Annotated in this window: 115 protein-coding genes and 1 pseudogene (1 of these 116 only partly in view); 48 read left to right on the forward strand and 68 right to left on the reverse strand. The window is 72.3% G+C overall.

The window, feature by feature from the left end:
* The first annotated feature begins 189 nt into the window (after nt 1-189).
* From ACQXVK_RS14975 to ACQXVK_RS15000, 6 genes are all read left to right on the forward strand, one after another.
* The gene (locus ACQXVK_RS14975; protein WP_430854089.1) at nt 190-2,661 is read left to right on the forward strand and encodes a phosphoketolase family protein; all 2,472 of its coding nucleotides are present in this window, start codon (nt 190-192) and stop codon (nt 2,659-2,661) included.
* Nucleotides 2,662-2,791: 130 nt separating this feature from the next.
* Complete coding sequence (locus ACQXVK_RS14980) at nt 2,792-3,109, forward strand: hypothetical protein (RefSeq protein WP_430854090.1); 318 nt, start codon at nt 2,792-2,794, stop codon at nt 3,107-3,109.
* Nucleotides 3,096-3,311, forward strand: a complete 216-nt coding sequence (locus ACQXVK_RS14985; protein ID WP_402269004.1) for a hypothetical protein — start codon at nt 3,096-3,098, stop codon at nt 3,309-3,311. Before ACQXVK_RS14980 ends, ACQXVK_RS14985 begins: the two co-directional genes overlap by 14 nt.
* 34 nt (nt 3,312-3,345) lie before the next feature.
* On the forward strand, nt 3,346-4,029 hold the full coding sequence (locus tag ACQXVK_RS14990) for a fumarylacetoacetate hydrolase family protein (RefSeq protein ID WP_402269002.1): 684 nt from the start codon (nt 3,346-3,348) through the stop codon (nt 4,027-4,029).
* 158 nt (nt 4,030-4,187) lie between these two features.
* A complete protein-coding gene (locus tag ACQXVK_RS14995; protein ID WP_430854091.1) occupies nt 4,188-5,150 on the forward strand; it encodes a sugar phosphate isomerase/epimerase family protein in 963 nt (320 codons plus the stop codon).
* A 10-nt stretch (nt 5,151-5,160) separates the two neighbouring features.
* A complete protein-coding gene (locus ACQXVK_RS15000) occupies nt 5,161-5,337 on the forward strand; it encodes a hypothetical protein (RefSeq protein WP_430854092.1) in 177 nt (58 codons plus the stop codon).
* A gap of 69 nt (nt 5,338-5,406) precedes the next feature.
* Here ACQXVK_RS15000 and ACQXVK_RS15005 read toward each other — a convergent pair whose 3' ends face one another.
* The 6 genes from ACQXVK_RS15005 to ACQXVK_RS15030 all read right to left on the reverse strand — a co-directional run bounded on the left by ACQXVK_RS15005 (nt 5,407) and on the right by ACQXVK_RS15030 (nt 10,780).
* On the reverse strand, nt 5,407-5,736 hold the full coding sequence (locus tag ACQXVK_RS15005) for a hypothetical protein (RefSeq protein WP_022907587.1): 330 nt from the start codon (nt 5,734-5,736) through the stop codon (nt 5,407-5,409).
* Entirely contained in the window at nt 5,733-6,299 is a 567-nt protein-coding gene (locus tag ACQXVK_RS15010; RefSeq protein WP_430854093.1) for a hypothetical protein, read from the reverse strand. Before ACQXVK_RS15010 ends, ACQXVK_RS15005 begins: the two co-directional genes overlap by 4 nt.
* Nucleotides 6,296-6,907, reverse strand: a complete 612-nt coding sequence (locus ACQXVK_RS15015; protein ID WP_430854094.1) for an RNA polymerase sigma factor — start codon at nt 6,905-6,907, stop codon at nt 6,296-6,298. Before ACQXVK_RS15015 ends, ACQXVK_RS15010 begins: the two co-directional genes overlap by 4 nt.
* A 172-nt stretch (nt 6,908-7,079) precedes the next feature.
* Nucleotides 7,080-7,235, reverse strand: a complete 156-nt coding sequence (locus ACQXVK_RS15020) for a hypothetical protein (RefSeq protein WP_430854095.1) — start codon at nt 7,233-7,235, stop codon at nt 7,080-7,082.
* Nucleotides 7,236-7,370: 135 nt separating this feature from the next.
* Nucleotides 7,371-9,893 (reverse strand): ATP-dependent DNA ligase, encoded by a 2,523-nt coding sequence (locus tag ACQXVK_RS15025; RefSeq protein WP_430854096.1) that lies wholly within the window; start codon nt 9,891-9,893, stop codon nt 7,371-7,373.
* Nucleotides 9,890-10,780, reverse strand: coding sequence for an SDR family oxidoreductase (locus tag ACQXVK_RS15030; RefSeq protein WP_416395544.1), 891 nt, complete (start codon nt 10,778-10,780; stop codon nt 9,890-9,892). Before ACQXVK_RS15030 ends, ACQXVK_RS15025 begins: the two co-directional genes overlap by 4 nt.
* Nucleotides 10,781-10,886: 106 nt before the next feature.
* Between ACQXVK_RS15030 and ACQXVK_RS15035 the strand changes: the two genes are divergently transcribed.
* Both ACQXVK_RS15035 and ACQXVK_RS15040 read left to right on the forward strand, forming a co-directional pair.
* Nucleotides 10,887-11,891: a Ku protein gene (locus ACQXVK_RS15035; RefSeq protein ID WP_430854097.1), complete on the forward strand. Its 1,005-nt coding sequence runs from the start codon at nt 10,887-10,889 to the stop codon at nt 11,889-11,891.
* 50 nt (nt 11,892-11,941) lie between these two features.
* Nucleotides 11,942-12,547 (forward strand): antibiotic biosynthesis monooxygenase, encoded by a 606-nt coding sequence (locus tag ACQXVK_RS15040; RefSeq protein WP_042723911.1) that lies wholly within the window; start codon nt 11,942-11,944, stop codon nt 12,545-12,547.
* 4 nt (nt 12,548-12,551) lie between these two features.
* Here the strand turns inward: ACQXVK_RS15040 and ACQXVK_RS15045 are convergent, their stop codons facing one another.
* From ACQXVK_RS15045 to ACQXVK_RS15060, 4 genes are read right to left on the reverse strand one after another with little or no spacing between them, the layout of a single operon-like run.
* Entirely contained in the window at nt 12,552-13,487 is a 936-nt protein-coding gene (locus tag ACQXVK_RS15045; protein ID WP_430854098.1) for a Ppx/GppA family phosphatase, read from the reverse strand.
* A gap of 50 nt (nt 13,488-13,537) precedes the next feature.
* Nucleotides 13,538-14,395 carry a ribokinase gene (locus ACQXVK_RS15050; protein ID WP_430854099.1) on the reverse strand — a complete coding sequence of 286 codons (858 nt, stop codon included), beginning with the start codon at nt 14,393-14,395 and terminating at the stop codon, nt 13,538-13,540.
* Nucleotides 14,392-15,816 carry an MFS transporter gene (locus ACQXVK_RS15055; RefSeq protein WP_430854100.1) on the reverse strand — a complete coding sequence of 475 codons (1,425 nt, stop codon included), beginning with the start codon at nt 15,814-15,816 and terminating at the stop codon, nt 14,392-14,394. The genes ACQXVK_RS15050 and ACQXVK_RS15055 overlap by 4 nt, the downstream gene beginning before the upstream one ends.
* A 6-nt stretch (nt 15,817-15,822) precedes the next feature.
* A complete protein-coding gene (locus ACQXVK_RS15060) occupies nt 15,823-16,821 on the reverse strand; it encodes a nucleoside hydrolase (RefSeq protein WP_430854101.1) in 999 nt (332 codons plus the stop codon).
* A gap of 176 nt (nt 16,822-16,997) precedes the next feature.
* On the opposite strand from ACQXVK_RS15060, the gene ACQXVK_RS15065 reads away from it, so the two are divergent.
* Complete coding sequence (locus ACQXVK_RS15065; protein WP_430854102.1) at nt 16,998-17,996, forward strand: LacI family DNA-binding transcriptional regulator; 999 nt, start codon at nt 16,998-17,000, stop codon at nt 17,994-17,996.
* 165 nt (nt 17,997-18,161) lie between these two features.
* On the opposite strand, the gene ACQXVK_RS15070 is transcribed toward ACQXVK_RS15065, so the two are convergent.
* The 10 genes from ACQXVK_RS15070 to ACQXVK_RS15115 all read right to left on the reverse strand — a co-directional run bounded on the left by ACQXVK_RS15070 (nt 18,162) and on the right by ACQXVK_RS15115 (nt 28,569).
* A complete protein-coding gene (locus ACQXVK_RS15070) occupies nt 18,162-19,856 on the reverse strand; it encodes an MDR family MFS transporter (protein WP_430854103.1) in 1,695 nt (564 codons plus the stop codon).
* Nucleotides 19,853-20,473 carry a TetR/AcrR family transcriptional regulator gene (locus ACQXVK_RS15075; RefSeq protein ID WP_402268974.1) on the reverse strand — a complete coding sequence of 207 codons (621 nt, stop codon included), beginning with the start codon at nt 20,471-20,473 and terminating at the stop codon, nt 19,853-19,855. The genes ACQXVK_RS15070 and ACQXVK_RS15075 overlap by 4 nt, the downstream gene beginning before the upstream one ends.
* Nucleotides 20,474-20,526: 53 nt before the next feature.
* Entirely contained in the window at nt 20,527-21,009 is a 483-nt protein-coding gene (locus ACQXVK_RS15080; RefSeq protein WP_430854104.1) for a GNAT family N-acetyltransferase, read from the reverse strand.
* 103 nt (nt 21,010-21,112) lie between these two features.
* Nucleotides 21,113-21,754, reverse strand: a complete 642-nt coding sequence (locus ACQXVK_RS15085) for an MBL fold metallo-hydrolase (protein WP_430854105.1) — start codon at nt 21,752-21,754, stop codon at nt 21,113-21,115.
* 56 nt (nt 21,755-21,810) lie between these two features.
* Nucleotides 21,811-22,236, reverse strand: a complete 426-nt coding sequence (locus tag ACQXVK_RS15090) for a MarR family winged helix-turn-helix transcriptional regulator (RefSeq protein ID WP_430854106.1) — start codon at nt 22,234-22,236, stop codon at nt 21,811-21,813.
* A 30-nt stretch (nt 22,237-22,266) separates the two neighbouring features.
* Entirely contained in the window at nt 22,267-23,238 is a 972-nt protein-coding gene (locus tag ACQXVK_RS15095; RefSeq protein ID WP_430854107.1) for a nucleoside hydrolase, read from the reverse strand.
* A 4-nt stretch (nt 23,239-23,242) separates the two neighbouring features.
* Entirely contained in the window at nt 23,243-25,159 is a 1,917-nt protein-coding gene (locus ACQXVK_RS15100; protein ID WP_430854108.1) for an MGH1-like glycoside hydrolase domain-containing protein, read from the reverse strand.
* 127 nt (nt 25,160-25,286) lie between these two features.
* Nucleotides 25,287-26,252, reverse strand: coding sequence for a carbohydrate ABC transporter permease (locus tag ACQXVK_RS15105; RefSeq protein WP_430854109.1), 966 nt, complete (start codon nt 26,250-26,252; stop codon nt 25,287-25,289).
* Entirely contained in the window at nt 26,249-27,289 is a 1,041-nt protein-coding gene (locus ACQXVK_RS15110) for a carbohydrate ABC transporter permease (protein ID WP_430854110.1), read from the reverse strand. The genes ACQXVK_RS15105 and ACQXVK_RS15110 overlap by 4 nt, the downstream gene beginning before the upstream one ends.
* 5 nt (nt 27,290-27,294) lie before the next feature.
* Complete coding sequence (locus ACQXVK_RS15115) at nt 27,295-28,569, reverse strand: extracellular solute-binding protein (RefSeq protein ID WP_430854111.1); 1,275 nt, start codon at nt 28,567-28,569, stop codon at nt 27,295-27,297.
* A 95-nt stretch (nt 28,570-28,664) separates the two neighbouring features.
* Between ACQXVK_RS15115 and ACQXVK_RS15120 the strand changes: the two genes are divergently transcribed.
* Both ACQXVK_RS15120 and ACQXVK_RS15125 read left to right on the forward strand, forming a co-directional pair.
* Entirely contained in the window at nt 28,665-29,651 is a 987-nt protein-coding gene (locus tag ACQXVK_RS15120) for a LacI family DNA-binding transcriptional regulator (RefSeq protein ID WP_430854112.1), read from the forward strand.
* 107 nt (nt 29,652-29,758) lie between these two features.
* Entirely contained in the window at nt 29,759-30,418 is a 660-nt protein-coding gene (locus ACQXVK_RS15125) for a hypothetical protein (protein WP_430854113.1), read from the forward strand.
* Here ACQXVK_RS15125 and ACQXVK_RS15130 read toward each other — a convergent pair.
* Nucleotides 30,415-31,035, reverse strand: a complete 621-nt coding sequence (locus ACQXVK_RS15130) for a helix-turn-helix domain-containing protein (RefSeq protein WP_022907854.1) — start codon at nt 31,033-31,035, stop codon at nt 30,415-30,417. The genes ACQXVK_RS15125 and ACQXVK_RS15130 overlap by 4 nt on opposite strands.
* 58 nt (nt 31,036-31,093) lie before the next feature.
* Here ACQXVK_RS15130 and ACQXVK_RS15135 point away from each other — a divergent pair, with 58 nt between their 5' ends.
* Nucleotides 31,094-32,065 carry an NAD(P)/FAD-dependent oxidoreductase gene (locus tag ACQXVK_RS15135; protein WP_430854114.1) on the forward strand — a complete coding sequence of 324 codons (972 nt, stop codon included), beginning with the start codon at nt 31,094-31,096 and terminating at the stop codon, nt 32,063-32,065.
* A 39-nt stretch (nt 32,066-32,104) separates the two neighbouring features.
* Here ACQXVK_RS15135 and ACQXVK_RS15140 read toward each other — a convergent pair whose 3' ends face one another.
* The 6 genes from ACQXVK_RS15140 to ACQXVK_RS15165 form a co-directional block, all read right to left on the reverse strand.
* Complete coding sequence (locus tag ACQXVK_RS15140) at nt 32,105-32,770, reverse strand: pentapeptide repeat-containing protein (RefSeq protein WP_430854115.1); 666 nt, start codon at nt 32,768-32,770, stop codon at nt 32,105-32,107.
* A 4-nt stretch (nt 32,771-32,774) separates the two neighbouring features.
* The gene (locus ACQXVK_RS15145) at nt 32,775-33,197 is read right to left on the reverse strand and encodes a DUF6314 family protein (protein ID WP_430854116.1); all 423 of its coding nucleotides are present in this window, start codon (nt 33,195-33,197) and stop codon (nt 32,775-32,777) included.
* A 9-nt stretch (nt 33,198-33,206) separates the two neighbouring features.
* Entirely contained in the window at nt 33,207-33,449 is a 243-nt protein-coding gene (locus ACQXVK_RS15150; protein WP_430854117.1) for an SHOCT domain-containing protein, read from the reverse strand.
* Nucleotides 33,446-33,769, reverse strand: coding sequence for an SHOCT domain-containing protein (locus tag ACQXVK_RS15155; RefSeq protein ID WP_430854118.1), 324 nt, complete (start codon nt 33,767-33,769; stop codon nt 33,446-33,448). Before ACQXVK_RS15155 ends, ACQXVK_RS15150 begins: the two co-directional genes overlap by 4 nt.
* 76 nt (nt 33,770-33,845) lie before the next feature.
* Nucleotides 33,846-34,883 (reverse strand): NAD-dependent epimerase/dehydratase family protein, encoded by a 1,038-nt coding sequence (locus ACQXVK_RS15160; protein WP_430854119.1) that lies wholly within the window; start codon nt 34,881-34,883, stop codon nt 33,846-33,848.
* Nucleotides 34,883-36,076, reverse strand: a complete 1,194-nt coding sequence (locus tag ACQXVK_RS15165) for a zinc-dependent alcohol dehydrogenase (protein ID WP_430854120.1) — start codon at nt 36,074-36,076, stop codon at nt 34,883-34,885. The genes ACQXVK_RS15160 and ACQXVK_RS15165 overlap by 1 nt, the downstream gene beginning before the upstream one ends.
* Before the next feature lie 233 nt (nt 36,077-36,309).
* On the opposite strand from ACQXVK_RS15165, the gene ACQXVK_RS15170 reads away from it, so the two are divergent.
* A complete protein-coding gene (locus ACQXVK_RS15170) occupies nt 36,310-37,128 on the forward strand; it encodes a polysaccharide deacetylase family protein (protein ID WP_430854121.1) in 819 nt (272 codons plus the stop codon).
* Here the strand turns inward: ACQXVK_RS15170 and ACQXVK_RS15175 are convergent.
* Nucleotides 37,120-37,626: a GNAT family N-acetyltransferase gene (locus ACQXVK_RS15175; protein ID WP_430854122.1), complete on the reverse strand. Its 507-nt coding sequence runs from the start codon at nt 37,624-37,626 to the stop codon at nt 37,120-37,122. The two genes, ACQXVK_RS15170 and ACQXVK_RS15175, sit on opposite strands and share 9 nt — an antisense overlap.
* A gap of 51 nt (nt 37,627-37,677) precedes the next feature.
* Between ACQXVK_RS15175 and ACQXVK_RS15180 the strand changes: the two genes are divergently transcribed.
* Nucleotides 37,678-38,262: a TetR/AcrR family transcriptional regulator gene (locus ACQXVK_RS15180; RefSeq protein ID WP_430854123.1), complete on the forward strand. Its 585-nt coding sequence runs from the start codon at nt 37,678-37,680 to the stop codon at nt 38,260-38,262.
* A gap of 96 nt (nt 38,263-38,358) precedes the next feature.
* On the opposite strand, the gene ACQXVK_RS15185 is transcribed toward ACQXVK_RS15180, so the two are convergent.
* Nucleotides 38,359-39,255: an aminoglycoside phosphotransferase family protein gene (locus ACQXVK_RS15185; protein WP_430854124.1), complete on the reverse strand. Its 897-nt coding sequence runs from the start codon at nt 39,253-39,255 to the stop codon at nt 38,359-38,361.
* A gap of 22 nt (nt 39,256-39,277) precedes the next feature.
* Here ACQXVK_RS15185 and ACQXVK_RS15190 point away from each other — a divergent pair, with 22 nt between their 5' ends.
* Nucleotides 39,278-39,646 carry a nuclear transport factor 2 family protein gene (locus ACQXVK_RS15190; protein ID WP_430854125.1) on the forward strand — a complete coding sequence of 123 codons (369 nt, stop codon included), beginning with the start codon at nt 39,278-39,280 and terminating at the stop codon, nt 39,644-39,646.
* Between the two features lie 59 nt (nt 39,647-39,705).
* On the opposite strand, the gene ACQXVK_RS15195 is transcribed toward ACQXVK_RS15190, so the two are convergent.
* Together ACQXVK_RS15195 and ACQXVK_RS15200 are read right to left on the reverse strand one after the other, a co-directional pair.
* Nucleotides 39,706-40,356 (reverse strand): DNA alkylation repair protein, encoded by a 651-nt coding sequence (locus ACQXVK_RS15195; RefSeq protein ID WP_430854126.1) that lies wholly within the window; start codon nt 40,354-40,356, stop codon nt 39,706-39,708.
* Nucleotides 40,353-41,156, reverse strand: a complete 804-nt coding sequence (locus tag ACQXVK_RS15200) for a sulfite exporter TauE/SafE family protein (protein WP_430854127.1) — start codon at nt 41,154-41,156, stop codon at nt 40,353-40,355. The genes ACQXVK_RS15195 and ACQXVK_RS15200 overlap by 4 nt, the downstream gene beginning before the upstream one ends.
* A 182-nt stretch (nt 41,157-41,338) precedes the next feature.
* Between ACQXVK_RS15200 and ACQXVK_RS15205 the strand changes: the two genes are divergently transcribed.
* Nucleotides 41,339-41,527 carry a hypothetical protein gene (locus ACQXVK_RS15205; RefSeq protein ID WP_430854128.1) on the forward strand — a complete coding sequence of 63 codons (189 nt, stop codon included), beginning with the start codon at nt 41,339-41,341 and terminating at the stop codon, nt 41,525-41,527.
* Nucleotides 41,528-41,566: 39 nt separating this feature from the next.
* Here the strand turns inward: ACQXVK_RS15205 and ACQXVK_RS15210 are convergent, their stop codons facing one another.
* The 3 genes from ACQXVK_RS15210 to ACQXVK_RS15220 form a co-directional block, all read right to left on the reverse strand.
* Entirely contained in the window at nt 41,567-42,763 is a 1,197-nt protein-coding gene (locus tag ACQXVK_RS15210; protein ID WP_430854129.1) for a peptidoglycan DD-metalloendopeptidase family protein, read from the reverse strand.
* 151 nt (nt 42,764-42,914) lie between these two features.
* Complete coding sequence (locus ACQXVK_RS15215) at nt 42,915-43,391, reverse strand: SRPBCC family protein (RefSeq protein WP_430854130.1); 477 nt, start codon at nt 43,389-43,391, stop codon at nt 42,915-42,917.
* Entirely contained in the window at nt 43,388-43,777 is a 390-nt protein-coding gene (locus ACQXVK_RS15220; RefSeq protein WP_430854131.1) for an ArsR/SmtB family transcription factor, read from the reverse strand. The genes ACQXVK_RS15215 and ACQXVK_RS15220 overlap by 4 nt, the downstream gene beginning before the upstream one ends.
* A gap of 89 nt (nt 43,778-43,866) precedes the next feature.
* Between ACQXVK_RS15220 and ACQXVK_RS15225 the strand changes: the two genes are divergently transcribed.
* Nucleotides 43,867-45,735, forward strand: a complete 1,869-nt coding sequence (locus ACQXVK_RS15225; RefSeq protein WP_430854132.1) for a gamma-glutamyltransferase family protein — start codon at nt 43,867-43,869, stop codon at nt 45,733-45,735.
* Between the two features lie 46 nt (nt 45,736-45,781).
* On the opposite strand, the gene ACQXVK_RS15230 is transcribed toward ACQXVK_RS15225, so the two are convergent.
* Both ACQXVK_RS15230 and ACQXVK_RS15235 read right to left on the reverse strand, forming a co-directional pair.
* Nucleotides 45,782-46,825, reverse strand: a complete 1,044-nt coding sequence (locus ACQXVK_RS15230; RefSeq protein ID WP_430854133.1) for an NAD(P)-dependent alcohol dehydrogenase — start codon at nt 46,823-46,825, stop codon at nt 45,782-45,784.
* Between the two features lie 38 nt (nt 46,826-46,863).
* Nucleotides 46,864-47,460 (reverse strand): DUF805 domain-containing protein, encoded by a 597-nt coding sequence (locus ACQXVK_RS15235; RefSeq protein ID WP_430854134.1) that lies wholly within the window; start codon nt 47,458-47,460, stop codon nt 46,864-46,866.
* A gap of 122 nt (nt 47,461-47,582) precedes the next feature.
* On the opposite strand from ACQXVK_RS15235, the gene ACQXVK_RS15240 reads away from it, so the two are divergent.
* The 3 genes from ACQXVK_RS15240 to ACQXVK_RS15250 all read left to right on the forward strand — a co-directional run bounded on the left by ACQXVK_RS15240 (nt 47,583) and on the right by ACQXVK_RS15250 (nt 49,905).
* Complete coding sequence (locus tag ACQXVK_RS15240; protein WP_022907830.1) at nt 47,583-48,023, forward strand: OsmC family peroxiredoxin; 441 nt, start codon at nt 47,583-47,585, stop codon at nt 48,021-48,023.
* A gap of 71 nt (nt 48,024-48,094) precedes the next feature.
* Entirely contained in the window at nt 48,095-48,346 is a 252-nt protein-coding gene (locus ACQXVK_RS15245) for a hypothetical protein (RefSeq protein ID WP_402268893.1), read from the forward strand.
* Nucleotides 48,347-48,399: 53 nt separating this feature from the next.
* A complete protein-coding gene (locus ACQXVK_RS15250; RefSeq protein ID WP_430854135.1) occupies nt 48,400-49,905 on the forward strand; it encodes a threonine/serine ThrE exporter family protein in 1,506 nt (501 codons plus the stop codon).
* 183 nt (nt 49,906-50,088) lie between these two features.
* Here ACQXVK_RS15250 and ACQXVK_RS15255 read toward each other — a convergent pair whose 3' ends face one another.
* Complete coding sequence (locus ACQXVK_RS15255; protein WP_022907827.1) at nt 50,089-50,763, reverse strand: TetR/AcrR family transcriptional regulator; 675 nt, start codon at nt 50,761-50,763, stop codon at nt 50,089-50,091.
* Between the two features lie 169 nt (nt 50,764-50,932).
* Here ACQXVK_RS15255 and ACQXVK_RS15260 point away from each other — a divergent pair, with 169 nt between their 5' ends.
* A complete protein-coding gene (locus ACQXVK_RS15260) occupies nt 50,933-51,256 on the forward strand; it encodes a hypothetical protein (protein WP_022907826.1) in 324 nt (107 codons plus the stop codon).
* 73 nt (nt 51,257-51,329) lie between these two features.
* Here the strand turns inward: ACQXVK_RS15260 and ACQXVK_RS15265 are convergent, their stop codons facing one another.
* Nucleotides 51,330-52,241 (reverse strand): SDR family oxidoreductase, encoded by a 912-nt coding sequence (locus ACQXVK_RS15265; protein ID WP_430854136.1) that lies wholly within the window; start codon nt 52,239-52,241, stop codon nt 51,330-51,332.
* Between the two features lie 194 nt (nt 52,242-52,435).
* Here ACQXVK_RS15265 and ACQXVK_RS15270 point away from each other — a divergent pair, with 194 nt between their 5' ends.
* Nucleotides 52,436-53,209 (forward strand): hypothetical protein, encoded by a 774-nt coding sequence (locus ACQXVK_RS15270; protein ID WP_430854137.1) that lies wholly within the window; start codon nt 52,436-52,438, stop codon nt 53,207-53,209.
* A 9-nt stretch (nt 53,210-53,218) separates the two neighbouring features.
* Here the strand turns inward: ACQXVK_RS15270 and ACQXVK_RS15275 are convergent, their stop codons facing one another.
* Entirely contained in the window at nt 53,219-54,001 is a 783-nt protein-coding gene (locus ACQXVK_RS15275) for an endonuclease/exonuclease/phosphatase family protein (RefSeq protein ID WP_430854138.1), read from the reverse strand.
* 25 nt (nt 54,002-54,026) lie between these two features.
* Nucleotides 54,027-54,587: a sigma-70 family RNA polymerase sigma factor gene (locus ACQXVK_RS15280; RefSeq protein ID WP_022907821.1), complete on the reverse strand. Its 561-nt coding sequence runs from the start codon at nt 54,585-54,587 to the stop codon at nt 54,027-54,029.
* A 48-nt stretch (nt 54,588-54,635) separates the two neighbouring features.
* Here ACQXVK_RS15280 and ACQXVK_RS15285 point away from each other — a divergent pair, with 48 nt between their 5' ends.
* Complete coding sequence (locus tag ACQXVK_RS15285) at nt 54,636-55,289, forward strand: TetR/AcrR family transcriptional regulator (RefSeq protein WP_430854139.1); 654 nt, start codon at nt 54,636-54,638, stop codon at nt 55,287-55,289.
* Here the strand turns inward: ACQXVK_RS15285 and ACQXVK_RS15290 are convergent.
* The 3 genes and pseudogenes from ACQXVK_RS15290 to ACQXVK_RS15300 form a co-directional block, all read right to left on the reverse strand.
* Nucleotides 55,282-56,802, reverse strand: a complete 1,521-nt coding sequence (locus ACQXVK_RS15290) for an LCP family protein (protein WP_022907819.1) — start codon at nt 56,800-56,802, stop codon at nt 55,282-55,284. The genes ACQXVK_RS15285 and ACQXVK_RS15290 overlap by 8 nt on opposite strands.
* 174 nt (nt 56,803-56,976) lie before the next feature.
* The gene (locus ACQXVK_RS15295) at nt 56,977-57,627 is read right to left on the reverse strand and encodes a GntR family transcriptional regulator (protein ID WP_022907818.1); all 651 of its coding nucleotides are present in this window, start codon (nt 57,625-57,627) and stop codon (nt 56,977-56,979) included.
* 12 nt (nt 57,628-57,639) lie between these two features.
* Nucleotides 57,640-59,843: pseudogene (locus ACQXVK_RS15300) on the reverse strand (MMPL family transporter).
* Here ACQXVK_RS15300 and ACQXVK_RS15305 point away from each other — a divergent pair.
* Nucleotides 59,842-60,249, forward strand: a complete 408-nt coding sequence (locus tag ACQXVK_RS15305) for a MarR family winged helix-turn-helix transcriptional regulator (RefSeq protein ID WP_022907816.1) — start codon at nt 59,842-59,844, stop codon at nt 60,247-60,249. The pseudogene ACQXVK_RS15300 and the gene ACQXVK_RS15305 sit on opposite strands and share 2 nt — an antisense overlap.
* 234 nt (nt 60,250-60,483) lie before the next feature.
* The gene (locus ACQXVK_RS15310) at nt 60,484-61,440 is read left to right on the forward strand and encodes an LCP family protein (protein ID WP_430854140.1); all 957 of its coding nucleotides are present in this window, start codon (nt 60,484-60,486) and stop codon (nt 61,438-61,440) included.
* A 139-nt stretch (nt 61,441-61,579) separates the two neighbouring features.
* Here ACQXVK_RS15310 and ACQXVK_RS15315 read toward each other — a convergent pair whose 3' ends face one another.
* From ACQXVK_RS15315 to ACQXVK_RS15335, 5 genes are all read right to left on the reverse strand, one after another.
* On the reverse strand, nt 61,580-62,257 hold the full coding sequence (locus ACQXVK_RS15315) for a transglycosylase family protein (protein ID WP_022907814.1): 678 nt from the start codon (nt 62,255-62,257) through the stop codon (nt 61,580-61,582).
* Between the two features lie 333 nt (nt 62,258-62,590).
* Nucleotides 62,591-63,742 carry a 23S rRNA (uracil(747)-C(5))-methyltransferase RlmC gene (gene rlmC, locus ACQXVK_RS15320; protein ID WP_022907813.1) on the reverse strand — a complete coding sequence of 384 codons (1,152 nt, stop codon included), beginning with the start codon at nt 63,740-63,742 and terminating at the stop codon, nt 62,591-62,593.
* Between the two features lie 7 nt (nt 63,743-63,749).
* The gene (locus ACQXVK_RS15325; protein ID WP_430854141.1) at nt 63,750-64,631 is read right to left on the reverse strand and encodes an SMP-30/gluconolactonase/LRE family protein; all 882 of its coding nucleotides are present in this window, start codon (nt 64,629-64,631) and stop codon (nt 63,750-63,752) included.
* Nucleotides 64,632-64,656: 25 nt separating this feature from the next.
* Nucleotides 64,657-65,316 carry a FadR/GntR family transcriptional regulator gene (locus tag ACQXVK_RS15330; protein WP_430854142.1) on the reverse strand — a complete coding sequence of 220 codons (660 nt, stop codon included), beginning with the start codon at nt 65,314-65,316 and terminating at the stop codon, nt 64,657-64,659.
* On the reverse strand, nt 65,313-66,035 hold the full coding sequence (locus ACQXVK_RS15335) for an SDR family oxidoreductase (protein WP_022907810.1): 723 nt from the start codon (nt 66,033-66,035) through the stop codon (nt 65,313-65,315). Before ACQXVK_RS15335 ends, ACQXVK_RS15330 begins: the two co-directional genes overlap by 4 nt.
* A gap of 62 nt (nt 66,036-66,097) precedes the next feature.
* Between ACQXVK_RS15335 and ACQXVK_RS15340 the strand changes: the two genes are divergently transcribed.
* The 7 genes from ACQXVK_RS15340 to mnhG all read left to right on the forward strand — a co-directional run bounded on the left by ACQXVK_RS15340 (nt 66,098) and on the right by mnhG (nt 73,394).
* Entirely contained in the window at nt 66,098-66,952 is an 855-nt protein-coding gene (locus ACQXVK_RS15340) for an SDR family NAD(P)-dependent oxidoreductase (RefSeq protein ID WP_430854143.1), read from the forward strand.
* Nucleotides 66,953-67,123: 171 nt separating this feature from the next.
* Nucleotides 67,124-70,012: a Na+/H+ antiporter subunit A gene (locus ACQXVK_RS15345; RefSeq protein WP_430854144.1), complete on the forward strand. Its 2,889-nt coding sequence runs from the start codon at nt 67,124-67,126 to the stop codon at nt 70,010-70,012.
* Nucleotides 70,009-70,419, forward strand: a complete 411-nt coding sequence (locus ACQXVK_RS15350) for a Na(+)/H(+) antiporter subunit C (RefSeq protein ID WP_022907807.1) — start codon at nt 70,009-70,011, stop codon at nt 70,417-70,419. The genes ACQXVK_RS15345 and ACQXVK_RS15350 overlap by 4 nt, the downstream gene beginning before the upstream one ends.
* Nucleotides 70,416-72,116, forward strand: a complete 1,701-nt coding sequence (locus ACQXVK_RS15355) for a Na+/H+ antiporter subunit D (RefSeq protein WP_022907806.1) — start codon at nt 70,416-70,418, stop codon at nt 72,114-72,116. Before ACQXVK_RS15350 ends, ACQXVK_RS15355 begins: the two co-directional genes overlap by 4 nt.
* Nucleotides 72,113-72,700, forward strand: coding sequence for a Na+/H+ antiporter subunit E (locus tag ACQXVK_RS15360; RefSeq protein ID WP_022907805.1), 588 nt, complete (start codon nt 72,113-72,115; stop codon nt 72,698-72,700). Before ACQXVK_RS15355 ends, ACQXVK_RS15360 begins: the two co-directional genes overlap by 4 nt.
* Nucleotides 72,697-73,041 carry a hypothetical protein gene (locus ACQXVK_RS15365; protein ID WP_022907804.1) on the forward strand — a complete coding sequence of 115 codons (345 nt, stop codon included), beginning with the start codon at nt 72,697-72,699 and terminating at the stop codon, nt 73,039-73,041. Before ACQXVK_RS15360 ends, ACQXVK_RS15365 begins: the two co-directional genes overlap by 4 nt.
* Nucleotides 73,038-73,394, forward strand: a complete 357-nt coding sequence (gene mnhG / locus ACQXVK_RS15370; RefSeq protein ID WP_022907803.1) for a monovalent cation/H(+) antiporter subunit G — start codon at nt 73,038-73,040, stop codon at nt 73,392-73,394. Before ACQXVK_RS15365 ends, mnhG begins: the two co-directional genes overlap by 4 nt.
* A 58-nt stretch (nt 73,395-73,452) precedes the next feature.
* Here mnhG and ACQXVK_RS15375 read toward each other — a convergent pair whose 3' ends face one another.
* Nucleotides 73,453-74,697 carry an MFS transporter gene (locus ACQXVK_RS15375; protein ID WP_430854145.1) on the reverse strand — a complete coding sequence of 415 codons (1,245 nt, stop codon included), beginning with the start codon at nt 74,695-74,697 and terminating at the stop codon, nt 73,453-73,455.
* Nucleotides 74,698-74,884: 187 nt separating this feature from the next.
* Between ACQXVK_RS15375 and ACQXVK_RS15380 the strand changes: the two genes are divergently transcribed.
* The gene (locus tag ACQXVK_RS15380) at nt 74,885-75,913 is read left to right on the forward strand and encodes an aldo/keto reductase (protein ID WP_430854146.1); all 1,029 of its coding nucleotides are present in this window, start codon (nt 74,885-74,887) and stop codon (nt 75,911-75,913) included.
* Nucleotides 75,914-75,922: 9 nt separating this feature from the next.
* On the opposite strand, the gene ACQXVK_RS15385 is transcribed toward ACQXVK_RS15380, so the two are convergent.
* Entirely contained in the window at nt 75,923-76,117 is a 195-nt protein-coding gene (locus ACQXVK_RS15385; protein ID WP_402268837.1) for a hypothetical protein, read from the reverse strand.
* Nucleotides 76,118-76,237: 120 nt separating this feature from the next.
* On the opposite strand from ACQXVK_RS15385, the gene soxR reads away from it, so the two are divergent.
* Entirely contained in the window at nt 76,238-76,726 is a 489-nt protein-coding gene (gene soxR / locus ACQXVK_RS15390) for a redox-sensitive transcriptional activator SoxR (RefSeq protein WP_430854147.1), read from the forward strand.
* A gap of 63 nt (nt 76,727-76,789) precedes the next feature.
* Here the strand turns inward: soxR and ACQXVK_RS15395 are convergent, their stop codons facing one another.
* A complete protein-coding gene (locus ACQXVK_RS15395) occupies nt 76,790-77,236 on the reverse strand; it encodes a MarR family winged helix-turn-helix transcriptional regulator (protein ID WP_430854148.1) in 447 nt (148 codons plus the stop codon).
* A 24-nt stretch (nt 77,237-77,260) separates the two neighbouring features.
* On the opposite strand from ACQXVK_RS15395, the gene ACQXVK_RS15400 reads away from it, so the two are divergent.
* Nucleotides 77,261-78,535 (forward strand): multidrug effflux MFS transporter, encoded by a 1,275-nt coding sequence (locus ACQXVK_RS15400; protein ID WP_430854149.1) that lies wholly within the window; start codon nt 77,261-77,263, stop codon nt 78,533-78,535.
* Between the two features lie 150 nt (nt 78,536-78,685).
* Here ACQXVK_RS15400 and ACQXVK_RS15405 read toward each other — a convergent pair whose 3' ends face one another.
* A complete protein-coding gene (locus ACQXVK_RS15405; protein WP_430854150.1) occupies nt 78,686-79,411 on the reverse strand; it encodes a phosphatase PAP2 family protein in 726 nt (241 codons plus the stop codon).
* Between the two features lie 112 nt (nt 79,412-79,523).
* Here ACQXVK_RS15405 and poxB point away from each other — a divergent pair, with 112 nt between their 5' ends.
* Nucleotides 79,524-81,248 carry a ubiquinone-dependent pyruvate dehydrogenase gene (gene poxB, locus ACQXVK_RS15410; RefSeq protein ID WP_402268824.1) on the forward strand — a complete coding sequence of 575 codons (1,725 nt, stop codon included), beginning with the start codon at nt 79,524-79,526 and terminating at the stop codon, nt 81,246-81,248.
* Nucleotides 81,249-81,267: 19 nt separating this feature from the next.
* On the opposite strand, the gene pcp is transcribed toward poxB, so the two are convergent.
* The 3 genes from pcp to ACQXVK_RS15425 all read right to left on the reverse strand — a co-directional run bounded on the left by pcp (nt 81,268) and on the right by ACQXVK_RS15425 (nt 83,256).
* Nucleotides 81,268-81,915 carry a pyroglutamyl-peptidase I gene (gene pcp, locus ACQXVK_RS15415; RefSeq protein ID WP_430854151.1) on the reverse strand — a complete coding sequence of 216 codons (648 nt, stop codon included), beginning with the start codon at nt 81,913-81,915 and terminating at the stop codon, nt 81,268-81,270.
* Between the two features lie 144 nt (nt 81,916-82,059).
* Nucleotides 82,060-82,359, reverse strand: a complete 300-nt coding sequence (locus ACQXVK_RS15420; RefSeq protein WP_430854152.1) for a Dabb family protein — start codon at nt 82,357-82,359, stop codon at nt 82,060-82,062.
* Between the two features lie 9 nt (nt 82,360-82,368).
* Complete coding sequence (locus tag ACQXVK_RS15425; RefSeq protein ID WP_022907792.1) at nt 82,369-83,256, reverse strand: SDR family oxidoreductase; 888 nt, start codon at nt 83,254-83,256, stop codon at nt 82,369-82,371.
* Between the two features lie 80 nt (nt 83,257-83,336).
* On the opposite strand from ACQXVK_RS15425, the gene ACQXVK_RS15430 reads away from it, so the two are divergent.
* Nucleotides 83,337-84,575 (forward strand): AAA family ATPase, encoded by a 1,239-nt coding sequence (locus ACQXVK_RS15430; protein WP_430854153.1) that lies wholly within the window; start codon nt 83,337-83,339, stop codon nt 84,573-84,575.
* Between the two features lie 192 nt (nt 84,576-84,767).
* On the forward strand, nt 84,768-85,226 hold the full coding sequence (locus ACQXVK_RS15435) for a DUF4383 domain-containing protein (RefSeq protein ID WP_402268759.1): 459 nt from the start codon (nt 84,768-84,770) through the stop codon (nt 85,224-85,226).
* Nucleotides 85,227-85,337: 111 nt separating this feature from the next.
* On the opposite strand, the gene ACQXVK_RS15440 is transcribed toward ACQXVK_RS15435, so the two are convergent.
* The 5 genes from ACQXVK_RS15440 to ACQXVK_RS15460 form a co-directional block, all read right to left on the reverse strand.
* Entirely contained in the window at nt 85,338-86,264 is a 927-nt protein-coding gene (locus ACQXVK_RS15440; protein ID WP_430854154.1) for an ROK family protein, read from the reverse strand.
* Nucleotides 86,261-87,943 carry a dipeptide ABC transporter ATP-binding protein gene (locus tag ACQXVK_RS15445; RefSeq protein WP_430854155.1) on the reverse strand — a complete coding sequence of 561 codons (1,683 nt, stop codon included), beginning with the start codon at nt 87,941-87,943 and terminating at the stop codon, nt 86,261-86,263. The genes ACQXVK_RS15440 and ACQXVK_RS15445 overlap by 4 nt, the downstream gene beginning before the upstream one ends.
* The gene (locus tag ACQXVK_RS15450; protein ID WP_430854156.1) at nt 87,943-88,836 is read right to left on the reverse strand and encodes an ABC transporter permease; all 894 of its coding nucleotides are present in this window, start codon (nt 88,834-88,836) and stop codon (nt 87,943-87,945) included. The genes ACQXVK_RS15445 and ACQXVK_RS15450 overlap by 1 nt, the downstream gene beginning before the upstream one ends.
* Nucleotides 88,833-89,792, reverse strand: coding sequence for an ABC transporter permease (locus ACQXVK_RS15455; protein ID WP_402268747.1), 960 nt, complete (start codon nt 89,790-89,792; stop codon nt 88,833-88,835). The genes ACQXVK_RS15450 and ACQXVK_RS15455 overlap by 4 nt, the downstream gene beginning before the upstream one ends.
* Nucleotides 89,793-89,885: 93 nt before the next feature.
* Nucleotides 89,886-91,682 (reverse strand): peptide ABC transporter substrate-binding protein, encoded by a 1,797-nt coding sequence (locus ACQXVK_RS15460; protein WP_402268744.1) that lies wholly within the window; start codon nt 91,680-91,682, stop codon nt 89,886-89,888.
* Between the two features lie 215 nt (nt 91,683-91,897).
* Between ACQXVK_RS15460 and ACQXVK_RS15465 the strand changes: the two genes are divergently transcribed.
* Genes ACQXVK_RS15465 through ACQXVK_RS15480 form a run of 4 tightly spaced genes read left to right on the forward strand, consistent with a single transcriptional unit; the run spans nt 91,898 to nt 96,667 of the window.
* Nucleotides 91,898-93,082 carry an ROK family protein gene (locus ACQXVK_RS15465; protein WP_430854157.1) on the forward strand — a complete coding sequence of 395 codons (1,185 nt, stop codon included), beginning with the start codon at nt 91,898-91,900 and terminating at the stop codon, nt 93,080-93,082.
* The gene (locus ACQXVK_RS15470; RefSeq protein ID WP_430854158.1) at nt 93,075-94,619 is read left to right on the forward strand and encodes a M81 family metallopeptidase; all 1,545 of its coding nucleotides are present in this window, start codon (nt 93,075-93,077) and stop codon (nt 94,617-94,619) included. Before ACQXVK_RS15465 ends, ACQXVK_RS15470 begins: the two co-directional genes overlap by 8 nt.
* Nucleotides 94,616-95,359, forward strand: a complete 744-nt coding sequence (locus tag ACQXVK_RS15475) for a copper homeostasis protein CutC (protein WP_430854159.1) — start codon at nt 94,616-94,618, stop codon at nt 95,357-95,359. The genes ACQXVK_RS15470 and ACQXVK_RS15475 overlap by 4 nt, the downstream gene beginning before the upstream one ends.
* Before the next feature lie 51 nt (nt 95,360-95,410).
* Nucleotides 95,411-96,667: an MFS transporter gene (locus tag ACQXVK_RS15480; RefSeq protein ID WP_430854160.1), complete on the forward strand. Its 1,257-nt coding sequence runs from the start codon at nt 95,411-95,413 to the stop codon at nt 96,665-96,667.
* 18 nt (nt 96,668-96,685) lie between these two features.
* On the opposite strand, the gene aztA is transcribed toward ACQXVK_RS15480, so the two are convergent.
* Nucleotides 96,686-97,312, reverse strand: coding sequence for a zinc ABC transporter ATP-binding protein AztA (gene aztA, locus ACQXVK_RS15485; protein ID WP_430854161.1), 627 nt, complete (start codon nt 97,310-97,312; stop codon nt 96,686-96,688).
* A 50-nt stretch (nt 97,313-97,362) separates the two neighbouring features.
* Between aztA and aztB the strand changes: the two genes are divergently transcribed.
* From aztB to ACQXVK_RS15505, 4 genes are read left to right on the forward strand one after another with little or no spacing between them, the layout of a single operon-like run.
* Nucleotides 97,363-98,241, forward strand: coding sequence for a zinc ABC transporter permease AztB (gene aztB / locus ACQXVK_RS15490; protein WP_430854162.1), 879 nt, complete (start codon nt 97,363-97,365; stop codon nt 98,239-98,241).
* Nucleotides 98,238-99,410, forward strand: coding sequence for an ABC transporter (locus ACQXVK_RS15495; protein ID WP_430854163.1), 1,173 nt, complete (start codon nt 98,238-98,240; stop codon nt 99,408-99,410). Before aztB ends, ACQXVK_RS15495 begins: the two co-directional genes overlap by 4 nt.
* On the forward strand, nt 99,407-100,321 hold the full coding sequence (locus tag ACQXVK_RS15500) for a metal ABC transporter solute-binding protein, Zn/Mn family (protein WP_430854164.1): 915 nt from the start codon (nt 99,407-99,409) through the stop codon (nt 100,319-100,321). Before ACQXVK_RS15495 ends, ACQXVK_RS15500 begins: the two co-directional genes overlap by 4 nt.
* A gap of 26 nt (nt 100,322-100,347) precedes the next feature.
* Entirely contained in the window at nt 100,348-101,532 is a 1,185-nt protein-coding gene (locus ACQXVK_RS15505; protein WP_430854165.1) for a hypothetical protein, read from the forward strand.
* Between the two features lie 82 nt (nt 101,533-101,614).
* On the opposite strand, the gene ACQXVK_RS15510 is transcribed toward ACQXVK_RS15505, so the two are convergent.
* The 3 genes from ACQXVK_RS15510 to ACQXVK_RS15520 all read right to left on the reverse strand — a co-directional run bounded on the left by ACQXVK_RS15510 (nt 101,615) and on the right by ACQXVK_RS15520 (nt 104,189).
* Nucleotides 101,615-102,469, reverse strand: coding sequence for a LamG domain-containing protein (locus ACQXVK_RS15510; protein WP_430854166.1), 855 nt, complete (start codon nt 102,467-102,469; stop codon nt 101,615-101,617).
* Nucleotides 102,466-103,347, reverse strand: coding sequence for a S26 family signal peptidase (locus ACQXVK_RS15515; RefSeq protein WP_430854167.1), 882 nt, complete (start codon nt 103,345-103,347; stop codon nt 102,466-102,468). The genes ACQXVK_RS15510 and ACQXVK_RS15515 overlap by 4 nt, the downstream gene beginning before the upstream one ends.
* A gap of 188 nt (nt 103,348-103,535) precedes the next feature.
* Nucleotides 103,536-104,189: a hypothetical protein gene (locus ACQXVK_RS15520; RefSeq protein ID WP_022906106.1), complete on the reverse strand. Its 654-nt coding sequence runs from the start codon at nt 104,187-104,189 to the stop codon at nt 103,536-103,538.
* A 161-nt stretch (nt 104,190-104,350) separates the two neighbouring features.
* On the opposite strand from ACQXVK_RS15520, the gene ACQXVK_RS15525 reads away from it, so the two are divergent.
* Nucleotides 104,351-104,797, forward strand: a complete 447-nt coding sequence (locus ACQXVK_RS15525; protein WP_022906105.1) for a MarR family winged helix-turn-helix transcriptional regulator — start codon at nt 104,351-104,353, stop codon at nt 104,795-104,797.
* Between the two features lie 116 nt (nt 104,798-104,913).
* Here the strand turns inward: ACQXVK_RS15525 and ACQXVK_RS15530 are convergent, their stop codons facing one another.
* The 4 genes from ACQXVK_RS15530 to ACQXVK_RS15545 form a co-directional block, all read right to left on the reverse strand.
* A complete protein-coding gene (locus ACQXVK_RS15530) occupies nt 104,914-106,251 on the reverse strand; it encodes an ABC transporter substrate-binding protein (RefSeq protein WP_416393598.1) in 1,338 nt (445 codons plus the stop codon).
* 101 nt (nt 106,252-106,352) lie between these two features.
* A complete protein-coding gene (locus ACQXVK_RS15535) occupies nt 106,353-107,303 on the reverse strand; it encodes a carbohydrate ABC transporter permease (RefSeq protein WP_022906103.1) in 951 nt (316 codons plus the stop codon).
* Complete coding sequence (locus ACQXVK_RS15540; RefSeq protein ID WP_430854168.1) at nt 107,300-108,214, reverse strand: carbohydrate ABC transporter permease; 915 nt, start codon at nt 108,212-108,214, stop codon at nt 107,300-107,302. The genes ACQXVK_RS15535 and ACQXVK_RS15540 overlap by 4 nt, the downstream gene beginning before the upstream one ends.
* On the reverse strand, nt 108,211-110,244 hold the full coding sequence (locus tag ACQXVK_RS15545; protein ID WP_430854169.1) for a beta-galactosidase: 2,034 nt from the start codon (nt 110,242-110,244) through the stop codon (nt 108,211-108,213). Before ACQXVK_RS15545 ends, ACQXVK_RS15540 begins: the two co-directional genes overlap by 4 nt.
* 294 nt (nt 110,245-110,538) lie before the next feature.
* On the opposite strand from ACQXVK_RS15545, the gene ACQXVK_RS15550 reads away from it, so the two are divergent.
* A protein-coding gene (locus ACQXVK_RS15550) for a LacI family DNA-binding transcriptional regulator (RefSeq protein WP_402268699.1) crosses the window boundary here: on the forward strand, nt 110,539-111,018 show its start. It continues 543 nt past the right edge of the window; the window shows 480 of its 1,023 coding nt (coding positions 1-480); it begins with the start codon at nt 110,539-110,541; the stop codon falls past the right edge of the window.

Consider the following 111,018-nt stretch of genomic DNA (forward strand, 5'->3'; position numbering starts at 1 on the left):
TCGGGGGCTCCGGCCGGTGGCGACGTGCTCCTGTGCACGTGCCGTGCTGTGTGCTTGCTGAGGCCCGGCCGTTCGTGACCGGAGAGCGCCCTGGGCGTTTGCCCTTGTGACATGCATTCGGCACCCCCTGCCGAACGGTTTGGAAGTTTTTCTGGGTTTCTCGGGCGACCGCCTCCGTACCGTGGGGTCATGGCCCCCGCATCCCCTTCGAGCACCGACCGGATCCGCGCGATCGACGCCTGGTGGCGCGCCGCGAACTACCTCACCGCCGGCCAGATCTACCTGCTCGACAACCCGCTGCTCGACCGCTCGATCGCACCCGACGACGTCAAGCCCCGCCTGCTCGGACACTGGGGCACCTCGCCGGCGCTCAACCTCGTGTACGCGCACTGCAACGCACTCATCGCCGAGACCGACCGCCAGCTGCTGTACATCTGCGGCCCCGGGCACGGCGGCCCCGCCATGAACGCCAACGCACTGCTCGACGGGACGTGGGGCGAGCTCTACCCGGGCATCACCCCGGACCCGGACGGACTGCGGCAGTTCTTCCGCCAGTTCTCGTTCCCGGGTGGCATCCCGTCGCACGCGGCCCCCGAGACACCAGGGTCGATCAACGAGGGCGGTGAACTCGGCTACTCCCTCGCCCACGCGTACGGCGCGGCCCTCGACAACCCCGACCTGGTCGTCGCCTGTGTCGTGGGCGACGGCGAGGCCGAGACCGGCCCGCTCGCCGGCTCGTGGCAGGCGCACACGTTCCTCGACCCGGTGTCGGACGGCGCCGTGCTGCCGATCCTCAACCTGAACGGGTGGAAGATCGCGAACCCGACGATCCTCGCCCGCATCCCGCACGACGACCTGCACGCGTACTTCCGTGGTCTCGGGTACGAGCCGATCGTGGTGGACTCCGCCCGCGTCGACGACGACCCGTTCGCCGTGCACGCCCTGTTCGACGGCGCGCTCCGGCGTGCGCTCGCGACGATCGACGACATCCAGGCCGCGGCCCGTGCGCAGGCCCAGCGGGCAGCAGCCGGACAACCGGCCGGCGCCGCCGACCTGCGCCCGCGCTGGCCGATGATCATCCTGCGGACGCCGAAGGGCTGGACCGGACCGAAGGAGGTCGACGGCGAGCAGGTCGAGGGGACCTTCCGTGCCCACCAGGTCCCGCTGCCGGCCGTGCGGGAGAACGACGAGCACCGCCGCCAGCTCGAGGAGTGGATGCGGTCCTACCGCCCCGAGGAGCTGTTCGACGAGTCCGGGCAACCGATCGGCATCCTCACCACCATCCGGCCCGCGGGCGACCTGCGGATGAGCGCGACGCCGCACGCGAACGGCGGTCGGCTCCGCACGGCGCTCGACCGCCCCGGGCTCGAGGAGTTCGGGGTCCCGGTCGGCGAGGACGCGAGCGCGACCGGCACGCTCGGCCCCTGGCTCGCTGCCCTCATCGAGCGGAACCCCGCGTCCTTCCGGCTCTTCGGCCCGGACGAGACGGTGTCGAACAAGCTCGACGCGGTCTTCGACGTGACATCCCGGGTCTGGCGTGCCCAGCGCGGCGTCGGCGACGAGCACCTCGGCGCACACGGCCGGGTCACCGAGGTGCTGTCCGAGCACCTGCTCGAGGGCATGCTCGAGGGCTACGTGCTGAGCGGTCGTCACGGCATCCTCAACACGTACGAGGCGTTCGCGCACATCATCGACTCGATGGTCGGGCAGTACGCGAAGTGGCTCGAGTCGTCCACCGACATCGACTGGCGCGCCCCCGTCTCGAACCTGTCGATCCTGCTGTCGTCGCACGTCTGGCGCCAGGACCACAACGGCTTCTCGCACCAGGACCCGGGGTTCCTCGACGTCGTCGCGTCGAAGCAGCAGGACCTCGTCCGGATCAAGCTGCCGGCGGACGCGAACACCCTGCTCGCCGTCGCGGCACACGCGATGGAGACGACCGACCGCATCGAGGTGATCGTCGCCGGCAAGCACCCCGAACCGGTGTTCCTGTCCCTCGAGGACGCCGTCGCGCACGCGGACGCCGGCGTCGGGCAGTGGGACTGGGCCGGCACCGAGGAGGCCGAGGGGCACGTCGACGTCGTGCTCGCCTGCGCCGGTGACGTCCCCACCGTCGAGACCGTGGCCGCCGCGGACATCATCCGCCGCCACGCGCCCGGGGTCGGTGTCCGGGTGGTCAACGTCGTGGACCTGCTGTCCATCGGCGACCCGCGGAAGCACGAGCACCCCATCCCCGACGAGCGGTACGACGCACTGTTCCTGCCCGGCACCCCGACCGTCTTCGCCTTCCACGGGTACCCGTCGCTCGTGCACCAGCTCACCTACCGTCGGAACGGGCACGACGACCTGCACGTGCACGGGTTCCTCGAGCAGGGCACCACGACGACCCCGTTCGACATGCTCATGCGCAACGAGATGGACCGGTTCGCGCTCGCGCACGACGCCCTGACCCGGGTGGACCCGGATGCGCACGAAGCGCTGCGCACGCGGCTGACCGAGGCCCGGACGGCGGCGCGCGAGTACGCCTACTCGCGTGGCGAGGACCACCCGACGGTCGGTGCGTGGCGGTTCTCGGGCTGGCCGCAGGACGAGGCGGCGTCGGAGGGCACGGGCGGCGACCCGGGCGAGGGCGAGTCCGAGGGGGCTGCGCCCGGCAACTGACGCGCGTCCGCGCACTCCTCCACATCCGGGAGGCGCGGGTCACGTTCCACAGGACCGGTCACGCTCGGCGCGTGGCCGGTCCTGTCGCGTCAGGGTGGCGGACATGGATGCAGGCTGGACGAGCGCGAGCGTGTCGTTGCTCAGCGCCATGGTGGCGGTCGCGAGCGTGGTGGTCACGGTGGTCGAGGGGCGTCGGGCGCGGCGGAATACCGAGTTCTTGGGCCACCGGGACCACTGGTGGCAGCGTTGGTCGTGGGTCGTCGAGCGGGCGCTGTCGACCGATGAGCGGCGCCGTGACGCGGCCGCTCTGATGACCGATGCCCTGATGACCCGGGCATGGGTGACCGACGACGACAAGTGGGTCGAGCGCGCGCTCGACGATCACGAGACGACCGCCGCGCGACGGCTCCGCGGCAGAGAGGAACGACCTGACCGTGATCTCGGATGAAGACGACGCGTCCTTCAAGGCCCGACTGGACCGGATGGAACGCCGGACCCCCAGCCTGCTCGCGCACCCGCACTACGGGCCACTCGTCCGTGCAGCCGGCGACCTCGAACGACTCGAGGAGATGCGGATCGAGTGGCGCGAACGGCAGGAACGGGCACGCGCACGACGACTCCGGTGGGAGGCCTCGATCACCGAGGGCTGACCCACCGTCCGGGTCCCGGTGGCACGCTGGACCGGTGAGCGAGTTCGTCATCCCGGCCCCGACCGTCCCGACCGTCCCGACCACGACCGGCGGGCGCTTCCCCGTCCGGCGGGTGTTCTGCGTGGGTCGCAACTACGCCGCGCACGCTCGGGAGATGGGACACGATCCGGACCGCGAACCGCCGTTCTTCTTCACGAAGCCGGCCGACGCGGTCGTGACGGACGGCGCGGACACCCCGTACCCGTCCGTCACCCGGCAGCTCGAGCACGAGGTCGAGCTGGTCGTGGCGATCGGCCGGGGCGGGTCGGACATCCCCGTCGACGCGGCCCTCGACCACGTCTGGGGATACGCGGTCGGCATCGACCTCACGCGACGCGACCTGCAGGCCGAGGCGAAGCGGCTCGGACGCCCGTGGGACACCGCCAAGGGCTTCGACGCCTCGGCCCCGGTCGGCACGATCACCCCCGCCGCCGACGTCGACCCGACCTCGGGCACCGTCGAGCTCCGGGTGCACGGCGACGTCCGCCAGACCGGTGACCTCGCCGACCAGATCTGGTCGGTCGCCGAGACGGTCGCCGAGCTCTCGCGTTTCGTGACCCTCGCGCCGGGCGACCTGCTGTTCACCGGGACACCGGACGGGGTCGGGGTCGTCGACCGCGGGGACCTGCTCGAGGGCACGATCGGCGGCGTCGGTTCGGTGCGGACCGTCATCGTCTGACGCCGTCGCGTTTCCCCCGTGTGACGGCGGACTGGGAGGGCTCGCAGCCTCGCCGAGTAGCAATGTGTCGACGCCGCCACGGGGTGTGCGGCGTCCCACACAGGACACGCGGACCGCGACGGGGCGGGGCGGCGCGTCCGGAGAACGGAGGTGCCGCCGTGCAGGAACACGATCTGCTCGCGACGTCCTGGACCTGGGCCGGGACCGAACCGATCGGCGAGCGCATCGCCGCCGTCGGTGCCGCAGGCTTCGCAGGGCTCTCGCTGTCGCTCGGCGACCTGCACGAGGTGCGGGCGACGATCGGGTTCGTCGAGCTCCGCCGCATGCTCGACGGTGCCGGGATCGTCTGGGTCCAGCTGGGACCGCTCGAACGCTGGTGGACGTGCGCGAGCCACACCACCGACCAGGACGCCGACCGCGGCGTCGTGCTCGAGGCCGCGGCGACGCTCAGCGCCTGGCAGGTCGTCGCTCGTGCGGACGTCACGCTGCCCGGTGTCTCGCCGACGGCCATGGTCGACGACTGGAACGCGCTGGCCGGCCAGGCCGCGGCGGTCGGTGCCCAGCTCGTCCTCGAGCCCGAACCGTGGTCGAACCTGCCGACCGTCGAACGCGCCTCCCGGTTCGTCACGGCCGCCGGTCACCCGAACGGCGGACTCCTGGTGGACGCGATGCACGCGCTGCGCGGCGGCTCCACGCTGGCTTCCATCCGCGAGGGCGTCGCACCGGCCACCCTGGCAGCGGTCGAGCTCAGCGACGGCCTGCTCCACACACCCGCGGGCATGACGCTCGCCGAGGAGGCCCGCGAGGCACGCCACCTCCCCGGGGCGGGCGCCTGGGACGTCCCGGGCTTCGTCCGGACCGTGCGGGACCTCGGGTTCGACGAGCCGTGGGGTGTCGAGGTCCGGACGGCCGCCCACCGGGCGATGCCGATCGAGGACGCCCTGCGGACGGCTGCAGCGGCGACCCGGGCCGTGCTCGACGCCGCGGACGCGTTCGGCACGCCGGCGGTCCCGGCGATGCCGACCACTCCGGCGCCCACCTCGGCCGTGGACTTCGAGCCGCAGGTCGCTCCGCCGTCGGACGTCCGGCACCGCGACGCCGACTCAGGGGCGCCGGCGTAGGGTCGCCGGCATGACCGACCAACCTGCACACGACGACGAACTGCTCCGCCGCTCCCAGGAGTCCATCGACGAGGCGAAGGCCGCCGCGGCCGACGTGGTCGAACCGGCAGAGGACGACCTCGTCGACGAGGGTCTGCCGGTCGCCGACGACGCCGCTCCGTCGAGCGGCCCCGCACCCGCCCCCTGAAACCGGCAGCGGCCGAACCAGGCCGCACCATGCAGGACCAGGCCGGATCAGGCCGCAGCGGACCGGGGCTCAGTCGATCTCGACGACCCGCACGGTGACGTCGCTGGGCCGGCGTCCGAGCAGCGCAGCGGCCTCGGCGACGACGGCGTCGCGGACACTCCGGACGAGGTCGAGCGTCGGGATCCGCCGGTCCGTCGTCACGACCACCCGGATGCGTGCGCCGTCCGGTCGGTCCTGCACGAGCACGGCACCGCCGTCCCGCGGCAGGTCGAGCACCGAGCGGACGTCCCGGACGAGCGTCGCGAGCTTCGGCCCGGGCGGGAGCACGGAGCGGACCCCCGGGACGCGGAGCACGACCGCGGTCAGTCCGCGCGAGACGGTCCGGACGTCGGCGGTCACGATCGGTCTCCGTCGTTGATGTCGGCCACGTGCACCACGAGCGACCGGACCACGAACGGCGCGTGCACGGCGAGCGTGTCCGCGATGCGCGTCCGGAGGGCCTCCGCGCGGAGGTGGACCGGCCCGTCGGTGCTCGCGGCGATCGACACCTCGACGTCGATCGGGGCTCCGGCGGTCCCGAGCTCGCCGGTGAACCGCGTCCGGCGGACGACCACGCCGGGGACCTCGTCGCCGAGCGCACGGACGAGTCCCCGGAGTGCGCCCTCCGTGACGACGAGCGTCGAGGCAGGGTCCTCGTCGGGGACCGGGATGTCCCGGCCCGCGTGTGCCGTCGTCCGCACCGAGGCGAGCACGCTTGCGATCCACCCGTCGTCGACAGCGGTCGCCGCGACGTCCGCGTCGAGCAGGTCGCGTGACGCCGTCCGCAGGACTTCGAGGCGCGCCAACGCGACGGAGGCCTCGGGATCGGCGTCGATGTCGGGTCTGGCCGGGGTGCGGTCGGCATCCAGGTAGTCGGAGAGCTCCTCGAGGGAGAACGCGCCGAACCGTTCGTCGTCGGTCATCGCCAGCCCTCCATCCGCTCGAGGACCCGGCGTCGTGCCCGGGCGAGCGCGCCGCGGACCGCGGCCTGCGACATCCCCGTGGCCTCGGCGATCTCGGCGTACGACGCCCCACCGATCTCGCGCATCACCCAGACGACGCGAGGTCCGTCCGGCAACTCCTGCACGATACGCGCGAGTTCCTGGACCTGCAGGCGCGCGCTGACCACCTCGTCGACGGGACGGTCGTCGGAAGCGTCGACCACCGCGTCGAGGTCGAGGTGCGGGTGACGCCGACGGAGACGATCGAGCGCCTTGTTCGCCGCGATGCGGAACAGCCAGTTCCGCACCCGCTCGGGGTCGTCCACCCGGTCGATCCGCTGCCACGCCTGCAGCGCTGCCTCCTGGACGGCGTCCTCGGCGTCCCCGTCGCCGTGGCCGAGGATCCGGGCCGCGTAGGCACGCATGTGCGGACCGTACCGCCGGATCAGGACGCCGAACGCGACGGTGTCACCGTCGGCACTGCGCTCGACGAGGGAGGCGTCCGACAGGGACGCCAGGGCATCAGCGTCGCTCAGGATCGACTCCTCGTGGGATTTCCCCGGTTCTCGCGTGACGTTTCCGGTCGTCACCACGTCTTCCCTACGTGCCTACCAGGAGCGTGCTGCGTGCCTGGTCGAGAACGCGCCGTGGCCGGTCATCCCTGAACGAACGGCCACGGCGTCTCGACGGCGGTCCGTGCGTCCCCTGATCCGGCGCACGGGCCGTCTTCTTCCCAGGCCCGTGCTGTGCCCCGCGCCGGTCCTACTCCTCGACCTCGTCACCGAGGAAGTCCGCGTAGGTCACCTCGGGCTCGGCCACCGCGACCCCCGGATCCACGGACGTGTGCGCCGACCGGTCCCCCGCGATCGTGACGCGTTCCCCCGTGGTGAACGGGGGCAGGTACTTGCTCGCGCTCATGCTCGTGCCCTTTCGTCCCGGCGAAGGTAACAGCACGCGACGGCAGCGCGGGGTCCCGCACACGAATCGTCCCCCGACCGCAGCCGGAACGGGGGACGGTTGTTCGCCCGGGGCGGACCCCATGCGGACGCATGCTCACGACTCCCGGACGACCTCCGACGGGTCCTTGTCCGACCGCCAGCCACGCCACGACGGCTGGCGCAGTCGGCCGTCCGAGGTCCACTCGGCGAACTCGACCTCGCCCACGCGCTTCGGCGTCACCCAGTGCGCGTCACGGGCATCCGGCCGGGGAACGTCCACGAACGGTGACGTCGTTCGTCCGAGCGCGCCGAGCACCGTGCCGATCTCGTCGAGGTCACGGTCACGGAACCCGGTGCCGACCTTCCCGACGTACTCCAGCCCGTCCGGCCCCGGCACGCCGAGCAGCAGGGAGCCGATCCCGCCGGCGCGTCGGCCGTTCCCCGGCTTCCACCCGCCGATCACGACCTCCTGCGTGGCGTGGTGCTTCAGCTTGAGCCAGGCCTCGGATCGCCGTCCCTCGGCATACTTCGAGGTGCGCTTCTTCGCGACGACCCCTTCGAGTCCCTGCTCCGCCGAGTCAGCCATCGCCCGGGCGAGGTCACCTTGGTGGGCGGGCGGGACATCGATCGCACCGCCCGGTTCGACCACCGTCTCGAGCGCCTGCCGGCGCGCGTCGTACCCGAGCCGGGTGAGCTCGTGGCCGTCCGCCTCGAGCACGTCGAAGAGCAGCAGCCGAGCCGGCGTCTGCCGCCGCGCCGCCTCGACCTCTCGCGACCGGGTCAGTCCCATCCGGTTCTGCAGCAGCTGGAACGAGGGCCGCCCCCGGTCGTCGAGGGCGACGATCTCACCGTCGAACACCCCGTCGACCCCGGCCCGGTCGCCGAGTTCCTGCAGCTCCGGGTACTGCACCGTCAGGTCGTTGTCGTTCCGGCTGCGGAGCGTGACCGTGCCGTCCCGCACGGTCGCGAGCGCGCGGATGCCGTCCCACTTCATCTCGAACGCCCAGTCGGATGCGTCGAGCGACGGCTCGCCCTTCGCGAGGGTCGCCTGCATCGTGCGGCGATCAGCCGGAGCGGTGTCCGACGCGGCCGTCCGGTCGATGCGCGGGCTGGCCGCATGCCCCGGAGCTGCGGACCGGGAGGCGCGGCTCGCCGCCGCCGGGTCCCCGCCGTCCGCCAGGCGGTCCGGCTGGTCCTTCGTGCGGTGGATGAGCCAGTTCTTCTCGTCGCCCTCGCGCCCACGACCCCGCCCGCGGGTGTGCAGCAGTGCGAGACGGCGAGCGCCCCCGGTCCGGCCGTGCAGCGTGACGATGACCTCTTCGCCCTCGCGCCACTTCTCGAGCTCGTACGTGCCGTCGTCCCAGATCGTGACCGTCCCGCCGCCGTACTCGTCCTTCGGGATCGTGCCCTCGAACGCGCCGTACTCGAGCGGGTGGTCCTCGGTCTGCACCGCGAGGTGGTTCTTCCCCGGGTCGGTGGGCTCGCCCTTCGGCAGCGCCCAGCTGACCAGGACGCCGTCGTGCTCGAGCCGGAAGTCGTAGTGGTCACGGGTGGCGTGGTGTTCCTGGATGACGAACGTCGGGGTGCCGTCCTTCCGCACCGTCGGGGCGCCCTCGGGGACGGGCTCCGGGGTCTTCGCGGCGTCGCGCTTGGCGCGGTAGGCCGTGAGCCGGTCGCGGGCCGGCTGCTCCGCGTCGTTCGCCCGCTGGGTCCGGTCGCTGTCCCAGTGACCGTGGTCGTCCCGCCCGACCGCCAACGAGGCGGAGGCGACCGGGTGCAGGTGGTCGCCCCGTTCCTCCAGGCGTTCGAGGACCTCGTCCAGGGTGAGCTGCGCGAGCCCCCGCTCGGTGAGTTCCTGCCACGTGCGTGGAGCGGCGACCGTCGGCCGGTCACGGCCGCGCAGGGAGTACGGCGCGATCGTCGTCTTGTTGCCGTTGTTCTGCGACCAGTCGACGAACACCTTGCCCGTCCGTTCCTTGCGGCTCATCGACGACAGCACGAGGTCCGGCAGGTCCTGTTCGAGCGCCTTCGCGAGTTCGTGCGCGACCTCGGACACGTGTGCGGTGGTCGCGCGTCCGTCGAGCGCGGCGTAGAGGTGGATGCCCTTCGACCCGGACGTCACCGGGTACGGGTCGAGCCCCATGCCGTGCAGGATCTCGCGCGCGGCGACGGCGACCTCGACGCACTCGGGCAGGCCGACGCCCTCGCCGGGGTCCAGGTCGAGCACGAGGCGGTCCGGGTTCTGCTGCCCGCCTCGGGGACCGAACCGCCACTGCGGCACGTGCAGCTCCAGTGCGGCCTGCTGCGCCATCCACACCAGGGTCGGCAGGTCGTCGACGATCGGGTACTCGTTGTCGCGCTCGGCGTGGTGGATGGTGTGGTGCCGGACCCAGTCCGGGGCGGAGTCCGGCAGGTTCTTCTCGAAGAAGACCGTGCCCTCGACGCCGTTCACCCAGCGCTTCCGGGTGACGGGGCGGTCCTTCACGTGCGGGATCATCCACGGCGCCACACGCTCGTAGTACTCGATCACCCGCCCCTTGGTCGTGCCGTTCTCGGGGTAGAGCACCTTGTCCGTGTTGGTGATCGCCAGTCGACGGTCGCCGACGAGGACGACGGTCTTGCGGGCCGCCGGGCTCACAGCGCCACCCCGGTCGCGCCCGCCACCGTGAGGGTCGTCCCCGACGTGTACGACGACTCCGGTCCGGCCAGGTACACGTAGGCGCTGCCGAGCTCGACGGGCTGCGCGGGTCGGCCGAACGGGGTGTCCTGACCGTAGGCGGCGATCTCGTCGCCCGGGTAGCTGATCGGTTGCAGCGGCGTCCACACCGGGCCCGGAACGACGGTGTTCGCCCGGATGCCCTTGGCCGCGAGCTGTCGCGCGAGCCCGTTCGTGTAGGTGATGATCGCGGCCTTCGTCGCCGCGTAGTCGATCATCCGGTCCTGCGGTTGGTACGCGGACACCGAGCTCGTCGTGACGATCGCGCTGCCCGGCGCCATGTGGGGCACCGCTGCCCGGACCAGCCAGAAGAGCGAGTACAGGTTGACCTTCATCGTGCGGTCGAAGTCCTCGGTCGACTGCGCCGTGACGTCCTCGTGCACCTGCTGGTGGCCAGCGACGAGGACCAGCGCGTCGAGTCCGCCGAGCTCGCTGACCGCGTCCCGCACGAGCGTGTCGCAGAACCCCTCGTCGGTCAGGTCGCCGGGGAGCAGCACTGCCTTCCGCCCGAGGTCGCCCACGACGTCGCGGACGGCTTCGAGGTCCTCGCGTTCCTCGGGCAGGGCGTTCAGGGCGACGTCCGCGCCCTCCTTCGCCATGGCGATCGCGGCCGCCCGCCCGATGCCGGAGTCGGCCCCGGTGACGAGCACGCGGTAGCCGGGCATCCGGCCCGTGCCGAGGTACGAGGTCTCGCCGTGGTCGGGCGCCGGGTCCATCGCACTCGCCAGTCCGGACCCCTGCTGCGTCTGCGCGGGGAAGGGCGGACGGGGGAACTGCGAGCGCGGGTCCTGCTTGTCGAGCTGGCTCATGGGCCCATGGTGCTCGCGCCGCGGCCACCGCGGTTCAGCGAAGCGGGATCTGTGGAGAACCCGTCCGCTGCGGGCGCTCCCGTGGAGAGACGGGCATCATGTGGCCATGAGGTCGATCTGGAAGGGTTCCATCGCGTTCGGGCTCGTCAACGTCCCGATCAAGGTCTACGCGGCGACCGAGACCCACGACGTCTCGCTGCACCAGGTCCACGACGAGGACAAGGGCCGCATCCGGTACAAGCGGGTGTGCGAGTTCGGCCACGAGGTCGAGTACGCCGACATCCAGCGCGCCTACGACGACGGTGACAAGACCGTGGTCCTGACGGCCGACGACTTCAAGCAGCTCCCCGAGGAGCAGTCGCACGAGATCGAGGTCCTCGAGTTCGTCCCCGTCGACCAGGTCGACCCGATGATGTTCGAGAAGTCCTACTACCTCGAGCCCGACTCCCGCTCCCCCAAGGCGTACGTGCTCCTGCGCGAGACCCTCACGAAGACCGACCGGCTGGCGATCGTGCAGTTCACGCTCCGGCAGAAGACCCGGCTCGGCGTCCTGCGCGTGCACGACGACGTCATCCTGCTGCAGGGGCTGCTCTGGGGCGACGAGGTGCGTGCCGCCGACTTCACGGCCCTCGACGCGGCGGTGAAGGTCAGTGCGAACGAGCTGAAGATGTCGTCGTCGCTCGTCGACAGCATGTCCACCGACTTCGACCCCGACCGCTACACCGACGCCTACCAGGTGGAGCTGCAGCAGCTCATCGACGCGAAGCTGGAGTCCGGCGACGACATCGACACCGAGCAGACCTTCGGCGAACGCGCGGACGACGACGATGACGAGGGTGGCGACGTCATCGACCTGATGGCCGCCCTGCGGGCGTCGGTGGACAAGAAGCGGTCCGGGTCTGGAGGCGCGGGGTCGCGTTCCCGGCGCGGGTCCCGTTCCACGAAGCAGGAGTCCACTGCCGACGCGTCGCCGAAGCGGACACCGGCCACGAAGGCGCCCGCGAAGAAGGCCCCGGCCGAGAAGGCCCCCGCGAAGAAGACACCCACGAAGAAGACCCCGGCGAAGAAGACCCCGGCGAAGAAGCCGGCCGCCGGGAAGCAGGCCAGCTAGCCGGACGCCCACGACACGAGCAGGAAACACACGTCGGCCAGACTGGACGCATGACTCCACAAGAGCCAGGGAGCCTGTCCTCGTCATCCGTGAGTGCAGGCCCGCCCGTCACCGTCTCCATCACCCGCCTCGTCGAACCCGACCGCATCCCGGACGCCACCCGCTGGGTCCAGTCCGGCGTGAACCTCGCGAACCGCTACCCGGGGTTCCTCGGCTCCGGGTGGGTCCGCTCGCACGCGACGAGCCGTGAGTGGCACATGCTGTACCGGTTCGCCGACCACGACGCCCTGGCGACGTGGGAGAACTCCGACGACCGGCTGCGGTGGCTCGACCTCGGCCGCGACCTCGTGGTGGAGTCCCGGGTCGAGAAGCGCACCGGGATCGAGGGCTGGTTCGACGCCCCGGCCGATGCCCCGGCGTCGAGTGCACCGCCGCGGTGGAAGCAGGCCGTGAGCATCTGGCTCGGCTTCTTCCCGGTCAACCTGGCGTTCACGTACCTGGTCGGCTGGCTCGTCCCGGCGTTCGGCGCGCTCCCCGTGCTGCCGCGGGTGCTCGTCACGACGCTGGTGCTCACGCCGATCATGACGTTCTGGGTGCTGCCGTTCGTGACGACGCTCATCCGCCCGTGGCTGCTCGCGCCGCCGAAGCGGGGCTAGCCCCTCAGCCGAGCACCGACAGCTGGTCGAGCCGCTCGAGGATCACACCCTCGCGGAGCGCCCACGGGCAGATCTCGAGCGCCGACAGGTCGAAGATGTCGAGGCAGGCCTCGGCGACGAGCGCGCCCGGCACCACCTGGTGCGCCCTGCTCGGCGACACCCCTGGGAGCGTCGCGAGCTCGTCGACCGACATCGTCAACAGGGCGGGCAGCTTCGCACGGAGCACGTCACCGTCGAGCGCCCGCGGCACGAGCGGCCCGGCGGCGGACGGCGCCGCACCGCAGATGCGGGCGATCGACCGGAACGTCTTCGAGGTCGCGACGGCACGGTCGGGCCGGCCGGCGCGGAGCAGCAGCCCGGCGTCGCGGGCGATCTCGACGCGGATCTCGTGGCGGATCCGGCGCACGTCGTCCTCGGTCGGGGTGCCGGTGGCGAAGTAGGAGCGGGCGAGCCGTGCGGCACCGATCGGCATCGACCACGCGACGTCCGGCGCCTCGTCGGCACCCCCGGCGATCTCGAGGGACCCGCCGCCGATGTCGAACACGGCGAGCCGGCCGGCCGACCACCCGAACCACCGCCGGACGGCGAGGAAGGTCAACCGCGCCTCGTCGCCACCGGACAGCACGGCCAGCTCGACGCCGGTCGCCTGCTCGACGTGCGCGAGCACCGCGTCGGAGTTCACGGCGTCGCGGACGGCCGAGGTCGCGAAGGCGAGCATGTCCTCGCACCCGCGGTCCTCGGCGACGCGGACCGCGTCGGCGACGAACGAGGTCAGGGCGTCGACGCCCGCCTGGGTCACCGCGCCGGCCTCGTCGAGGTGCTCGGCCAGACGCAGCGGCTGCTTGAACGACGACGCCGGCAGCGGGGCCGCCCCGCCGTGGGCGTCCACCACGAGCAGGTGGCCGGTGTTGGACCCGATGTCGAGGACTCCCACGCGCATGCCACAACGCTAGTGGCCCGGGCCGACTGGAACGGCCCTGGAGGCGCGCCTCACCGCGCCAGGAACGCCTCGAGTTCCGCGGTGGTCGGGTACGACGCCTGCGCGCCCGCCTTCGTCGCTGCGTACGCCCCGACACCGACCGCGAACCGCGCGGCCTCGACGAGCGGGTCGCCCGCGGCGAGGCGGAGCGCCACCGCCCCCATGAACGCGTCCCCGCAGCCCGTGGTGTCCACCGGCTCGATCCGCACGGCGTCGATCGACACCGGCTCGGCGTCGCCGTCGTGCACGACGCAGCCCGAACCACCCCGGGTCACGATCGACCGTCGGACGCCGTGCTCCCCGAGCTCGGCGGCCTCGTGCTCGTTGACGAGCAGGACGTCGGTCAGCGCGAGCAGCTCCGCCGGGACCTCGCCGAACGGGGACAGGTTCGTGAGCACCGTGACCCCGGCGGCGTGCGCTGCGCGGGCGGCGGCCAGGACGACGTCGATCGAGACCTCGAGGCAGAGGCCGAGCACCGCGGCACCCGCGAACGCGTCGGCGGGGACGTCGTCCGGTGCCAGGGTGCCGTTCGCGCCGGTGGAGATCACGATGGTGTTCTCCCCTGCGCCGTCGACCGTGATGACGGCCGTGCCGGTGGCGACGCCCTCCCGGACCGCGACGTGCGTCGTGTCGACACCCGCCGCCGCGACGGAGTCGCGCAGCAGTCGACCGTTCCCGTCGTCGCCGACCGCACCGATCATGCGCACGGTGCCCCCGAGCCTCCCGGCTGCCACCGCCTGGTTGGCGGACTTGCCTCCAGGCAGGATCGCGAGGTCGGACCCCTGGAGGGTCTCACCGGGCTTCGGGAAGCGCTCCGTGCGGACCACCAGGTCCGCGTTGAGGCTGCCGACGACGACGATGCCGGTCATGCGGCGACTCCTGTCTCGGCCGAGGCCGGGCGCGGGATGAGGAAGGACGTGGCGAGTGCCGCGCAGGTGATCACGGCACCGAGCAGCATGCCACCGGAGTACCCGGCGGTGCCCGCGGACCCGCCGGTCCCGAGCGCGATCTGGAGCGCCGGGAGCACGGCGAAGCTGATGCCGGCACCGAGGTTGAAGGCACCAGCGTTCAGGCCGGGCAGGAAGCCGGGGTTCGACTCCGGCGAGAGGACGATGCCGAGGCCGTTCAGGATGATGTTCGCGATGCCCGCGTAGGTGATGCCGATCAGGACCGTCGCCGCGACGAGCACGGGCAGCGAGTGCACGCCGACGAACGCCATGACGAGCGTCGCGACGATGCTCCCGACCAGGCCGACGCGGAGCACGGCGCGGTAGCCGAGCGTCGGCGCGAGCCGACCGGCGAACGGACCGACGATCCAGCCGACCAGCGCGTACGGGGTGAGGAACGCGAGCGAGGCGAGGTCCGCCTCCATCCCGAAGCCGGCGTCCGGGTTCTGCGCGAGGCTCGTGACCAGTCCGTTCACGACCGCGAACACACCCGTCATCGTGAGCAGTGTCGTCACGAGGAGCGCCCAGGTCCCGCGGTGCTTGAGGAACCGCGTCTCGACGAGCGGCTCGCGCACCCGCGACTCGACCGCCCAGAAGACCCCGAAGGCGACGAGCGCGACGACGATGCCGCCCACCACGAGCCCCCAGTTCGCGGCGGCGAGCTTGCCCGCCTCGTTGAACGCGGTGAGCAGGGCGCCGACGCTGACGACCAGCGGGAGCACACCCCACCAGTCCATCCGGGTGCCGGCGGACGGCTTCGACTCCACACCCCACACGGCGACCATGAGCGCGGCCACGACGGTGACGACCGCGATGACCCAGAAGATCCCGCGGAACCCGAAGTGGGTCGCGATCCAGCCGCCGGCGAGGGCGTCGACGCCCGCGATGCCGCCGTTCACCGCGGTGAGGAGGCCGAGCGCGGCGCCGTAGCGCTTCGGGTCGGCGATCTCGTTGCGGAGGATGAGCAGGCCGATCGGCACGACCGGGCCGGTGATGCCCTGGATCATGCGCCCCGCGAAGAGCATCGGCACGTTCACAGCGAGCGCTGCGACGACGCTGCCGACGAGCATCACGGCGAGCATGCCGAGCAGCACGCGCTTGCGGCCGACGATGTCGGACAGGCGCGGGAGGAACAGCGAGAACAGCGCGGCCAGGGTGAAGAACAGCGTCTGCGAGAGCCCGATGGTGGCGTCGTCGGTGCGCAGCTCGCGGGCCATCGTCACGAGCGCCGGGCTGAGCATGCTCGCGTTGAGCTGGAACGCGACGCAGGCGGCGAGGAGCGCGGCGGTCAGGGCAGCGATGGACTGCTTCGAGGTGGTCGACTTCGTCGTCGAGGTGGTCATGGTGTGTCAGTGCTCCGTCGGTGCTGCGATGGTGGTGGCCGGACGCGGGGTCCATCCGGTGTCGGGGGTCTCGCCGATGCGCTCGAGGGCGTCGACGACGAGGTCCCAGAAGCGGCCGTGGTCGAGCTCGAGTGCGGCGCTCGTGCGGCAGTCCTCCGGTGCGGGCTGGCGGAAGTCGGCCACGGTCATGCCGAGGGTGTGCACGCCCTGCGTCTCGATCGTGATCGGCACCTTCACGGCGCGGACGACGGTCGGGTCGATGACGTACGCGACGGCGCAGGGGTCGTGCACGGGCGGGGCGTCGAAGCCCTGGGCGTCCTTGTACGTCCGGCCGAAGAAGTCGAGCAGCTCGCCGACGAACGCGGCCGGGGCGGTGCCGACGGCGGCGATGCGCGCGGCGACCTCGGGGGTGGCGAGCGCCTGGTGCGTGAGGTCCAGGCCGACCATCACGACGTCCCAGCCGGCGCTGAAGACGATGTCCGCGGCCTCGGGGTCGATGACGATGTTGAACTCGGCGACGGGGCTCCAGTTGCCGACGTGCACACCGCCGCCCATCAGCACGACCTGCTTGACGCGCTCGACGATGCGGGGTTCCCTGCGGGCCGCGAGGGCGATGTTCGTCAGGCCGCCGGTCGGCACCAGGGTCACGGTGCCGGGCTCGTGGGCCATGACGGTCTCGATGATGAGGTCGACCGCGTGCCGCTCGTCGAGCGCGAAGGACGGCTCCGGGAGCATCGGCCCGTCGAGCCCGCTCTCGCCGTGGATGTCTCCGGCGACCTCGATCTCGCGGAGCAGGGGGCGCTCGGAGCCGGCGGCGAACGGCACCCCGGTGATCCCGGCGATCCGGGCGACGGCGAGGGCGTTCCGCGTGACCTTCGGGAGCGTCTGGTTGCCGACGACGGTGGTCACGGCGAGGAGCTCGATGTCGGGATTGCCGTGGGCCAGCAGCATCGCGACGGCGTCGTCGTGGCCGGGGTCACAGTCGAGGATGATCTTCTCGGGCACGCGGGGCGCTCCACTTCTTCGGGGACGAGGTCGGTGGCTCGACGAGGTGGGGATCCGCGGGAGGATCAGCTCCCGCGGCACGTCAAGCGTTTGACATGCAAACACGTCAAGCGTTTGACGTCAAGTCGTCTGGGGCGCCTCCGTGTCGGGACCGCTCCGCTCGGTAGCATCGACGCGTGCCAGCCCCCGCCACCTCCGGCCGTCGTGTGACCGCAGCGATGGTGGCCGAGCGCGCGGGGACGAGCATCGCCACGGTGTCGCTCGTCGTGAACGGCAAGGACCGCGGCCGGGTCTCGGTGCCGATCGCGACACGGGTCCGCGACGCCGTCGACGAACTCGGGTACGTCGTCGACCACGCCGCCAGCTCGCTCGCGCGGGGCAGCGGCGACCTCGTCGTCCTGATCGCCCCCGACCTGTCGAACCCGTTCTTCGCCGAGGTCATCCGCGGCGTGCGCGACACGGTCGGCGACCGGTTCCAGCTCGTGCTCTCCGTCACCGAGCGCGGCGCCCAGCCCGTCGCCGCCGACGTCCGACGGTTCGAGCGACTGCGACCGGCGGGGATCCTCGTGGACGCACCCGCGGCCGACGAGCCGATGACCGCGACCGTCCCCGTCGTCCTCCTCGACGCCCCGGGTGGCGACGAGGCCGTCAACTACGACCTCTCCCCCGGCGTCCACGAACTCGTCGCCCACCTGCGTGAGCGCGGGCACCGGCGGGTCGGTTACCTCGACGGGACCTCACGCGCGGCGACGTTCGGCGTCCGCCGGGAGCTGTTCGAGCAGGCGTGCGCGGCGGCCGGCATCGCGGTGTCCGAGGTCACGGCCCGCGCCGACCTGACGGTGGACGCCGCTGCGTCGGCGACGGAGCACGTCATCGAGGCGTGGCAGGACGACGCGGTCACGGCGGTCGTCGCCGCGGCCGACACCCTGGCGTACGGGGTGCTCCGGGTCGCCGGGCGGCTCGGCATCGCCGTCCCCGAGGACCTCGCCGTCGCCGGCTTCGACGACCTGCCGTCGTCGTCGGTCACCGCGCCGGCACTGACGAGCGTCGCACTGCCGGGCGCCGACCTCGGCCGGGCCGCGGCGCTGCGTCTGCTCGCCACGCTCGACGGCACCGCGCCCGAGGCCGCGGTCCTGCCCACCCACCTGGTCCGGCGCGCGAGCACGGGCGCGTAGCGCCCGCCGCAGGCGCGGCGAGCCGGAACGATCTCGCGCGCGGACCGACACCTCACGCGCCGTTCGTGGCGTGAGGTGTCGGTGGACGCGTGAAGTCGTCACCACAGACGGACGGGAGGCGCGGTGCGAGCTGGCACCGCGCCTCCCGTCCCCGTGTGCTGGCGGTCAGCGCCCCGAACGGTCCGGGCCGGCGTCCGCAGGCTGGGGCTCGGGCTCGGTGGCGCCAACCGTGTGCCCCGCACGCTGCGCGCGCTCGAGCTCGTCGGCCTCGGCGCCGCCGACGGCCTCGCCACGGGCGACCATGCCGGCCGTGTCGGACAGCGTGATCTGCGGCAGGAACAGTGCGAGCAGGAACGCCACCGCGATGAACGGCAGCAGGTACCAGAACACCGGCGCCAGCGAGTCGGCGTACGCGTTCACGATCCCGTCCTGCACCGCCCCGGGGAGCTTCGCCACCGTCGCCGGGTCGATGCTGCCCGCCGACGACGCCGCGTCGGTCGCCGAGCCGCCGGCGCCCCGGAACACGTCCGTGAGCGACGTCGTGAGCCGCGCGGTGAAGAGCGCACCGAACACGGCGGTGCCGAGGGAGGCGCCGACCTCGCGGAAGTAGTTGTTCGTCGAGGTCGCGGTCCCGACCTGCTCGGCCGGCACCGCGTTCTGCGCCACGAGGACGACCACCTGCATGATGAGGCCGAGCCCCGCACCGAAGACGAACAGGTAGGCGCAGATGAGCCAGATCGGGGTGTCCGCCGCGAGCTGGGTCATGGCGAGCATCGCGAGGGCGACCAGGACCGTCCCGACGATCGGGAACATCCGGTAGCGGCCGGTCTTCGTGATCAGGGTGCCGGACGCGATCGACGTGCCGATCAGGCCGACCATCATCGGCAGCATGAGGAGCCCCGAGACCGCCGCCGAGGTGCCGGACGCCATCTGCAGGAACGTCGGGACGAAGCCGATCGCGGCGAACATGCCGATGCCCAGCACGAGGCCGATGCCGGTCGCGAGCAGGAACGTGCGGTTCCGGAAGAACGACAGCGGGAGGACCGGGTCCGCGGCACGCGACTCGACGAGGACGAGGAGCGCCGCGGCCACGACGAGCCCGGCGAACCAGGCCCAGGTCTCGGGGGCGTCCCAGCCGTGGTCCTTGCTGCCGCCGAACTCCGAGAAGAACACCAGGCAGGTGGTCGCGGCGGACATGAACAGCACACCGAGGACGTCGATCCGCTTGGTCGCCTTCTTGCTCGGCAGGGTCAGCGCGAACCACGCGACGAAGAACGCCGCGATGCCGACCGGGATGTTGATGTAGAACGCCCAGTTCCAGGTGAGGTGGTCGACGAAGAAGCCGCCGAGGAGCGGGCCGCCGATCGCGGACAGGCCGAAGATCGCGCCGAGCGGGCCGAGGTACTTGCCGCGCTGCGAGGCCGGCACGATGTCCGCGATGATCGCCTGCGACAGGATCATCAGACCGCCACCGCCGAGGCCCTGCACGGCGCGGAACACCACGAGCTGGGTGAAGTCGCCGGCGAAGGCACACCCGGCCGACGCGATGGTGAACAGGGCGATCGCGATGAGGAACAGGTTGCGGCGACCGAGGACGTCACCGAACTTGCCGTAGACCGGCATCACGATGGTCGAGGCGAGCAGGTACCCGGTCGTCAGCCACGCCTGGTGTGCGACGCCGCCGAGCTCGCCGACGATGGTGGGCATCGCCGTCGAGACGATGGTCTGGTCGAGGCTGGAGAGCAGCATCCCCGCGATGAGCGCGGAGAAGATGATCCAGATCCGGCGCTGCGTGAGGAGCAGCGGCCCGTCGGTGCCTGGGCGGGCACGCTTGGTGGTGCCCGGCGCGGTGGCGCTCATTCGGTGGTGTCCTGTCCGGTCGTGGTGGCCGCCCGCATCAGGCGGAGGTTCTCGGTGAGCAGCTCGTCGAAGGGCGGGCCGGTGGTCTCGTCGAACGCGTCGTCGAAGAACGTCTCCGCCGTCACCTTGAGCAGCCCGGCCGCGGCCTCGGTGACGAGGCGGGCACGACGGTCCGCCGGGTCGTCCCACCCGAAGCGCACACGGACGGCGGCCGTGATCCGGCCGAGCTGCACGTCGGTCGCCGAGAGGAACCGGGCGACGAGCGCCGGCTCCCGCTCGAAGACCCCGCGGACGAGGACCTCGTCGGCGCGGTCGATCCCCGCCCGGTGGAACTGGTCGATCGCCAGCGCGACGATCGAGTCGAGCGGTGGGAGGTCGGCCCGGACGACGCCGCCCGCGGCGTACGCGTCGATGGCCTCGACGTCCGCGTTGATCTCGATGCCGAGCACGGCGTCGTCCTTCGACGCGAAGTGGTTGAAGAACGTCCGCCGGGACACCCCGACCGTCTCGCAGAGCTGCTCGATCGTGAAGCCGTGCAGCCCGTGCTCGACGGTCGCCCGACGTGCCTCGACGATCATGCGTCGGCGCAGCGCGCGGGTGCGTTCGGTGGTGCTCACCGAATAAGAATTGCACTATCGCACTGAGAGTGCAATGTGCGATCGGGGTACCGCTACAGCGCCTTCTCGAAGCAGAACGACCACGGCATCGTCGCGGCGTAGGGCTCGTACACGGGGATCGGCGACCACCCGGTCTTCTCGTAGAGCGCGACGGCCTCGGGCTGCTTGTCGCCGGTCTGCAGGATCAGCCGCGCGGCACCCGACTCACGCCCGACGCGCTCCCCCTCGGCGAGCAGGGCCGTCGCGGCCCCCTTGCCACGGGCGGCGGCGAGGACGATGAGACGCTTCAGCTCGACCTCGCCCCCGAGGCGGCGGACGGCGATGTGCCCGAGGGGCTCGCCGTCGTCGTCGAGCGCGAGGATCGAGGTGATGATGGTGGCCGGGTCCACCGCGAGCGCCCGGTCGCGTTCGGCGGTGACCGCCGGGTCCTCGTCGCCGTTCGACGAGCCGTACCGCTCGTGCATCTCCTCGTCCATGCGGGCGCGGAGCGCCACGCCACGGGGGTCCTCCCACGGAACGCGTTCAATCGTGATCACGACCGTCGATCCTGTCACGGATGCCGCCGTCGGCGCGACGTGGGCACGGAGCGCACGGCCGTCCAGGAGGCGCGGATCGCCCCCTGCACGGCCGTCGCGTCCGTCAGACGGTGATCGACTCGCCCGCGGGCAGGATGCGGATCGGCACCGGTCCGAGCCCGTCCGGGCCGAGGAACCGCGCGGCGGACTGCTGGCCGAGCTCGCTCAGCATCGCCTCGTGGATCTGCACGGCGCGCTCGGGCGCGACCTCGCGGACGTAGTCGACGGCCTCGGCGGTGCTCGTCCACGGCCCGCTGGTCGGCAGGAGGAGGGTCTCGACCGGGACGCCGGGCACGAGGTACGCGTCACCGGGGTGGAAGACGGTGCCGTCCACGAGGTAGCCGACGTTCGCGATCGTGGGGACGTCGCGGTGGATGACGGCGTGCTCCTCGCCGAAGACCTGCACCGAGAACGGCCCGACCTCGAACGCGTCGCCGGCGCTGACCGCGACCACGCGGCCGTCGTACGCGCCGAGCTGCTCGACGATCGCTGCCGGTCCGCGCACCACGAGGGTGTCGTCGGCGTCGAGCCCGGCACGGACGGCGTCGATGTCGAAGTGGTCGGGGTGCTCGTGCGTGACGAGGACCGCGGCCGCGGCACGGACGAGGTCGGCCGCCTCCGGCGTGAACGTGCCCGGGTCGATGACGAGGGTGGTGCCGTCCTGCTCGAGGACGACCGTGGCGTGGTTGTACTTCGTCAGCTGCATGCCGAAAGTCTACAACTGTGTTGTAGGACTCCGTCCGGCGCACGGTGAGGAAGCGTTCAGTCCGCCCGTCGTGCGATGCGCTCGAACAGCTCCGGCAGGCGCTGCAGCACCGCGCGCTCCTCGTCGTCGAGCTCCTCGCGCAGGGCGGCCGCGAGCCAGTCCGCACGTGCGTCCATCTCGTCCTGCAACACGGTTCGGCCCGCAGCGGTGATGCCGATCACCGACACCCGGCGGTCGGTGTCCGAGGCCGCGCGCTCGACGAGGCCGAGGTCGGCGAGCTCGGCGACGGTCCGGGACTGTCCCTGGTGCTTCACACCGCGCCGTCTGGCGAGCTCCGCGATGGTCATCGGCCCCTCGCGGTGCAGGAACCCGAGCGTCGTGGAGTGCGTCGTCGGCAGGGCGTCGGACTCGCGGCGGATCGCGCGCACGACCCGTCCGATCGCGTGCCGGAGCTGCGCGGCGAGCTCGTCGGTCGGGTCCATCCCCCGACCGTACCGCCGACCCAGCCCGGGCTACCGACCGGCGCCGTCCTTGTCGGCCCGGTCGTCGGACACGGTCGCCACGTGCAGGATGCGGTCGCGGACGACGTCCGCCGCGCGGTCGTCCGCCGTCACCACGACCCGGACCGTCGGCCCGTCGGTCGCGAGCACGGTCCGGCCGTGCTCGGCCCCGCCGACCACCACGTCGAAGGGCGTGGTCCGGACGACGGGCTCGACCTCGCCCGCCGCGATCGCCGCCGCCAGCGGGTCGTGGAGCGGTGCCCGGCGGACGTGGTCGACCGACTCGTAGAAGTCGACGTAGCTCCGCAGCATCGTGCCGAGTGCGACCCGCAGTGGATCGCCGGCCGCCGTGAACCGGTCGGCGTCGGCGTCGTCGAAGCGGTGCTGCCGTGTGACGTCGAGCGGCACGAGCACGAGGTCGAAGCCGGCGCGGAGGACCCGACGGGCGGCCTCGGCGTCGTTGTGCACGTTCGCCTCGGCCGTCGGCGACACGTTGCCCACGTCCCACACCGCGCCGCCCATGATCGTGAGCGTGCCGACGAGCTCCGGCAGTCGCGGCTCGGCCTCGAGCGCCACGGCGAGGTTCGTCAGCGGCCCGATGGCCAGGACGTCGAGCTTCCGGTCACCCGTGGCGTGTTCGCGTGCGAGCCGGACGAGGAGCTCGGCCGCGGGGTCGTCCGCGGCGGCGACCCCCGGCGGCAGCTCGACGCCGCCGATGCCGTTCGCCCCGTGCACGTGCGGTGCGCCGCCGCCGTACGAGCCGCCGATCGGGTCGTTGGCGCCGATCGCGACGGGCACCGTCCGGCCGCACAGGGCGAGGAGCGCCGCGGTGTTCGCCGCGGCCGTCGCGGCATCGGTGTTGCCGGACACCGTGCCGACGCCGACCAGGTCGACGTGCGGGACGTCGAGCAGGTAGGCGAGGGCGAGGGCGTCGTCGACACCGGTGTCGCAGTCGAGGAAGAGCGGGACGGTGGCGGTGGTCACCCCGTCATCCTCCCATCGCCACCCAGACCGGGAAGGCCGCCGCGGCGCTCCACGCCTGCGGACGACAGGCGGCCGGGTACGGTGCCGGGCGGGCGACCTCGGACACGTCGTCCCCCGCGTGCAGCTCGGGCATCCGGAAGTCGAACGCGACCGCCGCCGCGAGGAGCTGCTCCGCCAGCGTCCGGGCCGCGTCGTGGTGTCCGGAACGGGTGAGGCCGGCGATCACCACGGCGGTGTCGTGCGCCCAGACGGTGCCGCCGTGGTAGCTCAGCGGCCAGTACCCGGCGGCCGTCGTGGACAGGGTCCGCAGACCGAAGCCGCTCGCCATGTCCGGGCGCACGACCCGGTCGGCGACCACGGCCTCCTCGTCCGGGGTGAGCAGTCCCGTGCCGAGCAGGTGCCCGATGTTGCTCGTCGCGGAGTCGACCGGCCGCTTGTCGGCGTCGAGGGCGATCGCCGGGTACCGGCCCACCTCGTCGGCCACCCAGAACGCGGCGCGGAAGCGTTCGGCGAGCCGCGCCGCCCACGCACGCCAGCCGTCCCCGCCGTCCCGTCCGAAGGCGTCGAGCAGGTCGGCACCGTGCACCGCGGCCTCGTGAGCGTAGCCCTGCACCTCGCACAGTGCGATCGGTCCGGTGGCGAGTGTGCCGTCGCGCCACTGCACGCTGTCGCCGGAGTCCTTCCAGCCCTGGTTCGCGAGGCCGCGGCCGGACTCGTCGACGTACTCGAGCAACCCGTCGCCGTCGGCGTCGCCGTGGTCGCGCATCCACGCGAGCGCCCGCTCCAGCGCGGGCAGGAGCGCCTCGACCTCGGCGTCGGGGAGCCCGGCACGCCACGCGTCGTGCAGCAGGCACACCCAGAGCGCGGTCGCGTCGACCGTGCCGTAGTACAGCGGCGGCAGCGAGATCTCGTCGTTGTCGACCGGCAGGGAGGCCTGGCGCAGCTCGTGCATGATCTTGCCGGGCTGCTCGGCGGTCGTCGGGTCGTCGCGGGTGCCCTGCAGGGCGGCGAGGACCCGGAGCGTGCCGCCGGCGGTGCTCGTGTCGACGGGCAGCAGGAACCGGGCTGCCCAGATCGAGTCGCGGCCGAACAGCGTGAAGAACCAGGGGGCGCCGGCGGCGATGAACTCGCCCTCCGGCCGTGCGAGCCGGAGTGCGTCCAGGTCGTCCGTCGCCCGCTCGAGCCACCGCCGGAGCCGGTCGTCCCGCACGTCGGCCGGTGCGTCGAACGGAGGCGGGGTCCGCACCCCGGACACCACGGCGTCGGGGGTCCGGACCGCGCAGTCCCAGCCGAGCTCGACCTCGTGCGCCCGGCCGACGCGCCACCGCAGCACGACGTCGTCGCCGTCCACCGTGACCGCGGCGCCGGGTGCCTCGAGCCGGACCTCGACCGACCCGGCGGTCCACGCGACGTGGGCGCCGTCGGCCGCGGGGGTCACGGGCACCCGACCGAGACCGGCCTTCACCGCGTCCATCCCCGCCGCGTCCGGTCGGATCCGCACCGTGACCTCGAGCGGGTCGACGCCGACGGCGGTCTGGCGCAGGCGATCGGTGACCCGCAACCGCTCGGACACCCCGTCGATGCGGACGGTCCGGCGACGGTCGAGCCGGACGTCCGGGTCCGCACCGGCGCCGTCGAGCCCACGCAGGAGTCCGCTGAACACGACCGCACGGGCACCGGACGGCACGACCGCGACCGGCTCGACGTCGGTGCCGGCGACCCGCACGTCGACCCCGGCGACGAACCGTTGGTCGCCGGTCCAGTAGCCGTGCACCGGGTTGGCGCCGATCGATCCGTCCCGACCCGACCACGCCTGGGTCGGCGCGGCGACGACGACCACCTCGTCGTGCAGCAGCGGCTGCAGCGGCACGGTCGGCGTGACCGCGGTCGTGGGACTGGTGGAGGTGATGGTGGAGGTCACGGGGTCTCCTGGTCGACGGGCTCGGGCCCGGTCTCGGTCTCGGTCTCGGTCTTGGTGGGCTCCACGGCGGCCGGTGGACCGGTGCGGTGGCGGTGGAGGTGGGGCGCGTCGGACGGCGGGCGGGGCGTCACTCCTTGACCGCCCCGTCGCTGGTGTTCATGATCCGCCGCTGGAAGACGAAGAACGCGACCGCCACCGGGATGGTCATGACGAACGCCGCCGCGAGCTTCACGGGGAACTGGTTCCCGGCGCTCAGCGCGCCCGAGGCGAGCGACGCGACGCCCTTCGTGAGCGTGGTCAGGTCGGGAGACGAGGTCGACACGATGAAGTGCGCGAGCTCGTTCCACGAGCCCTGGAACGACAGGATCGTGATCGTCACGACGGCCGGACGCGCCATCGGGAGCACGATCGACCAGAACGTCCGGAACGTGCCGGCGCCGTCGATCTTCGCCTGCTCCTCGACGCTCGCCGGGATCGACTCGAAGAAGTTCTTCATGATGAACACCCCGGCGGCGTCCACCAGCAGCGGCACGATCATGCCCGAGTACGAGTCGTACATGCCGAGCTGGTTGATCACGAGGAACTTCGGGATGAGCAGGACCACGCCCGGCACCGCCATCACGGCGATGAGCAGGGCGAAGACCGTCTGCCGCCCGGGGAACCGGAGTCGCGCGAGGGCGTAGCCGGCGAGCGAGTCGAAGAAGATCCGACCGAGCGTGACGAACACCGCGACGATGATCGAGTTCATCGCCCAGATCCCGAAGTCCGAGTTCTCGAAGAGGGTCTGGAAGGCGGCCCCCGTCCACGTCACGGGGAGCGCGAGCGGGTGCAGGGAGGCGTCCTGGTCCGTCTTGAACGCGTTCACGATCGCGACGTAGAAGGGCAGCAGGTAGACGACGGCGATGAGCGCGCCGACGACCAGCAGGGCCACGCCGCGCGGCGTGGTCCGCCTGGGCCGCCGGCCCGGGCCGGGTGTCCCGGTGCCGGTGGCGGCGGGGCGGGGCGGCACCGCGCCTCCTGGACCTGCCGTACGCCAGGCGCGGGTCGGCTCGGTGCCGCCGCCGGCGGTCGCCGACGTGGGTGCGCTGGTCATCGGGTGCTCCTCTGCTCGATCCACCGCATCCGTCGGCGGGACACCGGCCGGTCGCGCAGCGCCCAGCGCTGCAGCAGCGTGAAGACGACGATGATGCCGAACAGGATGAAGGCGATGGCGGCGCCGACGCCCCACTGCTGGCTCTGGAACGCCGACGTGTACGACAGGTAGGCCGGGGTCAGCGTGGTGTTCGCCGGGGCACCCTTGGTGCCCGTGTAGATCTGGTCGAACACCTGCCAGGTACCGATCAGGCCGAGGGTCAGCACCGTGAAGAGCGTCGGGCGCAGCTGCGGCAGGGTGACCCGCCAGAACCGCGTCCACGACCCGGCGCCGTCGATCATCGCCGCCTCGTCGACGTCCGGCGACAGGTTCTGCAGCGCCGCGACGAAGAGCAGCATGAACGTGCCGCTCGTCGTGAACACCGCGAGCAGGATGAACGCCGTCATCGCGACCGACGGGCCCGCGAGCCACTCCCACCACGAGACGCCGAGCAGTGTGTGGTCGGCGAGGAACGCCGGCGGGGTGCCCGCACCGAGGTGGAACAGCCCGGTCGGCTCGTTGAACCAGTTCGGCCCGGTGATCCCGATCCAGCTGATGACCTTGTTCACGGCGCCGGTGGACGAGAACAGGAACAGCCAGAGGACGGTGATGGCGACGGAGCTCGTCACCGAGGGGAAGTAGAACGCGGTCCGGAAGAACCCGCGCCCGCGCAGCGCCCGTCCGCTGACGAGCAGGGCGAGCCCGAGCGCGACGGCGGTCTGCAGCGGCACGACGAACACGACGTACCAGAGGTTGTTCCGCAGCGCGGTGCCGAAGTTCTGCTCGTCGAGGCCTCCGCCGCCGAGGATCTTCGCGTAGTTCTGCCCGCCGACGAAGGAGACGTCGGACGAGAACGGACTGCCGACCCCACGCCAGTCGGAGACGCTCACCCACGCGGCCATCAGGACGGGGACGAGCAGGAACAGGCCGAGGACGATGATCGTCGGCGCGGTGAACAGCCAGCCCGAGACGGCCTCGGCGCGGTTCTTCCGGGACACGCCCGTCAGCCCTTCAGCGCGGCGGCCATGTTCTTCTGGACGCCCTCGAGCAGGGTCTTCGTGTCGGTCGTCCTGAGGCTGCCGAGCTTCGAGTCGAAGTCGGCGAGGACGTCGGCGGTCCCGGATGCGTTCGGCAGGCCCTGGGCAGCGTCGGCCTGGTCGAGGAACGCCGCGTCCCGGGGATACTCCTGCTTCCAGGTGCTCGCGGCCGACTCGACCGAGGGCATCACGCCGAAGGCCTTCGCGAACGCCAGCTGCTGGTCCGTGCTGGTCATCTTCTCGACGAAGGACAGCGCCGCCTTCTGGTTCGGCGAGTCCTTGGCGATGCCCCAGCAGTTCGTGAACTGCAGGGTGCCGGCGCCCTTCGGCCCCTTCGGCAGGGCCACGACCCGGTAGTCGACGCTCGGGTAGCTCGACGACATCGCACCGGTGAGCCAGTTGCCCTCGATCGTCATCGCCGCCTTGCCCTTGCCGAAGGCGTCACCGCCCCAGCTCTCGCCGAGGTCGCTCGAGAACTGCATCGAGCCGTCCTGGAGCAGCCCCTTGACGTAGTCGAGTGCCTCGACGTTCGCGCTCGAGTCGACCGTCGCCTTCGTCTGGGCGCTGTTCGTCAGGGCGCCGCCGGCCTGGGCCATGAACGCACCGAGGCGTTCGACCTGGGGGCTCGTGGTCAGGCCGACCCGGCCGTCACGGGTGAGCTTCTCGGAGACGGTCTTCAGCTGGTCCCACGTGGTGGGGACGTCGCTGTCGGTGAGCCCGGCGGCCTTCCAGTCCTTCGTGTTGATGAACAGCGCGAGCGTGGAGAAGTCCTTCGGTGCGCAGTAGAGCGTGCCGTCGACGGTGAACGACTTCGTGAGCGTCGGGTAGAAGTCGCTCGAGCCCTGCAGCCGGTCGCCGTACGCCAGCAGCGAGCCGTTCGCCGCGTACCCGGCGAGGGACGACGTGCTCACGTAGAAGACGTCGGCGGGCTTGCCGGCCGCGAAGCCCTGGGCGAGCTGCTGGTCGAGGTTGTTCGCGGGCTGCACGGTCGCACCGGTGCCGGAGGACTTCGACCACGCTGCGGCGGCGCTCTTCACGGCGGCGGTCTCGGCGTCGCCGGACGACCCGATCAGGACGGTGAGCGGGTCGTTGCTCGAGGTGAGCTTCGCGGCGGATCCGCCGGAGCCCCCGGAGCCGCTGGTCCCCGAGCTGGAGAAACCGGATCCGCAGGCGGAGAGGGTCAGGGCTGCGGTGAGCGCCATCGCTCCCGCGGTCAGCATGCGTGCTGTGCGTCGTTGCATCAGGGGGACTCCTCGTCGAGTTCGTACTTCGATCGTTCAAATTTGATCGATCAAACGAGTCGACCATACACCGCGGAGGCGCTACGGTGAACCCCATGTCACACCCCGCCACCGTCGCCGACGTCGCCCTCGCCGCCGGCGTCTCGCGGCAGACGGTGTCGAACGTGCTGAACCGGCCCGAGGTCGTCCGACCCACGACGCTCTCGCGGGTGCAGGCCGCCATCGACGACCTCGGGTACCGCCCGCACGCGTCCGCCCGGCGCCTCCGCACCCGCCAGAGCTCGACCCTCGGCGTCCGGCTGGAACCGGTGCACGGCATCTCCGGCGCGGTGCTCGACCGCTTCCTGCACGCCCTGGTCGACAGCGCCGACGAGCGCGGCATGCGCATCCTGCTCTTCACGGCCACCGACGTCGACGACGAACTCGCCCACATCGAACGCCTCGTCGAGGGGTCGGACGTCGACGGGTTCGTCCTCTCCTCGACCTTCCACGGCGATCCGCGTGCGGCCTGGCTCGGCACGCGGGACATCCCCTTCGTGACCTTCGGGCGACCGTGGGGGCTGCCGGACATGGACGCCGCACCGCATCCATGGGTGGACGTCGACGGGCGAGCGGGCGTGCACGACGCCACCGCGCACCTGCTCGCCCGGGGGCACCGGCGGATCGGGTTCCTGGGGTGGCCGAGCCCCTCCGGCCAGGGCGACGAGCGCCGACGGGGCTGGCAGGACGCGATGCGCGCCGCCGGTCTGCCCGAGGACGCCGAGCTCGCCTGCGGGGACGACGTGACGGCGGCCACCGCGACGGTGGCGGACGCCCTCCGGCACGGCGAGGGGTTCGACGCCCTCGTCTGCGCGTCCGACACGCTCGCCCTCGGGGCTCGGTTCGCCCTCGGCGCGGCGGTGCCGGTGGTCGGCTACGACGACACCCCGGTGGCCGAGGCGGTCGGCATCTCGAGCGTCGAACAGCCCCTGGTCGAGGTCGCGTCGGCCGCGGTCGAGCTGCTCATGGGTGCCGGGCGGACGGTCCTGCCCGCGTCCACCGGCCACCGTCTGCTGGCACCGCGGGTGGTCTGGCGGGACTGACCCGCACAGGACACGATCGAATGACGATCGGGTCGTCCGGGACCGAGCGCGACTACCGTCCGATCCGGGTCCGCAGGTGGGCCCGCGATCGACACCAGGGGGAACTCGTGCGACGGAACAGGACCACCGGGCTCGCGCTGCTCGCACTCGCGGCGCTCCCGCTCACCGGGTGCGCCCAGGCGACGTCGGGGGTCGGAACCGGCCCGTCCGACGGGGCGTCGACGAGTGCGGCAGCCACCACCGCTCCCCCGACGGCCCCGACGAGCGCCAGCCCTCGCCCGACGTCCACGATCACGCCCGTCCCCGGCGTGGACGACGACGCCGGGCGACTCCCCGACTCCTGCAGCGGGCTCATCACGGCCGGCAGGTGGGACTCGGCCTTCGCCGACGCCCCGCTCAACGACCCGGCCGTCGTCGGGAACCCGGTGGCGGTCCCGAAGGACGACCTCACGCCGGTGCTGCAGCCCGACGGCAAGCAGCTGTACTGCGTCTGGCGGGACCCGCAGGCGGACACGACGTTCCTGTCGATCCGGGTCGCGACGGTGGACTCGACCACGGCATACCCACACCTGAAGTCGGCACTGAACGGCTACGACTGCTCGCTCGACGGGTACGGCTACCGCTGCCAGCAGATCACCGAGAACAGCCAGTACCCGGTCACCGACGGCGACACCTACTACACGCGCGGCGACGTCGGCATCCACATCCAGCAGTCGAACGTCACGACGTCGGGCCTGCTCGACGACGTCATCGCACACGTCTTCTAGCGGTCGGCCGGACGCGACCGGATGTGCGCTCGCTCACCCTGGGGGCCGTACAGGCAGAGCACCTCGGTGACCTCGTCCGTGGTGTTGCCGACCCAGTGCGGCGTGTGCGTGTCGAACTCGACGACCTCACCGGGCCCGAGGTCGAAGTCGCGGTCGCCCAGGAGCAGTCGGAGTCGTCCGGACAGCACGTAGAGCCACTCGTAGCCCTCGTGCGTCCGGAGGGTCCGGTCCGTGTTCGGTGGTTCCGGCGGGATGAGCTGCTTGAACGACCGCACACCACCGGTCCGTCGAGTGAGCGGCACCACCACCCGGCCGCCGTGCACCTCCGGTGCGAGGTGTACCCGGGGATCGCCGGTCCTCGGCGCTCCGACCAGGTCGTCGAGGGGCACCTGGTACGCCCGGGCGAGCGGCAGCAGGAGCTCGAGGGTCGGCTTCCGCTGGCCGGACTCGAGCCGCGACAGCGTCGAGACCGAGATGCCGGTCTCGGCGGCGAGTGCCGCGAGCGTGACGTCCCGGCGCGTCCGCAGCGCGCGGAGTCGTGGACCGACCCCGTCGACGACCTCGGCCGTCGTGCGCGGGGTGATCCGTTCCTCCCGGTCCGTCGCCACGGCGTCCATGTTGCCAGACCGGCAACGGTGTTTGCCATCCTTGCGTGGGGATCCGCAGGATGCACGCATGCGTGATCACTACGACGTCATCGTCATCGGCGGAGCAGCCGCCGGTCTGTCAGCTGCACTCGTCCTCGGCCGGTCGCGACGGTCCGTGCTGGTCGTCGACTCCGGCGAACCACGGAACGCCCGGGCCGCAGGGGTGCACAACTACCTCGGGCGCGAGGGGGCCTCGCCGGCGGCGCTCGGAGCGGTCGGTCGCGACGAGGTGGCCGCCTACGGCGTCGAGGTGACGACCGGGAGGATCGTGGCCGCGTCCGCCACCGACGGTGGCGGTGTCGACACGGTCGGCTTCTCGGTCTCGCTGGAATCCGGCGCGGTCGTCACGGCCCGCCGTCTGGTCGTCGCCTCCGGCGCCCGGGACGTCCTGCCGGAGGTCCCGGGCCTCGCCGAGCAGTGGGGGCGCGGCGTCGTGCACTGCCCGTTCTGCCACGGGTGGGAGATCCGCGACCAGCGCATCGGCGTGCTCGTGACGTCACCGATCGGGGCACACCAGGTGCTCATGTTCCGTGCGCTCAGCGAGGACGTGACGGCGTTCGTCACGGACCCAGCACTCGTCGACGACACCACCCTGGACGGTTTTGCGGCCCGCGGTGTCCGGGTCGTGACGGGACCGGTGCGCGACGTGGTGTCCGACGGCGAGCGGCTCACCGGCGTCTCGCTGGCATCCGGCGAGTTCGTGGCGCTCGACGCCCTGGCCGCGGCGAGCACGGTCGAGGCGCAGGTCGGGTTCCTCGCGGGGCTCGGGCTCGAGGCCACCGACCAGTTCATGGGCGACCACCGCTTCGCCGGCGCGCTGACGGTGGACGGCGCCGGACAGACGAGCGTCCGGGGTGTCTACGCCGCCGGGAACGTGGCGACGCCGATGGCCACCGTCATCGCCTCGGCGGCTGCGGGCACACAGGCGGGCGCGGCGGTGCACGGCGACCTCGTGCAGGCCGACCTGGCGGTGGCGCTGGCGGCGCGCGCCGCCGCGTGAGGCAGCGCGCGACCGCGTGCACCGCGCGGCCGGCGGCGGTCAGTCGACCCGGTAACCCGCCTGGGCGGCGAGGAGCGGCGCGAGCGTGTACAGCTGGTCGGCCGCGATCGTCGCGCCGCGGAAGCCCTCGAGCCGCTCCACCCGGTCGAGGTCGGCGGCCCGGAGGTCGACGTGGTCGATCCGCGTGTTCGACCCCTCGGCCACGCGGATGCTCGTCCCCTCGAACGACACCCGCAGCAGCCGGGCGTCGGCGATGTCGAGCTCGTCGACGACGCAGTCCCGGAACACGACGTCGGTGACGGTCGAGCCGCGGAGGTTCACGAACCCGAGCTTCATGCCGACGAACTCGACGCCGTTCAGCGTCGTGTCGTACAGCTCGGCCGAGCCGATCCGGCCGCCGGCGATCCGGACCTCACGCCAGGAGCTGCTCGACGCGCGGAACACCGGGGCGTCCAGCGTCTCGACGATCGCGTCGCGCACCCGCAGTCCCCGCAGGTCGGCGCCGTCCGCCCGGAGCGTGCCGATCACCGACTCCTCGATCTCGAGGTCCGGCAGCCGCTCCCCCGCGAGGTCGAGCACGTCGATGCGCTTGCCCTCGATCCGGTCGCCCGTGAGGACGTCTCCGGGCCCTGGAGTCCAGTCGTCGAGGTCCGTCGGTTCGGTCAGGGTGGTGCGCGGGGCGTCGGTACCGGAGCTGCGGGGCATGCGCTCAGTCTGCCGCGAGGGACCGACGTCGCAGCGTGCTGTCGAGGACGTAGTCCTTCGCCGGGCCGTGCGCCTCCCACCGGACCGTCCAGCGCTCCGTGTCGCCAGCGAGCACCCCGGAGTAGTCGTCGGGCTCGCAGGCGTGGGACACCGCCGATCCCCAGACCCAGTCGTGGAACACCCGACCGTCCGAGAAGTGCACCGTCCAGCCGTCGTCGTCGGCGCCGCGGCGGACCCAGAGCGTCCGGGACACCGGGACGGTGCGGCCGTCGAAGGCCATCGTGCCGACCTCGTCCCAGCGGACCGCGTCCGGGGCCGTGCGCGCGAGGGTCGTGGTCCCGGTCACGAGGCCGTCGATGCCCGCACGTCGGTCGAGGACCGTGCGGTGCAGGGTCCACTCCCCGAGCAGGTCGATCGGTCGCAGCACCCGCCCAGGCTAGTCGCGGAGAGCCTCGGCCCGGGCGGCGCGGTGCTCCTCGTCCGAGATGACGCCGCGGGCGTGCAGCTCGTCGAGCTCGGCGAGCCGCTGCTCACGGGAACCGCCCGTCGCGCGGCGGGACCGTCGGACGACGAACACGATCGCGACGACGACGGCCACCACCACGAGCGCCACCACCACGCTCCAGACGAGGTCGTAGACGGGCGGCACCAGTGGGTTGTGGGTCTCGGCGGTGATCACGCGCGGAGGGCCTCGGCCCGGGCGGCGCGGTGCTCCTCGTCCGAGATGACGCCGCGAGCGTGCAGCTCGTCGAGCTCGGCGAGCCGCTGCTCGAGCGACTTCTCGGGCGCCAGCGTCCGGCTCTGCATGGCCTGGTACGCCAGGTCCTCCTGCATGGTGAACGGGTTCTGGCCCCGCTTCGCCATCCGTGCGCTGCGGAGGACGACCGTCACGACGATCGCGACGAACCCGAGACCGATCACGGCCGCGACCACCCCGAACAGCACCCCGAACGCGCCGAGCCCGCCACCCATGCCGTCACCCAACAAGTTCCCGAACACGCCGTCCCCCTTCGTCGGAACGATCCGACCGTAGCGCGTCCCCGGCCCGAGCGCTGCCCCACGAAGGGGCCACCCGTCACCCGCGCAACGGCCCCGACCCCGGCACGCGCGCACCGTCCGCGAACCCGGCCACGAGCTCGCGCAAGGCCTCGTCGGACGTGTGCCGCGCCTCCCATCCGAGGACCGACCGCGCCCGATCGGTCCGCATGACCGGCACCCGGGCCGCGATGTCCACCCACCCGGCGTCCGTCGGCTGCAACCGCAGCCGCCAGGTGAGCGTGACGAGTCCGCGGATCGCCCACATCGGCACCCGCACCGCGCCGCGCATCCCGAACGCCCGCGCCATCCTCGGCGGGTTGAGCACGGGTGTGGCAGCGATGTTGAACGCCCCGCCGGCACGCCGGTCGATCGCTCGCCAGAAGGCATCGCCGACGTCGTCGGCGTGCACGGCCTGGAACACGAACGCGAGCGGCAGGGGCAGGACCGCCCAGCGGATCCACCGGACGACCGACATCGGCACGAGGCGGCCGAGGAAGAGCCCGCGGAGTTCGGCGGCGGCGCTGCGCTGGAAGACCAGGCCGGGTCGCAGCCGGGTCACGACGACGGACGGGTGGGCTGCCGCGAACGCGTCCATCGCTGCCTCGTTCTCGGCCTTGTGGATCGAGTACGTGGCGGTCGGGATCCCGGTGACGGGGAACCCCTCGTCGACGGGCGTCCGCTTGCCGTCCACGTCGACCCCGCGGTACGCCCCCACGGACGAGGCGACGACGACCTGGGGGACGTCGACGCGCGCCACGGCCTCGAGGACGTTGGCCGTGCCGGTCACGTTCGTCCGGTACTGCGCCGGGATGTCGTGCGTCGGCTGCAGCGCCCAGCCGAGGTGCACGACGGCGTCCGCGCCCCGGAACACGGCGGCGAGCTGGTCGACGGCGTCCGGGGCTCCGATGTCGACGGCGTGCCAGACGGCCACCCCGTAGGGCTCGGCGCGGAGGTCCGGCAGCCGCCGCGCGACCCCGACGACCTCGACGGCGGTGCCCTCGGCCCGGACCGTCGTCAGCCGCCGGAGCACCGCGGTCCCCAGGTTGCCGGTCCCGCCGACGACGACGATCCGCATCAGGCCGCGGCCATCGCGGGGTCGAGCACGACCTTGACGCAGCCGTCCTCCTTCTTCTGGAACACCTCGTACATGTGCGGGGCGTCCTCGAGCGAGACCCGGTGGGTGGTCAGGTCGAGCGTGCCGAGCGGGTCCGACGGGTCCTGCACGAGCGGCATGATGTCGTCGATCCAGTGCTTCACGTTGCACTGCCCCTCGCGGACGGTGATCTGCTTGTCGAAGAGCGTCATCATCGGCATGGGGTCGGCCATCCCGCCGTAGACGCCGCTCAGCGAGACCGTGCCACCGCGGCGGACGAGGTCGATCGCCGCGTGCACCGCGGCGAGCCGGTCGATGCCGGCGGTCTCGATCGCCTTCTGTGCGAGCTTGTCGGGCAGGAGCCCGGCGGCGCGCTGGGCGAAGCCGGCGACCGGGTTGCCGTGCGCCTCCATGCCGACCGCGTCGACGACGCCGTCGGGACCGCGACCGTCGGTCAGGTCGACCAGCTGCGGGACGACGACCTTCGTCAGGTCGAACACCTCGGCACCGTGCTTCGCCCCGAGGTCGCGGCGGACCTGCTCGGGGTCGACGGCGAGCACCCGGTAGCCGAGGTGCGCGCCGATGCGGGCGGCGAACTGGCCGACGGGGCCGAGGCCGAGCACCGCGAGCGTCCCGCCCTCGGGGACGTTCGCGTACTGCACGGCCTGCCACGCCGTGGGCAGGATGTCGCTGAGGAACAGCCAGCGGTCGTCGGGCGTCCCGTCGTCGGGGATGACGATCGGCCCGTAGTCGGCGTGCGGCACGCGGAGGTACTCGGCCTGGCCGCCGGGCACCTGGCCGTACATCTTCGTGTAGCCGAAGAGCGCGGCGCCGGAGCCGTACTCGGTGACCTGGGTGGTCTCGCATTGCGACTGGAGTCCGCGTTCGCACATGTAGCAGTGCCCGCACGAGATGTTGAAGGGGACGACGACGCGGTCGCCGACCTTCAGGTTCGTGACGGCGCTGCCGACCTCCTCCACGATGCCCATGGGCTCGTGCCCGAGGACGTCGCCCCTGTCGATGTACGGACCGAGGACCCGGTACAGGTGCAGGTCGGAGCCGCAGATCGCCGTGGAGGTGATCCGCACGATCGCGTCGGTCGGCTGCTGGATGGTCGGGTCGGGGACGGTCTCGACGGACACCTTCTCGGTGCCCTGCCAGGTCAGTGCGCGCACGTCGCGTTCCTCTCGTGGTCGCTTCGAGTCGGCCAGGAGGCGCGGCTCGTCTCCCCACGTCGGTACCCGCCCGCCCCGTGGTGCGTTCCCAGCCCCGTCCGGCCAGCGCGGTCCGTGGCGGACGTGAGCCGCGCCTCCTGGCCCGGTCCCCGTGGTCCCGGTGGCCGATCGGCCAACCGGATCGTCCCGGGAGCCGATGCGCCCGACCGGCCGGTCACCCGATGCTGGTGCGGATGGACCACCGCACCACCCGCCGCTCCCTGCTCGCCGGAGCGGGCGCCCTGCTCGCGGCCGGAGCGCTCGCCGCCTGTGCGCCCACCGGACCGCGACGGGAGGCCGTCGCGACGCACTCGCCGACCCCGACGCCCGTCCCGTCTCCCACCCGGACACCGACGCCGACGCCGACGTGGGCGCAGCCGACGCTCACGAGGACACCGCTGCCGGCAGGCACCGTCACCGGACTGCCCGCCGGGACACCCGGGATCGCCTGGACCGTGGACGACGGCGCGTCATCCGACGTCGTCGGCGCCTACGCCCGCTTCGCGGCCGAGACCGGCACCCGGCTCACCTTCTTCGTGAACGGCGTCCGGCCCTCGTGGACGGAGCACGCCGACGTGCTGCGGCCCCTCATCGCGTCGGGGCAGGTGCAGATCGGCAACCACACCTGGGACCACCCGGCCCTGACGAAGCTCGGCGACCAGGCCATCGAGGACGAGCTGACCCGCAACCACGAGTTCATCGAGCGGACGTTCGGCGTCGACGCACGCCCGTACTTCCGACCGCCGTACGGGTACCACGACGCCCGGGTCGACGCCGCCGCCGCACGGGTCGGCTACACGACACCGCTGCTCTGGTACGGGACGCTCGCGGACTCCGGCGACATCGGCGCCGGACAGATCGTCGGGTTCGCCGACCAGTGGTTCACGCCGGGTCGGATCGTGATCGGCCACGCGAACTTCCCGGGGACCATCGGCGCGCTGCCCCGGCTGGGAGCCCTCGTACGGGAGCGTCGGCTCGGGACCTACACACTCGACGACGTGTTCTCACGCTGACCCTGCTCCGATGACGTCGGGGACCGGGCCGAGTCGCCGGCCGAAGCACACCGAGTTCGTCGACCCGGCGTAGGCACCGAAGAGCGGGATCGCCGTGTACCCCTCGCGCTCGTAGAACCGTATCGCGTCGGGCTGCGCCGTGCCGGTCTCGAGGACCACCGAGTCCGCGCCCGCCCGCACCGCTTCCTGCTCGAGCCGCCGGAGCACCGCCGTCGCCACACCGGTCCCCCGAGCGGACGGCGCCGTGTACATCCGCTTGATCTCCACGACCCCGGCACCGAGGACGTCGTCGGGGAGCGGCCGGAGCCCGCCGCAGGCGATCGCGGAGCCGTCCTCGTCACACGCCAGGACGAACACCGGGACGTCGGCCGCGGTCGGCGGGACGCCGGGCTCGTGGTCGTCCGTCCCGTACCGCGCGTCGAGCTCCTGCCGCTGTGCTCGGCGGAGCCGGTCGGCGTCCGCGTGGTCGAACGGGACGGTCGTGATGGTCCAGCGCATGGCGATCCTTTCGGTAACGATCGTTACGGTAACACCTGTTACGCTTCCGGTGTGCCCCGGACCCGAGACGACGCCGCCCAGCGGACCCGGCTGTCCGAGGCCGTCTTCACCACCCTCGCCGACCTCGGTCCGACCGGCCTGACGCTCCGCGCCGTCGCCGAACGCGCCGGGTGCACGACGGGGCTCGTCCTCCACACGTTCCCCGACAAGCGCGCCCTCCTCCTGCACGCCCGACAGGTTCTGCACGACCGCACCAGGGTCCGTGCCGACGCACTCGAGGCGGACGCCCCGGACGCGGCAGCAGCGGTGCGGGCGGTGGCCGGCGGCGCACTCGCCGTCGATGCCGGGCGCCTCGCCGAGGCCCGGGCGTGGGTCGCGTTCCTCGCCGCCGCGCTCGGTGACCCCGTGCTGCGCGACCAGCACGTGACGAACAGCCGCTCCTTCGCCGGGCGACTCGCTCGACTGCTCGCGCTCGCGACCGGCCTGACGGATGCGGTGTGTGACGACCGCGCGGCTGCCCTGGTCGCGACCGTCGAGGGGATCACCGCGCTGGCCGCGGGCGACCCCGAGCGGTGGACGCCCGAGCGACAGGTCGCGGCGCTCGACCTCGTGCTGGACGCGGCGCTGACGCCCTAGCCCCGCCGGCCCGGCCCCGACCCCGACCCCGACGGGCGGTCTGGCTACCCGGGTGGGCCGGGCTGCGCGGGGCGGCCCGGCTGCTTGACGCGCAGCTCAGGTCGCGACCGGATCGGCGAGGACCGCCCCCAGCACCGCCTCGTGCTCCGCTCGGTCCCCGGGCCCGGCGCTCCCCGCGAGCATGATGAGCGCCTTCCAGAGCGCCCAGCCCCGCGCCCGCGCCCAGGTGGCGGCGTCGAGGCCGACGGCGTCGCGGAACACCCGTCGCGCTTCCGGGTCGAGGAACGTCCAGGCGAGGACGAGGTCGCACGCCGGATCACCGACACCGCACGTGCCGAAGTCGATCACGGCCGAGAGCCGTCCGTCCCGGTCGACGAGCAGGTTGCCCGGGGCGACGTCGCCGTGGAACCACACGGCCGGCCGGTCCCAGACCGAGGCGGTCGCCGCGCCCCAGACCGCCTCGCACGCATGACGGTCGACATCGTCACCGAGCCGGTCGAGCGCCGCGACCACCTCGGGTGCGTAGTGCGACGGGTGCGCTCCCCGGTGGAACGAGTGCACCCCGGCGACCGGACCGTCACCCGCCGGCACGGCCCGCAGCTGCCGGAGCACCGCACCGACGTCGGCGGCGAGGGCCCGTCGGTCGAGGGTCGAGGCCCGGGCAGCGACCGTGCCGTCGATCCAGCGCCGGACCGACCACGGGAACGGGTAGTCCTCGGCCGGGACCCCCAGTCCGACCGGCTCCGGCACCGGGACGTCGAGCCGCGCCGCGAGGTACGGCAGGACCCGCTGCTCCTTCTCGACGGCTGCGACGTACCCGGCCGCGCTCGGCAGCCGGACGGCCAACTCGCTGCCGAGCCGGTAGGTGCGGTTGTCCCACCCCTGCGCATCGACCTCGCGGACGGGCAGCCCGGCCCACTCCGGGAACTGCGCGGCCACGAGCCGTTCCACGAGCGCGGCGTCGATGCGGGGTCGGGGCACCTCGGTGTGCATGTGCCCAGGCTAGGCTCCGCCCATGCCGACCGTGTCCGAGCTGCTGACCACGAACCTCCACGACGTCTTCGGGAACCGCGACGCTGCCGCACGGCGCGCTGCGATCGAGCGGACGTACTCCCCCGACGTGACCTTCTCCGACCCCGAGGGGACCGTCACCGGCTGGGACGCCCTCGACCAGAAGGCCGCGGGGATCCTCGACGAGGCGCTTGGAGCGTTCCAGTTCGTCGAGGAGGGGCGTCGGTACGTCTCCGAGCACCACGGGGTCCTCGCGTGGGGCTTCGGCCCGGTCGGTGCGCCCGCGGTCCGGGGTGTCGACGTCATCGAGGTCCGGGACGGTGTCGTCGTGTCGCTCACGACCGTCCTCGCGCAGCCCACCGCCTCCGACTGAGCCATCGCCGGGTGGCGCCGTCCGACGTCTGGACGGTGTCAGCGCCCCGGCGTGCAGGGTCAGCCGCGCAGTCGGTCGCGTTCCGCCGGCGGAAGGTGCTCGGTCGCCGTCACCCGCGCCGCGGGGGTGAGGAACCGCCCCTGCCGTTCGAGGAACGCGACGAGCGCCGCCTCGGACGCCCGCTTGCCGGTCTCGCGGAGCACCCGGCCGAGCGCTGACTGCACGGTGTCGTTCCGCTCCCGCACGAGCCGCACCGCGATGGCGAGCGGCACCTCGGCGTCACCCTGCTTCGCGAACGCCAGGGTGGCCACGACCGCGATCCGACGGACCATCGCCACGTCGGACTTCACGAGCGCGAACAGCGGGCCGGTCGAGCCCCCGACGAGCGGGGCACCCACGAGCTCCTCCGCCCCGAGGTCGACCAATACCGTGTCGTCGAACCGCTCCGCCTTCGCCGCCGTCAGGTACTCGTCGGTCAGCTCCGGGTCCGGGTGCTCCCGCATCGCCTGCACGAGGAGCAGGACGGCGACGAGCCGCGCGCCCCGGTCCTCGCTCCAGAGCAGCGCGGACCGCTCACCCTCGTCGAGGTCGGCGAACTGCCGCGCGACGCGTCGCGCAGCCGGCACGTCACCGGATGTGCGCGCGAACGCCGCGAGCACGGCCTCCGCATCCGCCGGGTTCCGCCCACCGCCGGACTGGAGGCGCGTCACGCGACCTCCCCGTCCGTCGCCTCGTTCCGCGGTGCGGTCCGGCGACCGCGGCGCAGGACGATCACCGCGACCACCACGAGGAACGCGGCGAAGAGCCAGGTGCCCACCTGCGGATCGACGAGGCGGGCGATCCACGCGCCTCCGGGAGCGCAGATCGCGGCCGTGACGCCGATCGTGAGGCCGACCCGGAGGTCCACCGCTCGGCGCCGGAGGTTCGCCACCGTGCCCGAGACGGACGTCGGCACCATGGTGAGCAGCGAGGTGCCCTTCGCGAGCAGGTCGCCCGCGCCGAGCGCGACCTCGAGCCCCGGCACGATGACGACCCCGCCGCCGACCCCGACGAGCCCGGACAGCACGCCCGACAACAGCCCGAGCAGCAGCAGGACGATCGCCTCGACCACGCCGAAGTGCACCTCGCCCCCGCGCGTCGGCACCGCCACGAACAGCGAGACGAGCACGACGGCGATGAACTCCACGAAGATCCACGGCAGGACCCGCAGTGGCAGCGCCCGCAGGAGCCGCGCGCCGATCGGGGCACCGACGACGCTGCCGACCGCCAGGGTCAGGGCCGCGAGCCAGTGCACCTCGCCCTGCACGCCGTACGTGATCGCCCCGACGACGGCCGCGGGGGCGATCGCCACGAGGGACGTCGCCGATGCCCGGCGCTGGTCGAGGTGGAGGGCCGCCATCAGGGCCGGCACGACGATGACCCCGCCGCCGACGCCGAACAGGCCGGAGAGGATCCCCGCCACGATCCCGATCGCCACCAACACGATGACCCGTCCGCCGCGCTTCTCCATCCCGTCCACCCTACGGCCGACGTCGAACGATCAGGACGCGAGGGCCTCGGCCGCCGGACGATCGCCCCGGGCAAGGTTGAAGCCCACCACCGCGGCAACGGTGATGGGCTCCGAGTTGCTCTCCGAGTGGAGTGCCAGAGGGACGCAGAGTGTCCCGAGCGTTTCGCTCGGAGTCAGCGTACGTGACCCCGGTCACGGACGCACCCCTCGGCACCCCGCTCCTCGTGTCCGCCGGCGCTGACACACCGGAGGTGGTCTCGATGTCGAAGGACAACGGGTCCGAGCCCAGGCGTCGGGTGTCCTGGTTGCCGGTCGCGAGCTTGCTCGTGGCTGTCGCCAGGCTCCTGCTCGACGTCTGGCGGAGGGACTGAGACGGCGGCCCGCACTCGACTCGAGTGCGGGCCGTTCCCCTACCGGAAGTGCAGCAGCGTCAACGGGTCGAAGAGCGATCCCGCCCGCCGGGTCTCGACGTGCACGTGCGGCCCGGTCGACTGCCCGGTGTTGCCAGACTTCCCGATCTCGGTGCGCACGGACACGATCTGCCCCGGCTTGACCTCGATCGCGCTGAGGTGCGCGGTGAGGACCGTGACGTTGCCGTAGGTCACGACGATGTAGTTGCCGTACGAGGCGTTGTTCGCGACGGTGCTCGTCACCGTGCCGGTCCCCGAGGCGTACACGGGCGTACCCACCGCGACCGGGGCGTCGGCGCCCTGGTGGTACCGCGGCACGTGCCCGGCGCCGCGGTCGTCGCCGTAGCGTCCGGAGATCTTGGTGCTCGCGACCGGCCACATCATGCCCGTGACGGGCTTGGTCGACCAGACGCGGGTGTCCTTGCCGCCGTAGAGCACGACGTTGCCGTCCACCTGCACCATGAGCGTGCCGGCGCCCGCGGTGCCGGTCCGCGAGTTCCAGAGCGTGACCTTCTTCTGCGCGGCGTCGCGACCGACCACGGCGAAGTTGCCGTCCTTGCGCAGCTCCGCCCAGGCGCCAGCGTGCCCGGCGGTCCCGGACTGCCAGACGACCTTGCGGTTGACGGTCTGCACGAGGTTGCCGTCGGTCTGCATCGTCAGGCGACGGGTGCCGCTCGTGTCCGAGCTGAGCACGGTGCCGGAGTAGATCGAGTTGCCGGCGGGCACGACGCCCTGCTGGCTCGTCCAGTTCACGATCGCGGTCTTGCCCGAGTAGAGGCCCATCGTGCCGTCGGCGCGGACCGCGAACTCGGTGGACTGCGCGGTGCCGGCGGAGGCCCAGCGGACGATGCGCTTGCCGTTCCGCAGCAGGTCGACGGCGCGGTTCCGCCCGATCGTCAGCACGGCACCGGGCTGGTTCGAGGTGTTCGACGCCCAGAGCACCTGGTTGCCGACGCCGTACTCGACGAGGTTGCCGTCACCCTGCAGGATCAGCCGGAACTGGCCGTTCGGCGAGGTCACCGAGTCGCCGGGCTGCAGCGTCGTGCCGGCAGGCGCCTTCCCCTTGTAGACCACGGCTGCCGACGCCGGCTCGGCGATCCCGACGGCACCACCGGCGAGGACGGCGATGGCCACGACCGCGGCTGCGAGTCGAGGGAGTCGGCGAGCGCGCGCGACGGAGGACGGTGTGCTGGTCATGGAACCCCTGATCTGGATCCGGCCGAGCCCCTGCCGACCGTTCGGCGACGCGCTCTCGACACGCCGCCGAACGATGGTCACCTTTTCGTGGAGCCCGCACAACCCCATTGCCCGGACCGGACAACCCCAGTTCCGGGGGCACTCCGTGTCGTCAGGGCATCTGGAAGAAGGCCTTCGGGGCGCCGAGCAGGGCCTCGAGCTTGTGGAACGACTGCGTCCACCCGGCGATGTTCATGTCCCGCATGGCCTCGGGGAAGGGGCCCTGGGTGAGCGTGACCACCGTGCCGTCGCCGTCCTCGGCGAACTCGAGCGTGAGGGACAGCGGCGTCCCGTCCTCGATGCCGGGGATGCCCTCGGCGGTCGACGTCCCGACGATGATCCGGTTCTCCTCGACCTCCTGGAGCGTCGAGTGCACGGGCGAGGCCCACCCGGGGTCGTCGTTGCTCACCATGGTGAGGTTCCAGGCCCCACCGACGCGGGCGTCGACCTCGACGGTGGCGACGGGGACGTGGAAGCCGAGCGGCCCGAACCAGAGCGCGAGCTGTGCGGGGTCGACGAACGCGCGGTAGACGTCCTGGACGGGGTACGCGAACCGGTGGGTGGCGTGGGCGGTGAACTGCTCGGTCATGACTGCTCCTGCTGGTCGTCGGACGGGACGGTGGGTGCTGTGGACGCGCCGCCCACGGTGGCGGGCGGACGCTGGGAGGCGAGCAGCGCCTCCAGGCTGTCGAACCGGCGGTCCCAGACCGGCTGCAGCCCGCCCAGCCACCCGGCGAGCTCGGTGACGGCCTCGGGCCGGAGCCGGCAGGTGCGCCACGTGCCGTGCCGTTCACGGGTGATGAGACCGGCGCGTTCGAGGACGCCGAGGTGTCGGGAGATCGCCGGTGCGCTGACGTCGAACGGCTCGGACAGGTCGGTGACGGTCGCCTCGCCCTTCCCGAGTCGCTCGACGATCCGCCGGCGGATGGGGTCGGCGAGGGCCGAGAGCACGGCGTCGACGCGGTCGGTGGTCATCGTCGCCTCCTTGATGAACACTGCGGTTAATTAACCGCTGCGTTCAGTATGCGCGCACCCGCGGATGCACGCAAGGACAGGATGGGACCATGCCGACGCCAAACCCCGCTTTCACCCCGCCCGCCCCCACGACCACGCGACCGGACCTCGCCGGCACCTTCGGCATGGTCGCCTCGACGCACTGGATCGCGACCGCCACCGCGCAGTCCGTGCTCGAACGGGGCGGGAACGCGTTCGACGCCGCGGTCGCCGGAGCGTTCGTGCTGCACGTCGTCGAGCCGCACCTGAACGGCCCCGGCGGCGACCTCACGGCGGTGTTCGCGACCGAGGACGACCCGACGCCGACCGTGCTCGTCGGACAGGGGCCCGCCCCGGCCGGTGCGACGCCGGAGCACTACCGCGCCGAGGGGCTCGACCTCGTCCCGGGAGCCGGTGCCCTCGCCGCCACCGTGCCGGGTGCCGTGGACGCCTGGCTCCTGCTGCTGCGCGACCACGGCACGTGGGAGCTCGCCGACGTCCTCGCACCGGCCGTCGGCTACGCGCGGGACGGCCACCCGGTCGTGCCCGCGGTGGTCCGGACGATCACCGCGGTGCGCGGGTTGTTCGAGGAGCACTGGCCCACCTCCGCCGCGCAGTGGCTGCCGGGAGGCGCGGTGCCGGCCCCGGGGGACGTGGTGCGCAACGAGGCGCTCGCCTCGGTCTTCGAACGGCTCGTCGCCGCCGGGAGCGGCGTCGACGGCCGGAGCGCGCGCATCGACGCCGCCCGCGGCGAGTGGGCCGAGGGCTTCGTCGCCGAGGCGATCGACCGGTTCGTCCGCCAGCCGCACCGCCACGCGTCCGGGACCGACCACGCCGGCGTGATCCGGGCGTCGGACCTCGCGGCCTTCCGGGCGACCTACGAGCCGGCGACGACGGCGGAGTTCCGCGGGTGCACCATCGCGAAGACCGGGCCGTGGGGACAGGGTCCGGCGCTCCTGCAGACCCTGCGACTGCTCGAGCCGCTCGACGACGCACGGCTCGACCCCTCGACCGAGCTCGGCGCGCACACGATCGTCGAGGCGCAGAAGCTCGCGCTGGCCGACCGCGAGGCGTTCTATGGCGACGGCGACGTCCCCCTCGACGTCCTGCTGTCGGACGCGTACACCGACGAGCGCCGAGCCCTGATCGGGGACCTGGCGTCGGCCGAGCTGCGGCCCGGGAGCGTCGAGGGGGTCCGGCACACGATGCCGCCGGTCCGGACGTCGCACAAGGCCTCGGCCGGAGCCGCCGGGTCCGCGGGCGAGCCGACGGTCCGCATCGAGCGGGACGCCCCGGCGGTCGCGCCCGTCGAGGACCGCGGCGAACCGTTCGTGGCCCCGGACGGCGAGACCCGCGGTGACACGTGCCACATCGACGTCGTCGACCGCTGGGGCAACATCGTCAGCGCGACCCCGTCCGGCGGCTGGCTGCAGTCCTCGCCGACGATCCCGGGGCTCGGTTTCTGCTTGGGTACCCGCCTGCAGATGACCTGGCTCGAGGAGGGCACGGCCTCGACCCTCCGCCCCGGCGAGCGCCCGCGCACGACGCTCACCCCGACCCTGGTGCTCCGCGACGGCGTCCCGGTCGCCGCGGTCGGCTCACCGGGTGGCGACCAACAGGACCAGTGGCAGCTGCTGTTCCTGCTCCGCTGGATCGTCGGCGGGTACTCCCCGCAGCAGGCCATCGACGCGCCCGCCCTGCACACGACGTCGTTCCCGGGGTCGTTCTGGCCGCGCACGTGGGAGCCGGCTGGACTCGTGGTCGAGGACCGGATCGGCGACGACGTGATCGCCGGGCTCGAGGCCCGCGGGCACGTCGTCACCCGCGCGGGCGACTGGACGCTCGGCCGGCTGTCGTGCGTGACGCGGGACCCGGCGACCGGGGTGCTCGGCGCGGCGGCGAACCCGCGGGGCGCGCAGGGCTACGCCGCGGGACGGTGACCCGGTAGCGCGCGGCCCCGCGGCTCCGCGGCTCCGCGTCTCCGCGTCAGAGCGTCGGCACCACGACCGCGCGGCCCGAGAGCTCGCCGGCCTCGAGCTTCCGGTAGGCCTCGAGCGCGTCGGACAGTGCGTAGCGCTCGACGTCGGGGACGATCTGCCCCGCGCGGTACATCGCGACGACCTCGTGCAGGTCCTCGACGGTGCCCCAGTACGTGTTCGTGATGGTCGACTCGTACGGGGTCCGGAAGAAGTTCCACTCCGTGGTGCCCCCGGCGATGCCGACCACGGTGCACCGCCCGCCGATCGCCATCGACGCCTGGGCGAGGGTGATCGTCGGTGTCGCCCCGACGAAGTCGAACGCGGCGTCCACCCCGCGCCCGCCGGTGATCTCGCGGATCGCAGCGGCCTGGTCGGGGCCACCCGGCACGGTGATCGCGCCCCGTGCGGCCGCGCGGTCCATCGCGTCCTGCTTCGTGTCCGTCGCGATGACGGTCGCCCCGGTGAGGGCCGTGAGGATCTGGACGGCGATCTGCCCGAGTCCGCCGAGGCCCACGACGAGGGCGTACCTGCCACCGCCGGCCAGGTTCGGCAGCGAGGCCTTGATCGCGTGGTACGGCGTGAGCGCGGCGTCGCTGAGCGGTGCGGCCGCGATCGGGTCGGCGTCACCCAGCGGCACGAGGTTGCGTGCCGGCACTCTGACGTACTCCGCCATCCCGCCGTCGCGCCCGAGGCCGATGCCCGCGTACGGGTTCGTGGCAGCGTTCTCGCAGTACGTGTCCTGCCCCTTCGAGCAGTACGAGCAGTGCCCGCAGCCGACCGGGCCGTAGACGAGGTAAGCGTCACCCGCGGTGAAGCCGGAGACGCCGTCGCCGAGTTCCTCGACCCAGCCGGAGTTCTCGTGCCCGAGGACGAACGGGGGCTGCTGCGCTCCTGGCTGCCCCGCCTGGAACTCGCGGTAGACGGCGACGTCCGAGTGGCACGCACCGGCACCGGCGACCTTGAGGAGCACCTCCCCCGGACCCGGGGTGGGCTTCGGGACGTCCGTGAGGGACGGGAACGTCTGGAACTGTTCGAACACGACGGCGCGCATGGGGTCTCCTTTGAACCCCGCCAGATTACACCTGTCGCTCAGGACGACAGCTGTGGCTCATCCGTGCTCGACACCTGCCGCCCGCCGACCGGGCCGCGGTCGAACCGAGCGCCCCGGGCGCGCGACCGCGAGGCGACCATGCCGGTCAGCACGAGCCACCCGATCGGCCCGGTGAACACGAGGAGCAGGATCCACATCCCGGTGTGGTCACGGTCGTGCAGGCGTCGGACGAGCAGCGACCACCGCGGCACGACGGTCGCGATCACCGCGGCGAGCAGGACCGCGTCCCACGCGTCCGGCCGGACGTCCCGGGGACCCGAGCCCCAACCGAACCAGGCCCCCTGCTCCACCTCGACGAGGTGGAAGGACACCCGCGGCGAGACGACCGCCCCGAACGGGTCCGCGTACAGCTCCCACCGTCCGCCCGTGCCGTGCACGCCGACGATCCAGAGCGCCGCCGCCGTCAGGGCGAGCTCGAGGGCGATCACCCACCAGAACTCCGTCCGGCTCGCCCGCCCGTGGAACCGCCAGCCCCGCGTCCAGAACCGCACCCACGCGACGACCGGGTTCGTCACGTCGACCGGCCCCGGCTCGAGCACGCGGTCGCGGAAGCCCGCGGTCACCCTGTCCCCCATGCGCCCGATCGTAGGGCAGACCTGCGTCTTCCCCGAGAGCCCTCGCGAGAACGCGCGTTCTCTGATTGACTCGGCGTCGGCGGTCCCGATCGGGACCGATCCCCCACACGAAAGGAGCGGTCATGCCCACGCGCACCGCACGCACCGCCTGGAACGGCGGCCTCAACGACGGTTCCGGCCAGGTCGAGCTCTCCAGCTCGAAGGTCGGCACGTACGACGTGTCCTTCCCGAAGCGTGCCGCCGACGACGCCGGCGGCACCACCAGCCCCGAGGAGCTCATCGCAGCCGCGCACTCCGCGTGCTACGCCATGCAGTTCTCGGCCGTCCTCGGCGAGGCGGGCGGCACGGTCGAGGCGCTCGACGTCAAGGCCGACGTCTCGCTCGGCCCGGACTCGGCCGGCGGGTTCAAGCTCACCGGCATCGTCCTCACCGTCTCCGGCGAGGTCTCCGGCATCGACGAGGCGACCTTCCTCAAGGCCGCCGACGAGGCGAAGGCCACCTGCCCCGTCTCGAAGGCGCTCACCGGCGTCGACATCGAGCTCCACGCGACCTTCGAGCAGTAGGCGCTCGACGCGCGGAACGGGAGGCGCGGTGCCGGTCGGCACCGCGCCTCCCGTCTGCGTACGCCGACGGCATGCCACGTCCCGCACCCTGGACCCACGTGTCCCTCTGGCTCGGCCTGGCCGCCCTCGTCGTCGGCGTCGTGCTGCTCCTCACCACCCCGACCTCCACGGTCGGCTTCGCCAGCGTCGCACCCCGGGTCGACTACGCCTTCGTCGCGGGTTCCCTGGCCTGGCGGTCGACGGTCGGGCCGGTGCTCGTGCTGGCAGGCGCCGTCGTCGCGTCGTTCGCCGCGGGACGGCTCAGCGCACAGCGTCGGCACTGAGGGCGTCCAGCGGACGTCCGGACTCGGGCGTCGACGACTGGCACGATGGCGGGATGGCCGAGCAGTCCCTCCCCGGAGCCAGACCCGGGCGTCCACCACGGCCACGCGTCCGGAACCTCGCGCAGCACGACATCCGCGATGCCCGGGCCCGGCTCCGCGGCACGATCTACGAAGAGGTCGTCCCGGACACCCGGGCCCGCGAGCAGTACTCGCCGGTGCAGATCGTCGACTTCTGCCTCGACCTCGCCGAGGTCATGCTCGCCTCGGGCGCGGACACCCGGAGCGTCGAGACCGCCGTCGTCGCGGTGTCGACGAAGTGGAACCTCGCACCGCTCGACCTCGACTTCTCGGGCAGTTCGGTGACGATCCAGTACGCGCCGGCCGACCACCCGCCGCTGGTGAAGGTCCGCACGGTGCAGTCCGACGGCTCGGACCTCGACCGGTTGGCGCGGGCGAACCAGATCGTCGACGACCTCGTGCACGACGAGCGCGACATGACCTCCGCCGTGAGCGCCCTCGTCGCCGTGCTCCGGCTGCCGCCCCGGTGGCCGCAGTGGTCGGCCGACGTCGGGCTCTCGATCCTCGGCATCTCGATCGCGATGCAGGCCGGCGGTGGCTGGCGGGCGGGGCTCGGCGCGTTCGTGCTCATGCTCGGCATCATCGTCTCGGGCCGGTGGTTGACCGGGCGGGGCTTCCCGCAGTTCTTCGTCTCCGGTGCGCAGGGTGCGGTGGCCTCGGCGATCGGCACGCTCGCGATCTGGGCGGGCGTGCTGCACCCGGGGCAGGCGGCGACGATGGTGGCCGCGCTCGTCGTGCTCCTGCTCCCGCACCCGTCCCTCGTCACGTGGGCGCAGGACGCGATCTCGGGGTTCCGGGCGATGGCGGTGGCCCGGGCGTTCTACATCGGGCTCGTCATCGCCGCGATCGTCGTCGGGGTGCCGGCCGGCATCGCCGTGACGAAGTGGCTGCGGATCGAGGTGGACCCGTCCGGGATCGCCCTGCAGACCCTGCCGCTCTGGGCGTCCCTGCTGCTGACCGTCGTCTCGGCGGCCGCCAACTGCTTCGTGCAGCAGGCGAGCGCGCGGGTGATCCCGGTCGCCGTCGTGTTCTCGGTGGCCGCCGGTGCCGCTCTGCGTCTCCTCCGCGAGGTCGGCATCCCGCTGCTCGGAGCGACCTTCCTCGCCTCGGTGCTCCTCGGCGTGCTCGCGACGATCGCCGCCGCACGGATGCGGACGGCCGTGGCAGCGATCGCGGTGCCGGCGTTCTGCGGCGCCCTGCTGCCCGGTGTCGCCGTGTCGAGCGCCCTGCTCAACTTCATGTCCGGGTCGTCGAGCGCGGCGCTGGACTTCGTCGCGGCCGTCTCGGTCGCCCTGGCGATCGGTGCCGGGCTCGTGCTCGGCGGCCTCGTGGCGACGCCGGGGGCACGGCGGGCGCTCCGGCGGTCCCGACGGGTCGTCGTGCACTCGGTGCACAACGACACCACGGCGATCAAGGTCATCCGCGACTCGGGCTACGACCCCGGCAACGGCTCGACGCCACGCGGGCCGCGGCCGCGCTGAGCCGGCGCCGGCGCCGGCGCCGGTGCCGACCGGCGCACGACGTCACGGGCTGGGCGACACCTCACGGACCGCGACGCGCGTGACGTGTCGCGCAGCCCGTGAGATCGCGAGCCGAGCGCTCCGCGAGCCGAGCGCCGAGCGGCGAGCACCCCGAGCCGAGCACCGAGCACCGAGTGCCGCGGGTCAGATCTCCCAGCCGCCGTCGCTCCACGTCGACAGTCGCCGTGCGGCCTGCGGCTCGTAGCGCTCCATCCAGCCGCGCTCGAGCCGCGTGACGGCCCGGTCGAAGGCGGGCACGAGGTCGAGGTCCGACCGCAGCAACGCCTGCAGCTGGAGTCCCTCGTAGAGCGCGATGAGCTGTTCGGCCCCGCGGCGCGGGTCCATGGTGTGCGGCGCCCGACCGACCGCGATGTCGTGCTCGAGGCCGCGCTTGATCTGCGCGTAGAAGAGCTGGTACCGCGACCGCAGGTACGACGCCATCGGGTGCTGCGGGTTGCCCGCGACCGAGAGCAGGGCGACGAGGAGCCGCATGAGGGCCGGGTCCTCGGCGTTCGACGCGACGATCCCGCGCAGGAGCTGGACCGTGGAGCCGTCGCCGACCTCACGCGTGACCTCGTCCATGCGGCCGCCGTTCCACCGGTCGACCGCGGCGAGCACGAGCCCGTCCCACGAGGGGAAGTGCTGGTGGAGCTCCTCCACCCCGATCCCGATGCGCTCGGCGACGAGTCCCGCGTGGGCCTCGTGGAAGGGAACGTCCCGCAGGAGGTCGACGGTGGCCCCCACGATCGTGATCCGCAGGTGCAGGGTCGCGGCCGCGGCGGCTGCCGCCTGCGTGTCCGCGCTGGTGTGTTCGAGCATCGTGCCCTCCGTCGGTCCCCGGACGTCCTGTCCGTGTCGCCCACTGGGGGCAGGACCATCCAAACGGAGTTCGGGGGACAACAGCATCCCCGGTCCGGGTGTCGGCATGTCGGGGGACAAGCGATGCGGTTCGCAGCGCGTTCGCGGTCATCCGTGTGACGATGCCGTCATGACCCCGAACGACCCCACCGCGCAGGGACTGGCGACCATGGCCTCGGCCGGCTTCGAGTTCGGCGGCGACCCGGATCAGGTCGCCCACGACGTCCGGACCATGTGGGAGCAGCTCGGGCGGCCGACCGGCGCGTTCGACGCCGCGGCCCGGGCGATCGCCGCGCTCCCGCAGCGCCCCGAGGTCCCGATCGCCGACCAGGCCCGGCGCCGCGCGTTCGAACGGGCCGTCGGCATCAACCCGGTCGAGGTCGAGCTGGCCGCGGCGCTGTCCGCGCGCGAACTGCTCGAGCGTCTGGCGCGCACCTGCACCGCGCCGTGCTGACGACCGGTTGACGGAAGGACGGGAGGGACGGTGCCAGCCGGCACCGTCCCTCCCGTCCGCTGTCCGCCCACCGCTACGGCGTCGGCATGCCCCCGTCGACGTGCAGCGTCTCGCCCACGACATACGACGACTCGCCGCTCGCCAGGAACACGTACGCCGGCGCGAGCTCGGCGGGCTGGCCCCAACGGCCGAGGTAGGTCTGCTCGCCGGCAGAGGGCAGGGCCTCCGGCGGCTGCCCACCGGCGGGCTGGAGCGGGGTCCAGATGGGACCGGGAGCCACGGCATTGACGCGGATGCCCTTCGGCGCGAGCTGCGCGGCGAGGCCCTTCGCCAGGTTGTTCACGGTCGCCTTCGTCGCGGCGTAGTGCACCAGGTGCGGCGACGGTGCGTACGCCTGGATCGAGGTCGTGTTGATGATCGTGGAGCCCGGCTGCAGGTGCGGCACCGCGGCCTTCGTGATCCGGAAGGTCGCGTAGGCGTTCGTCTTGAACGTCTCGTCGAACTCCTCGTCCGAGATCTTCGTGATGTCGTCGACGTTCTGCTGCTTGCCGGCGTTGTTCACGAGGATGTCGAGCCCGCCGAGCTGCTCGACGGCATCGGCGACGAGCTGCTCGCAGACCTCGAGCGAGGTGATGTCTCCGGGCAGCGCGACGGCCTTGCGACCTGCCGCCTCGACGAGGGCGATGATGCGGTCGGCGTCCTCCTGCTCCTCCGGGAGGTACGAGATCGCGACGTCGGCACCCTCGCGGGCGTAGGCGATGGCCACGGCCGCGCCGATGCCCGAGTCGCCGCCGGTGATGAGCGCCTTGCGCCCCGCGAGCCGACCGGCGCCGCGGTAGGTCTCCTCGCCGTGGTCGGCGGGGACGTTCTCCGCCATCTCCTGGTCGGTGCCGGCCCCCTCGAGGTACTGCTCGTCCGGCTTCTTGTCGGCGTACATCGTCGTCGGGTCCTGCATGCTGTACTGGTCGATCTGCTGGTCCGTCATGTGGCCGACGGTACGCACCCGTCGCCGCTCCACCGCCCAGCCGGCTGTCCCCCGGCCCCTCCGACGGTGCGCGCCACCGGACCCCGCTCCGGGACCGTGACGCGTCACCGACGAATGTCACGGTCCGGTGACGGCCCGGCTCCGATTCGGTAACACCCGTCGTCCAGGACGGTCCGGCGTCGTACCGTCGAGTGGTGACCTTCCGGACCGTGCTGGCGCTGAGCGCCGCCGTGCTCGCCTTCTCGGCCGGCACGGTCGCCGTCGACGGCACGGTCGGCACCGGGACCGACCGGGTCACCGCCGCCGAACTCGGCCCGGGTCCGGTCCCCCACGAGACCCCGAGGGTCACGACCGCGAAGCTCAAGCGCGTCGACTCGATCGAGCTCGACGCCGAGTCGCTCGTGTTCCGTCGCGGCGACAAGATCGTCACCGAGGCGTCGATGCGCGACGCCCGCACCATGGTCGGGCTCCTGAACCGCCTGCTCGGCACCCCGTCGCGCACGCAGACGGCCGAGGGTGTCGGCGGCGCCTGCTTCCCGTCCGGGACGACCTACACCTGGGGCGGCGCCGTCCGCGTGGCCGCGCTCACGACACCGGCTGCCGCCGGCAACGCGGTCGAGATCCGGGTCCTGCGGGACAGCGTGCGCTCCCGCACCGGCGACGAGGTCGAGCTGCACGGGCCGGGCGGCGTCCAGGTCGGCGACGACCTCCGCACCGCGATCGAGGACGCACCGTCGACCGACCGCATGTCCCTCGGTTCCGACGACGCCCGCGCGTACCAGCTGCTCCTCGAACCCGGGTGGGCCCCGGAGCACGACGAGTCCGACCGCTCGGATGACGGCGACGCGGACGCCGACACCGACACCGCGGCCGACCTGGGCACGAACGGCGTCTCGGCCCTGACCGACGACACCACGGTCACGGTGCTCGGATCACCGATGCCGGTGCACGCCAAGCGCTCCTGCTGACGGGCGCGGTCAGATCCGCAGCGTCGCCACCACCGGGAAGTGGTCGCTCGCGAACCACGTCTCCGGGCCGTCGTGGTCGATGACGACGCGGTCGACCCCGGCGATCCCCCGCGTGTAGACCCAGTCGATGCGCTCGCCCGAGTCCACCGGCGACTCCCAGTCGTTGAACGTGGCCGTCCGGTCGGCGGGGTCCCCGCCGACGAGCCAGGCGTCCTCGAACCCGGCTGACTCGAGCACCCGTGACGCGGCACCCGCTCCCGCGGGCTCGTTGCAGTCCCCGGCGACCACGACCGGGCCCTCCGCCGTGCTGAGGCGCTCGACGAGGAGCGCGGTGCTCCGTGCCCGGACGTCGTCGCCGTGCGGACCGACCTCGTGGTCGAGGTGCGTCGTCAGGAGCGTGAAGGCCTCGCCCTCGGCATCGAGGAACCGCGCGTGGTTCGCCACGCGGGGGAACACGCTGCCCCAGGTGTTCGACACCGGCTCGTCCGGGGTGTCCGACAGCCAGAAGGTTCCCTCGTCGACGGGCCGGAGCCGACTGCGTCGGAAGAAGACGGCCGCGTGCTCGCCGGCGGTGCCGCCCTCGCGTCCCTGACCGACGTCGCCGTGGTCGGGGAGCCCGGCCCGGAGGTCGTCCATCTGGTGCGCGAAGGCCTCCTGCACGCACACGATGTCGGGGTCGTGCCGCCGGATCACGTCGAGCAGGACGGGCAGTCGAGCGGGCCAGTCGTGGGCGGGATCGGGGTTCTTGACGTTGTAGGTCATCAGGGTGATCGGACGCGCTGCGTTGCTCACCCGTCGAACCTACCCACCGCCGGACTCAGGGCACCAGGACCCGCCGCAGCGCGACGACCCCGTCACGCGCGCGGGTCTTCGCCGTGCCGACCGGCACGCCGAGTCGCTCGGCCAGCTCGGGCCCGGACATCCCGACCAGGTGCCGCAGGACGACTGCTTCGCGCTGACGACCGGGGAGCGCGGCGACGGCACGGTGCAGTGCCACCCGGTCGAGGACGCTCTCGGCCCGCTCGACGCTCGCGTGGTCGACGAGTTCCGTGTCCCGCGCACCGATCCGTCGGTCGCGGTCGCGGTCCGCCCGGCTCTTCCGGACGCGGTCGATCGCCCGACGGTGCGCGATCGTCCGGATCCACGCGATCGCCGTGTGCGCCGGGTCGAACCGGTCGGCGATCTGCCAGAGCTCGAGGAACACGTCCTGGACGACCTCCTCCGCTTGCCACGGGTCCACCAGCTGGTGACGGACGTACCGTTCGACGAGCGGCCGGAAGCGCTGGTGCAGCCGGGTGAAGGCGTCACGGTCCCCAGCCGCGACGGCGAGGAGCAGCGCGCGTTCTTCGTCGCGCTCGGCGAGCAGGTCGTCGTCCACCCCCTGAATGTCACGTACGGCAGATGTACTTGCAAGTACACTCTGGGCATGCGCCGGTCACCCGCCCAGCTGCCCGCTCGCCGCACGACGCCGAAGGGCCTGGCGACCCGGCGTCGGATCGTCGACGCGGCGGCCGGACTCATGCTGACGCGCGGCATCGCGGGCACGACGCTCGACGACATCGGCGCAGCCGCCACCGTCGGACGGTCGCAGCTGTACCACTACTTCGTCGACAAGCAGGAGCTCGTGCGCGACGTCGTCCGGCAGCAGACCGACGCGATCATCGCCCGCCAGGGCCTGGACGACGAGGACCTCACGACCTTCGACGCGTGGCAGCGCTGGCGCGACCGGACGGTGCGGGGTGCCGAGGCGGGCGGCTGCGTCGGTGGCTGCCCGCTCGGGACGCTCGGCTCCGAGGTCGCCGAGCGGGACACCGACACCCGGGACCTCGTGGCCGCCGGGTTCGCCCGCTGGGAGCAGGCGTTCCGTGACGGCCTCGGCACGATGCGCGACCGCGGCCTGCTCGACCCCGACGCCGATCCCGCGGCGCTCGCGACGGCCGTGCTGGTCGCGCTCCAGGGCGGCCTGCTCCTGGCGCAGGTCCAGCGCGACGTCCGACCGCTCGCGATCGGACTGGACACGGCCCTCGAGGCGATCCGCCGGCACGCGGCCGCGGCCGGGGCCGGGGCCGGCGTCAGTTGATGCAGACGCCTTCCTTGCCGTAGCTCTTCACGTCGGTCGACGACGGCTTCGGCTCGGAGGACGCGGACTTCGTGGCGGCGGGCTTCGACGCCGTCGACCCGGCCTCGGACGAACCGGAGCCGGCCGCCGGGCTCGAGGCACTGCTGCCGGCCGCGGGGACCGGGGTCACCGTCTTGCCGTCCGAGCCGAGCACCAGCGTCACGCCGGTCACCGCGCTCGTCCGGACCGCGACAGCGCCGGGGACGACGTTCACGACCGCCTTGGCCTGCTTCTCGAGGCCCGCCGGGTACTGCACCTGCGTGGCCTTCGTGAGGTCGGACGACCCGGGGGTCCCGACCTGGAAGCCGCGCGCCGTGAGGACCGTCCCGGCTGCGCTGGCCGCACCGGTGACGCCGCTGCCGTTCAGCACGGTCACCGAGGTCGCCGCGGGCTGCGCGCGGCCCGCCTTGGTGTACTCCTCGGGCTCGCCGACGAGGTTCTGCACGAAGGCGGGCAGGCCGACCGTGTCCACCTCGACGATGGAGAGCGGTGCCCCGTTCACCGTGATCGTCGGGGTGCCGAGGGTCGGGATGGTCGCCGACTGGATGTTCCCCGGACGCAGGTTCCGCATCTGGGACGCCAGGTTGATCAGGTCGGTGTCGGTCTGGATCGAGCCGCCGACGGCCTTGAGGATGTTGCCCATCTTGATCGGGTTGAGCAGCGTCCCGGCGGAGAGCACCTTGCGGGCCTCCTGCGACAGGAAGTACTGCTGCCGGACGTTGCGGTCGAGGTCGCCGTTCGGCAGGCCGTGCCGCTGCCGGACGAAGGACAGCGCTTGCTTCGCGTCGAGGGTCGAGTTCCCCTTCGGCAGGTTCACGCCCGAGTACGGGTCGTTGACGGCGTTGTTGAGGCAGACGTCGACCGGACCGAGCTCCTTGACCACCTGGTAGAAGCCGAGCAGCGAGACGCGCACGTAGTGGTCGATCGTCAGGCCGCTGAGGTTCTGGATCGTCTTGATGAGCAGCTTCGCACCGCCGGTGTCGCCACCGCCGTTGAGCGTGCCGTAGTAGAACGCGCTGTTGAGCTTGCCCTTGCCGACACCAGGGATGTCGACGTAGGAGTCACGCGGGAACGAGATCATCGTCGCCTGCGATCCGTCGGCGTTGATGTGCAGGACGATCATCGTGTCGGTGTTCGTCGCGCCGCCGTCGGACGTCGTGCTCAGCTCCGCCATCTCCTCGGGCGTCGCGTTGTCCGGCCGGTGGTCGTCGCCGACCAGCAGGATGTTCTGCGCCTGGCCGTCGACGTCGTCCTTCTTCGTGGTGCTGCCGGTGATCGCGTTGATCTTCGTGACGCCGTTCGACAGCGATCCGTAGGCGTACGCGGCGTAGCCGCCACCGAGTGCGAGGCCCATGGTGAGCACACCCGCGATCGCGGGGAGCACCACCCCGCCGCGTCGCTTCTGGCGGCCGTGCCGCGGAGGCGTGAAGCCGCGGCGGCCGCGACCGATCGTCTGCTCGGGCTCGTTCGTCACCCGCAAACCATAACGGGCGGATGCTCTCCGAACATCAAACCTGCCTGGCAGGTCGCCGCGATCCCGCCGTCGCGCGCTGACGGACCCACGCACTGACGGACGGGAGGCGCGGTGCCGGCTGGCACCGCGCCTCCCGTCCGTCAGGTGGTCGCGTCCCGCGTCACCCGTCCCGCGTCAGGCGCGGGACGGGAGCAGGTGGATCGCCTCCATGGCGAGCTCGGCGGCGATCGGGTCCTTCGCAGTGACCGCGGCCTTGAGCTTCTCGAGCTCGGGCAGCACCACCTCGGCCGGGATCAGCTCGGCGAGCTCCGGCACCCGCAGCTTGAACGCGAGTCCGTCCGTCGTCGACCGGCAGAGCTGCTCGAGCGACGGGTTGCCGCAGTGGTCGGCCCACAGCGCGTAGATGTCGGCGCCGTGGTGCGCGACGTCCCCCTGCCGCTGCGCCTCGACCTGCGCCGTCACGTCGTCGAGGGTCTTCACGACCTTCTTGCGCTGTGCGTCGGTGAACCGCGGCGTCGCGAGCCGGGCGACGCCGCCGTAGATGACGCCGAGCGTCCGGTACGCGTCGAGCAGCTCGTCCTTGGACGGCGCGGCGACCCGGGTGTACCGGTTCGGGGCCATCTCGATGAGCCCGGCGCGGGCGAGCTCGGCGAGGGCCTCGCGGATGGGGGTGCGGGAGACACCGAGCCACGCGATGAGGTCGTCGTCGTTGAGCCGTTCCCCGGGCTCCAGCGTGCCGTCCATGATCGCGTCCCGGATCTTGTCCTGCACGGTGTCGCGGAGGAGCTTCCGCTCGGCGGCGGGCTGCGTCGAAGGAACTGGCATGCGCCCAGCGTGTCACATGTGATGGGCCGGACGCGACAGGCGCGACGGCCACCAGGCCCGGCGTCCGAGGTCGTACGCGAGCGCCGGGACGAGCAGCGACCGGACCACGATCGTGTCGAGCAGCACCCCGAACGCGACCACGAACGCGATCTGCACGAGGAAGAGGATCGGGATGACGCCGAGCGCCGCGAAGGTCGCCGCGAGCACCACCCCAGCCGAGGTGATCACTCCGCCGGTGACGCCGAGTCCGCGCAGCACGCCCTCTCGCGGCCGTGCTTGAGGGCCTCTTCGCGCACGCGGGTCATGAGGAAGATGTTGTAGTCCACGCCGAGCGCCACGAGGAACACGAACGAGTACAGCGGGACGCTCGGGTCGGCCCCGGGGAAGTGGAAGACGTGGTCGAAGACGAGGGCACCCACCCCGAGCGCCGCGGCGAACGACACGATCACGCTGCCGATGAGCACGAGCGGCGCCACGATGCTCCGGAGCAGCAGCATCAGGATGAGCAGGATGACCGCGAGCACGACCGGGATGATCAGGGTGCGGTCACGGATGCCGGTGTCGTTCGTGTCGACCGCGGTGGCCGTCGCACCGCCGACGATCGCGTCGGGGTCCACCCGCTCGACCGCCGTCCGGAGGTCGCGCACGGTCTGCTCGGCCGCGTCGGAGTCGGCCGGGTCGGACAGCGTCGCCTCGAGCAGGACGTCGCCGCGGGAGACGGTCGGGGTCGCACCGGCGGTGCCGCCCTGGTTGCCGCTCGTCGCCACGGGGACGGTGCCGGACGGGGAGTCCTTCGCCGCCGCCACGACGCTGTCCACGCCGTCGACGCCGGTGATCGCGGCGGCGAGCGCGTCGGTCTCCGACGCGGCGCCGATGACCTGCGCCGGGCTGCCGGAACCGCCCGGGAAGTGGTCGGCGAGGACGTCCTGGCCGTCCCGCGCCTGCGAGCTGCCGATGACGAGGTCGCTCTGCGGGACCCCGTCGGCCTCGAGCCCGATGAGTCCGCTGCCCATCGCGAGGAGCCCGACCGTGCACACGATCCAGACCACCCGGGAGCGTCGGGCGACGAGCCGGCCCACCCGTGCCCAGATCCCGCGGGCGTCGGGCCCGGTCAGGACGGGGTGCGCGCTGCCGTACTTCGGCCGGAGGGGCCAGAAGGCCGCACGCCGGAACGCCAGCAGGAGCGCGGGCAGCAGCGTGAGCGCCGCGAGGAGGCTGAACGCGATGCCGATGGCCGCGACGGGACCGAGCGCCTTGTTCGAGTTGAGGTCCGAGAGGAGCAGGCAGAGCACGCCGACGATCACGGTGCCGCCCGACGCCAGGATCGGTTCGAGGCTGCCCCGCAGCGCGGCCTTCGTCGCGTCCCACCCGGTGCGGTGGTCGCGGAGCGCCTCGCGGAAGCGCGCGGTGTAGAGGAGCGCGTAGTCGGTCGCCGCACCGATCACGAGGATCGACAGGATCCCCTGCACCTGGCCGTTCACCGTCACGATGTCGGCCTTGGCGAGCCACCACACGACGAGGATCGAGGCGCACAGGGCGAAGGTCGCGGTGCCGAGCACGAGGATCGGCAGGAGGGGTGAGCGGTAGACGACGATGAGGATCACGAAGACCGCGGCGAGCGCCACACCCAGCAGCAGGCCGTCGATGCCGGCGAACGCCTCCGTCAGGTCGGCGGTGAACCCGGCCGGTCCGGTGACGTAGCCCCGCACCCCGGACGGCAGGGTGTCCTCGACGTCGGCACGCACCGCCTCGACCGCGGTGCCGGTGTCGGCGTCCTGCGTGAGCGTCGCGACGATCTCGACCGCGTCGCCGTCCTCGCTGGGGATCACCGGGCTGACAGCCTGCACGTCGTCGCGGTCCCCGAGTCGCTCCGCCAGGGTCGCGGCGGCACGCTGGTCCGCCGCGGTGAGGCCGCCGTCGCGTTCGAGCACGACGATCGCCGGGGCGCCGGAGGCCTGCCGGAACTCCGACGCACGCTCCTGCACCCTGGTCGCGTCCGCCGACGCCGGCAGGAACGACGTCTGGTCGTTCGTGGACACCTCGGAGATCTTGCCGAAGAACGGACCGCCGACGGAGGCGATCGCGAGCCAGACCACGATGACGAGCGCGGGGAGGACGATGCGGAGGGAGCGGGACACGACCGTGAGCGTACTCCGATCGTCAGCATGCTGACTACCAGGCGGCGTGCACCACCTGCTTCCGTAGACTCGGGACATGGACGAGACCCCCGACGCATGGCCGCTCGGGCGTCTCCTCTCCGCTGCGGCCCGTGCGATCGAGCGGGACTGGGACGAGCGGCTCCGCGCGATCGGGCTCCCGCACGCGGCGCTCATCGCGATCGACATCCTGCTGCGGACCGGCCCGACCGGCGCGGACACCCTCGCCCGGACCGCTCGTGTGCAGCCGCAGACGATGTCCAGGACGCTCGAGCGGATGGAGCGCGACGGCCTGGTGGAGCGCTCGGCGCACCCCGAGGACCGACGACGCCGGATCGTCACCGTGACGGACCGCGGGCGCGAGGCCTGGGAGACCGCACGACACATCGAGCGCGACGTCCTGCCCGACGACGCGGCACTCCGGGGTGCCCTGACGTCACTGCTCGCGAAGCACCGCCCGAACTGAACACCTAGCGGTTGATATTCCACATACGGTAGACTCGTGAGGTCGGTCACCAGATCGACCCGACCCACGGGAGCACCGATGTCCGAGCACCGAACCCCCGAACGCCGAGCAGACGGGCGCCGAGCAGACGGGCGCCGAGCAGACGGGCGCCGAGCAGACGGGCGCCGAGCAGCCGAAGGCCGCGTTGACGGGCGCCGAGCGCGGCGGCAGCAGCGCCGGAGGCGTCCGCTGCTCGTGGCCCTCCTCGGCACCGCCGGGGTCCTCGTCGCCGTCGCCACCGTCGCAGCCGTCGTCGCCGGGCTCTTCGTCGGCGGGCTCGTCCGGAGCTACGACGCCGGCAAGGACGTCCTGGACGACCCGTTCCCGACCGGGGCGCGACCGGCCCCGACCGACGGCGCCGAGAACATCCTGCTCATCGGCTCGGACTCCCGGCAGTCCACGACCACCGGTGCCGACCGCGGACGCGGCGGACGCTCGGACACCCTGATGCTCGCCCACGTCCCGGCCGACCGGAAGGGCGTGTACCTCATGTCGATCATGCGCGACTCGTGGGTCGAGGTCCCCGGCCACGGCACCGCGAAGATCAACGCGGCGTACTCCTGGGGCGGGGTCCCGCTGACGGTGCAGACCGTCGAACGACTGCTCGACGTGCGCATCGACCACGTCGCCGAGATCGACTTCGCGGGCTTCGCGGACATGACCGACGCGCTCGGTGGGGTGACCGTGCAGTCGCGGACCGCGTTCTCGACGACCGGACACACGTTCGCGGCGGGGGCGAACCACCTCGACGGCGCAGCGGCCCTGGCGTTCGTCCGCGAGCGGCACGCGTTCGCCGACGCCGACCACACCCGGGTCCGGAACCAGCAGGCGTTCATGCGCGGGATCGTCGACGGGCTCCTCTCGCGGGACACCGTCACGAACCCGGCGCGCGTGCAGGACTTCGTGCGGGCGACGAGCGAGTACCTCTCGGTGGACCGCGGCCTGACCTTCGGCACGATGGTCGACCTCGGCTGGTCCCTGCGCGGGATGCGCCCGTCGGACCTCCGGACGTTCACGATGCCGACGGCGGGCGGCGGGACCTCGGCGGACGGGCAGTCCTACGTCGCGGTGAACACCATCGCCGTGCAGTCGCTCTCCCAGGCGCTCCGGTCCGACGACGTCGCCGGCTGGCTGGCCGACGAACCGCAGTAGCAGCCACATCCGCACGGGCGCGCGCACACGCGCGGGCGCCCGTGCCCGCACAGGCGCCCGCACCCGCGCCCGCGCCCGCGGACAGCAGGACGCCCGGTGACCACACGGTCACCGGGCGTCCTGTCGATCGGAGGAACGATCAGGCGGGGAGCTGGAGCTCCTGGCCGGCGTAGATCAGGTTCGCGTCGTCGATGGTCGACGTGTTCGCGGCCCACAGCTCGTTCCAGCCGCCGTCGATCTTCAGCTTCGTCGCGATGCTGTCGAGGGTCTCGCCGGACACGACCGTGTAGGTCTTGCCACTGGTCTTCACGGGGGCCGGCTTGCTCGGGGCAGCCGGGGCAGCCGGAGCGGCCTTCGTCGCGGGCGCGGTCGCCTGCTGCTGCGGCGCGGCCTGCGTCGCCGGGGCCTGCTGCTGGGGTGCGGCCTGCTGCGTCGGCGCGGCCGGGGCAGCGGCCTGCGGAGCGGCACCGGTCGTGCCGCTCAGCCCGAGCTTCGCGGAGCAGGCGGGCCATGCGCCCCAGCCCTGCGAGGCGAGGACGCGCTCGGCGACGGCGATCTGCGCGGAACGGCTCGCAGCGGCCGGGTTGCCCGAGCCGCCGTTCGCCTGCCAGGTGCCGAGCGAGAACTGGAGGCCGCCGTAGTAGCCGTTGCCGGTGTTGATCGCCCAGTTGCCGCCGGACTCGCACTGCGCGAGGGCGTCCCAGGTCGAGCCGGATGCTGCGTTCGCGGGCGCCGCCGCGAGGCCGACACCCGTCGCGGCGATGCCTGCGAAGGCGAGGCCACCGACGATGGTGCGGGTACGAGAAAGCTTCTTCATGGTTGATTGCTCCACCGGGACCACGGATCGAGAGCCGATCGCCACTGCCCGTCCCGACCGATCGCGGTCGTTTCGTGGGGTGCGCCTCCGGGGGCAGTGGTCTCGTGCCGGGGCGCCTGGTCGGCCACCATAGGAAACTCTGCACCGTTATCAAACCGAGACAAACGGTTCTACCCATCGGTGCTGGGTCTCGCGAGGAGGAACCTGTACGCCGCGATGCCCATGGGCATGGTCATCGCCTCGGACCCGGTGCCACGACCTTGGCAATTCCCTGGCAATGCCGGTCTGGAGGCACGTGGCGGCGTCGAGCCGCGCCTCCTGTCCGTCGATCGGTCACGCCCGGGACAGCAGCGTCACCGCTTCGAGGTGGCCCGTCTGCGGGAACATGTCGAGCACCCGCGCACGCCGGAGACCGAACGACGGCATCCGCGCTAGGTCCTTCGCCAGCGTCACCGGGTTGCAGCTCGAGTAGACGACGTGCTGGACGTCGGACTCCTCGAGCCAGGTCGACAGCGCCGTGCCGATCCCGCGGCGGGGCGGGTTCACGACGACGAGCTCGGGCACGGTGTCCGGGCGGGCACGGAGTGCGTGCTCGGTCGCGTCGTCGGCGGCGAAGCGCACGTCCTCGAGGCCGGCGTCCCGCGCGGACTGCTTCGCGGACCGGACGGCCTCGTGGCTGGTCTCGATCCCGGTCACCGCGCGTCCGGGCCGTGCGGCGTGCAGGGCGAACCCGCCGACGCCGCAGTAGAGGTCCCACATGGACGCCGGAGCAGCCTCGTCGATCCACGCCGACGCCTGGGCGTACAGCTCGGTGGCAACGTGCGTGTTCGTCTGGAAGAAGCTCTGCGGGCGCAGGTGCATCGTGACGTCGCCGAGCCGCATCGACAGCGTCTGCCGCTCGGTGAGGACGATCTCGCGCTCGCCCTCGGTGACGGCCTTGTGCTCCGGCAGCAGGTTGGCGGTCACGACGACCGCGTTCGGCAGCACCCGGTGCAGCGCGTCGAGGTGCTGCCGGAGCCGTGGCAGCTGCCCCTCGGAGCGGAGGACGAACCGCACCATGAGCTCGCCGTCGGGCGACTCCGTCACGAGCACGAACTTCAGCTCGCCGCGGCGGGACGGGACGTCGTAGGGGATGAGCCCGGCGTCCGCGACGAACGCGGCGAGGATCGGCAGCGCGTGCTGGATCCCCGGCGTGCAGATGCCGCAGTGCCGCAGGTCGACCCCGCGCTGCCGGTGGTCGAGGATGCCGACGGTCGGCTGCTGGACCGTCCCGCCGACGACCATCTTCGCCTTGTTGCGGTAGGCCGACTCCGGGCTGGTGATCGCCGGCAGCCACTCAACCGTCCCCGGGCCGCCGACGGCCTCGACCGCGTCGTGCAGGAGCTCACGCGTGCGGAGTTCCTTGTCGAGGACCTGCTCGGCGTAGGGCTGCCCCATGAGCGTGCACGAGCGGCACACCCCGCGGTCGAAGTAGTCGCACTGCATGGCCGGGTCAGGATACGGCAGCGGCGTCCCTCGTGGTGGTGGCGATCCGGTACACGGACGTCGTCGCGGCGAGGAACAGCGTCGTGCCGTCGTCGCCCCCGAAGCAGAGGTTCGCCGTGACCTCGGGGACGACGACCGCGCCGATCCGGGTGCCGTGCGGGTCGAACACGACCACACCGCGGTGCGACGACGACCAGACGTTGCCGTCGACGTCCACGCGGATGCCGTCCGGGACGCCCTCGCCCGGTTCGAGCCGGGCGAACACGCGGCCGTTCTTGAGCAGGTCGCCCCGGGCACCGCGCCGGTCGTAGGCCCGGATCACCGGTTCATCGCCCGAGGAGCTCGCGACGTAGAGCACCTGCTCGGACGGGTCGAACGCCAGCCCGTTCGGCTCGTCGACGTCGGTGGCGACCGGGCGCAGGTCCTCGCCGTCCGGCCCGCAGCGGAACACCCAGTGGTCGCCGTACTCCCGCTCACCGGGGTGGCCCTCGCGCGGCTGCGTGATGCCGTAGGCGGGGTCGGTGAACCACACGCTGCCGTCCCGCGCGACGACGACGTCGTTCGGGGAGTTCAGCCGGACGTCGTGCCACCGGTCGACGACGGGCGTGACGACACCGTCCCGGTCACGCTCCACCCGTCGGTGTCCGTGCGAGCACTGCACGACGCTGCCGTCCCGGTCGAGGGTGCGCCCGTTCGTGAACTCCACCCCCTGCGCGTACACCGAGGTCTCCCCCGAGTCGGCGTGCCACTGCAGGACACGGTCGCCGGGGATGTCCGACCACCGCAGCGTGCGCGTCGCGGGGATCCAGCACGGGCCCTCGGCCCAGGTGCTGCCCGTCGCGATGCGCTCGAGCGCGCCGGGGTCGGGGACGAGGTCGCTGAACGTCATGGGTTCTCCTTCGAACACGTCGAGCCTATGCGCCCGTGCGGTCGATGATCTCGGTCATCACCACGCCCGCGCCGTCCGGGTCCCCGTCGACGACGGCGCGGGCGAGCCGGGCGTGCAGCCCGACGTCGTGGACCGCGGGTCGGATGCCCGCCCGCTCGTCGAGGGCCCGGGCGACGACCCGGTGCAGCCGTCCGTACAGTGCGTTCCCGGACAGCTCCAGCACCAGACGGTGGACCTCGCGGTCGGCCTGGAGGAACGTGGCCGCGTCGTCCGGACCGGTGGCGGCGGCGAGGCGGTCGGCGGCGGCGAGCAGCGCCTCCTGGCTCGCACGCTGCGACGCGTCGGACGCTCGCCCGGCCGCCGCGCGGGCAGCCGCCGGTTCGACGGCGCGGCGGAGCGCCCGGAGCTCCGCGAGCGTCACCTCGCGCGCAGGACCCGCCAACCGCCACCCGACGACGCGGGGGTCGAGCACGTCCCACTCCGAGGCCGGCAGGACCCGGAGCCCGACGCGCCGGCCGGCACTCAGCAGACCGAGGCCGACGAGGACGCGGACGGCCTCGCGGACGATGCTGCGGCTCGATCCGGTGCGGGAGACGAACCCGTCGATGCTGTCTCGGTGCCCCGGGGGCAGCGACCCGTCGACGATCGCGGAGCCGAGCCCGTCGAGCACCCGGTCGAAGATCACCGCTGCGACACCGGACTGACCACGAGCTCGTCGACGCGCACGTGCGACGGCGCCTCGAGCACGAAGGACACGGCGCGGGCGACGTCGTCCGGTCGGAGCATCACCGCACGGGCGGCCGCGTCCGGCACCGACGGCCGCTGGTCGAGGAAGTCGGTGGCGACGTCACCCGGGCACAGGTGGGTCGCTCGGACGCCGTGCGCGGCCTCCTGCTGGTTGAGGGTCCGCACGACCGAGCCGAGCGCGGTCTTCGACGCCGAGTACGCGACCCCGGCACCGGGCTGGAACGACCAGCCGGCGTACGAGGACACGACGACGACGGTCCCGCCGGACGCGCGCAGCGCGGGCAGCGCCCGGTCGAGGACCGTGACGACCGCGGTGAGGTTGGTGTCGATCACCGCGCGGACGTCCGACAGCGACTGGTCGTCCCAGCGACGCCTGGGCGCGTTCAGCCCGGCCGACAGGACGAGCCCGTCGAGCCGTCCGTGCCGGGCGAGCAGGGTCTCGCCGGCCGCGGCGACCGCGTCCGGGTCAGCCGCGTCGAGTGGCAGCACGTCCGCCGTCCCGCCCGCGTCGCGGATCGCGTCCGCGACCTCGGCGAGCCGGTCCGCCCGGCGGCCGCTCAGCACCACCGTCCAGCCGTCGCGGGCGGCCGCGCGGGCGCTCGCCGCCCCCATCCCGCTGCCGCCGCCGGTGACCCAGAGCACACGTGCACCATCCATGCGGGAATGGTATGCCTATTCCAGCGCGGTCGGACCACGACCGCACGACGACGGGAGCGACGATGCACCTCGACCTGACCGACCGCGTGGTCGTCGTGACCGGGGCGGCCCGCGGCATCGGTGCCGTGCTCGCCGCCCGGTTCCACGCCGAGGGGTGCCGGGTCGTCGCGTTCGACCTGGCCTTCGACGGGCCGGAGGCGAGCGGGACCGGCGCCGGGACATCGGCCGGGGCGGGTGCCGGGGCGGGGGTGTCCGTGGCCGGGGCCGGGGTGTCCGCGGCCGACCGGTCCGCCGGTGCGCCGCCGGTCGACCGGATCGTGTGCAACGTCGCCGACCCCGACTCGGTCCGCCGCGCGGTGGACGAGGTCGTCCGACGCCACGGGACGATCGACGTCCTCGTCAACAACGCCGGCATCAACGTCGAGGGCGCCGTGGCGGACCTCGGGTGGGACGACTGGCGGCGCTGCATGGACGTGAACGTGGGCGGGACCTTCCTGGTGAGCCAGGCCGTCGCGCCCGTGATGCAGCGAGCCGGCCGCGGACGGATCATCAACGCGGCGTCCTTCGCGGCGATCGTGCCGAGCGTCGGCAGCGCTGCTTACGCGGCGTCGAAGTCGGCCGTCGTGGCGTTCACCCGGGTGCTCGCGTCGGAGCTCGGGCCGTGGGGCATCACCGTGAACGCCTACGCGCCCGGCATGGTGCCGACGGCGATGAACGGGTTCGAGACGATGCCGACCGCGGCGCAGGACCGGCTCCTCGACACGCTCTCGCTGCGCCGGTGGGAGACCGCCGACGACGTGGCCGACCTGCTCGTGTTCGTGGCGAGCGACGCCGCCGGGTACGTCACGGGCACGCTGCTGGACGTGTCCGGCGGCAAGCTCGCGACCCAGATCCCCGCGCGGGCGTACGGCCGCTGATCCGAGGAGACCGGACCGGACAGGGCGGCGGGCAGACGGGCAGAGTGGTGCTGGAAGCCTGATCCTCGATCGGCCTCCCTGTCCGCCCACTCAGGAACTCCACATCCCCCTCTCCGTAGGCTGTGAGGGCCCAGTGAGCCGGACTGCAGCCCGACCCCGAGGAGGTGCCCGATGGTCATCGTCCTCGTCGCGTTCGCGATCGTCGCACTGATCGTCCCCGCCCTGACCCCCGTCCTCGGCCGCCGTGTGTTCCACGTCGCGGCCCTCGCACCGGCAGCGGCCGCGGTCCTCACCGTGGTGCAGACCGGTCCGGCGCTCGACGGCGGGGTCACCGAGCGGTTCCGGTGGGTGCCGCAGCTCGACCTCGCGATCGCCCTGCGGATGGACGCCCTGTCGTGGGTCCTCGCCCTCGTGGTGAGCGTGGTCGGAGCGCTCGTCCTCGTGTACTGCGCCTCGTACTTCAGCCCGGACGAACCGGGGCTCGGCCGGTTCGCCGGGGTCCTCACCGCCTTCGCCGGGTCGATGTACGGGCTCGTGGTCGCCGACGACGTCATCGTGCTGTTCGTCCTGTGGGAGGCGACGACGGTCTTCTCCTACCTGCTGATCGGGCACGACTCGGTGAAGCGTGCCAGTCGCGCGGCGGCGATGCAGGCGCTCGTCGTCACCACCGCCGGGGGCCTGGCGATGCTCGCCGGTCTGGTGGTGCTGTCGGTCACCGCCGGCACGACGTCGCTCTCCGGGATCGTCGCCGACCCGCCGTCGGGGACGATCGTCTCGGTGTCCGTCGTGCTCGTCCTGCTCGGTGCGCTGACGAAGTCCGCCATCGTGCCGTTCCACTTCTGGCTCCCGGCGGCGATGGCGGCCCCGACCCCGGTGAGCGCGTACCTGCACGCCGCGGCGATGGTCAAGGCCGGCATCTACCTCGTCGCCCGGCTCGCCCCCGCCTTCGCGCTGCTCGGCGGCTGGCGCGAGACGATCACGGTGCTCGGCGTGCTCGGGATGCTCATCGGCGGGTACCGGGCGCTCCGCCAGACCGACATCAAGCTCCTGCTCGCCTACGGCACGGTCGCCCAGCTCGGGTTCCTCGTGCTCGCCGCCGGGTGGGGTGCTCCCGAGGTCGCCCTCGGCGGCGTGGCGCTGCTGGTCGCGCACGCCGCGTTCAAGTCCACCCTGTTCCTCGTCGTCGGCGCGGTGGACCACGTCACGGGCACCCGCGACCTCGCGAAGCTGAGCGGGCTCGGCCGGCGGATGCCCTGGACCACCGTCGTCGCCGTCCTCGCCCTGCTGTCGATGGCCGGCATCCCGCCGACGATCGGGTTCGTCGCGAAGGAGGCCGTGCTCACCGGCTTCATCGACTCGCTGCACGGCCCCGACGCCGCCTGGGCGTGGATCGCGCTCGTCGGCGTCACGATCGGCTCGGTGCTCACCGTGGCGTACTCGCTGCGGTTCCTGTGGGGCGCCTTCGGGCGGAAGCCTGGAGTCCCCGACACCGAACCGCACGGGCTGCACGGCCTCGGCGTCGTGCCGTCGGTGCTCGCCGTCACGGGCCTCGCGCTCGGGGTGGCGACGCCCCTCGTCGCGCTCGGCATCGAGCCCGCCGCACACGCCGCGGCCCTCGACGGCGAGGTCCCGCACCTCGCCCTCTGGCACGGACTCGAGCCGGCCCTCGGCCTGTCCGCCGTGACGCTCCTCGGCGGCATCGCACTGTTCGCCCTGCGCCGCCCGGTCGAGGCGCTGCAGCACCGCCTCGCCGGATCGCCGAGCGCGTCGGGCACCTACCGCCACCTCATGCGCGGCCTCGACCGCGTGGCGACCGGCCTCACCGCCGGCCTCCAGCGCGGTTCGCTCCCCTACTACCTGACCGTCATCCTGTCGGTGTTCGTCGCCGGGGCGCTCGTCAACCTGGTGGTCGGCGGCCCGTGGGCGTTCCACGTCCGGTTCGCCGACTCGTGGGGCCAGGTCCCGGTCGTGATCGTCATGTCGATCGCCGCGATCGCCGTCCTGACCGCCAAGACCCGCTTCGCCGCCGCCGTGCTCGTCGGCGTGACCGGCTACGGCATGTCCGTGCTGTTCGTCCTGCACGGCGCCGTCGACCTCGCCCTGACCCAGCTCGTGGTCGAGACCGTGACCCTCATCGCCTTCGTGCTCGTCCTGCGTCGGCTGCCCCCGCGGATCAACACGGCGAACCCGTCGCGGTTCCGGATCGCGCGGGCGCTGTTCGCCGGGCTGGCCGGCCTGACGCTGGCGATCGTCGTGGTCGTCTCGGCGTCGGCCCGCACCGCCCGACCGCTCTGGCCGGACCTGCCGGCGCTGACGAGCTCGTTCGGGCACGGTCTGAACGTGGTGAACGTCGCCCTGGTCGACCTGCGCGGCTGGGACACCCTCGGCGAGCTGACGGTCGTGGTCGCCGCCGCGACGGGTGTCGCGAGCCTCATCTTCGTGAACTCCCGCGAGGACACCCTCCCCCGCCTCCGCGACCTGCCGGCCCGGCTCGCCCCGGGCCGCGAGGAGCGCACGGACGGCGAACCCCGCGCCTGGCTGCCGACGAGCGCTGCCATCCCGACCGGCCGTTCGGCCCTGCTCGACGTCGTGGTGCGGCTGCTGTTCCACGGCCTGATCGTGCTGTCGGTCTACCTGCTCTTCGCCGGACACAACGCGGCGGGTGGCGGGTTCGCCGGCGGGCTCGTCGCGGGCATCGCCCTCGCGGCGCGGTACCTGGCCGGCGGCCCGGCCGAGCTCGGCGCCGCGGCCCCGGTGCGCGCGGGTCGCCTGCTCGGCCTCGGCGTCGCGACCGCCGCGATCACCGCACTCGTACCGATGTTCTTCGGCAAGGAGGCCCTGTACTCCGAGTTCTTCGAGGCCACCGTCCCCGTGCTCGGCCACGTCGAGTTCGTCACCGCGACGTTCTTCGACATCGGCGTCTACCTCGTCGTCGTCGGCCTCGTGCTCGACGTCCTCCGCAGCCTCGGTGCCGAGGTCGACCGGCAGCGCCTCGAGGAGGCCGCGACGCCCGTGCGGGACGCCACCGAAGCCCCCACCCCGGAAGGGAGCGCCACATGACCGTCACCCTCGTGCTCGTCATCGCGATGGCGGTGCTGTTCTCCTGCGGGGTGTACCTGCTCCTCGAGCGCTCGCTGACCCGGATGCTGCTCGGGTTCCTCCTGCTCGGCAACGCCCTGAACCTGCTGCTGCTCGTGATGTCCGGCGCCGCCGGGAACCCGCCGATCGGCAAGTCGTCCGAGGGCATCACCGACCCGCTCCCCCAGGCGTTCGCCCTGACCGCCATCGTCATCACGTTCGCGGTGAGCGCCTTCCTGCTGGCGCTCATCCACCGCTCGTGGAAGCTCTCCCGCGCCGACGAGGTCGAGGTCGACGAGGCCGACGTCGCGATCGGCAGGGAACGCGACGAACCGGCAGACGAAGACCCCGAGACCACCACCGACGCAGAACAGGAGGCGACCCGATGACCTGGCTCGTCCCGCTCCTCGTCCTCGTCCCGCTGCTCGGTGCCGCGGTCGCGCTCGGACTCCTCAACCACCAGAAGCTCCAGCGCGCGATCACCGTCGTGGTGCTCGTCGTCGCCCTGGCCGTCGCCGCGACGCTCATGGTGCTCGTCGACCAGCACGGCACGTTCGTGGTGCAGGTCGGCGGCTGGGACGCGCCGTACGGCATCTCGCTCGTCGTCGACCGGCTGAGCGCCCTGCTCCTCACGGTGAGCGCGAGCGTGCTCCTGATCGTCCTGCTCTTCTCGATCGGCCAGGGGCTCGCGGCCGACGACGGCGAGGCACCGGTCACGATCTTCTACCCGACCTACCTCGTGCTCGCGGCCGGGGTCCTCGACTCCTTCATCGCCGGGGACCTCTTCAACCTCTACGTGGCGTTCGAGATGCTGCTCGTGGCGAGCTACGTGCTCATCACCCTCGGCGGCAGCGAGCAGCGCGTGCGAGCAGGCACCACGTACATCGTGACGAGCCTCATCGCGTCGGCGATCTTCCTCGCGGCGATCGGGCTCGTGTACGGCGCCACGGGCACCGTCAACATCGCCCAGATCAGCGAACGGGTGGCGGGGCTGCCGGAGCACGTGCAGCTGCTCCTCCACACGATGCTGCTCATCGGGTTCGGCATCAAGGCGGCCGTGTTCCCGCTGGCGTTCTGGCTGCCGGACTCCTACCCGACCGCACCGGCCCCGGTGACGGCGGTGTTCGCGGGCCTGCTGACCAAGGTCGGCATCTACGCGATCATCCGGCTCGAGACGATCATCTTCCCGAGACCGCAGCTGAACACGGTGCTGCTCATCGTGGCGATCCTCACGATGGTGGTCGGCGTGCTCGGTGCGGTGTCGCAGACGGACGTGAAACGACTGCTGTCCTTCACGCTCATCAGCCACATCGGGTTCATGGTCATGGGCGTCGGCCTCGGCTCGGTCGCGGGGACGGCCGCCGCGGTCTTCTACACGGTCCACCACATCGTGGTGCAGACGACGCTCTTCCTGGTCTCCGGCCTGATGGAGCGCGTGGGCGGCACGACCTCGACGAGATCGCTCGGCGGACTGCTCAAGGCCGCGCCGCTGCTCGCCGCGCTCTACCTCGTGCCGGCGTTCAACCTCGGTGGCATCCCGCCGTTCTCCGGCTTCATCGGCAAGCTCGGGCTCTTCCGCGCCGCGGCGATCGACGGCTCACCGCTGGCGTACGCGACCATCGCCGCCGGTGTCGTGACGAGCCTCCTGACCCTGTACGCGCTCATGCGCGTCTGGGACGCCGCCTTCTGGCGGCCGAAGCCCGCGGCCGAGGCAGCGGCCCCGCACGCGAGCGTCGCGGAGCCGCACGCCCACCTGCGGTCGCCGGAACCGGCGCCCCTGACCGTCTCCGAGGAGACGGGCAAGGCCTTCCACCCGGGAGGCTCGGTGACGGTCACCGACGCACCGCACGCGAGCCGCGCCTCCCGTCCGGAGACCGCACCGACGGCCACGCAGGGCGGCGTCGGCGAGGCGCCCACCCACGTCCGGTTGCCGCGCATGCTCGTCGGGGTCACGACCGTGGCCGTGCTCGGCTCCGTCGCCCTCACCGTCGTCGCCGGTCCGCTGTACGGCTACGCGACCCGCGCGGCGGAGTCGCTCGAGTCCCCGGACCGCTACGTGCAGGCCGTGCTCGGGGGTGACCGGTGACCGCGAACAGCACCCGGCGCATCACGAACGCGCGGCGCATCGCCGTCGCGTGGCGCTACGACGTCCCCCTCGTCGCCGGGCTCACCGTGCTGTGGGCGCTCCTCTGGGGCTCGTGGACGCCGCTCACCCTGCTGTGCGGGATCGTCGTCGCGCTCCTCGTCACGCAGTTGCTCCCGCTGCCCCCGGTGCCGCTGTCCGCCCGGTTCTCGATCCCGCACGCGGCGTGGTTCCTCGTCGTCTGGTCCGGCCTCGTCGTGCTCGCCTCGTTCCGGGTCGCCTGGGTCGCGCTGCGCCCGCGCGGGGTCCGCCGGAGCTCGATCACGCTCGTGCAGCTCCACACGACGTCCGAGATGACCTTCACCCTGGCGACGCTCGCGATCTCGCTCGTGCCCGGCTCCTACGTCGCCGACGTCGACCTGCGCCGACGGCGGCTGCTGCTGCACGTGCTGGACACCGAGCGGGTCGAGCAGGTCGAGGCGGCCCGCCGCGAGGCGCTCGGCATCGAGACGCTCGTCATCCGCGCGCTCGGGTCGAAGCAGGACCTCTCCGAACTGTCCGAACCCCTGCCGGAGGTCACGCGATGAGCGCCGCAGTCGTCGTCATGGGGATCGGGATCGCCCTGGTGCTCGCGCTCCTCGGTGCCACCCTCGTGCTCGCGGTCCTCCGCATCGTGCGGGGTCCGACGATCCTCGACCGGATGATCGGCTCCGACATGGTGCTGACGACCGCCCTCGTCGTGATCGGCGCCGCGATGGTGATCCGGCGGGACCTGACCGCCGTCCCCGTCCTCGTCGTCATCGCGGCGACGAGCGTCTTCGCCACGATCGCCGTCGCGCGTGCGGTCACACCGTCCTCGGACCCGTCCGACGAGGGCCTGACCGTGACCACGCCCGAGCACGCCGACGACCAGGAGCGTCCCCAGTGATCGACATCATCCAGGGCTTCATCGACGGCGCCGGGGTGCGCGCGTGGATCGCGCTCGCCCTGCTCCTCGTCGGGTCGGTGCTCTCGCTCGGCGCCGGGGTCGGGATCGTCCGGTTCCCCGACCCGCTCGTCCGGCTGCACGCCATGGCGAAGCCGCAGGTCCTCGGGCTCGCGTTCACCCTCGCCGCGGTCGTGGTCGCCGTGTGGACGTGGACCGCGCTGTGGGTCGTCCTGCCGATCATGGTGTTCCAGCTGTTCCTCGTGCCGGTGTCGACGCACATGATCGCGCGGGCCGGCCTGCGGGCGGACGACTACCGCCACGAGGACCTGCTCGTCGACGACACCGAGTCGTGACGAGCTGAGCCTGGAGGCGCGGTGCGGGCCCGCACCGTCCCTCCGGACCGTCAGGCGGTCACGCGCGTGCGCGACGCGACAGCACGAGGTTCGCCACCGCGGCGAGCACGACGATCGCCGCGGACGCGGCAGGGAACAGCATCGCGGCACCGGCTCCGTGCTGTTCGGCGACGTCGCCCGTGATCGCCGACGCGACCGACTGGCCCACGATGACCGCGGAGCCGAGGATCGTCATGGTGGTCGCCGAGCGGCCGACGGGCGACCGGTCGGAGCCGAGGCTGTACTGCGCGACCAGGGTCGGGCCGATGCCGATGCCCATCACCGCGAGCACGACGCCCACGGCGACGACGGAACCGGCCTGCGAGAACCAGACCGCGCCGCCGAGCAGCACGACGCCGAACACGAGCCAGCGCCACCCGAGGGCGAAGCCGCGCGGGAACGCCGCCGAGCCGAGCGCGAGCCCCGCGGAGCCGATGCCCATCAGGCCGTAGAGCAGCCCCGCCTGCGACGGCTCGCCGTGCGTCTCCATGAACGCGGTGAGCGAGGTGAGGGTCGCGCCGAAGAACAGGCCGACACCGAGGATCCCCACCACGACGACGACGAGTCGGGGGCGGAGGAGCTGGCGCGCCGGGGCCTGCTCGAGCTCCTCGTGGCGGCCGAGCACGAGCTTGCCGGTCGGGTGCAGCGCGAACGCCGTGACGAACACGAACGTCAGCGCTGAGGCACCGGCGACGGCGACCCACGGGGCGATCGCGCTCGCGAGGATCCCGACGAGGAACGGCCCGATGATGAACACCGTCTCGTCGGCGGCGGACTCGTAGGCCATCGTGCCGCTCAGGACCTTGCTCCGACGTGCGGGCGCCATCCGCTGCCCGATGATCGCGACGAGCCGGGTCCGGGACATCGGGGCGACCTGCGGTGCCGAGGCGCCGATGCAGAACGCGAGCGCGAGCACCGCGACGTCCGGCGCCGTGCCGTCCACCACGAAGGGGAACACCCCGAGCAGCACGGCGTTCACGAGCCCGACGGGGACGAGCACGTTCCGCTGCCCGAAGCGGTCCGCAGCGGCACCGACGAGCGGGCCGAATACCGCGGCGCCGATGCCGACCGAGGCGGAGTTCACACCGCCGAGGGCGACCGAGTCACGGGCGGAGACGACGAGCGTCAGCACGCCGACGACCATCATCGCGAACGGGAGCCGGGCGACGAACGCTACGGGGAAGTACCAGCGTCCGGCGTGTGCGACGAGGGACCGGTCGTCGGTGGTCGCGGGGGCGGACGGGCTGGAGCTGGTCTGGAGCATGGAGGTGTGCCTTCTCGGCCCGGCCCGGGAGCTTCGGGGGCGGACCCATCGGGTGCCGCCGTTGTCCGCCGGGGAGCCGACGGCCGGTAGATACACACTGCGTGTTGGTGGAGCGGACCCAGGGTACCAGCGGTAACGGTTCGTCACCCGGGCCCGTCGCGGGGTGCGTCCTCCTATCGTGGCGGCCATGGAACAGCGACGCATGGGGCGGACCGGAGCCCCGGTCAGCGCGCTGACCCTCGGGACGCGTGCCGTGTCGTCCGTCGCCGAGCGTGACGTCGACGACGCCGTCCGGCTCGTCCACGAGGCGCTCGGGCGCGGGGTCACCGCGGTGGACGTGTCCGACGCGGACGGCGCGGGGCTCGCCGAGACCGTCCTCGGCGCGGCGCTCGGGGACCGACGGGACGACGTGTTCCTGGCGGTCCGGTTCGGCGACCCGGTCGACCACGACCCGTCGCACCACGGCAACGGCCGGCGCTGGATGTTCCGTGCGGTCGAGCGCAGCCTCGAGCGCCTCGGCACCGACGTCATCGACCTGTACCAGCCCGCGCACCCGGACCCGGCGACCTCGCTCGACGAGACGCTCGACGCGCTCGCGGACCTCGTCACCCAGGGCAAGATCCGCGCGTTCGGGATCCCGGGCTTCCCCGCCGAGGAGCTCGTCGAGGCGCAGTGGCTCCGGTCCGGCGGGAAGAGCGCGAGCGCGACCCACGCCCCGTACTCGATCACCACGCGCACCGCGGAGCGCACGGCCTTCCCGGTGGCCCGTCGGTTCGGCCTCGGTGTGCTCGCGGCGGCACCCCTCGCCGGCGGCTGGCTCGCCGGCGCGTACCGGGACGGCACCGCGCAGCCCCGGTCGCCACGCGCGCTCGAGCAGCCGCACGCGTACGACGTCGGCGCCCCGGTGAACCGTCGGAAGCTCGAGGTCGCCGATCGGCTCGGGCGCCTCGCCGACGAGTCCGGTCTGACGCTGCTCGAGCTCGCGGTGGGGTTCGCGCTGACCCATCCGGACGTGTCGTCGGTGGTCGTCGGGCCGCGCACGATCTCGCACGTCGACGCCTACGCGCAGGCGGCCGAGGTGGTGCTCGACGACGAGGTCCTCGACGCGATCGACCGGATCGTGCCGCCGGGGACGCACGTGCTGGAACAGGACACGGGCATCGCGTTGCCGGGGCTCAGCCGGGAGCGCCTGCGCGGGCGCGTCCTCACCCCCTGACGGCTCCGCTCAGCGGTAGGCGAGCGTGCTGAGTGCCGCGTGCACGAGGATCACCGGCACCGCCAGTGCGTACGGGAGGCGGGCGGCGGTGCGCTCGAGCCGACCGAGGACGCCGTCGAGGGCGAGCGTCGTGCTCGCGGCGTCGGGACGGGCCGCTCGGGCGGTCGTGGTGCGGGCGGTGCGGGGCTGCAGGATCGTGGTCATGGTGGACCTTTCCGGGTCAGGAGCCGCCCCTCGCGGCTCGTGGTGTTGAACATATTGCACATCAGATTGCATGTCAACCGCTATGTCGACGGGCTCCGGTGCTGACCTAGGATCTCGACCATGGTGGAGATCCCGCGCCCGAGCCCGACCGACCTCCTCACGATCGGCGAGGTCGTCGCGAGGACCGGGGTCGCGGCGTCGGCCCTGCACTTCTACGAGCGCAAGGGCCTCATCCACCCGGAGCGCACGGCCGGCGGCACCCGCCTCTACCCACGGCACGTCGAGCGGCGCATCGCGATCATCCAGGTGGCGAAACGGCTCGGGATCCCGCTCAGCGAGGTCGCCGAGCAGTTCGAGACGCTGCCGTCCGACCGGATGCCGTCACTGCGCGACTGGAACCGGTTGAACGAGCGGTGGCGCGCACGGCTCCGCGCCCGGCAGCTCGAGCTGGGTCGGCTGCAGGAGGAGATGACGCAGTGCATCGGCTGCGGCTGCGTGTCGCTGAACGCCTGCCTCGTGATGAACCCGGGCGACCAGCTCGGTGCCGAGGGGCACGGCGCCCGGCGACTGCTGCCGATCGCGGACGAGGTGCCGGACCGCACCGCCTGACGGACGGGAGGCGCGGGGCGGGGCCGACCCGCGCCTCCCGTCCGTCAGCCGGTCGCGTCGCGGTCAGCGCGTCGCGTCGCGCAGGTGGCCGTCGATGCGCGTGAGCGTGGCGAACGTCGTCGCCACACCCTCGTCGTCGCCCCCGAGCGCCTGCCGGAGCATGCCGGCCCAGTGCGCGTGCAGCCGTTCGATGCTGCCCGCGGCGAGCTCGGTCGAGTACAGCTGCACGGTCCGGGCGTCGTCCGGGTCGGGCCGACGCTCGACCATCCCCTTCGCGACGAGCGACCCGACCGCCACGCTGAGGTTGCTGCGCTTGAGGGCCGTCGCCTCGGCCACCGCACTCGGGGTCGAGCCGGGGTTCCGGTCGATCCACCGCATCACGAGCGCCTCGGTGCCGGTCAGCGGCACGATGTCGAGCGACCGGGCGCCGTTCGGGTCGATCTCGCGCGAGATGCGGAGCACGACGTCGGCGAGCTCGGCGAGGAGGTCGTCGGACAGCGCGGATCCCATGGCGTCACCCTACCGACGTCGACAATGAGTTATGATTTAATAATTATGACGACGGACACCGGCTCCATCCGCGCGCACGCCGCGACGCCCACGACCCGACAGCAGGGCATCACCACCGGCCTGCTGCTCGTGCTCGGCCTGCTGAGCGCGGTCGCTCCCTTCGCGACCGACCTCTACCTGCCGGCCTTCCCGCAGATGACCACCGACCTGCAGGCATCGGCGACGACCGTGCAGCTCACGCTGACCGCGTTCCTCGTCGGCGTGACCGCAGGACAGCTCGTCTTCGGGCCGCTGTCCGACCGGTTCGGCCGCGTGCCGCCGCTCCTCGCCGGCGCCGCGCTGTGCGTCGCCGCGAGCGCCGCGGCCGTCCTCGCGCCGACCGTCGGCGTGCTCGTCGTCGCCCGGCTGCTGCAGGGCCTCGGCGGCGCGGCCGGCATGGTGATCGGGCGCGCGGTGATCTCCGACCTCGCGACGGGCAAGCCGGCGGCGCGGGCGTTCTCCCTCATGATGATCGTCGGCGGGGTCGCCCCGGTCGTCGCACCGCTGCTCGGCGGACTGCTGACCGGGCCGATCGGCTGGCGCGGACTGCTCGGCATCGTGCTCGGGCTGTCGGTGCTCATGCTCGTGGCGGTGCTCGCCGTGGTCCGCGAGACCCACCTGCGGTCGCGCCGTGACGCCCTGCGCGCCGAACGACGGGCCTCCGGCGCGACGGGTTCGCCGGTCCGGGCGCTCCGCTCCCGGACGTTCGTCGGGTACACCGCGGTGTTCGGCTTCGCGTTCGCGGTGATGATGGCGTACATCTCGGCGTCGCCGTTCCTGTACCAGGACATGCTCGGGCTCGGCACGGTGGGCTACGGGATCGCCTTCGGCTGCAACGCCCTCGCGCTGATGGGCGTCAGCATCCTGTCCGCGAAGCTCACGGCGACCCGGTCGGTCACCGGGGTGCTCACCCTCGGGATCGCGCTCGTGCTGGCCTCGACCGTCGCGTTCGCCCTGCTGGTCGTCACGGCGGCACCGGTGTTCTGGCTCGCTGTGCCGCTCTTCACCGCCGTGGGGTCGCTCGGGCTCGTGCTCGGCAACGCGACCGCACTCGCGCTCGGGGCGGTGCCGCAGGCTGCCGGGAGCGCCTCGGCCGTGCTCGGTGCCCTGCAGTTCGGGCTCGCGGCGCTCGTGTCGCCGCTCGTCAGCATCGGCGGCGAGGGGACGGCGGCGCCGCTCGCGGTCGTGATGCTCGCGGCCGCGGTGGTCGCCGTGGTGGCGCTCGTGGCGGCGCGCGGTCGGCGCGGCGTCGGCGCCTAGGGTCGCGCGCGGGGTCGGGCGCGCGCGGGCTCGGCGCGCACGGGGTCGGGCGCGCGGGCTCGGCGCGCGCGGGGTCGGGCGCGCGCGGGCTCGGCGCGGGGTTTCGCGCTCAGCGACAGTTCACGCGGCAGTCGGCCCGTGAGGTGTCGCTCAGCGCGTGACCTCGCGCTGCGCCGCAGGACCCCGCGGCCGCAGGAACGGGATCTTCGGCATCAGCCAGTCGACCCACACCACCCGCACGCCCGGAGCGACGGCGAGCGCCCAGAGGATCGACGCCGCCGCGTCCGTCGGGTAGTGCACGGCGTCGATCGACACCGCGAAGAACACGACGACGATCGCCACGGTCCCGAGGCCCAGCACGAGGCGGTGCCACCGGGTGTCGCGGAGGAGCCAGACGAGGGCGATCACGAACGCGGTGATGTAGACCGTGTGCCCGCTCGGGTAGCCCGGGTCCGGCTGAACGGGGAACGGGTGCGGCAGCACGGCGACGTCCGGCCGGGCCCGGTGCACGATCTCCTTCACGACGGCGGACGGCACCCACGTGATCGCGATCGTGCCGCCGAACGCCAGTGCCGGACGCAGGTCGCGGGTCCGCCACCAGATCACCGCGACCACCACGACGGTGATCCCGATCGCCGGGCCGGGGCTGATGACGTGGTAGACCGCGGTCGCGAACGCCCCGAGGGCCCCGGTGTGCAGGCCGTTCAGCGCCTTCGAGAGCCCGAGGTCGACCGTGCCGAGCGTGAACCCGACGATCGTGATCAGGACGACCGCGACGACGGCGATCGCCACCGACGCGAGCGGGTAGCGGCTCCGGTCGAGGATCCCGGACGCGTCGGACACTCGTCGGCGGGGGCGGAGGTCGTGGTCGAACATCCGCCCATCGTCGCAGGTGCGGCGCCCCGTCGGCCCCGGAGTCCGGTGCAGGACGATCAGAGATCGCTCAGCGAACGGCAAGGGATCAGCCGCCGGGACTAGACACGAGGGCATGACAACCGTTGCCGAGAACATCGTCGCCACCCTCCGTCAGAACGACGTCCAGCGGGTCTACGGTCTCCCCGGGGACTCCCTCAACGGCTTCACGGACGCACTCCGGAAGGACGGGACGATCCGGTGGGAGCACGTCCGCCACGAGGAAGCGGCCGCGTTCGCCGCCTCCGCCGAGGCCGAGCTCACCGGGGAACTCGCCGTCTGCGCCGGCAGCTGCGGCCCCGGCAACCTGCACCTCATCAACGGCCTCTACGACGCGAACCGCTCCCGCGTCCCCGTCCTCGCGATCGCTGCGCACATCCCCACGGCGGAGATCGGGTCCGGCTACTTCCAGGAGACCCACCCGCAGGAGCTGTTCCGCGAGTGCTCGGTCTACGTCGAGTACGTCGCCGACCCGTCCCAGATGCCGCGCCTGCTCGAGATCGCGATGCGCGCCGCCGTCGAGCAGCGCGGTGTCGCCGTGCTCGTCATCCCCGGTGACGTGCTCCTCGCCGAGGCCGTCGCACCCCGGGTCACCACCATCGAGCGCGCCACGCCGCGGATCATCCCCGCGCAGGCCGAGCTCGAGCGCACCGCGCAGCTGCTGAACGGTGCCGACCGGGTCACCATCCTCGCCGGCGCCGGTGTCGCGGGTGCCCACGACGAGGTCCTCGCACTCGCCGAACGCCTGCAGGCGCCGATCGTGCACGCCCTGCGCGGCAAGGAGCACATCGAGTGGGACAACCCCTACGACGTCGGCATGACCGGGCTGCTCGGCTTCGCCTCCGGCTACCGCGCGATGGAGGACGCCGACGTCGTCCTGATGCTCGGCACCGACTTCCCGTACCAGCAGTTCTTCCCCGCGAAGGCGAAGCACGTGCAGGTCGACGTCCGCGGCGAACAGCTCGGCAAGCGGCACCCGGTCGACATCGGCCTGGTCGGCACCGTCAAGGACACCGCCCTCGCCCTCATCCCGATGCTCGACGGCTCGAAACCCGCCAAGCACCTCGAGGACGCCCGCAAGCACTACGCGAAGACCCGCGCCAAGCTCGACGACCTGGCCGTGCCCGCCGGCAAGCACAAGCCGCTCCACCCGCAGTACGTCACGCGGGTGCTCGACCGGCTCGCGTCGGACGACGCCGTGTTCATCCCGGACGTCGGCTCCCCCGTCGTGTGGGCGTCGCGGTACCTCACGCTGAACGGCCGCCGCCGCCTGATCGGCTCGTTCGTGCACGGCACGATGGCGAACGCCGTCCCGCAGGCGATCGGTGCGCAGGCCGCGTTCCCGGACCGGCAGGTCGTCGCGATGGCCGGCGACGGCGGCCTCGCGATGCTGCTCGGCGAGCTCATCACGATCGTGCAGAACAAGCTGCCCGTGAAGATCGTCGTGTTCGACAACTCGTCGCTGAACTTCGTCGAGCTCGAGATGAAGGCGGCCGGGTTCGTCACCTACGGCACCGAGCTGCAGAACCCGGACTTCGCGAAGGTCGCCGAGGCGATCGGCATCCGGGGCTTCCGCGTCGACGAGTCCGACCAGCTCGAGGACGCACTCGCGGCGGCCCTCGCGCACGACGGCCCCGCGCTCGTGTCCGTCAAGGCCGACCGCCAGGAGCTGTCGATGCCGCCGGCGGTGACCCTCGAGCAGGCGAAGGGCTTCACGCTCTACGCGATCCGCACCGTGCTGTCCGGTCGCGGCGACGAGCTGCTCGACCTCGCGTCGACGAACTTCCGCCAGTTCGTCTGACGGGCCAGGGCGGCGCGGCTCAGGACTCCGCGCCGCCCTCGGCGACGATGTCCGGCGCCGGGTCCAGCGACGCGCGGACGACGGCGTCGAGCGCGGTGACGATCTCGTCGAGCCCGAGCGAGGGGCCGTCGCCGGCGATGTCCGGGGTCGCCGGGACGTGCACGAAACCGGCGCGGAACCCGTCGCGGTCGGCGAACGACATGAGCTCGTAGAAGACCTGGTTGCAGGTGAACGTCCCCGCCGTGTTGGACACCGCAGCGGGGACCCCGGCCGCCCGGACGTCGCGGACGATCCGCTTGATGGGCAGCCCGCTGAACGCCGCCGGCGCTCCGACCGGGTCGATCGGCTCGTCCACCGGCTGCGCGCCCGCGTTGTCCGGGATCCGGGCGTCCATGACGTTGATCGCGACGCGCTCCGGGGTCACCGCGGCCCGGCCGGCAGCGAGCCCCGTCGCGATCACGACGTCGGGCCGGTGCTTCGCGAGCACCGCCGCGAGCCGCGACCGTTCCTCGGCGAAGACCACCGGCAGCTGCTCGACGACGAGGGTCGCCGGTCCGTCCCAGGTGGCCGCCAGCCGCTGCGCGGCGTCCCACGAGGGGTTCACGGCGTCGCCGCCGAACGGTTCGAAGGCGGTCAGCAGGACGGTCGGTTCGGTCGCGTCAGCCACGTCCTCATCGTAGGGACCTGCGGGCCGGGAGGCGCGGTGCGGGGCCGAACCGCGCCTCCCGTTCGTCGGATGGTCACCATCCGCTCAGCGGCCCGTCCTCCAGGAGGGTAAGCGTCGACGCGGACTCCGACGCCCGGGGCGCGGTCAGTCCTCGACGTCGAAGACCACGACGCGGTCGCTCGCGCCCTGGATGTACGCCGCGACCGGCTGGTGCTCCTCGTGCGGCAGGTACCCGGCGAGCGCCGCGCGGTCCCGGAAGCGCACGACGAGCATCCAGTCGAAGCCGCCCTCGAGCCCCTCGGTGCTGATGCTCTCGCCGGACCGGACCGACTCGACCCCGTCGATCCGGGGCAGGTGCTCCCGCACGAGTTCGTCGGCCCGTGCCGACGGGTCGGTCGTCGCGTGGTCCCACGCGACGAGGACCACGTGTGTCGTCCCGCTCATCGTGTCCTCCTAGAACGCCGGGGTGCCACCGGCGACGGTGATCGTCGATCCGGACTGGTAGCTCGACTCGGGGCTGACGAGGTGCACGTACGCCGCGGCGAGTTCGGCCGGCTGCCCGGGACGCCCGAACGGCGACTGCTCACCGAAGTGAGCCACGGTCCGGGCGTCGTCGGACCCGGGCTGGAGCGGCGTCCACACCGGTCCCGGAGCGACCGAGTTCACGCGGATGCCCTTCGGCGCCAGCTGCTGGGCGACGGCCTCGGTGAAGAGCTTGATCGCACCCTTCGACACGGCGTAGTCGATCTTGTCCGGCGACGGTGTGCTCGCCTGGATGGACCCGGTCGTGACGATCGTGGAGCCCGGTTCGAGGTGCGGCACGGCGGCCTTGGTCAGCCAGAAGAGCGAGTAGATGTTCGTCTTGAAGGTCGAGTCGAAGTGCTCGGTCGTGAGGGTGAGGATGTCGTCGTTGCTGTCCATCCGGCCCGCGACCATGACGAGCGTGTCGAGACCACCGAACTCGTCGACGGCCCGCTGCACGAGGTCGGTGCAGTACTGCTCGTCGGAGATGTCCCCCGGGAACAGGACCGCACGACGCCCCTCGCCCTCGAGCAGGTCGCGCACCTGTTCGGCGTCCTCCTGCTCGTCGGGCAGGTAGGAGAGGACGAGGTCGGCGCCCTCGCGGGAGAGCGCGATCGCGGCGGCGCGGCCGATGCCCGAGTCGGCGCCGGTGACGATCCCCCGGTAGCCCGGCAGGCGCCCGTGTCCGACGTAGCTCTCCTCGCCGTGGTCGGGCTTCGGGTCCATCTTCCACGCGGCCCCGGGGAGCGACTGCTCCTGCTCCGGGTACGGCGGCGCCGGGTAGAGGGTGTTCGGGTCGCGCTTGTCGTCCTGGCTCATGCCCCTACGATGCCCGGCGCCCCCTCCGCGGTGGCTCAGCCCGGCATCCACCACCTGAGCACTCGACGTCGACACGGTCCTTGACAACCTTATCGGGATTAACGAGCTTCGATAAGGTTGGAAAGGTCGATAAGGAGGACCCTGTGGATCGAGTACGCAACCCCTACACTCCGAACGCCGGTTCCGCGCCACCGGTCCTCGCCGGACGCGATGCCGAACTGAAGGACTTCGAGAGCGTGCTCGAGCGCCTCGCCAGCGGCAAGACCGACAAAGCGGTCGCGGCGATCGGCCTCCGAGGAGTCGGCAAGACCGTCCTGCTCGGCGAGTTCGAGCGGATCGCACGCGAGCACAACTGGGTGGCGGTACCCGCCGAGATCTCGAAGACGAAGGAGTTCGGGCCGCAGCTCGCGAACCTCGTGCGCAAGGCGCTGTTCCAATTGTCACCGAAAGCGCGCTGGAACGACGTTGCGAAGCGGGCCGCCGGCGTGATCCGGTCGTTCTCGATGACCGTGCAGCCCGATGGGGCGCTCACGGCGGGCCTCGACGTCGAGAAGATCGACGGAGCAGCCGACTCTGGGCAGTTCGACGAAGACCTCGCTGATGTGCTCGAGTCGCTCGGAGAGACCGCTCGCGATGTCAGGCGCGGAGTGGTCTTCCTGCTCGACGAGATCCAGTTCCTCTCGAAGGACGAACTCGAGGCCTTGATCGGTGCCATTCACCGCTGCATCCAACGACGGCTCCCGATCACCGTTGCCTGTGCGGGCCTCCCGCAGCTCCCTGGCGTCGCGGGAGACGCGAAGTCCTACGCCGAGCGACTGTTCCACTACATCCAGGTGATCGAGCTCGGACCCGCCGACGCGAGACAGGCCATCGTCGCACCGGCTGCCGAGGAGGGCGTCCGGTTCGAGGACGCGGCAGTCGACGCGATCATCGAGTACACGGACGGCTACCCCTACTTCCTGCAGGAGTTCGGACGGTGGGTGTGGGATCTCGCGGAGGGACCCGTCATCACCGCGGCGGAGGTCGCTGACGCGCGGTACCTCGTGGAGGCAGAACTCGACGAGAGCTTCTTCAAGACGAGAGTGCAGCGGAGCACGAAGGAGGAGCTCCGTTACCTCCGAGCGATGGCTGCCCTGGGCCCGGAGCCCCAGAAGGCGTCGGACGTCGCGGAACAGCTCGGGAAGACCTCCGAGCAGGTCGCACCGCTCCGAGCTCGACTCATCGCCAAGGGACTCCTGTACACACCCAAGTTCGGCTTCGCCGAGTTCACGGTCCCGCAGTTCGACAAGTTCATGCTGCGCTACATCCCAGACTTCTGACCCTCTGGCCTCGGCGACGGTCCGAGTGTGAAGGCGTCGGATCCCCCCCCGAACTGGGTGAAGCGCGAATCGGCCTGTCTTGCCCAATACGCTGCAAACCAGCCGGGCGAGGGCTACGAAAGAGCTGTGGGCATGAACAAGGCCCCCGCCGACGCATCGTCGTGTCGGTCCCCATGAGAGAGAGGTCGCACCATGACCAGCAACGCAGCAACGAACCGCACCGCCAACGGCTCCACCTGGACCCAGAAGGGCGCACTCGTCTTCGGGATCGTCTTCCTCATCGTCGGTGTGGCCGGCTTCATCCCGGGTCTCACGATGGACATGGGCTCGATGTCGGTCGCGGGCCACGGCTCGATGGCACTCCTGCTCGGCACCTTCCAGGTGTCCGTGCTGCACAACATCGTCCACCTGCTCTTCGGCATCGTCGGGCTCGTCACCGCCCGTTCGCCGCGCAACGCGCGCCTGTACCTGCTCGTCGGCGGCATCGTCTACGCCGTCCTGTTCGTCTACGGCCTGTTCACCGCCGGCATGGCCGACCCGGCGAACTTCGTGCCGCTGAACAGCGCCGACAACGTGCTGCACCTGATCCTCGCCGTCGCGATGATCGTCCTCGGGCTGCTGCTCCCGCGCGTCGGGACCCGTCGGGTCTGACCCGTCCGTCGGCGGTCCAGCCGCCGACAGCACCCACGACCGGAGCCGGTCTGGGCCACGCGATCAGGTGGTCCAGGCCGGCTCCTCGTCGTGCGGGGAGCAGCCCTCGCCTCAGCGCGCGCGCGCGGTCCCGAGCACCAGGTCCCGCACCTGTGCGGCGGCGCCGAGCGCCACCGCGTCGGACCCGAGCGACGACAGTGCCAACCGGATCGGCGCACCGCTGACCGGGGGTTCCAGCGCGATGGCCCGGCTGATGGCCGGCTCGAGCAGGTCCCAGGAGCGAGCGATCCCGCCGCCGATGACGATGGTCGTGACGTCGAGGATCCCCGCCGTGAGCAGCGCGGCGCGCGCGAGTCCCCACCCGGCGGTCTCGAACACCGCGGCGGCGTCCGGGTCCCCGGTGCGAGCGGCGTCGGCGACCTCGCGCACGGTCACGCGTCGCCCGGTCCGTTCGGCGTAGCGGTCGGCGATCCCGCGGGCACCGGCGATCGTCTCGAGGTGGCCGACCTGTCCGCACGTGCACACCGCGTCGCCGAAGCCGGGGACGTGACCGATCTCCCCCGCAGCACCGCGGGGTCCGGCGAACAGGGAGCCGCCGAGCACGAGGGCGCCGCCGACACCGGTGCCGAGCGTCATGCCGAGGACGTCCGGCTCCCCGGCCACGGCTCCGGCGGCGACCTCGCCGAGGAGGAACGCGTTCACGTCGTTGTCGAGCGTCGCGGGGACGCCGAGGGCCGTGGTCACCGCGTCGGTCACGCCGTACCCGGCCCAGCCGGTGAACGAGTTGCCGGTCACGAGCACGGTGCCGGTGGTCGCGTCGACCACGCCAGCGGCGCCCACCCCGACCCCCGTCACGGAGGCGCGGTGCCGGTCGAGCAGGTCCGTCACGGCACCGAGGGCGGCCGTCACGATCGCCGCGCCGCCGGCGTGTGCCGGTGTCGGCAGGTCGACGCGGTCGATGACCTCGAGCGCCGGGGTCGCCAGGACGACCTTGGTGTTCGTCCCGCCGACGTCGACGCCGGCGACGACCTCGTTCACGCGGTCACCGCCCCGAGGGTCGCGAGCCGTTCGGCCCGCCGTTGCCGCTGCACCACCGGATCGGGGACGGGCACCGCCGCGAGCAGTCGCCGCGTGTAGTCGGTGGTCGGGTGCACGAGCGTGGCGCCGGTCGGGCCCTGCTCCTCGACGATCCCCTGGCGCATCACGACGACCCGCTCGGCGAACTGCTGCACGACGGCGAGGTCGTGCGAGACGAACAGGCACGCGAAGCCGAGGTCGGACTGCAGCTCGCGCAGCACCTCGAGCACCGTCTCCTGCACGCTCACGTCGAGGGCGCTGGTCGGTTCGTCGGCGACGAGCAGCCGCGGCGAGAGCACGAGCGCCCGGGCGAGCGACACGCGCTGCCGCTGGCCGCCGGAGAGCTCTCGGGGTGCCCGCGACGCCAGGGTGCGGGGCAGCCGGACGGCGTCGAGCACCTCGTCGATACGCTTCCGCCGGTCGGCGGAGGACATGCCCCGCCGGTGCACCGCGAGCGGCTCGGCGATGCACTCCGCGACGGACATCCGCGCGTCGAGCGACGCCACCGGGTCCTGCAGCACGACGCCGATGCCCGACCGCAACGCCCGCCGGTCGCGGCCGCGGGCCGTGCGCAGGTCGGAGCCGAACAGGTGCACGCTGCCGGACGTCGGCGCGACGAGACCGAGCGCGACCCGGGCCGCCGTGGACTTGCCCGAGCCGGACTCGCCGACCAGGCCGACGGTCTCGCCGGCGTGCACCGCGATGTCGATGCCCTGCAGCGCGTGGACGGCGCGCGCCCCGCGCCCGAAGGTCACCGAGACGTCCCGCAGGTCGACCACCGGGGCCGCACCGTGCCTCCCGTCCGCCGCGTCGGGCGCGGCCGCCGCGGCCGTCGGGGCCGGTCCGTCGACCGCCGCGACGGCGAGCCGCGGCACCGCGGCGAGCAGCCCCTTCGTGTAGTCGTGCTGCGGCCGGAGCAGGACGTCCTCGACGCTCCCGGTCTCGACGATCTCGCCCTGGAGCATCACCGCGACCCGGTCCGCGAAGTCCGCGACGACGCCCATGTTGTGGGTGACGAGCAGGACGCCCGTGCCGGTGTCCGCCGCCAGGCGACGGAGCAGCTCGAGGATCTCCGCCTGCACCGTGACGTCGAGCGCCGTCGTCGGCTCGTCCGCGATGAGGAGCTTCGGCGAGTTGGCGATCGCCATCGCGATCACCACGCGCTGCCGCTGCCCGCCGGACAGCTGGAAGGGGAACGCGCGCGCCCGCTGCTCCGGCGACGGGATGCCGACACGGCCGAGGAGCTCGACGGCCCTGGCCGCGGCGTCGGCGGCGGAGACGTCACCGTGGTTCCGGACGACCTCGGCGATCTGCGCGCCGACCCGGGTGAGCGGGTCGAGGGCGGTCGCCGGCTCCTGGAAGACCATCGAGACGGTGTTCCCGCGCAGGGACCGCAGGGAGGGCTCCGGGGCACCGACGATCTCGTGACCGTCGACGACGGCGCTCCCGGTGGCGGTGGCGTTGCCGGACAGCAGCCCCATCGCGGCGAGCGCCACGGTGGACTTGCCCGAACCGGACTCGCCGACGAGCGCGAGGGTCTCCCCGGGCTCGACGTGCAGCGAGACCCCGCGGACGGCGTCGACCGTGCCGGACTCCGTGCGGAAGGTGACCCCGAGGTCGGTGGTGGTCAGGATGGACATCAGCGGCCCCTCACGTCGAAGGCGTCCCGGAGCCCGTCGCCCACGGCGTTGAACGCGCAGACGACCAGGATCACGGCGAGACCCGGCGGCACGATGAGCCACCAGCGTCCCGAGTACGCGGCGGTGAGTCCCGCCGACAGCATGCCACCCCAGTCCGTCGCCGGTGCCTGCACGCCGAGCCCGAGGTACGAGACGTAGGCGACGAGCAGGATCGCGTCGGCGACCTGGAACGTCGCGGCGACGACGATCGTCGACACGGAGTTCGGCAGCAGGTGGCGGCCGATGGCGCGGGCGTGCGAACCGCCGATCGCCCGGAGGGTGAGGACGTAGTCACGGTTCTTCAGGGTGAGCGTCTCGGCCCGGATGAGGCGGGACGGCACGAGCCAGGACACGAGTCCGAGGATCACGATGAGCCCCCAGACGCCCGGGGTCGTGATCGCCGAGATGACGAGCAGGATGAAGAGGGCGGGGATCGCGATGCCGGCGTCCACGACACGCATCATCACGGCGTCGACCCAGCCGCCGACGTAGCCGGCGACCGAGCCCCAGAGCGTGCCGACCACGGTGGCGAGGATCCCGGCGGCGATCCCGACCATGAGCGACACCTTGCCGCCGAACATCAGGCGGCCGAGGACGTCGTGCCCGACGGCGTCCGTGCCGAGCAGGTGCGCGGCGCTCGGGGCGACGTTCACCTGGTCGAGCTGGGTGTGGACCTGGTCCGTCGGGTACAGGAACGGGCCGACGAAGCAGAACAGCACGATGACGACGATGACCACGAGGCCGATGACGGCGAGGGTGTTGTGGCGGAAGCGGCGGACGGCGAGGCGCCACCCGGTCGCGGCGACGGTGACGGGGGCGCCCGGGGCTTCGGGTGCCAGCTGGACGGCGCTCATGCGCGGCTCGCCTTCACTCGGGGATCGATGAGGGACTGCGCGACGTCGGCGAGCAGTGTGCCCACCACCGTCGCGATCGAGATGACGAGGACGCAGCCGAGGAGCGTCGGGTAGTCCGAGGTCTGCGCGGCGTTCCAGAACAGCAGCCCCATGCCGGGGTAGTTGAACAGCTGCTCGGTGACGAGCGCCCCGCCGAACAGCACCGGCAGGTAGTAGCCGAGCATCGCGACCACCGGGGTGAGCGAGTTCCGGAACACGTGCCGGCGCAGGATCGCCGCGGTCGAGGCACCGCCGGCGCGGGCGGTGCGGACGTAGTCCTCCTGCAGGTTCTCGAGCGTCGAGGCCCGCATGTACCGGCTGAACACGGCGATCATCGCGAGGGCCCCGGTGACGACGGGGAGCACGAGCCCGGCCGGGTCCTGGAAGACCTCGGCGAGGGTGTTGCCGCTCGGCGCCTGGGACGGCAGCCACGGCAGCTGCTGGCTGAAGACGATGATGAGGACGAGCCCGAGGAAGAACGCGGGCGTCGAGTAGAACACGAACGCCAGGGCCGTGGCCGCGTAGTCGACCGCGCCGTTGCGCCGGACCGCCTGCCACATGCCGACCGGGATCGCGAGCACGATGCCGAGCACCGCGGACATCCCGGTGAGGACGAGGGTCTTGGGCAACCGCTCGGCGATGAGCTGCGACACCGCCTCGTTGAGCGTGTACGAGGTGCCGAGATCGCCGGTGAGCAGGCGGCCGAGGAACCGGAGGTACTGCACGGGCAGCGGCTGGTCGAGCCCCTGCGCCTGGTTGAACGCGGCGATCTGCGCGGGCGTCGCTGAGACGCCGAGGACGCCGCGGGCCGGGCCGCCCGGCAGGGCGTGCAGCAGGCAGAACACGACGATCGTGACGATGAGGATCACCGCGAGCGCCTGCAGGACGCGCCTGGTGAGGTAGAGAGCTGTGGTCATGCGGCTTCCGTCGTCTGGTTCCGGACTGGGGGACGGACGGGAGGCGCGGTGCGCGTCGGACGCGCGCCGCGCCTCCTGTCCGGGGTCACGGTCTCACTTCGACCACTTCCACTGGGCGGGGTGGAAGTTCGCGAGCGAGTCCTGGTCGAACCCGGTCAGACCCTTCTTCACGACCGAGATCTGGTAGTCGGGCTCCGGCAGCCAGATCACCGGCAGGTCCTTCGCGAGCGCCGCGCTGTAGTCCTGCACGGCGGTCGGGTCGGGCGAGGTGGTCGTGGCGTCGATGAGCTCGTCCACGTCGGCGTTGGAGTACGACCCGAAGTTCGCCGAACCACCGGTCTGGAAGAGCGACTCACCGGTCGGGTAGGCCGGGAAGTACCAGCTGCCCGCGGTGCCGAAGAACGAGAGGTCCCAGTCGCAGCTGGCCTCGTCGCTCGTGCAGGTCGGGGTCTGCGACAGGACGCTCGACACCGGCGCGGTCTTGATCGTGAAGCCGATGCCGGTCTTCGCGAGCGAGGACTGGATCGCGCTCATCATGTTGTCGGTGACGGTCGACCCGGACTGCGAGAGCACGTTCATCGTGAACTTCGTGCCCTTCGTGACGCCCTCGCCGCACTGGCTGTCGGAGGTGCCCGGGTCGGTGCAGACCATCGTGCCGCCCTGCTCCGACCAGCCGTGGGACTCGAGGAGCGCCTTGGCCTTCTTCGTGCTGAACGGGTACGGGTTGTCCTTCTGCGTGCTCGACACGTAGTCGGACTCCTGCGCCTGCGGGATCGGGCCGTAGGTCGAGGTGGCGGTGCCGTTGAAGACGACCTTGGACAGCGAGGTCTGGTCGATCGACATCTGGACGGCCTGACGGGCGTACAGCTGCTTGAAGACGGCGCCCATCGTGGGGTTGTTGAAGTTGTACGGCATGTACGTGATCGCCCAGCCGGTCCAGGGCTGCACCTCGTAGCCCTTCGACGTGAAGGACGACTTCTGGTCCATGTCGGTGGCGTTGATGTAGCCGTAGTCGACCTCGCCGGAGCGGACGGCGTTCACCTCGGCGTCCGTCGTCGTGAACGGCAGCAGGTTCACGGTCGCGATCGAGGGCTTCTCACCGCCGTCGTACTTCGTGTTCGCGGTCAGGGTGACCTTGCCCGCGGTGGTGAACGTCTTCACGCCGTATGGGCCGGAGATGGTCTTCCACAGGTCGTCGCTCGCGTAGTCGGAGATCTTGCCGGCGGCCGTGTTGAGGTACTTCCAGACCTGCTTCGCGCCGGAGGTGGTCTCGTCGGCGTTGCCCACCGAGCCGCTCGCGCTCGTCTTGTCCCAGGCGTGCTGCGGCAGCGGGATGATGTGGCTCAGCTGGTTGGCGAGCATCCAGTCCGGGTTGTACGCCTTGTCGAACGTGATCGTGAAGTGCGTGTCGTCGTCGGCCTTGAAGGAGGTCCAGTTGTCCGGCGCCTTGCCCTTCGAGTAGGAGCCCCACTCGTCCTTGTTCGCCTTGATCAGGTTGAACCAGAACTCGACGTCGCGGCTCGTGATCGGCTTGCCGTCCGACCAGTGCCGGTCGCCGAGCGTGACGGTGACGCTCTTCGAGTCGCTCGCGAACGTCGCGTCGGTCGCGACGGAGCCGGCCTTGTTCCACGCGATCTTGCCGGTGGACCCGTCGTAGGCGACGAGCGGCTCGTACAGCGACTGCGCGATCGACCCGTTGTTCGTGTTGAGGTGCGCGGCGGTGCCGATCGGGAGGATCCAGTTCGGCGTGAAGTTGGCGGGCAGCGCGTAGTTGATCTCGTCGGTCGTGTTGCTCGACGAGGCGTTGCCGCCTCCGGAGCAGCCGGCGAGCAGCGCGCTCACGGCGATCGCGGCTCCGGTGAGGAGCGCCCAGCGACGGGGCTTGGTCATGTGTGTCTCCTGGTGCGTGGGAGGTTCGGGGTGTGGAGCACGCGTGCCGAGCGGCACGGGGACAGTCAATGGCCAAAGCCGTTGGAAAAACAAACATCTCCGTGTAAATAGTTCGTTTCTGCCGTTCGGACGAAAGGGTGGACCGGTCGATCTGCCGCCTAGGCTCGCTCTCGCGGTCACTCGTCGACCGCGTTTCCGCCGGATTGGAGAAAGTCGTGCCGGATCTCAGTGCCCGCGTCCTGGAGCTCGTCGCGTCCGGACAGGCGTCCAGTCGGACCGAGATCGCCGCATTGCTCGGCGCCGCCCCCTCGACCGTCTCCCACGTGGTCGCGCAGCTGGTGTCGCACGGTCTGCTCGCGGAGGAGGGCACCGACGTCTCGACGGGCGGCCGCCCCCGCAAGGTGCTCCGCATCGGCGGTGCGGACGAGTACGCGGTCGCCGCGGACGTCGGCGGTGGGCACGCCCGCATCGGCATCGTGCTGCCGGGAGGCGCGCTCGAGTCGGTCGCGAACGTCCCGTTCGCGCTCTCCGACGGTCCGACCGCAGGGCTGCAGCGGCTGGCCGCCCTGCTCGAGCGGCTCGCGGACGAGCGCGGTCGCTCCGGGCTGCGGGGCGTCGGGCTCAGCCTGCCCGGACCGGTGGACGTCGAAGCCGGCGTGGTCGACCTGCCGAGCCGGATGCCCGGGTGGAACGGGTTCCCGGTGGGATCGTGGCTCACCGAGCGCTTCGGGTTGCCCTCGGTCGTCGACAACGACGCGAACTGCATGGCCGCGGGCGAGCAGACCGTGCAGGACCCCGCCCGGCGGCAGACCATCACGATCAAGGCCGGCTCGGCGATCGGTGCCGGGATCGTCATCGACGGACGGCTGTACCGCGGGGCGACCGGATCGGCCGGCGACATCACGCACGTCCGGATCGACGCCGCGGGCGACACCCCGTGCTCGTGCGGGAACACGGGCTGCCTCGAGACCGTCGCGTCCGGAGCCGCCCTGGTGCGGATCCTGTCGGACGCCGGGGTCGACGTCTCCTCGACCGCCGACGTCGTCCGGCTCGCGTCGGACGCCCACCCCGAGGCGACGCGCGCCGTCCGGCTCGCGGGCCGGTACCTCGGCGAGGTGCTCGCCGCGAACGTCAACTTCTTCAACCCGGACGCGGTCTACCTCGGCGGGATCCTCTCCACGCTCGACCCGTTCATCGCCGCCGTGCGGAGCCAGCTGTACGAGAGCTGCCACCCGCTCATGACGCAGCACCTCGCCATCGAGCCCGTCTCGCTCGGCGCCGACGCCGGCCTCGTCGGTGCGGGCCAGTTCGCGCTGCAGCGCGGGCTCGCCGCGTCGCTCGAGGAACTGTCCGCGCCCATCCCCCAGTCCACCACCAGGAACAGGAACGTCCGTGTCTGACCCCGTGTCCACCGCACCCGCCACCCGTCGCCCGGTCATCGCGATCGCCGGGCTCGCCATCGAGACCTCGACGTTCACGCCGACCCGGACCCACGCGCCGGCGTTCCACCCGGACCGCGGGGACGAGGTCGTGGCGCGCTACGACTTCCTCGGGCCGCTGTCGGCGCGGGCCGACTTCCGCGGGGCGCTCATCGGTCACGCGCTGCCCGGCGGGATCGTGGACCGGGACTCGTACGAGTCGCTCGCGGCGGAGATCGTCGCGCGGTTGGCGGCGATCGTCGCGGCCGAGCACGTCGACGGGCTCTGGTACGACATCCACGGCGCGATGGTGGTCGAGGGCCTCGACGACGCCGAGTCGGACCTGCTCGGCCGCATCCGCGCGGTGATCGGCCCGGACGTCATCGTGTCGGCGTCGATGGACCTGCACGGCAACGTCACGGCGGAGCTCGCCCACCAGGTGGACCTCGTCACGTGCTACCGGATGGCCCCGCACGAGGACGCCCTCGAGACGAAGGAGCGCGCCGTCTCGAACCTGGTCGACGTGCTCACCACCAGGCCCGTGGGACAGCAGCGTCCGGTCAAGGCCTGGGTGCCGATCCCGGTCCTCCTGCCCGGCGAGCAGACCTCGACCCGCATCGAACCGGCGGCCTCGCTGTACGCCGAGGTGCCGGTCGTCGAGCGGACCGAGGGTGTGCTCGACGCCGCGATCTGGGTCGGCTACGCCTGGGCGGACCAGCCCCGCGACCGAGCGGTCACCGTCGTCACCGGGTGGGACGAGGCCGCCGTCGCCGCCGGTGCGGAGCGCCTCGCGCGGGCGTTCTGGGACGTCCGCGAGGACTTCGTGTTCGTCGCGCCGACCGGCACGTTCGACGAGTGCCTCGCCGCCGCGCTCGCACCGGGCGCCGCGAGGCCGTTCTTCGTGTCCGACTCCGGCGACAACCCGACGGCGGGCGGCTCGGGCGACATGACGTGGGGGCTGACGCAGGTGCTCGCGCACCCGGCGTTCGCCGACCCGGACGGCCCCGTCCTGATCTACGCGAGCGTCCCCGGGCCGGCAGCCGTCGCCACCGCGGTCGAGGCGGGCGTCGGCGCCACCGTGACCGTGACCGCCGGCGCCGAGGTCGACGACGTGCACGCCGGGCCGATCACGATGACCGGCCGCGTGCACGCGATCAAGCACGGCGACCGGGACGCCGAGACCGAGGTGGTGCTGCAGGTCGGCAGCGTGTTCGCGATCCTGACGACGCTCCGCAAGCCGTACCACCACGAGCACGACTTCACCGACCTCGACCTCGCCCCGCGGGACGCCGACGTGGTGGTCGTGAAGATCGGGTACCTCGAGCCGGAGCTCTTCGACATGGCTGCCGACTGGATGCTCGCGCTGACGCCGGGCGGGGTCGACCAGGACCTCGAGCGGCTCGGACACCACAGGATCGTCCGGCCGATGTTCCCCTACGATCGAGTGTTCCCCTCGGCGCCGGACCTCGGCGCCCGGATCATCCCGCCGTCGAACGAACCGCTCGGAGCCATCGCGTGACCACCGCCGCCCCCGTCGCCCTCGAGATCGCCGTCACCGCACCCGCCGGCGCGATCGTCGCACGGGACGGCGGCGCCGACCGCGTCGAGCTCTGCGTCGGGCTCGAGCTCGGTGGTCTCACGCCGTCCCAGGCACTCGTGGAGACGACGCACGAGACCGGCATCCCCGCCCACGCCCTCGTCCGCTGCCGTCCCGGCGGCTTCGTGCACACCCCCGACGAGGTCGAACTGATGGTGCGCGAGGTCCGCACGGTCCTGCGCTCCGGGGCAGCGGGCGTCGTGGTCGGTGCCCTGCGTCCGGACGGCACGCTCGACGAGGACGCCCTCCGGCGCTTCGTGGACGCCGCCCGCTCGGTCAGCGCCACGGCCGAGGTCACCCTGCACCGGGCGATCGACCACGCGGCCGACCCCGTCGCCGCCGCGGCCACCCTCGCAGACCTCGGGTTCACCCGGGTCCTGACCTCCGGCGCCGCCCCGACCGCGGCGGCCGGGGCCGCGACCATCGCACGCATGGTCGACGCCGCCGGGCCCGTGCAGGTCATGGCCGGTGCCGGTGTGACCCCCGCCGACGTCCCCGCGCTCGTGGCGACCGGGGCGGCTGCGGTGCACCTGTCGGCGAAGCGACCCGCCGCCGGCAGCGCCCACGCGGGCGTCCCGATGGGCGGCTCGGACGACGGTTCGGCGCACTTCGTCACCGACGCCGAGGTGGTGGCTGCCGCCCGCCGCGCGCTCGACGCCTGAACCGCCGCGTCACGCGGGAATGGACCGCGCGGGCGCGTGCTTGACGCCCGCATGACATCGTCAGCACCGCGTCGCGGGTGGCTCAGCGTCACGTCGGTCGCACTCGGATCGTTCGTCCTCGTCCTGTCCGAGTTCCTGCCGATCGGCCTGCTCCCCGCCATCGCCGCCGACCTCGACGTCGGCATCGGCACCGCGGGGCTCATGGTCGTCGCGACCGGCCTCGTCGGAGCGGTCGCCGCACCGGTCGTCACGGTGTGGACCTCCGGCCTCGACCGTCGCGTGGTCCTCGTCGGCCTGACGGTGCTGCTCGTCGTCGCGGACGCGCTCGCAGCGGCGGCGCCGGCGTTCTGGGTGCTGCTCGTGGCCCGGATGCTCCTCGGCGTCGGCATCGGCGGGTTCTGGGCGATCGGCGCCGGGATCGCCGGACGGCTCGTCCGCCCCGAGTCCGTGATCCGCGCGACGTCCCTGATCACCGCCGGGGTCTCGGTCGCGACCGTCGTCAGCCTGCCCCTCGGCGCACTCGTGTCGTCCCTCGCCACGTGGCGGCTGGCGTTCGTGATCGGCGGGGTGCTCGGGCTCGTCGCGCTCGGGCTGCAGGTGGCGATGTTGCCGGCGATCCCCGCGCAGCAGCGCGTCCGGTTCGGCACGCTCGGCTCGCTCCTCGGCGTCCCCCGCGCCCGGGTCGGCCTGATCGCCGCGGCCTTCCTGTTCACCGCGCAGTTCGCCGCCTACACCTACATCGCCCCGTACCTGCAGGACCTCGTCGGGGTCGACGCCGACACCGTGACCGTCGCACTCCTGGTCTTCGGGATCGCGGGCATCGTCGGGAACTTCGCCGCCGGGTTCACACTCGGTCGGAGCGTCCTCGGCACGATCGGCTCGGCGAAGTTCGTCCTCGCCGGTGCCGTCGTCCTGCTCCCCCTGCTCGCGCACTCGGTCGTGGGGGTGTTCGTCCTGCTCGTCGTGTGGGGCCTCGTGTGGGGCGCCCTGCCGCTCGGGATGCAGACCTGGATGTCCACGTCGTCGCCCGCGGGCTCCGAGACCGGGCTCGCGCTGTTCGTCACGACGATCCAGCTCGCCATCGCCGCCGGGTCGGTGCTCGGCGGTGCCGCGGTGTCGTCGTTCGGGCTGGCCGTCGACTTCTGGCTGGCCGGTGGGGTGGCGGTCGTCGGAGCGATCGTGCTCGTCGTCCTGGGGACCCGTCGGTCGAGCGCCACCCCGGCGGTGGCGTCGGTTCCGGCTCCGGCGGTGGCGTCGGCTCCGGCGGAGACCACCGCGACCGGTTCCGTCGCCGTCGCCTGCCCCTGACGGACGGCGCCGGCACCGTCAGCCGAGCCGGACGACCCGGTCCGCTCCGGCGATGACCGTCGGGTCGTGCGTGGCGTGCACGACCACGACGCCGGACGCTGCCTCGTCGGCGAGCGCGCGGACCACGAGCCGACCCGACTCGGCGTCCACCCCGGCCGTGGGCTCGTCGACGAGGAGCACCTCCGCCCGCTGCGCGAGTCCGAGCGCGACGAGGGTCCGCTGACGCTGCCCACCGGACAGCTCGTCGAGCGGCCGGTCCGACAGGGACGCGATCCCCATCCGGTCGAGCTGCTCGTCGACCACGTCGCGGTCGGCACGCACGAGCGGCCGCCACCACGGACGGCCGGACCACCGGCCCATGCGGACCGTGGCACGGACGGTGAGCGGGAGCGCACTCGGCGGGACCGACTGGGTCACGTAGGCGACTCCGACGGAGGTTCGGCGCGTCACCGCCCCGGCATCCGGCGTCACGACCCCGGCGAGCGCGTCGAGCAGCGTCGACTTGCCGGAGCCGTTCGGCCCCGTCAGCGCGGTGACCGAACCGACGGGGAAGGTCGCATCGACCCCGTCGAGGACGGTCCGGTCGCCGCGCCGGACGACGAGTCCGGCGACGCGGAGGGGGGTGGCGTCGGTCGTCGTGGGCACCTGAGGACACTATCAGTATCGATAGTCATTTTCATGTAGCGTCTCGGACCGTGACCTGGCTGACCGATCCCCTCTCCGTCGACTTCATGGTCCGTGCCCTCGTGGGCGGCGGACTGGCGGCGGTGCTTTGCGCGGTCGTCGGCACGTGGGTCCTCGTCCGCGGCATGGCCTTCCTCGGTGAAGCGCTGTCGCACGGCATGCTCCCCGGCGTCGCGATCGCCTCGCTGACCGGGTTCCCCGTCGTGCTGGGCGCCGCCGTCAGCGCCGCGGTGATGGTGCTCGGGGTCGGTGCACTCCGCCGACGGGCCCGGCTCTCGTACGACACGTCGATCGGGCTGCTGTTCGTCGGCATGCTCGCCCTCGGGGTGATCATCGTCTCCTCCTCGAGGTCCTTCGCGACCGACGTCACCGCGATCCTGTTCGGTGACGTCCTCGCCGTCACCCGTGCGGACCTCACCGGCCTGGCGATCGCCGTCGCGGTGGCGCTCGGGACCGCGGTGTTCTTCCACCGTCCGTTCACGGCAGCGGCGTTCGACGTCCGGAAGGCCGCGACCCTCGGCCTCCGCCCACGGGCCGCCGAGATCGTGCTGGTCGGGCTCGTCACGCTCGCGGTCGTCGCCTCGTACCGGGCGGTGGGCACGCTGCTCGTCGTCGGACTGCTCCTCGCCCCGGCAGCCGCCGCCCGCGCATGGACCCGGCACGTCAGCTCGACGATGGCGCTCGCCGCCGGGATCGGCATCGCGGCCGTCCTCGTCGGGCTGCTCGTCTCGTGGCACCTCGGCACCGCCGCGGGAGCGAGCATCGCCGCGGTCGCCGTCGCCGGGGTCGGCCTCTCGCGCACGGCCGCGTCGCTCAGCACCCTGGTCCGCGACCGGACCCCCGGGGCAGAACCACCGACAGCAGTACCAGCACCTCGAGAGGCAGCATGACCCACTCCACCCGGCGCACTCCCACGCGCACTCTGCTCACCACGAGCCTCGTCGTCGGACTCACCGTCGTGACGGCGGGCTGCTCGTCGGGGACGGCCCCCGGCGACGCCAGCGCGACCGCCCGGCCACACGGCTTCGTCGAGGGGGCGAGCGAATCCCGGGAACCGCAGGTGCGCCTCCTGGTCGTCTCCGGGACGGGCGAGACCGTCCTGCACGACCTGCTCAGCAGCGAGACGACCGCGCTCGACGACGTCGACGTGCCCATGCACTCCGCCACTGACGGCCGGTTCCTCGTGACGAGCTCCGACCGCCGCACCACGATCGTGGACGGCGGTGCCTGGACGGTCGACCACGGCGACCACACCCACTACTACGCGGCGGAGCCGCGGGTCGTCGGCACGATGGCGGGGGGCGGTCCGGTCGAGGTGCACTCCTCCGAGACGACCACGACGATCACCTGGCGGGAGCGGAACGAAGCGGTCGTCCTCGACCGAGCCGCGCTCGGTCAGGGGACCGTCGAGGAACGGACCCGGATCGACGCACGGGTCCTGCTCCCCGACGGAGACCGCCTCGTCGCCGCCACCGACGACGTCGTCCGGGTGCTCGACGCCGACGGCTCGCCGACCGGCACCGAGGCGGCGTGCACCGACCCGGCCGGAGGCATCGTCACCCGGGCCGGCTCGGTCGTCGGCTGTTCCGACGGCGCGGTGGTCGTGGACGACGACGGCGCGACGGCGGTGCCGTTGCCCGACGGTGCCGAACGGCCGACCTCGTTCGCCGCCCGCGCCGGACGACCGACGGTCGCGGGCCTGGCCGACGACGCCGGTTTCTGGCTGCTCGACAGCCGCGAACACTCGTGGCGCCTGGTGTCGACCGAGCGCCCACTCCGCGCCGTCGTCGCGGTCGACGACGCCGACGAGCACGTGGTCGGCGTCGACGACACCGGGCGGGTGGTGGTGCACACGCTCGCCACCGGAGCGATCGTCGCGACCGACCCGCTCGTCGCCGGCGACGCCCCACCCCTGCTGCAGATCGACGCGAACCGCGCCTACCTGGCCGACCGCGGGACGGGGACCGTGCACGAGATCGACTTCGCCGACGGCGCACGGGTCGCCCGGACCATCGACCTCGGCGTGGCCCCGGCCGCGTTCGCGGAGGTCGGACCGTGACGCGGGCACGCACACGGACCGTCGTCGTCACGGTCCTCGCCGCGGTGGGTGTCGCGTTCGGCGCGGGCGGGTGCACCGCTGCTCCCGGGCAGGACCGGCCACTCGTCGCCGTCACCACGAACATCCTCGGCGACGTCGTCTCGGAGGTCGTCGGCGACGCGGCCGAGGTGATGGTGCTCATGCCCGCCGGAGCGGACCCGCACTCGTTCGAGGTCTCGGCGCAGGAGGCCGCGCGACTCCGCACCGCCGACCTCGTGGTGGAGAACGGGCTGGGCCTCGAGGAGGGCGTGTCCCGGCACGTCCGGGCCGCGGCCGACGACGGAGTCCCGGTCTTCACGGCCGGCGACGCGGTCGAGGCCCTGGAGTGGACGACCGAGGACGACAGCGGGCCGGACCCGCACCTCTGGACCGACCCCGCACGGATGGTCGACGTCGTCGAGTCGCTCGACGACGACCTCCGCGACGTGGGCATCCGGGCAACGGGCACCGCGGACTACCTCGACGCCCTGCACGCGCTCGACGGGGAGATGGAGCGGGCCTTCGGCGCGCTCGGCCCCGGGCAGCGTGCCCTCGTGACGAACCACCACGTCTTCGGCTACCTCGCCGACCGGTACGGGTTCCGGGTCGTCGGGGCCGTCATCCCGAGCGGGACGACGCTCGCCTCGCCGAGCGCGGCGGACCTGCGGGACCTCGCCGACGCGATCGAGGAGACGGGCGTCCGGACGGTCTTCGCCGACGCCTCGCAGCCCGCCCGGTTGGCCGAGGTCCTGGCGGAGGAGGTGGACGTGCACGTCGACATCCAGCCGCTCGCCACCGAGTCGCTGACCACCGACGGCCCCGCGTCCACCTACCTGGGGATGATGCGGTCGAACACCGAGGCGATCGTCGACGGCCTCTCGGTTCGTAATTGAGAATGAGAATCAGTACAGTAACGACCATGACGACGACCAAGACCCTGCGCACCGCGGCCCTGCCTGCCGCCCTGCTCACCGCGGCCACCCTTGCCCTCACCGGATGCGCGGCCGACACCACCCCCTCGGAGTCCGCGCGCACCGCGACCGCGCGCGCCGACGGCACCCGGATCACGCTCACGTACGACAGCGGAGTCCTCGTGCTCGACGACGACCTTCACGTCCTGACCGACGACGCCGTCGACGGGTTCACCCGCGTCAACCCGGCGGGTGACGGGCGGCACGTGCTCGTCACGGTGCCGAGCGGCTTCCGGGTGCTCGACACCGCGGCCGATCCGGCCCTCACCGACGCGGTCTTCCCCGCCGACACCGGCGGGCACGCGGTCGTCCACGGCGACCGGACGGCGCTCTTCGCCGACGGCACCGGCCAGGTGACGACGTTCGACAACACCGAGCTCGACGGCGCCGACCTGCCCGACACCGAGACGACCGAGTCCGCGGCCGCGCACCACGGCGTCGCGATCGTGCTGGAGGACGGCACGCTGCTCACCACCATCGGTGACGAGGAGTCCCGCAGCGGGGTCCGTGCGCTGGGCGCGGACGGGAAGGAGACCACCCGCTCCGAAGAGTGCCCGGACGTGCACGGGGAAGGCGCGGTCCAGGGTGACGTCGCGGTCTTCGGGTGCACCGACGGGGCACTCGTGTACGACGACGGCGCGTTCACGAAGCTGGACGCCCCCACCGAGTACGGCCGGACCGGCAACCTGTTCACGACCGACACGTCCTCGATCGCACTGGGCGACTACAACGACGACCCGGACAGCGAGGGGTACCTCCTCCACCAGATCGCCCTGATCGACGCGGCATCCGGTTCCTACCGGGTCGCCGACGTGCCGGACGGCGTCGGCTACACGTTCCGGGACCTCGCTCGTGGTCCCGGGGACGAGGCCGTCGTGCTCGGGGACGACGGCGCGCTGCACACCTTCGACACGACGTCCGGTGACCTGCTCGACTCCTTCCCGGTGATCGACCCGTGGGAGGGACCCGAGGAGTGGCAGGACGCCCACCCGGCGCTGAAGGTCGTCGGCGACGTCGCCTACGTCACCGACCCGGCCGAGCGGAAGGTCCACGCGGTCGACCTCACGACCGGCGAGACCGTCGCCTCGAGCGAGGTGCTGCCCGGCACGCCCAACGAGATCGCGATCGCGTAGCGACGCGTCCGCACCGACGCGGTGCAGGGCGGACGGGAGGCGCGGTGCCGGCTGGCACCGCGCCTCCCGGTCCGTCGGCGTCTCAGCGACCGGCGGCCGCGTGGTTCGCGACCTGCGTCGCCGACAGGACGGTGCTGTACACCGCCGCGTACCGCATCGACCCGGTGAAGGCGAAGTTCGACGGCTGCCCGGGCCACCCCGACACGGTGTCGTAGCCGATCCGGAAGTAGCCGGTGTAGTTCTCGGGCGCGGTGAACGCGGTGTTCGAGGCGACGAGGGCGCCGTCCGCGTAGAGCCGCATCCCGGTGCTCGCGGACATCGTCGCCACGACGTGGTGCCACGCGCCGTCGGTGTACGCCTTCGGTGAGGTCACGACCTGGGTCGTCCCGTTGTAGGTGCCGAAGACGAGCTGCCCGGCGGTGTTGATGTAGATCTGCCGGTCGTGCTGCCCGGAGGTGGCGGACTGGTTGCTGCCGAACCCGACGAGCATGCCGCCGGCGACGGTCGTGCGGAACCAGACCTCCTCGCTGAAGGTGGTCGGGTTGGCGTACGAGCGCGGCGTCGACACGAAGCTCGTCGAGCCGTTCAGCACGTAGGAGCTGCCGGTGTCGCGCGGGCACGCGTTCGGGCTCGGGGTGGAGGCCGTCATCGCGCCCTGGTAGGTGCCGTTCAGGCCCTTGCCCGACCAGTCCGCGGCGGTGGTCGCACCGCTGGCCTCGCCGAGACGGTAGGCGAAGAGGGCGTTCGCGGTGTCGGCGCCGACCGCGGCGCTGCAGGTGAAGTAGGGCGCGGTCGCGGCGCTGTTGCCGCTGTTCGCCACCACGGCGCTGAACGCGGACCGGGTCGGGGCGAACACGTTGGCGAGGCCGACGACGGCCACGGCGAGGACCAGGACGAGGGCGACGACCCGGCCGTCGCGGAGACGTCGGAGGTTCACGAGGGACGCACCGCCTCGACGCGGCCGACGGCCAGGCACAGCACCAGGGGGACGAGGCACGCGGTGACGAGCAGCCCCCACCCGATCGGTCCGAGGTCGATGTTCGACGTGAGCTGGTAGTGCCCGTTCGCCGTGAGTTCGCGGATGACCATGTGCCCGACCTGTCCGTCGACGAGGTGCACGCTCGCGGCACCGGGCGACTCGACCCGGACCGGGAACACGCCGGAGGACACGATCGTCGCCTCGACGCCGGCGTGGGTGGCGGTGTTCGTGATGGTCGTCACGTTGACGAACGGCTTGAGGACGAAGGCCGCGTACGACGCGGTGAGCGCTCCCCCGGCGATGCGGAGGCACGTACGCGTCACACGGTCGGTGAACACGCTCGTGAGTGTCCAGATCACCAGCGTGCCGATGAGCAGCAGCGGCGCGGCGCGGAACAGCCAGCCGAGGTGCGGCACGAGGAGCACCGGCGAACCGATGACGTTCTCCTGCGTGAGGGTCCACGGGTCGGTCGCGCCGTTGATGTCGCCACGGGTGTGCAGGCCCGCGCTGTCGACGTCGACGATGCGGTGCGTGTAGACGACGCCCGGGTTCGCGGCGGTCTCGAAGGAGACGACGTCGCCGACGCCGAGGGTGGCGATGTCCACCGGCAGGTCGAGGACGAGGGTGCCGACCGGGGCGGCCTCGCCCATCGAGGGCGTCTCGACGACGAACCAGCGGCCGCCGGCGGACAGGAACAGCAGGGCGGCGGTGAGGAGCACGGCGGCGACGACGGCCACGGACCAGGCGAGCACCGTCTCGAAGCGGGTGGCGGTGTGGCCCCCGAGCAGCGGGCGCTCCAGCGTGCCGCTGAGCGGGATGGCGGCGGTCTGGCTCATCGTCGGCTCCGTTCGTGTGCGGCGTGTGTGGGGAGGGGGCGCCCGTGGGGAGGCGGGGCGGGGCGGTGCGGGGTGGGAGTGGGGGTGGGGGTGGTGCTGGGTGGGGCTGGGGTGATGGGTGGTGCGGGGTGTGGGTGGCGACGCTCGACCGGAGGGGGGGATCGGTCGAGCGTCGCCGGTCGGGGTGGCTAGGCGGTGAAGGTCCAGGTCATCGGCACGGAGGCGGCGAGGCCCTGGTAGGTGTTGCCGGCCGAGGAGTCGAGCGTCACGGCGAAGGTGAACGGCACGGACGCACCGGCGGCGGGGGCTGCGGGCATCGTGAACGCCGAGGCGGCGGCGCCCTTGAAGCTGGCGAGCGTGCCGGAGAAGACCGTGGTCGAGCCGGACGTGATGACGAGGTTCATCTTCGCGCAGAGGTCGGTCGCGGTGCCGTTGACCGAGCCGTTCGCCGACTGGGTGCAGGTGGCACCGGGGGTCAGCGTGAAGGTCGAGGCGTTCGCGGTCCCGGTGTTCTTGATCGAGATCGCGGTGGTGACGGTGTTGCCCGGCGTCATGGTGGTGCTGCCGCCGAACTTGTTGATGGTCGAGCAGGTCGCGGCGTTCGTCGAGACCGAGCCGCCGTCGGTGCTCGTGCACGTGACGGTGCCGCCGGCGTTCTGCTCCTGCATCGTCAGCGTGCCGCTCGCCGCGGTGTTGCTGCTGTTGGTGATGCTCGCGGCGAACCCGGAGAGGGTGCCGGTGAGCGAGAGGGAGAGCAGCACGGCGGCGAAGATGCCCGCGAGGAGTGCGACGGGGGCGAATCGGACCCGCTTCAGTGCGGGGGTGCGGAGCTTGTCGGACACGGGAACCTCTTCGGAGTGGTGATCAGGGATGGGGGTGGAGCAACGCGTTCGGGTTCGTTTGCTTCGATGATCAAGATAGTCACTCATTCACCAAATTGACCACTCGTATACTGGCCCCAGTGCGAGGGACGCTCCCTCACGACCCGAAGGCGAGGACCGCCGTGCCCACGGCACCCGACAGTGACCCGACCGACCTCATCGCGGCGTTCGAGGCCGTCGTCCGCGCGAACGCGAGCCTCGTCGGCCGCCTGAGCGCCCGCGCCGGAGTGCACGAGAACGCCCTCCGCGCCCTGGTGCTCGTGAGTGACACGGGGTACTCCACGCCGACCGAGGTCGCCGGCTACCTCGGCCTGACGTCGGGCGCGGTCACGAACATGATCGACCGGATGACGAACGCCGGCCTGCTCGAGCGAGCACCGAACCCCGACGACCGCCGTGGCTCGCTGCTGCGGCTGCTGCCCGACGGCGAGGCCGTCGTCCAGGACCACCGACGCCGCTACGCCGAGGTCCTCCGCGAGGTCGACGCGGCACACGGCGGCGCCGCACTCGCGGTGCTGAGCGACCTGGCCACGGCGCTCTACCAACGGGCCGGCGACGTCGAGCCCTGATCGCGCACCCGGTCGCGACCCGGGGCGCGACCGCACGACGAACGGGAGGCGCGGTGCCAGCTGGCACCGCGCCTCCCGTCCGTCGTCGTGCGCGTGGGCGCATCAGACCGCCGGCATCACTCCTTGACCGGGATCGACTGCGCCTTGAGCGCCGCGACCGTCTTGGACTGCCCCGACTCGAGCGCGTCGAGGAGGGTCCCCTGCCCGGAGGCCGCCTGGCCGAAGCCGTCCGACACGTCCGAGTAGGTCTGCGTCATCGTCGGACCCCAGGTGAAGGGCTGGATGTCCTTCGCCGCGGTCGCGAACTCCTCGTAGATCTTCTGGTTGCCGTAGAACGGGAGCCCCTCGGTGAGGGCGGGGAGCTCGGCGCCGGTGGACGACGCGGGGTAGAGGTTCGCCTCCTTGTTCAGCGCGGCGAGCGCCTCCTTCGAGGTGTTCAGCCAGACGAGGAACTCCGACGCCTCGGCCGGGTGCTTGCTGCCCGCGAAGACGACGTTCGACGAACCGCCCCAGGCGGCCGACTTCGAGTCACCCTCGGACCACTGCGGCATCGGCGCGACGGCCCACTTGCCCGAGGTCGACGGCGCACCGCTCGAGATGGTGTTCGCACCCCAGACGGCCGAGACCCAGGTCCAGTCCTGGCCCTTGTCGTAGGCGCTGTTCCACTGGTCGGTGAAGCTCGGCAGGGTGTTCACGAGCTTCTTGTCGATGAGGTCCTGCCAGTAGTCCGCGACCTTCTTCGACGCACTGTCGGTCAGGTTCACCGTCCAGTCCGAGCCGGAGTTGGAGAACCACTGGCCGCCGGCCTGCGAGACGAGCCCGGCGAACTGGTTGACGTCACCCTTGGCGAAGTTCGTGATGTTGCCGCCCATCGCCTTGATCTTCACGGCGTCCTGGGCGTACTCCTCCCAGGTCTTCGGGACGTCGAGCCCGGCCTTCTCGAAGAGGTCCTTGCGGTAGTACAGCGCCATCGGACCGGAGTCCTGCGGCACGGCGTAGACCGACTTCGACTCGCCGAACGTGACCTGGTTCCACAGGCCGTCCGAGAAGTCCTTCTTCGCGGCACTGATGCCGGAGCACGCACCGATGTCCTCGAGGCCGCCCTGCACGCGGAAGGCCGGCAGCGTGTCGTACTCGACCTGTCCGATGTCCGGAGCCTGCTTCGCCTTGAGCTGGTTGAAGAAGTTCTGGTACGTGCCGCTGTTGCCGTTCGCGACGATCGAGACCTTCACCTGGATGTCCGGGTGGGCCTTGTTCCAGATGTCCACGACCTTGTCCATGTTCGGCACCCAGGTGGTGAAGTCGAGGGTGACCTTGCCGCTCGACGGCTTGCAGCTCGCGGCGGCGGTGTCGGAACCGCCACCCGAGCCGCTGCCACCGGTGCTGCAGCCCGCGAGGGCGACGGTCGCGGCGACCGCGACGGCGGCGACGCTGAGGAACTTCGTTGTCTTCATGCTGTTTCCGTTCGGGATGTGAGTGGGGTCGGTGGTGCTGGTCGGGGGCGGGCCGGGCGGCCGCCCGGGCCGGTCGGGCCGGGCGGCCGCGCGCGGGCGGGCTACTTCAGGCCGCCGGCGCCGAGGCCGGACCGCCAGAAGCGCTGCAGGGAGAGGAAGGCGACGAGGAGCGGGATGATGGAGACGAACGACCCGATGAGCACGAGGGTGCGGAGGTCGGGGTACTGGTTCACGCTCGAGTTCCACGTGTAGAGGCCGAGGGTGACGGGGAACAGCGACGAGTCGCGGAGCATCACGAGCGGCAGGAAGAAGTTGTTCCAGATCGCGACGAACTGGAACAGGAAGATCGTCACGAGCGCCGGCGACATGAGCCGGACGGCCACGGTGAAGAACGTCCGGACTTCGCCGGAGCCGTCGATGCGGGCGGCCTCGATGATCTCGTCGGGCACACTCGACGCTGCGAACAGCCGCGACAGGTAGACGCCGAACGGGCTGACGATGCTCGGCAGGAACACCGACCAGAACGTGTCCGTCAGGTCGACCTGGCTGAAGATGAGGAACAGCGGCAGGGCCAGCGCGGTCGCCGGCACGAGGACGCCGCCGAGGAACACGTTGAAGAGCACCTCGCGTCCGCGGAACCGGTACTTCGCCAGGGCGTAGCCGCACATCGCCGACAGGACGGTCCCGATGAGCCCGGCCACCCCGGCGTAGGCGATGCTGTTGAGCATCCAGCGCACGTAGACGCCGTCCTGCCGGGTGAACAGGTCGCCGAGGTTCGTGATGAAGTCCTGCACCGACGACGCGCTGAACCACAGCGAGAACGTGGTGTTGAAGTTCGCGGTCGTCTTGGTCGACGAGACGAACAGCCAGAAGATCGGCAGCAGGAAGTAGATCGTGAAGACGCCCATGACGAGCATCGCGGCGCTCCGCGAGATGACGCTCTCGCGCGGCCCGCGTGCGCCGGGCTGCAGGGGCCTGGAGGCGCGGTTCGGCTCGAGCGGTCGGCCGGCGTTCCGCACGGCGTCGCGTCGGCTCGGTGCGTTGACGGTCACTGGTCACCCTTCCGCTGGGTCAGTCGGAGGAACCCGATCGACAGGACGAACGTCGCGACCGCGAGGACCACGGAGAACGCGGCGGCGAGGTTGAAGTTGGGCACCGACGAGGTCGAGTAGACGAGCATGTTCGGCGTGAAGGTCGACGAGATCGTCGAGGTGAACTGGCGGAACACGGTCGGTTCGGTGAGGAGCTGCAGGGTGCCGATGACCGAGAAGACCGCGGTGAGCACGATCGCCGGGACCACCATCGGGATCTTGATCGACCAGGCGATCCGGAACTGGGACGCCCCGTCGAGCTTCGCCGCCTCGTAGATCTCGGTCGGGATCGCGAGGAGCGACGAGTAGATGATGAGCATGTTGTAGCCGACGTAGACCCAGGTGACCACGTTCGCGACGGCCCAGAGGACGGTCCCGGAACCGAGGAGCTCCACCTTCGACGTGACGGCCGAGAAGGGCGAGAGGTTCGGCGCGTAGAGGTAGCCCCACATGATCGCGGCGATGACGCCGGGCACGGCGTACGGCGCGAAGAACGCCAGGCGGAAGAACCGCTTCCCGCGCAGCAGCGGCGAGTCGAGCAGGAGTGCGAACACCAGGGCGAGGGCGAGCATCACCGGCACCTGGACGACGCCGAAGAGCAGGACACGCAGGACCGAGCCCCAGAACTCGCTGTTCTGGAACACGAGCACGTACTGGCTCAGTCCACCGAACACCTGCGTGGGGGCGCCGAACGTGCCCTGGCGCTCGATCTTCTGCAGCGACTGCCACACCGCGTAGAGGATCGGGACGAGGTAGAACGCGGTGAAGAGCACCGCGAACGGTGTGACGAAGACCGCGATGGCGCGGCGGTACCGGAAGCCCCCGCCGCGTGGACGTCGGGCGACCCGGGGTCGCTGGGCTGTGGTGGTCATGAACGCTTCCTGTCCGTGCGGATGATCTGGGTGCCACCGGGGGCGATGGTCGTGGTACCGGCGACGGGGCGGTCGGCGACGAGCTCGTGGCCCGTCTCGTGGTGCTCGACGGGCTGGTCGGAGTGGTTGAGCAGGAACACCCACTCGTGCTGGTCGTCCAGGCGGCGGACGACCTCGAGGCCGGGTCGGGCGGCGGGGTCCGGTGCGACACCGGCCTCGGCGAGGACCCGGCGGAGCAGCTCGGTGCGCGCGGCGTCCTCGAGGACGGTCGACACGTACCAGGCGCTGCCCGCGCCGTGCGCGTTGCGGGTCACGGCGGGCGACCCGGCGAGCGGCCCCTCGGCGTAGGCCGTGACGGGCTCGGCACCGTGCAACGAGACCGGCTCGGACCAGGTGTGCGCCCGGGTGCCGTCGGTGAGCGCGAGGGTCTGGCCGGCGCCGAGCGGGAGGAACTCGTCGACGCGCACGCCGAGCAGGTCGCGGAACGCACCGGGGTAGCCGCCGGTCCGGACACGGTCACGCTCGTCGACGATCCCGCTGAAGAAGGTGACGACCGCGTGCCCACCGCGGGCGACGTGGTCCGCGACGACCGCGGCGTGCTCGTCACGCACCATGTACAGCTCCGGCACGAGGACGACGGCGTAGCCGTCGAGGGACGCGCCGGGTGCCACGACGTCGACGGTCACGCCGAGGTCCCACAGCGCGGCGTGGAACGCGTGGACCTGCTCGAGGTAGCGGAGCGCGGTGCTGGGGTGCGCCTCCAGGTCGGCCGCCCACTGGTTCTCCCAGCTGAAGACGAGCGCCACGTCGGCGACGACGCGGGACCCGCGGAGCTCGCCGAGCCGCTCGACGAGGGCGCCGAGGTCCACGACGTCGCGCCAGGTGCGGGAGTCGGTGCCCGCGTGCGGCATAAGTGCGGAGTGGAACTTCTCGCTGCCCTGCACCGACGCGCGCCACTGGAAGAAGCAGACGCCGTCGGCCCCGCGGGCGATGTGCGCCACGGTGTTCCGGAGCATCTCCCCCGGCGCCTTCGCGACGTTGTACGGCTGCCAGTTCACGGCGCCCGTCGAGTGCTCCATGAGCAGCCAGGGCGCTCCGCCGGCGAGCCCGCGGGTGGTGTCCGCGGCGAACGCGAGCTCGACGTGCGGTCGGGGCAGTCGGTGGTCGAGGTAGTGGTCGTTCGCGATGACGTCCATGTCCGCGGCCCACGACCAGTAGTCGAGCGCCGTGATGTGCGCCGCGACCATGAAGTTCGTCGTGACGGGCTTGTCGCTCAGGCCGCGCAGGACCTCGGCCTCGGCGCGGTGGTGCGTGAGCAGTTCGTCGGACGAGAACCGGTCGAAGTCGAGCGTCTGGCCGGGGTTCGTGAAGGACAGCGTCGCCCGCGGCGGCAGGACCTGGTCCCACGCGGAGTAGCGCTGGCTCCAGAAGGACGTGCCCCAGGCGGCGTTCAGCTCCTCGACGGTGCCGTACCGGTTCCGGAGCCAGCCGCGGAAGGCCTCGGCGGAGACGTCGCAGTAGCAGTGCGCGTTGTGGCAGCCGAGCTCGTTCGAGACGTGCCAGAGCCGGACCGCGGGGTGGTCGCCGTAGCGCTCGGCGGTGGCGCGGACGAGGGCGAGGGCGTGCTCGCGGTAGACCGGGGAGCTCGGGCAGAACGCCTGGCGTCCGCCGGGCCAGCGGGTCGTGCCGTCGGCCACGACCGGCAGGACCTCGGGGTGGGCGGTGGTGAGCCACGGCGGGGTCGAGGCCGTCCCGGTGCCGAGGTCGACGCCGATCCCGGCGCCGTACAGCAGGTCGATGACGCGGTCGAGGGCGGCGAAGTCGTACTCGCCCCGGCGCGGCTCGACGTGCGACCAGCCGAAGACGTTGATCGCGACGAGGTTCACGCCGGCCTCGCGCATGAGCCGGACGTCCTCGACCCAGACCTCGGGGTCCCACTGCTCGGGGTTGTAGTCGCACCCGAACGCCAGGCCGGTCGAGCCGAGCCCGAGCGCGCCGGTGGCGACGGTCGGCTGGGTGGTGGTGGTCACGTCGGGTCCTCGCTGATCGGGGCGGCGCTGCACCGTCCCGGTCGCGAACGACCCCTTCGACGGCGAAGGTCACCCATGTTCTGGGAGCGCTCCCAGTCCGCACCAGCCGATCGGGGCGGGATGGTTCTGGGAGCGCTCCCAGAGTGAACAACAGAATCGGGTCCGTGTCAACACGACCGCGTCGAACCAGGCTTCCGACGTCGAACCAGCGTCGACGCCCGGTTCGACGTCGCGATCGTGGTTCGACGCCCGTCGGCCGCCGATCCGCGGGCGGCGAGCCGCTATCGTTGCCGCATGTCCGACGTCCGGTCCGCCCGCTCCCGCGCCACGATCCAGGACGTCGCGGACGAGGCCGGACTCTCCCGCGGCACCGTCTCCCGCGTCCTCAACGACGAACCGTACGTGTCGCCGAAGGCCCGCGAAGCCGTCCAGGACGCCGTCCGCCGGGTCGGCTACGTCCGCAGTGCCGCGGCCCGCAGCCTCGTCACCCGACGATCGGGCGCCGTGGCGCTCATCGTGCACGAACCGAGCGTCCAGGTGCTCGACGACCCGAACATCGGCAACATCCTCATCGGCACGAACGCCGTCCTGTCCGAGGCCGACCAGCAGCTCGTGACGATCATGGTCGACTCCGCCCGCGACAACGAGCGCGTCGTCGAGTACCTGCGCGGCGGCTTCGTCGACGGTGCGATCGTGCTCTCCGCCCGCGACGGCGACCCGGTGACGCGCGCCATCGAGCAGATCGGACTGCCGGCGTGCTTCGTCGGGCACCCG

Origin of the sequence: Curtobacterium sp. AB451, from assembly GCF_050585845.1 — a bacterium.
Classification (GTDB): Bacteria; Actinomycetota; Actinomycetes; order Actinomycetales; family Microbacteriaceae; genus Curtobacterium.

Excerpts from the sequence above, each read along its gene's own strand:
- ACQXVK_RS15345 (WP_430854144.1), top strand. The coding sequence starts at position 67,124 with ATGGTCATCGTCCTCGTCGCGTTCGCGATCGTCGCACTGATCGTCCCC.
- ACQXVK_RS15355 (WP_022907806.1), top strand. The coding sequence starts at position 70,416 with ATGACCTGGCTCGTCCCGCTCCTCGTCCTCGTCCCGCTGCTCGGTGCC.
- ACQXVK_RS15220 (WP_430854131.1), bottom strand. The coding sequence starts at position 43,777 with ATGACCACCGACCGCGTCGACGCCGTGCTCTCGGCCCTCGCCGACCCC.
- ACQXVK_RS15055 (WP_430854100.1), bottom strand. The coding sequence starts at position 15,816 with ATGACCACCTCGACGACGAAGTCGACCACCTCGAAGCAGTCCATCGCT.
- ACQXVK_RS15020 (WP_430854095.1), bottom strand. The coding sequence starts at position 7,235 with ATGAGCGCGAGCAAGTACCTGCCCCCGTTCACCACGGGGGAACGCGTC.
- ACQXVK_RS15495 (WP_430854163.1), top strand. The coding sequence starts at position 98,238 with ATGACCCACTCCACCCGGCGCACTCCCACGCGCACTCTGCTCACCACG.
- ACQXVK_RS15115 (WP_430854111.1), bottom strand. The coding sequence starts at position 28,569 with ATGCAACGACGCACAGCACGCATGCTGACCGCGGGAGCGATGGCGCTC.
- ACQXVK_RS15130 (WP_022907854.1), bottom strand. The coding sequence starts at position 31,035 with ATGGACGCCGTGGCGACGGACCGGGAGGAACGGATCACCCCGCGCACG.
- ACQXVK_RS15420 (WP_430854152.1), bottom strand. The coding sequence starts at position 82,359 with ATGAGCGGGACGACACACGTGGTCCTCGTCGCGTGGGACCACGCGACG.
- ACQXVK_RS15400 (WP_430854149.1), top strand. The coding sequence starts at position 77,261 with ATGAGTTATGATTTAATAATTATGACGACGGACACCGGCTCCATCCGC.
- ACQXVK_RS15480 (WP_430854160.1), top strand. The coding sequence starts at position 95,411 with ATGACATCGTCAGCACCGCGTCGCGGGTGGCTCAGCGTCACGTCGGTC.
- ACQXVK_RS15445 (WP_430854155.1), bottom strand. The coding sequence starts at position 87,943 with ATGTCCATCCTGACCACCACCGACCTCGGGGTCACCTTCCGCACGGAG.
- rlmC (WP_022907813.1), bottom strand. The coding sequence starts at position 63,742 with ATGCAGTGCGACTACTTCGACCGCGGGGTGTGCCGCTCGTGCACGCTC.
- ACQXVK_RS15380 (WP_430854146.1), top strand. The coding sequence starts at position 74,885 with ATGGAACAGCGACGCATGGGGCGGACCGGAGCCCCGGTCAGCGCGCTG.
- ACQXVK_RS15040 (WP_042723911.1), top strand. The coding sequence starts at position 11,942 with ATGACTCCACAAGAGCCAGGGAGCCTGTCCTCGTCATCCGTGAGTGCA.
- ACQXVK_RS15460 (WP_402268744.1), bottom strand. The coding sequence starts at position 91,682 with ATGACCAAGCCCCGTCGCTGGGCGCTCCTCACCGGAGCCGCGATCGCC.
- ACQXVK_RS15085 (WP_430854105.1), bottom strand. The coding sequence starts at position 21,754 with ATGCAGCTGACGAAGTACAACCACGCCACGGTCGTCCTCGAGCAGGAC.
- ACQXVK_RS15225 (WP_430854132.1), top strand. The coding sequence starts at position 43,867 with ATGCCGACGCCAAACCCCGCTTTCACCCCGCCCGCCCCCACGACCACG.
- poxB (WP_402268824.1), top strand. The coding sequence starts at position 79,524 with ATGACAACCGTTGCCGAGAACATCGTCGCCACCCTCCGTCAGAACGAC.
- ACQXVK_RS15245 (WP_402268893.1), top strand. The coding sequence starts at position 48,095 with ATGCCACGTCCCGCACCCTGGACCCACGTGTCCCTCTGGCTCGGCCTG.
- ACQXVK_RS15045 (WP_430854098.1), bottom strand. The coding sequence starts at position 13,487 with ATGCGCGTGGGAGTCCTCGACATCGGGTCCAACACCGGCCACCTGCTC.
- ACQXVK_RS15185 (WP_430854124.1), bottom strand. The coding sequence starts at position 39,255 with ATGCACACCGAGGTGCCCCGACCCCGCATCGACGCCGCGCTCGTGGAA.
- ACQXVK_RS15335 (WP_022907810.1), bottom strand. The coding sequence starts at position 66,035 with ATGGATGGTGCACGTGTGCTCTGGGTCACCGGCGGCGGCAGCGGGATG.
- ACQXVK_RS15285 (WP_430854139.1), top strand. The coding sequence starts at position 54,636 with ATGCGCCGGTCACCCGCCCAGCTGCCCGCTCGCCGCACGACGCCGAAG.
- ACQXVK_RS15450 (WP_430854156.1), bottom strand. The coding sequence starts at position 88,836 with ATGAGCGCCGTCCAGCTGGCACCCGAAGCCCCGGGCGCCCCCGTCACC.
- ACQXVK_RS15135 (WP_430854114.1), top strand. The coding sequence starts at position 31,094 with ATGCGTGATCACTACGACGTCATCGTCATCGGCGGAGCAGCCGCCGGT.
- ACQXVK_RS15455 (WP_402268747.1), bottom strand. The coding sequence starts at position 89,792 with ATGACCACAGCTCTCTACCTCACCAGGCGCGTCCTGCAGGCGCTCGCG.
- ACQXVK_RS15035 (WP_430854097.1), top strand. The coding sequence starts at position 10,887 with ATGAGGTCGATCTGGAAGGGTTCCATCGCGTTCGGGCTCGTCAACGTC.
- ACQXVK_RS15160 (WP_430854119.1), bottom strand. The coding sequence starts at position 34,883 with ATGCGGATCGTCGTCGTCGGCGGGACCGGCAACCTGGGGACCGCGGTG.
- ACQXVK_RS15425 (WP_022907792.1), bottom strand. The coding sequence starts at position 83,256 with ATGAGCCAGGACGACAAGCGCGACCCGAACACCCTCTACCCGGCGCCG.
- ACQXVK_RS15250 (WP_430854135.1), top strand. The coding sequence starts at position 48,400 with ATGGCCGAGCAGTCCCTCCCCGGAGCCAGACCCGGGCGTCCACCACGG.
- ACQXVK_RS15030 (WP_416395544.1), bottom strand. The coding sequence starts at position 10,780 with ATGAGCCAGCTCGACAAGCAGGACCCGCGCTCGCAGTTCCCCCGTCCG.
- ACQXVK_RS15230 (WP_430854133.1), bottom strand. The coding sequence starts at position 46,825 with ATGCGCGCCGTCGTGTTCGAACAGTTCCAGACGTTCCCGTCCCTCACG.
- ACQXVK_RS15210 (WP_430854129.1), bottom strand. The coding sequence starts at position 42,763 with ATGACCAGCACACCGTCCTCCGTCGCGCGCGCTCGCCGACTCCCTCGA.
- ACQXVK_RS15260 (WP_022907826.1), top strand. The coding sequence starts at position 50,933 with ATGACCCCGAACGACCCCACCGCGCAGGGACTGGCGACCATGGCCTCG.
- ACQXVK_RS15105 (WP_430854109.1), bottom strand. The coding sequence starts at position 26,252 with ATGACCAGCGCACCCACGTCGGCGACCGCCGGCGGCGGCACCGAGCCG.
- ACQXVK_RS15395 (WP_430854148.1), bottom strand. The coding sequence starts at position 77,236 with ATGGGATCCGCGCTGTCCGACGACCTCCTCGCCGAGCTCGCCGACGTC.
- ACQXVK_RS15265 (WP_430854136.1), bottom strand. The coding sequence starts at position 52,241 with ATGACGGACCAGCAGATCGACCAGTACAGCATGCAGGACCCGACGACG.
- ACQXVK_RS15175 (WP_430854122.1), bottom strand. The coding sequence starts at position 37,626 with ATGCGCTGGACCATCACGACCGTCCCGTTCGACCACGCGGACGCCGAC.
- ACQXVK_RS15170 (WP_430854121.1), top strand. The coding sequence starts at position 36,310 with ATGGACCACCGCACCACCCGCCGCTCCCTGCTCGCCGGAGCGGGCGCC.
- ACQXVK_RS15515 (WP_430854167.1), bottom strand. The coding sequence starts at position 103,347 with ATGAGCCAGACCGCCGCCATCCCGCTCAGCGGCACGCTGGAGCGCCCG.
- ACQXVK_RS15235 (WP_430854134.1), bottom strand. The coding sequence starts at position 47,460 with ATGGGGGACAGGGTGACCGCGGGCTTCCGCGACCGCGTGCTCGAGCCG.
- ACQXVK_RS15325 (WP_430854141.1), bottom strand. The coding sequence starts at position 64,631 with ATGACGTTCAGCGACCTCGTCCCCGACCCCGGCGCGCTCGAGCGCATC.
- ACQXVK_RS15120 (WP_430854112.1), top strand. The coding sequence starts at position 28,665 with ATGTCACACCCCGCCACCGTCGCCGACGTCGCCCTCGCCGCCGGCGTC.
- ACQXVK_RS15530 (WP_416393598.1), bottom strand. The coding sequence starts at position 106,251 with ATGAAGACAACGAAGTTCCTCAGCGTCGCCGCCGTCGCGGTCGCCGCG.
- ACQXVK_RS14975 (WP_430854089.1), top strand. The coding sequence starts at position 190 with ATGGCCCCCGCATCCCCTTCGAGCACCGACCGGATCCGCGCGATCGAC.
- ACQXVK_RS15315 (WP_022907814.1), bottom strand. The coding sequence starts at position 62,257 with ATGAAGAAGCTTTCTCGTACCCGCACCATCGTCGGTGGCCTCGCCTTC.
- ACQXVK_RS15140 (WP_430854115.1), bottom strand. The coding sequence starts at position 32,770 with ATGCCCCGCAGCTCCGGTACCGACGCCCCGCGCACCACCCTGACCGAA.
- ACQXVK_RS15200 (WP_430854127.1), bottom strand. The coding sequence starts at position 41,156 with ATGGAGAAGCGCGGCGGACGGGTCATCGTGTTGGTGGCGATCGGGATC.
- soxR (WP_430854147.1), top strand. The coding sequence starts at position 76,238 with ATGGTGGAGATCCCGCGCCCGAGCCCGACCGACCTCCTCACGATCGGC.
- ACQXVK_RS15070 (WP_430854103.1), bottom strand. The coding sequence starts at position 19,856 with ATGAGCGCCACCGCGCCGGGCACCACCAAGCGTGCCCGCCCAGGCACC.
- ACQXVK_RS15255 (WP_022907827.1), bottom strand. The coding sequence starts at position 50,763 with ATGCTCGAACACACCAGCGCGGACACGCAGGCGGCAGCCGCCGCGGCC.
- ACQXVK_RS15540 (WP_430854168.1), bottom strand. The coding sequence starts at position 108,214 with ATGACCACCACAGCCCAGCGACCCCGGGTCGCCCGACGTCCACGCGGC.
- ACQXVK_RS15505 (WP_430854165.1), top strand. The coding sequence starts at position 100,348 with ATGACGACGACCAAGACCCTGCGCACCGCGGCCCTGCCTGCCGCCCTG.
- ACQXVK_RS15385 (WP_402268837.1), bottom strand. The coding sequence starts at position 76,117 with ATGACCACGATCCTGCAGCCCCGCACCGCCCGCACCACGACCGCCCGA.
- ACQXVK_RS15375 (WP_430854145.1), bottom strand. The coding sequence starts at position 74,697 with ATGCTCCAGACCAGCTCCAGCCCGTCCGCCCCCGCGACCACCGACGAC.
- ACQXVK_RS15000 (WP_430854092.1), top strand. The coding sequence starts at position 5,161 with ATGACCGACCAACCTGCACACGACGACGAACTGCTCCGCCGCTCCCAG.
- ACQXVK_RS15295 (WP_022907818.1), bottom strand. The coding sequence starts at position 57,627 with ATGCCAGTTCCTTCGACGCAGCCCGCCGCCGAGCGGAAGCTCCTCCGC.
- ACQXVK_RS15190 (WP_430854125.1), top strand. The coding sequence starts at position 39,278 with ATGCCGACCGTGTCCGAGCTGCTGACCACGAACCTCCACGACGTCTTC.
- ACQXVK_RS15340 (WP_430854143.1), top strand. The coding sequence starts at position 66,098 with ATGCACCTCGACCTGACCGACCGCGTGGTCGTCGTGACCGGGGCGGCC.
- ACQXVK_RS15350 (WP_022907807.1), top strand. The coding sequence starts at position 70,009 with ATGACCGTCACCCTCGTGCTCGTCATCGCGATGGCGGTGCTGTTCTCC.
- ACQXVK_RS15050 (WP_430854099.1), bottom strand. The coding sequence starts at position 14,395 with ATGACCGGCATCGTCGTCGTCGGCAGCCTCAACGCGGACCTGGTGGTC.
- ACQXVK_RS15215 (WP_430854130.1), bottom strand. The coding sequence starts at position 43,391 with ATGACCGAGCAGTTCACCGCCCACGCCACCCACCGGTTCGCGTACCCC.
- ACQXVK_RS15305 (WP_022907816.1), top strand. The coding sequence starts at position 59,842 with ATGGACGAGACCCCCGACGCATGGCCGCTCGGGCGTCTCCTCTCCGCT.
- ACQXVK_RS15090 (WP_430854106.1), bottom strand. The coding sequence starts at position 22,236 with ATGGACCCGACCGACGAGCTCGCCGCGCAGCTCCGGCACGCGATCGGA.
- ACQXVK_RS15365 (WP_022907804.1), top strand. The coding sequence starts at position 72,697 with ATGAGCGCCGCAGTCGTCGTCATGGGGATCGGGATCGCCCTGGTGCTC.
- ACQXVK_RS15240 (WP_022907830.1), top strand. The coding sequence starts at position 47,583 with ATGCCCACGCGCACCGCACGCACCGCCTGGAACGGCGGCCTCAACGAC.
- ACQXVK_RS15405 (WP_430854150.1), bottom strand. The coding sequence starts at position 79,411 with ATGTTCGACCACGACCTCCGCCCCCGCCGACGAGTGTCCGACGCGTCC.
- ACQXVK_RS15010 (WP_430854093.1), bottom strand. The coding sequence starts at position 6,299 with ATGACCGACGACGAACGGTTCGGCGCGTTCTCCCTCGAGGAGCTCTCC.
- ACQXVK_RS15435 (WP_402268759.1), top strand. The coding sequence starts at position 84,768 with ATGACCAGCAACGCAGCAACGAACCGCACCGCCAACGGCTCCACCTGG.